This window comes from Roseateles sp. YR242 (assembly GCF_900109745.1).
Taxonomy (GTDB): Bacteria; Pseudomonadota; Gammaproteobacteria; order Burkholderiales; family Burkholderiaceae_C; genus Roseateles.
The window spans coordinates 230,265-344,430 of record NZ_FOAV01000002.1; the positions used below are offsets into that span (position 1 = coordinate 230,265).

The window sequence follows — 114,166 nt, forward strand, 5'->3', positions numbered from 1 at the left end:
AACGTGATTCCCAAAACCGACAGCAGCTAAGCAAAGGCCGCGAATGGCCGATAGCTGCTGCCCCGGGTTGGAAGCTCGACCGTCTGCAAACGCTGCAGAGCGGCCCCTTGATGGCGCAGGGCCGCTTTAGACGGGAGCGGAACTCAGTCCGAGAGAAGGAGGACCCGTGTTCCGGGAGGAACGTCGTCCTTCTTCAGGTCGTTCGGAAGGAGGATTGGCACCGTGAGGACTGCGGGCCGGGGACCCGAGCCATAGTTGAGCAGCTCAATGCCCTTGACACATGTGTCACGCACCGAGCCATCGCCTAGCTCAAGTCGAATTGCCGAGCCAACTTTCACCACTGGACCGCCAGTAGCTGCGGCCGGCCCGGGCGCGAGAACGCAGCCCCGTCCAGTGATTTGAAAGGCGTGCTCTACGACGAAGAGGAGCTTCATGGCCATAGATGGTACGAGGTCCGCTTCCGCTGCAGCGCTGCCGTCTGCTTCAGGCTGAGGCTGTAAGGGGTCTTGCCTCGACATCGGTCTCGGGGAGCAGGAATACATTCGTTCCAGGAAGAACGTCCTCCTTCCGGATGTCCGATGGGAGAGGGATCAGAACAGTGATGATGGCTGGGCGGGGACGTGCTCCGAAATTGAGCATCTCCAGCCCTGCGACGTGGGCCTCCCGTACAGTTCAGTTTGCAAGCACAAGGCGGAGAGGTGCCCCGAAAGCACCGCCTTCGCATCGGAGCGTCCATCTGGAAACTCCGAGTTCGGTCGCTCAAGGGGAAGAACGATCCATGGGAGGTGGGGCTACCCCATCAAACGTTTCAACTCGAGTGCAGTCATCAGCGTGAACCGGGAGGGCTTGAAATCAACAGAATTCACGACGAGTCGGCGAACACGGACGGAAGCGACCATTCCAAGAGGCTGCAAGACATGTTCAACGCCGCGCAGGATGCCCCGGCTAGCCTCTTCGACAAGCCCTGGTTGGGTATCTTCCGGCTCAACGGACTCCACATGGACTGACGTCTGACCATCCGATGTGAGGTGGACCTCCGCGTCGAAGATGACCACTGAACTGCCACCGCCTGCGTTCTGGCGAACCTCGTGGATGTTGAGTTGAATCATTCTCTGCAGTCGTTGCGATGGGTGGCGAATCGTACCTGCCGACGGCGATTCCGAAGTCCGCTTCCGCTGGAGGCTGTGTGAGAACGCTGCGGCGGCTTCATTGATCGTCAACTGGACTGTCCCTGGTCGGGCATAGATCCAGTTAGCCACACCAAGCTGTGTGTCTCCGTCGCGTCCCCCAGCGCAAGCAGCTTGCGCCGCGCATTGGGAATGCCTGGACGAGCGCGAAGCTGAAGACGACACCGCCGCGCCGGCTGTCCGCGAGAGCTGATGGCTTCGGATGGGATGATCCGCGTCAGGGCTGATCAACTCATCATCGTGCCCCCCGCCACCTGGATCACCGCGCTCCCGCATGTCCCTATGATGAGCCACTGACCGGGCGCCATCGCGCCCCTTTCAACTGGCGCCACATGATGACGACTGCCCCGCTGCATGACGCATGGACCCTGCGAATCGATGATGTCTGGCGCCGCGCGCCTGAACTTGCCGGTTCACAGCTCGTGGCCGAGATCGATGCACTGGCCACGGAGCGGCCCGCCACCGATGCCCGCGCCCTCTTCGAACGGGCCTGCGCCCGCGACTCGGCCGGCCAGGAAGCCGACGCGGAACCGCTCTACCGCGCAGCCCTGCAAACGGGGCAGCTCGACCCTTATCGCCAGACGCGTGCCGTCATCCAGCTTGCCAGTACCCTGCGCTGGCTGGATCGGCTGGACGACAGCGAAGCGCTGCTCATCGAAGAACTGGAGCGCCACCAGCGTCCGGGCCATGACGCCCCGCTGCATGACGAGGCACGCGCCCTGCTCGCCCTCACCTATGCCGCGCAGGGGCGTGGCCGTGAAGCCGCCGGCCTCGCCCTGGCCACACTCGCGCCGCACCTTTCACGCTACAACCGTTCGACGCTGACCGCTGCTCGGCAGCTCGTGGCGGAGGTCTGGGAGCGAGAACCCGTGATGGCGGGCCCGGCACCGGTGGAGCTCACCGAAGGCCGCTTCCTGCTGCGGCCCTACCGCCCCTCGGATCTGGCGGCGTTTGTCGCGGGGGTGCTGGAATCCCACCAGACCATCGGTCGGTGGATGAAGTGGGCCCATGCGGGGTTTTCCACCGCCGATGGTGCCGAATGGCTGGCCCATTGCGCGCGAGGCTGGCAGAGCGGGACCTGCTATGAATTCGGCATCTTTGATCGCGAGACGGGTGACTTCATCGGCGGCGCTGGCCTCAACAGCCTGCACCCCGTGCATCCGTTCTGCAATCTCGGCTACTGGGTTCGCGACAGCCGTCACCGGCAGGGTGCAGCCTCGGCAGCGGTTCGCGCCCTGAGCCGTCACGCGTTCGACGCGCTGAAACTCGCCCGCGTGGAGATCGTGGTGGCGCAGGGCAACGAAGCCAGCCTCGCCGTGGCCCGCAGGAGCGGCGCCCGCCACGAAGGCGTGCTGCGCAACCGCATACGCGGCGTGGAAGGCCGCGCGGAGGATGCGCACATGTTCTCGCTGGCGCCCGGTGCGACTTGAAGAACCGTTGATCTGGCTGGCCGAGCTGGCCGGGCTGACCAAGGTTAGCCCCGAGCGATCTCCAGCGTGCCCGGACTCAACCCGGGATGAACGCGCCAATCAGCGCCAGCGCGAGGAAACCACCGCCCAACACGATGCCGATCCAGTTCAGGATCCCGAAACCGTCATTGCGGGGATGGCCGGGCGTGGCGGCGTCATTCATCGCGTTCATCGCGCCCTGCACGGGCAACAGGAACAGTGGGCTGAAGAACGTGAGCCACCAGGCTGCGTCAACGCCCTTCCACAACAGTGAGGTCACCACCCAGCCCGCCGCCAAGGCCGTGGCATGGACCGTCACGCCGACGCCGCCCTGAGCGTCTCGCACGCGGGTGAACAAGGCCCAGATGAAGAGCACCGAGAACAGGGCGCGGAGCGCGGGAACGATGGATGACTTCTCACGTGTGCGCACCAGGCGCCACTGCTTGTAGAACCAGTACACGCTGTAGAACTGAAAGGTGACTGTGCACATCACCAGCAGCTTGAACGGCGACACGGAGAACCACATGGGGTCGCCCTGGGGCCGCTCGGGCGACACGGCCGCCACATGGGCCTCGGGCGGCGCGTAGCGCGCGGCGATGTCGAAGTCGGCGTGGCCGGGTTGGGCTGGTTCGCCCGGTTGAGCCGGGGCGAACGGTGGTTGCTGGGACATGAGGTTTCCTCCCTGGAGACAGTGACACAACGGCAGCCGGCGGCTTGGATGGAGTCTGGGCTCATTGGCCGACCGGTGCCTGGCCCGGGATGATGCCCGGGGCCGCAAACCCTGCAGCGCTGCTCCACGCGCCCAAGCCTCCATACCGTGAACCTTTGCATGAACAGCCAGGGAAAGCGCGGCCTGGGCCCGGCGCGCAGCCACGGGCACAATCGCTCGATTCGCGGGTTCCAAACCGGGAGAGCTCATGTTTGATCACGTCAAGTTCGGCGTCAGGGACTATGCGGCCAGCAAGGCGTTCTATCTGAAGGCGCTGGCTCCGCTGGGGATCACCCACTTCAACGAGGCGCCCAACGGGATCGAGATCTGCGGTGAAGGCGAACCTTCGTTGTGCTTCTACCAGACCGATGAGAAGCCCGCCCATCTGCACCTGGCGTTCATGGCCAAGAGCCGCGAACAGGTCGATGCCTTCTATCGGGCGGCGCTGGACGCCGGCGGCAAGGACAACGGCCCTCCCGGCGACCGCCCGCAATATCACGTGGGCTACTACGCCGCGTTCGTGATCGACCCGGACGGCCACAACATTGAAGCTGTCTTCCATCAGCGCTGACGGGCCGGTGGCCGGGTCATCCATCTGGCCATCCACCCGGCCATCCCCATGGCGATCAACACGGCCGAAGCGCGCAGCCAAGCGCGTGGAGAATAGGTGCTCATGGCACAAGGTAAACGGATATCGGTGGAGATCGACGCTGGCGCTTTGCAGTCGATCAAGGACCTCGGCGCGGCGGCCCGCGCCGCCCGCACGGCCGCAGGTGAAAGCCAGGGGGCCGCTGCCACACGGCTGGGCGTTCACGTCCAGACGATCGGCCGGATCGAATCCGGCGAGCCCGGCGTCGCCATCGGCCACGTCTTCGGCCTGCTGGCGCTTTATGGCATCACCCCTGCCGCGCTGAGCTGATCTCCCAGATGTAAACAGCTGCATCACCGCAGGCACGGCGAATGCCGCTCCTGTACGCTCGCGCTCGCAAGGGGATCCCCCGCTTCGAAGAGGTCCACGCATGGTCATCGAGAGAGTCTGGCTGCGGTGGCTGGTCGCCACATTGGCATTCGTGGGAGCCACCTGGCTCAACATGAAGCTGCAGCCGGTCCTGGACAGCCGCGCGCCGTTGATGCCTTATTTCCCGGCGCTGGTGATGGTGGGCCTGACCTGTGGCCTCACGCCGGCTCTGGTCCTGCTGCTGGCCGCCTGCATGGCCATGCTGTATTGGTGGATCCCGCCGGCAGGCCAGATCTGGCCCATTGAATCGGTGGCCGATGGCGTCCTGCTCATCCTGTTCTTCTGCGCCGGCCTGCTGGTGTCGGTGGTATCGGCCTGGGCGGGGCGCTTGATGCAGAAGGAGCGTTTGGGCCGGCGCCGGCTCAACCTGGCGCTGGCGGCAGGCCGCATGGTGACCTGGGATTGGGACGTGGCCACCGGCTTCGCCACCACGGCGGGGGGCGTGCGCGAGCTGTTCGGCACGCGCTGGAAGACCATGGACGACATGCTGGCCGGCCTGCCCGACGACGTGGCCAGGGACTTCCGGGAACGCTACCGCTATGCGGTCGAGTCCGGCGGCCGCTTCAGTTTGTCGGCCCCCATGACCCGCGGCGACAACGGCGAGGTGGTCTGGGTCCAGATCGATGGGTACGTCACCCTGGACACCAAGGGCCGCGCCGCGCATGCCTACGGCGTCGCCGTGGACGTGACCACCCAGCAGGAAGCCCTGCGCGCCAGCCAGGCCGCCGAAGAGCGCTTTCACCTGGCGCTGCAAAGTGGCAAGGTGATGGCGTGGGAGTGCGACACCCAGGGGCGCTACACCTGGGCCTACAACATCCCCATGGGCATCTCGCGCGAGGCCCTGATCGGCGCGGAGGTCGGCAGCCTGGTCGATCAGCCGCAGTACGCCGCCATCATCCGGGACGCGGTCGTGTCCGGCGATGCGGTGAACCTGGCTCAGCAGTCCACCCACAACGGCAACAGCTTCCACCTGCTCACCTCCCTGAAGCCGGTCCGGGACGCAGACGGTCAGGTGCGGCGCGTGCTGGGTGCCACGGTGGACGTCACCGAGCTCACCGCGGCCCAGGAACAGCTGCGCCGCGAAAGCCAGCGCAAGGACGCCTTCCTGGCCACGCTCGCCCACGAGCTGCGCAATCCGATGGCCCCCATCCGCTACGCCGTCACCATGCTGCGCCAGGCCCGCTCGGACGACATGCGCCATCGGGCCACGGACATCATTGCGCGCCAGTCCGCCCACATGGCGCGGCTGCTGGACGATCTGCTGGACATGAGCCGCATCACGCGCAACGTGATCGAGCTCAAGCGCCAGATCATCGACGTGCGCAGCGTGGTCCGGCAGGCGCTGGAAGCCGTGGAGCCGCTCTACAGCGAGATGCGGCACCGGGTGTCCCTCGCGCTGCCTGAAGAGCCGGTGATGGTGGACGGCGACCCGACGCGGCTGCAGCAGGTGCTGGCCAACCTGCTGGACAACGCGGCGAAATATTCACCGATCCCTGGCGAGGTTCGCGTCGATGTGGAGATCGATCACGGGCATGCCAAGGTCAAGGTGACGGACACCGGCATCGGCATCGCCATGGCGCAGCAGCCGCAGGTGTTCGAACTGTTCACCCGGCTGGATGCCAAGGGTGCGGGCCCGTCGGGCCTGGGGATCGGTCTGGCGGTGTCTCGGCAACTGGTGCTGCTGCATGGCGGCACCATCCACGTTGAAAGCGAAGGCGCGGGCCACGGGAGCCGCTTCATCGTGTGCCTGCCCCTGGTCAAGGACGTGCAGGCGCCTGCACACATCAGCGAAGCCGGCGCCCCAGGCGATGCGGCGGCTTCGTCCTGGTCCGTCCTGGTGGTGGACGACAACGCCGATGCGGCGGATACCCTTTCCGAGGTGCTGCAGGGCGCGCATTACCGGACGGCGGTGGCCTACAGCGGCGAAGAGGCTTTGGCCTGCTTCACCCGCGTCCGGCCGCGCGTCGTGCTTCTGGACATTGGCCTGCCCGGGCTCTCCGGCTTGGAAGTGGCGCGGCGGATGCGGGCCATGAGCGACGAGCCCGGTCTCATCCTCGTCGCCATCACGGGCTGGGGCCAGCATGCAGACCGCGAAGCCACTACCGACGCAGGTTTCGATGCCCACCTGGTCAAGCCGATCGAGTTCAATGAGCTGGAGCGGACGATGCAGAAGCTACTGCATGCTGGCGCGTCTTGACGGGCCTCTCTGGCCCTGGCCTCAGCGGGTCACGCAGAGCAAGTGCAAGGCTGACCAGGCCCTCGCCCATGAGCGGTGAAACAACGAATTCATGCGCGGATTGTGAGGCATGTCCCCTGGATCGGCGATGCAGGATCGGTGCCGGGATGCTCCCACCCATCAGTGGGGGTTGGCCCTGGCCACGCTTGCGCTAAGGTGCGCGTCGCGCCCGGCCTGATCGGGCGGCATCTGTTACCAAATGCATGGAGTTCGCATGAAGTCCCACCCGTTGTTCCGTCCTGTTTCCGTCGCGATTTTCTCGAGCCGCCCTGGGGTTCTGGCCATCGCCGTGGCGGGGGCCGCCTTGCTGGGCGCCTGCGGCAAGCAAGGCGCAACGCTGGGCGAAGGTGGCTCGGAGATCAGTGGATCGGCGGGCCCTGCGGGTGCCAGCAAGGCCAATCGCGAACTGCTCAAGTGCGAGGCGCCGGTGGCCACGCTGGCGCTGGTGGAGAACCCCAACGGCTACACCGTGGTCGGCGCCCACAACCTGCCCAACACCCCGTTGCCGCTGGTGCGGCTGCTGGCGCAGCAAAGCGGTTGTTTCCGTGTCGTCGACCGCAATGCAGGCCTGCGCGCCACCATCAAGGAGCAGGAGCTCAAGGAGGCCGGTGTGCTGCGCAAGGAAGGCAGCACGGTCGCCAAGGGCAAGGGTTATGAAGCGCAATACACACTCACGCCCAGCCTCACCTTCAGTGAGCAGGATGCTGGCCGTCAGGTAGGCGGCCTGCTGGCCATGATTCCCGTGCTCAACAAATTCGTGGGTGCCGCCGAGCAGGTCAAGCTCAAGGAGGCGCAGGTGGCGCTGCTGCTCACCGACAACGAAACCACCGAGCAGGTAGCCGCCGCCACGGGTTCCGTTCGCGTCACCGATCTGGGCATGGGTGGCCTGGTGCTGGGCAAGCTCGGCGGCGCTGCTGGCGCGGGCTGGGCCAATAGCAATGAAGGCAAGGTCATCGCCGCCGCCTTCCTTGATGCCCACAACCAGCTCGTCATCCAGGCCCGCGCGCTCGCCGCCAAGGACCTGCCGGAGCCAGTCCCCACCCGCAAGGCAAAGACCGCGCAGGCCGGCACCGCCTCCTGAGGCGGCGCGGGGGATCACAGGTTTTTACAGGGGTCCTCGCGATTGGGCGCCGGGGCGCGCTGAACCTGGTCATAGGTACCAGCGCCGGCGGCGCTGTCCGTTTCCAGATAGGCCACCGCCTCGATGTCACTGGCCGGCACCCCCGCCGCCTGCAGGTAGACCGGCACCGCCACATCACGGCGAACATGGCCATTGCCCGCGATCAGCACCACCCGGCGGGCGCCCTGGGCCCGGGCATTGAGCATGGCCTGCGCCATGGCCGCATCCCGCGCCCGCTGCGCATTCACCATGCCGGGCAACATGGCTTCCGGCATCGCACCGCAGTGACCGTCCTGGATTTCACGCGCCAGTGTCTGCTGCTGGGTGTCTGCCCAGGGCGTGTGGCCACGCAGGGCCAGCAGGTCCTGTGGCCAGGCCGCATCGCCCTCGCGCACGATGCGACGGACCTGATCCCGCTCCAGGTTGCCACCACGAAGAGGCGCCTCGCTGTGCACCACCACGTCAAACACCGGCTGGTGCAGCGGCCAACGCCATCCCTTGCGGTCGAACCGGCCGGCCTCCAGCACCTCGTCCACGGCGCCAGGATGCTGCTGGCGCGCTGCGGCTACCGCATCGTCCCGGTCCCGGGCCATCTGCTCCACCACCACCACCGTCTTCGGCTCCTGCGCCAGCAACTGGCGCAAGCGTTCGGCGCGGGCCTGGTGATGGGCCGGGTTGTCGTGAACCTCGCCGAGCAGGACAAACGGCGCATCCGGGCGGGATGCAACGGCTGCGCCGGCATTCAGGCTGGTGGCGGATGCGCGGGGCGCGTCAGCACTGCTGCAGCCCGCCAGTGTCAGGGACATCACCAGCGGCAGCGCAAAGGCTGGGGCCAGGCCGTGGGCGCTCAAGCGGTTCATCAAGCGCCGGGACTTCCGGGGCAGGACTGTGTTCATGGACGTCATTCCTCAAGGGGGACCAAACGGGAACAAGCCTGGCGAGAAGCGCAGGGGAACGTCGGCATGAGCCGGGTTCTCCACAGGACGCTCGTGAGCTGGGAACGGCCGCTATTGTCGCCCTGCCGGCACACCCTCAGTGCGATGACGGCCGCGGCCGCTCACGGCCCCCTCCCCATGAAACGCAACGAGGCCCCGCAGGGCCTCGTTGGAGAGTGGGCGAGTGGAGCGCTCGCAGCCGCTCAACGGATGCTGGACATCTCACGCATCGTCTTCACCGCGCCAGCCCCCATGGCGGCGCCAAACCGCTTGGCCAGGCGTTCCGCCACGTTGTCGCGGGGCGTGTAGTCGACCACGTCCTCGGCCTTCACCACTTCACGGGCCACATAGTCCAGATTGCCCGTGCCATCGGCCAGGCCCATCTGCACGGCCTGCTCACCATTCCAGAACAGGCCGGAGAAAGTCTCCGGTGTTTCCTTCAGGCGGGCACCACGGCCCTCGCGGACCACCTTGATGAACTGCTGGTGGATCTGGTCCAGCATGGCCTGCGCATAGGCCTGCTGCTTGGCGGACACTGGAGAGAACGGATCCAGCATCCCCTTGTTCTCACCCGCCGTCATGAGGCGGCGCTCGACGCCCAGCTTTTGCATCAGCCCGGTGAACCCGAAGCCATCCATCAGCACGCCGATGGAGCCCACCACGGAAGCCTTGTCCACATAGATCTCGTCGGCACCGGCCGCGATGTAGTAGGCGCCGGAGGCACACATTTCCTCCACCACCACGTAGACCTTCTTGTTGTGCAGCGCCTTCAGGCGGCGGATCTCGTCATTGACGATGCCCGCCTGCACCGGGCTGCCGCCCGGCGAGTTGATACGCAACACCACCGCGGCACTGTTGGGATCTTCAAAGGCGCTCTTCAACGCGGAGACGATCAGCTCCGCGCTGGCCTCCGTATCCGCCGCAATCTCGCCGCGCACTTCCACCAGCGCGGTGTGCGGGCCTGCGGCCGGTCCGCCGTGATGGCGTTGCGAGAACAGGCCCCAGGCCAGCAACAGGACCACGGAGGCCCAGATCAGGCGGAAGAAGATCTTCCAGCGGCGTTCGCTGCGGCGTTCACGCAGGTAGTCGTGGGCGAATTGCTCCAGCACCTGTTCATAGGGTCGCGGGGCCGCTGCGGCACCGGCCACGGCCGGCGGCGGCGGCGCGCGGAACATGTCTTCCGGGCGCGGCGTGGCGTCCGGAATGGGTGGCGGCAGATCGTTCGGGTTCTGATTCATTCAGTCCTCAAAGGCGGGACGTGTGTCCCGTGAAGGGTACCAATAGACCTGTCCGTCGCGCTCGCGGACGTCCAGGCGGGTCAGGCCGATGCGGCCACACATGCCGGTCACGCAGCGCCCATCCAGCGGGTGATATACGGCGCCGTGGATGGAGCAGATGATGTAGCGCTTGTCCCGGTCCAGGAACTCGCCTTCCTGCCAGTCCATCTCGGTAGGCACGTGGGCACAGCGGTTCAGGTAGGCCACCACCTGCCCCTCGAAGCGCAGTGCAAAAGCGGTGGCGGACTGACGGAAATGCAGCACATCGAAGGTGTGGGCCTTGCCCTTTTCCTCCAGCGCGTCGGAGGGGCAGAGCAGCACGGCGGCGCTGTCGTCCGACTTTTGGTCGGGCTTCGGGCCAGGCTTGGGGTCGGGCTTTGGCCCGGGCTGGTGGGTATCGGTCATGAGTGGTGGAAAACCGGCGCGCCGCTCAGGCGTTGGCCAGCAGCCAGGCCTGCAAGCTGGGTACATCGTGCGCCACCAGCAGCGGGTCATAGGCCCGCAGCGATTCGTGGGCATGGGCGCCATAGGTCACCGCCACTGCCGGGCAGCCCGCATTGCGGGCCAGTTCCAGGTCGTGGCTGGTGTCGCCGATCATCAGCGTGCGCTCCGGCTCAGTGCCGAACTCCCGCATCAGTTCCAGCAACATGCGGGGGTCAGGCTTGCTGGCGGTCTCGTCAGCGGTACGGGTGCCATCAAACAGGCGCTGCATGGACACGGCAGCCAGCGCCTCGTTCAGGCCCCGGCGGCTCTTGCCCGTGGCCACGGCCAGCCAGTGATGGCGGGCCTTCAGCGCCTGCAGCATCTCGGGCACGCCATCAAACAGGGTCACCTCATGGGCCGAGGCAAAGTAGTGCTGCCGGTAGCGCTCGCCCAGCGCCGGGTAGTGCGCGCGGTCCAGGCCCGGCAGCGCATAGGTCAGCGCCTCCACCAGGCCCATGCCGATCACATAGTTCGCGCGCTCCCGGCTGGGCGGCTCCAGCCCCAGGTCCGCGGCAGCCGACTGCATGCACTTCACGATCAGCGCGGTGGAGTCGAACAGGGTGCCGTCCCAGTCGAAGACGATCAAGTCAAAACGTTGTGGCATGGGCAATAACGGATGGGGCAACAGGCAATCAGCGGTGGGGGCGGGCGGGGCGACATCCTGGCAATGGCTTCAGGCGGTCTCAAGCGGTCTCAAGCGGTCTCAAGCGGCTTCAGACAAGCTTTAGACGGCTTGAAACGGCTTCAGCGACCGCCCTCGGCCTTGCGCAACGCCAGCAGCAGATTCTCACAGCTTGCCGGCAAGGGTGCCGTTAACGTGAGTTCGGCGCCACTGGCCGGATGGGTGAAGCGCAGCTCCTTCGCATGCAGGAACATGCGGTCAAAACGCATCGGCCCGCGCGCCAGCGCCCGGTTCGCCTCGAAATCCCCGTATTTCGGGTCTCCGACGATGCTATGGCCCTCGTGCGCCAGGTGCACACGAATCTGGTGGGTGCGCCCGGTCTTGATGGTCACCTCCAGCAGGCTGTGCTGCGGCAGCGCCTCGGTCACGCGGACCAGGCTGATGGAGCGCTTGGCCTGCTCGGCCGCTGGATCATGCGAATGGGGCACCGCACGCACCCAGCGTTCGCCGTCATGGCCCACGAACTTGAGCAGCGGTACGTCGATGACCTTCTTGGACGCCGCCCAGCGGCCCCAGACCAAGGCTGCATACCGCTTGCCCGTCTCCCGCTCCCGCAACTGGTCCTGCAGGTGGTTCAGCGCGCTGCGCTTCTTGGCAATCATCAGCAGCCCGGAGGTTTCCTTGTCCAGCCGGTGCACCAGTTCCAGAAACTTGGCCTGCGGGCGGGCGCGGCGCAGTTGCTCGATCACCCCGAAGCTCACCCCGGAACCGCCGTGCACGGCCACGCCAGCAGGTTTGTCCACCACGATCAGGTGCTCGTCCTCATAAACCACCGGGAATTCACGCCCTGGCACATCCGAGTCATCCGACTTCTCCGCCAACCGCAAGGGCGGTACACGAACAACATCCCCTGACGCCAGGCGGGAGTCCGCGCTGCAGCGCCCCTTGTTGATGCGCACTTCCCCCGAACGGATGATCCGGTAGACCAGGGTCTTGGGCGCGCCCTTGAGCTCGCGCATCAGGAAGTTGTCCAGGCGCTGGCCTTCGGAGCCCTCGTCCACGGTCAGCAGCCGCACCTGGGGGGACAACACCTCGGCCGGAGTGGGCGCGGCCGCTGCGATGCTGGTTTTGGCGCCGACGCTCTGGCTGGCATTGACGTTGGCGCTGGCGTTAGTGGCCTGGGCCTTCACTGGCACGCCCGCCTTTGCAGCGGCCGGCTTCCCGGCCTGCTGCCCGGGCGCCCGTGGCGGCTTCGCCGGGCCGCTTCCCGCGCGCCGCTCGGCCGGGGCCGCACGGCTGCCGGCGGCCTTGCCAGACTTGGCAACGCCCCCTTGGAAGGCCCGCTTCGGGGCGTCCCCTGACCGCGTGGCACCCCGGGCAGTCCCTGGGGCGGCCTTGCGGGCTTTAGCCCCTATAATGCTGCTTGCCACGTTCGCGTTGTAAGTGTTTGATTTTTCTCATTTTACCTGTGCGGGCACTTATGTAGAGGCCTGTTCAGACCCTGGGCAGACCCCGTGAGTGAAGCCGTTTGCGGCAACCCACACCTGCTAAAGGTGTTACAACACGGGCAACAACAGTGTGGCAATGGTTGTGCAACGTCCTGTCAGTCGTGTCGGGCCTTCTCCCCAAGTGAGCAGGCAGTCCAGACCTCAGGACGGAAGAGCAACGTCGTCAGAACCATGCCGTGTGGCCGCTTCAATATTTCAGGCGGTGCCGGTTAAACAACAAGGTTTCACGACGTCAGGATGAGGGCTTTCACTCACGTCCTGGCGTCAGCGCCCAGGCATTCAGTCCGGATGATTCCCCCAGTCCCCCTCACCCCCCGCCGCTTGCGTGCGCGTCCCGGTTCTGCCCGGACGCTGGTCACCGGCCGTGGGCGGGCCGTGCCCTCGATCCGATCGAGGACACGCTTGCGGGCCGGAACAGACGGATCGGGGCCCGACGCGCACGCGCCAACGCTGCATCACTAAACGGACGTCTTGTCCGTTGTCTGCAGTCCAGGGCGATTCCTTCCACGGTTCTCTCGCGTTTCTCGTGCATCGGTTGAGTCGCCCGCCGGTCAATGAAATGACGGCGGCGATTCTGATGTAGTTCGGCCGAGAACACATTCCGGCCGTGGAGGAGAACTGATGAAGCGCATGCTGATCAACGCGACGCAGCAGGAAGAGCGTCGCCTGGCCATCGTCGATGGACAAAAGCTGCTGGATTTCGAGACCGAAATCGAAGGGCGCGAACAGCGCAAGGGCAATATCTACAAGGCGGTTGTGACGCGCGTCGAGCCGTCGCTGGAAGCCTGCTTCGTGGATTACGGCGAGGACCGTCACGGCTTCCTGCCGTTCAAGGAAATCTCCCGCCAGTACTTCCGCGAAGGCGCGGACGTGCGTTCCGCCAAGATCCAGGACGTGATCAAGGAAGGCCAGGAACTGCTGGTCCAGGTGGAAAAGGAAGAACGCGGCAACAAGGGCGCAGCCCTGACCACCTTTGTCTCGCTGGCCGGCCGCTACCTGGTGCTGATGCCCAACAACCCCCGCGGTGGTGGCGTGTCCCGCCGCATCGAGGGTGAAGACCGCGAGGAGCTGAAAGAAGCCCTCGACCAGCTCGACTACCCCAAGGGCATGTCCCTGATCGCCCGCACCGCAGGCATCGGCCGCAATGCCGCCGAGCTGCAGTGGGACCTGAACTACATGCTCAAGCTGTGGACCGCCATCGACGAGGCGGCCCACGGTGGCAAGGGCGCCTTCCTGATCTATCAGGAATCGTCGCTGGTGATCCGCGCAATCCGCGACTACTTCACCGCCGACATCGGTGAAATCCTGATCGATACGGACGACATCTTCGAGCAGGCCCACCAATTCATGAGCCATGTGATGCCGGAGACGGCGCACAAGGTCAAGCGTTACCGCGATGACGCGCCGCTGTTCAGCCGTTTCCAGATCGAGCACCAGATCGAGACGGCCTTCAGCCGCACGGTGAACCTGCCCTCGGGCGGCGCCATCGTGATCGATCACACCGAAGCGCTGGTGTCGGTGGACGTGAACTCGGCCCGCGCCACCCGTGGCGGCGACATCGAGGAAACGGCCACCCGCACCAACCTCGAGGCGGCCGACGAAATCGCCCGCCAGATGCGCCTGCGCGATCTGGGCGGCCTGATCGTCGTGGACTTCATCGACATGGAGGAGTCCAAGAACCGCCGTGACGTCGAGCAGCGCCTGCGCGACGCCCTGCGCCAGGACCGCGCCCGTGTGCAGTTCAGCTCGATCAGCAAGTTCGGCCTGCTGGAACTGAGCCGCCAGCGTCTGCGCCCGGCCCTGTCCGAAGGCAGCCACATCACCTGCCCGCGTTGCAACGGCACCGGCCACATCCGCGACACCGAGTCCTCCGCGCTGCAGATCCTGCGCATGGTGCAGGAGGAGTCGATGAAGGACAACACCGCCGCCGTGCACGTGCAGGTGCCGGTGGAAGTGACCAGCTTCCTGCTCAACGAGAAGCGCACCGAGATCACCAAGATCGAACTCAAGCAGCGCGTCACCGTGCTGCTGGTGCCCAACAAGCATCTCGACACGCCCAACTACAAGCTGGAACGCCTGCGCCACGACGACCCGCGTCTGGAAAACCTGCAGGCCAGCTACACCATGATCGAGGAGCCGCAGGACGAGGTGGGCATCACCCGTCGTGGCGCCGAGAAGCAGAACAAGCAAGAGCCCGTGATCAAGGGCATCCTGCCGGAGCAACCCGCGCCGATGCCGGTGCCGGCCCCTGCCAAGGCAGCCGCCGAGCCCGTGGCCGCGCCGGCCCCTGTGGCCGCGCCTGCCGCACCGGTGGATGCGGGTGGTGGTTTCTTCGGCTGGATCAAGAGCCTGTTTGGCGCGACCCCGGCACCGGCCCCTGCGCCGGAACCGGCCGTCAAGGCCACCGAGCCGGGCCGCAAGGAACGCGGCGAACGCCAGGGTGAACGCGGCGGTCGTGGTGATCGTTCGCGTCGTGGCGAGCGCGGTGAGCGCGGTGAGCGTGGTGAGCGTGGTGAGCGCAGCGAACGGGGTGACCGTGGCGAGCGCGGCGAGCGCGGCGAAGCCAAGGCGCGCGACGGCAAGGGCCGTGGCGAAGGTCGTGGCGAAGGTCGTGGTGACGGTCGTGGTGAAGGCCGCGGTGAAGGCCGCCCGCAACAGGACGGCGCACCGCGTGGGGAACGTGGTGAGCGTACCGAGCGCGGTGATCGGGCCGAACGCGGCGAACGTGCAGAACGTGGTGACCGCAACGAACGCGGTGGCCGCCGCAATGAGCCGCGTGCCGACAAGCCGGAAGTGACCGCCACCGAAGGCGCCCCGCGTCAGGAACGTGCGGACCGTGGTGAGCGTACCGACCGTGGTGAACGCGCTGAGCGTGGTGAGCGCGGTGAAGGTGGTGGCCGTCGTCGCCGCGAAGAGCGTGGTGACCGCGCCCCTCGCAACGAAGGCGCTGTCGAGGCCGCACAGGAGCAGACGCTGGCCTTGTCCGGCACGGAAGCCGCCAATACCGAATCGCCGACCGCATTCGCCGACACACTGCCGGATGGCCTGGCGCTGAACACCGAAACCGGTGAAGAGCGTGGTAGTCGCCGTCGTCGTCGTCGTGGCAACCGCGGTGAACGGGGTGCCGAAGGCGCGGAAGGCGCAGAAGGCATCGACGCGTCCCTGGACGGCCAGACCGCGCAGGCTGACGTTGACGTCACCGAAGCTGCCGAGCCCGTGGGCAACGTCGCTGAAGGTGAAGCGCCTACTGGCGAAGAAGGCGAAGGCCAGGCGCGTGACGGCCGCCGCCGCGGCCGTGGGCGTGACCGCTATCGCCGCGATCGCCGTGAGGGCGAGGCGGGTGGCTCCGAAGCCGGTAGCGCTGAAGGTAGCGCCGAAGGTGTCGCCCAGGGTGAGCACGCTGAAGCACCGCAACAGGTGGCATCGGTGGGTGAATCTGTGGAGCAGGCTCCTGCCCCTGTGGCCGCGCCCGCTCCGGTGGTAGCAGCCCCCGCACCAGCACCCGTGGCCGCTGCCCCGGTGCCTGTGGCCGCACCGGCCCCGGCCCCGGCCCCTGTGGCTCCGGTCGTGCCCCGCTTCGAACTGCCGATCGCCGATCTGAGCGCTGTCGCCGAAGGCGCCGGCCTGGTCTGGGTGAACAGCGATGCGGACAAGATCGCCTCCGTGCAGGCGGCCATTGCAGCGGAACCAAAGGCCGCCAAGCTGGGCCGTGAACCGGCCCCGGTGACGGTGGTGGACGAAGGTCCGCTGGTGCTTGTGGAAACTCGCAAGGATCTCAGCCAGTTCAAGCTGCCCTTCGAGGCCTGAAACGACTGAAGGCGCCCCGGCGCTTTCAGTCCGCGCAGCCGCCGCGGCCTCTCGCCCGGCGGCTTTTTCTTTGTTGGCACGACCCGTGCCTTGTCTGAACGCCACTCATCGTGGCAGCGATCCCGCCGGGAGATCCCCTTGAGCTCATCCTCCGTCTCCACCCCGCCGCTGGGCGCCGGTCAGGCTGCCGCCGCCGCGCCGAAGATGCCCTCGCAAATCCCCTTCATCATCGCGAATGAAGGCTGCGAACGCTTCAGCTTCTATGGGATGCGCAACATCCTGACGGTGTTCCTGATGACCAGCCTGCTGCTGGCCATTCCGGAACCGCTGCGCAAGGGCGAAGCCAAGGAGGTGTTCCACACCTTCGTGATCGGGGTCTATTTCTTCCCGCTGCTGGGCGGCTGGCTGGCCGACCGCTTCTTTGGCAAATACAACACCATCTTCTGGCTCAGCCTGGTGTACTGCGCGGGCCATGCCTGCCTGGCCATCTTCGAGAACAACCTGCACGGCTTCTACACCGGCCTGTTTCTCATTGCGCTGGGCTCAGGCGGCATCAAGCCGCTGGTGAGCTCCTTCATCGGCGACCAGTTCGACAAGACCAACCGATCGCTGGCCCAGAAGGTGTTTGATGCCTTCTACTGGATCATCAACTTCGGGTCCTTCTTCGCCTCGCTGCTGATGCCCATCTTCCTGGACCGTTTCGGCGCCAGCGTGGCGTTCGGCATCCCGGGCGTGCTGATGTTCATCGCCACCGCCATCTTCTGGAGCGGCCGCCGCCGCTACGTGCATGTGGCGCCAACCGCGGCCCAGGACCCGCACGGGTTTCTGAAGGTGGTGCGCACCGCCTTGCTGGCACGGCGCGACGGTGAAGGCCGTCCCGGCCTGACCGTCGCCGCCATTGGCGGCCTGCTGGCCATTGCCGCCCTGGCGATGTCGCCGCAATGGGGCTTTGTCATCGCCTTCTGCTGCGCGCTGGTGCTGGTGCTCGGATTTGGCGGCGTGGGCGCCTGGATGCAGCTGCCGCGAGCTCGTGGCCCCCATCCGGCTGAAGCCGTGGAAGGCGTTCGCACCGTGCTGCGCCTGCTGGTGCTGTTTGCGCTGGTCACGCCATTCTGGTCCCTGTTCGACCAAAAGGCCTCCACCTGGATCCTGCAGGCCGACCAGATGGCCAAGCCGGAATGGTTCAAGTCGTCCATGATGCAGGCGCTGAATCCGGCGCTGGTGATGATCCTGATCCCGTTCAACAACCTGGTGCTCTACCCGCTGCTGGAACGTGCCGGCGTGAAGCTCAATGCGCTGCGCCGCATGGGCGCGGGCATCGCGCTCTCGGGCCTGGCCTGGATCGTGGTGGGGGGCCTGCAACTGTGGATCGATGGCGGACAGAACGTGTCCATCGTCTGGCAGGTGCTGCCTTATGCGCTGCTGACCCTGGGTGAGGTGCTGGTCTCGGCCACCGGCCTGGAGTTTGCCTACAGCCAGGCACCGCTGGCCATGAAGGGCGTGATCACCAGCTTCTGGAACCTCTCGGTGACCATCGGCAACCTGTGGGTGCTGGTGGCCAACGCCAGCGTCAAGGGCGAGGCCGTGACCGGCTACATCAAGAGCACGGGCACCAGCGTGACCGCGTTCCAGATGTTCTTCTTCGCCGGCTTTGCGCTGGCCGCAGCACTGCTGTTTGCCTGGTATGCGCGGGGCTACAAGCTGCAGAACCACTATCGGGACTGATAGCGGACTGATAGCGGACAGATACCGAGACCTTCACGAACCCAGGGGCGAGGCGAGTCCTTCCAGCGTCGCCGCCATCACCTCGCGCCCCTGCTGCAGCACCTGCTGCTTCCACTCATCGGTCTCGACATAGAAGGCCGCACGGATGTTGCGCTTGATCGCCAGGCGCTGCTCGTGTGGCGCCTCGGGATGGCAGGCCAGCCACTGGTCCGCGCGCAGCGCGTCCAGCACCACCCGGCCCGGCAAGGTGCCGTACTCGAGCGTCAAGCCGTTGTATTCAGCCTGGGGGCAGGCGGGCATCACGCCCTGGTCCAGCGTGCCGCCCAGCACGGCGGAGGAGGAGTTGCCCTCCTCGGCGCTGGTGACCTGCGCCCCCCACCAGCGGCGCGCCCGCGCCAGCGAGGCGGCATCCTGCGGGCCCTTGTAGATGCGCTCGCCCACCCCCATCGGGCCCAACCCGGTATGGATGTCGACCCAGCCGATGCGTTTGCAACGCTGGCCATGCTCCTGCATCACGGCCTTGACCGCCAGATGGCTCCAGGTCGGCCCGCGCCCGGCGAAGAACAAACCGTTCGGATCCACCTGCTGCCCTCGGGAGATGGTGGCCTGGATGGCCTTGCGGCCGTGGCGCAATGCGTGCCACAGCAAGCCGGCATGGCTGGCCAGCGTGGGTGGGCAACGCTCCGGCACCAGCAGCCGCGCAATGGCCTGGTAGTCCTCATTGGTTTCCAGCGGCCCGTCGAAATCGCGGAAGTTGCGGTTCAGGTCCACGTTCTCGTGCGTGACGCGGCGCTCCCACGAGAAGCCGTGCGGGTTCAGCGCGTGCAGGTAGAGCACGGCCAGGCCATCGCGTTCGCATCGGTCATGCCAGTCGTCATCCCGCAGCAGGTCCACCTGGACGGCAGAGCCACAGAAGCCCTCGATGCCATGGCAGCCGCTGCTGATCACCAGCAGGTTGGCGGCCTCCGGCGCCCCCATGCGCACGACGTCCAGCGCCAGCCGCTCGCCGTCCCGCCCGGGCAGCGGATGCAGGTGGGAGCGCACCTGCAGGCCACGTCGCGCGGCAGCACCCAGAAACTTGTCGCGGGCCTCAGCGTAGCTGGCCGAAAAACATTGCAGGTCCATTTCGACACTCATGCTGCCGCTCCTTGCACGGCCAGCGCTTCGCGCCGGCTGCGTTCCGGGTCGATCAGCCATCCGCCCAACAGCCCGGCGATCACCAGCGCCACACCAAACACACCGACGGAGAGCTCGAAGCCCCGCGCGATGTCACCACCCATGGCTGTCACGGCATGGCCCACCACATGCGGCGCCAGCATGCCGGCACTGGTCATCAGGCCGATGTGGATGGCCAGCATGCTGCCGCGCTGACGCGTGGGCGCCAGGGTCGCGACGATGCTGTTGGCGAAGGCCGGCAGCAGGTTCACCAGCACGCTGCCGGTCAGGAACAGCGTGAGCGTGACGGCGGGCACGGCATGGCTGAAGCCCATCAGCGCCAGGGCCACGCCAGCAGCCCCACAGGCCAGCATCGGGGGGGCCACCATGGCGGCACGCACACTTGCGCCGCGCCGCAGGGCCCGCTGGGACAGGCCGGAGACCACCAGATTGCCCACGATCACCCCTACCGTGGCCACCATCACCAGCAGGCCGGACTGCACCGGCGTCATGCCTAGCCCGCGTTGCAGATACATGGGCACCCAGCTGTAGAGCAGCGCCGTGGGGAGATAGGCGCAAAAGCCCGCCACCGTGATCAGGACAAAGCTGCGGTTGAGCAACAACGCACCGTAGCGCCCCCGCACCGGTGCGCCGTCGCTGTCCTCCGGGTCACCATGCCGGCCCTCACGTCCGAAGCATTGCCACAGCACCAGCCAGACCAGGCCGACACCTGCCAGCATCAGGTAGGCCTGCCGCCAACCCAGCCGCTGGATGACCATCGGCAGGGCCAGTGCACCGGCCACCGCGCCCAGCATGATGGCCACCTGGATCAAGGCGGCCGGCAGCACCCGCTCGCGTGGCGAGTACCACTTGAAGCAGGCGTGCTGCGTCACGGCCGTGCCCGGGCCGCAACCGGCGCCCAGCAGCATGCGGCTGCCCACCAGCGCGGCGAAACCACCGCTGACGGACGTCAGGACCTGCGCCAGCATCCAGACCAGGGACATGCCCGCCAGGATCCAGCGCGTGGGCCAGCGATTGGCCAGGAAGCCCACCACCAGCCCGGAGACGGAATACAGGAAGTAGAAGGCGCTGCCGACAAAACCGAACTGCTCCGGCGTCAGCCGCAGCTCATCAATGATCTGCGGGCCGGCGAAGGCGAAGATGGTCTTGTCGAGCACGCTGATGACCATCACGGCCATCAGCAGCGCGACCATCCAGGGACGGCGGCGGTCAGCCGGCGGGGGGGAAGTGGGGAGGTCGGCCATCGCCTGCGTCCTGCTGGATCAGAAGTGGTAGTACATGCCCACCGCCGCGGTCTCGGCCGTGATGCCGAGCTGTGCGTTGGTGGTGCCGGCCTGCAGCGGCAGCGTCACGTTGTTGAACATGATGGTGGAGGCGCCGTAGTTGCGCAGCCAGCCGGCACGGGCATACAGCCCCACGCTCTTGGACAGCTCATAGTCATAACCCGCCATGATGCCCAGCGCGGAGCTGCTCACTTCCTTGCCGGTGGCCTGCTCGCGCACGCCCGAGGTGTCCCGGTAGACCATCGACACACGCGCCACATGGCGGCCTGCCGGCAGGATGAAGCCCAGCGAATAGACCGTGGCCTTGCCACCGTCCTGGATCTTCACCTCGTTCTGGTTCACGGCGGCGGACAGCACCAGGGACCCGGTGTCGTAGATGCCCGCCACGCCGGTCACGTCGGTGCGCACGGCCGCGCCGGTGATGGAGTTATTACCAAAGACCTGGTTGTAGCTCGCCGAGCCGAACCACGGACCATTGAGGTAGGTCACCACGCCGGCCCGGTTGTAGACCTTGTTCTGCGAGGTGGTGTTGGCGCCCGGCGCATACATCAGCTTGGCGTCGAAACCATTGATGCGCGGGGTCTGGTAGCTGATGGCGCGCGGCACCCGGGTGGTCACCTGCGTGGCACCGTTGCCCAGGTCACTGTTGAGCCCGTAGCTGCTAATGCCAGCGGTGTACGCGCTCTTTTGCGTGATGGCGCTGGCGAGCCAGTAGCTCATCGAATTGGTGGTCACCACACCAAACACGTCCACGAACAGCGGCAGCGTGGCGCCGAGCTGGTTGCCCAGACGCAGCGTGCCCCACTCGCGGGACTTCAGCCCCACCCATGCCGCGCGGTCCCAGAACTGGGTGGTGGTGGCCGTCCCGGTGTCGGCCTTGATGCTGGATTCCAGGTTGAATTCGGCCTTGAGGCCGCCACCCAGATCCTCGCGACCGTAGATGCCCAGCTTGGAGGTGTAGTCCCCGCCGCTCTGCATGGTCTTGGAGGCTGTGGCGTTTTCGGCCTTGGCGTAGTTCAGGCCCAGGTCGACGGTGCCATACATGGTCACCTTGTTGTCGTTGCCCGGATTGAATTCGGGCCATCGGGCCAGGTGGCTGTACAGGTAGGGCTGGACGGGATCGGCGGCCAGGGCCGACAGCGACGCACAGGCGAGGACACAACTCAGAGCGGCTTGGGAAGCTTTCATGGGGGTCTTGGCGGTCGTTGGAGAGGTCGGGGAAACCAGCTGGGTCGGCCTCTGCGCAGAGGCTCCCGGCGACCGGACTCTGATGAAGGGAGTAAGAAACAGCAATTCACGGATAGTTATAGTGATAACTGCCGCTTATTGATCGCTTTCCCGGCTTGCCGGGGTGGCGCGACTGTCCCAAAGCTCGCAACCACGGGGGCTGGCAGGCCCCCGCCGCTCCCTTTTCCAGCCCCCTCTGACGTGAAGCAACATCAACTCCTGGCCCTGGTTGCCGTGGCCGACCATGGTGGTATCAACGCCGCCGCACGGGCGCTGCACCTCACCCAGCCCGCCATCACCAAGGCCATCAAGGACCTGGAGACCGGCCTCGGCATCCGGCTGCTCTCTCGCCATACCCGTGGCGTCAACCTGACACCGGAGGGCGAGACCCTGCTGAAGCGCGCACGCCTGATCGTCAGGGAAATGCAACGGGCGCAGGAAGACGTGGGCGCGATGAAGGGCGAGCGCGGCGGGCGGCTGAGCATCGGGGTCACGCCGTTGGCCGGCCTGACCATCCTGCCGCGCGCCTTCAGTCTGTTCCGGGCGGCCTGGCCCGAGGTGGAACTCAACTTCATCGAATACACCAGCGACCAGCTCTACGACAAGCTGCAGCAGGGTGCGCTGGACTTCGCCGTGGCGGCCACCACCGGGCAGGAGCCTGCCGGCTCACTGGCCAGCGAACCCCTGTGCTCACTGCGGACCTCGCTGGCCGTGCACCGGGACAGCCCGCTGGCGCGATGCACCCAGTTGCGGGAGCTGCACGACGCCGAGTGGATCCATACCGACATCACCGACCGCTTCCCCGCCTTCCTGGCGGCGCTGTTTGGCCAGCACGGCCTGAAGCCGCCGCGCCGGGTCACCCGCTGCACGTCGCAGGCCCTGTTTCACAGCCTGGCCATGCAAAACGACGTGGTGTTCTTCTGGTCGCTCTTTGCCATTGGCATGCCGCTGCTGCGGGAGCGCTTCACACCGCTGCCGGTGGCGCAGGACCTGCCGCGGCTGAACATGAGCCTGCTGGTGCGCGAAGACGGCCTGCTGACCCGGGCGGCCGAAGACTTCGTGCGCTGCATCCGGGACGTGGCGCAGGAGGAATGGGCGGCGGTGGACTGAGCGTGGGCGCAGCGTGGACTGAGCGTGGCCGGAGAAACGTGGCTGATCGGGCGTCGTCGTCGGACCAAACCCCGGGCGCTCGCCGCGTCAGGTCTGCGGGCGCTCGCCGCCCACGCCCAAGCCCACGCCGCCACCCACCGCCCGCATGCCCCGGATGCCGGGGACCACTTCCCGCATCAGGGCCGCAAAGGCGCGCAGCCGTGCCGGTTGATGTTGTCGGGACGGGAAGACCAGCGAGAACGGCAACGGCATGGCGCACCACTGTGGCAGCAAGCGCACCAGTCGCCCTGATGCCAGGTCGTCCATCACCGCCCAGTGAGACACCGCCGCCAGGCCCAGGCCCTGCCGGGTGGCCTCGATCAGCGCAAACAGGCTGTCCGTCCCGAAACGAAAGTTCAGCGGCACCGACAACACCTCACCGCCGCCCTGCGGCCGCAGGCGGATCTCTTCGCGATAGAACGTGGTGAGTGCCAGCCACGACTGGGTCTGGAGACTGTCGGCAATCTCCGCGGGCGACCGTTGGTCCAGATCGGCCGGCAGGCGACCCGCCAGCTCGGGCGCCGCCACCAGCACCCGTGGCACCTCCGCCAGCGGCACCATGATCAGCTCCGGCCGTTCCACGTGCCCCACGACCACCGCGCAGTCCACCGCCTCGCGGCTGAAGTCCGGCAACTCGTCCTGCAGCATCCATTCCACCGTCAGCCCCGGATGCTGTTTCATGAAACCCGCCAGGACCTCCATCAGCTGATGCTGGCCAAAGGCATGCGGCACGCGCACCCGCAGCCGGCCGCTGAGCGGCTGGTTGTCCTCGCCCAGATCCTCGCTGAGCGTGTTCCAGCCGTCGATCAGCGAACGCGCCTGCGCCAGGCAGCGCCGCCCCTCCTCGGTCAGCCTGAGGCCGCGCGTGGAGCGCTCCACCAGGCGGGCGCCCAGCAGCGACTCCAGCATCTGCAGCCGACGGCTCACCGTGGGCTGGGTGGTGCCGAGTTGCTGCGCGGCGGCGGAGAAGCTGCCGGCCTCCACCACCTGCAGGAAGGTCTGTAGCAACGAGAGGCGGTCCAGGCCGCCGAGGTCTCGGGTCGCGTCATTCATACGCCAAGGGTATAGCGCTTGTGCATGCGGGCCGGCTTCCGGAGCGGCCGTGCAGCCTCAACAATTCATCCCAAGTCGTTTCGGCGACACACCCGGTGAGGCCAACCCTAGGGGCCCTCGCCGCTCCAGAAAGGTTTTCCATGTCCGCTCTTCCACTGACCGCAGCACCTGGTGCTGCTCCTGGTGCTGCTCCTAGTGCTGCACCAGGTGTGGCTCCTGGTGCTGTCTCCGGTACTGTCTCCGGTGCTGCCCCAGGGCCTGTGCCCATGGCCGCGCCAACGGTCTCGCCGCCGGGGCCGCTGATTGTCCTGATGGCCGCGTCCGCCGGGCTGGGCGCCGCCTCCCTCTATTACAGCCAGCCCATTCTGGCCGCGCTGGCCGATGACCTGCATGCCAGCCCGGCCCAGATCGGCGCCGTGCCCATGCTCACCCAACTGGGATACGCGGCCGGTATCTTGTTGCTGACCCCGCTGGGCGACCGCTTCGATCGCCGCAAGGTCATCCTCACCAAGTTCGTGCTGCTGGTGCTGACCTTGCTGCTGTGCGGGCTGGTGCCCGCCTACACCCCGTTCCTGCTGGCCAGCGCCCTGCTCGGCCTGACCGCCACGCTGGCGCAGGACGTTGTGCCCATGGCCGCCGCGCTCAGCCCGATGGAACATCGGGGCCGCATCGTCGGCCAGGTGATGACCGGGCTGCTGCTGGGTATCCTGCTGTCGCGGGTGATGAGCGGCATCGTTGCCGAGGTGCTGGGCTGGCGCTGGGTCTTCGGCCTGGCCGCCCTGGCGCTGTCCATCACCGGCCTGGTGAGCTGGCGCTGGCTCCCCTCGCTCAAGCCGGCCGCGCCCACCACGTATCCGGCCCTGATGCGCTCACTGGGCAAGCTGTGGCGTGAGCTGCCCGCGCTGCGCCGTGCGACCTTGGCCCAAGGCATGCTGTCGCTCGCCTTCAGTGCCTTCTGGTCCACGCTGGCGGTGATGCTGCATCAGCGCTTCGGCCTGGGCAGTGCGGTGTCCGGCGCCTTCGGCCTGGCGGGTGCAGCGGGCGCGCTGGCGGCACCGCTGGCCGGCCGTATCGCCGACAAGCGCGGGCCGGGGGTGGTGACGCAGGTGGGCGCGCTGATCACGGCGGTGTCCTTTGCGGTCATGTCCGTCACGCCGCTGCTGGACCGTTCCGCTGCGCTGGTGCTGCTGGTCGTCCTGGCCATCGCCTTCGACTTCGGGGTGCAAGCCGTGCTGGTTTCCCACCAGACCATCGTCTTCGGACTGGACCCGGCCGCCCGCAGCCGCCTGAACGCCATCCTGTTCACCGGCATGTTCATCGGCATGGCCACCGGTGCCGCGCTGGGCAGCGTGCTGCTCAACCATGTGGGCTGGGTAGGGGTGACCGGGCTGGCCACCTTCACCAGCCTGATCACCCTGGTGCTGCGCCTGAAGGCGGAGAAGGCGTGAGCGATCAGGGCAGGCGGGCCAGCGCCTCCAGATAACGCGGCGCCAGCATCAGCTCATCCCAGGTCAGCGGCGCGGACTGCGGCAGCAGCGCGGCGCGGCGGGCCTCGCTGTCGATGGCCGGTGCCCAGTGGCCGGCGTCCTGCGCCTGCTGCAGGCCCTCCAGCAGTTCATCGATGGCGCGGCCCTGGTCTTGCAGGCTCTGGTTGCACAGCAGCACCAGGTCACAGCCGGCGTCCAGCGCGGCCAGCGCCGCTTCAGTGAAGCCGACCGGCTGCCCTTCAATGACCCGCGCGCCCGCCATGCCGAGGTCGTCACTGAAGACGGCGCCGGCAAAACCCAGCCGTTCACGCAGGATCTCCTGCAGCCAACGCGGGCTGAAGCCGGCGGGGCGGCTGTCCACCTTGCGGTAGATGACATGCGCGGGCATCACGGCCGACAGGCTCAGGCTCAGCCATTCGAAGGGCCGAGCATCCTCGGCCAGGATGGCCTTGAGGCTGCGATTGTCCACCGGCACGTCCACATGGGAATCCGCCGTCACGAAGCCGTGACCGGGGAAGTGCTTGCCGCAGCTGCCCATGCCGGCCAGCGCCAGGCCCTGCATCAGGCTTTGCGCCAGCAGGCTCACGACACGCGGGTCCTGGTGAAAACTGCGCGAGCCGATGACACCGCTGCGCGACTGGCGGGCGTCGTCCTGATGGTCCAGGTCCAGCACCGGGGCGAAGCTCAGGTCCACACCGCAGGCGCGCAGTTCCAGCGCCAGCACCAGGCCGGTGGCCGTGGCGGCCTGCACGGCGCGCATGGCGTCTTCCATCCACAGTTCCCCCAGCGTGCGCATGGCTGGCAAGGCGGTGAAACCATCGGTGCGGAAGCGCTGCACACGGCCGCCTTCCTGATCCACGGCGATCAGAAGATCCGGCCGGATGGATTTGGCTTCGGCGCACAGCGCGGTCAACTGTGCGCGGCTCTCGAAATGGCGGGCAAACAGGATCAGCCCGCCGGTGAGCGGGTGCGCCAGGCGGCGGCGGTCGTCGGCGTTCAGCGCGGGGCCGGCGATATCGAGGATGACGGGGGCGTGCAGGGAGTCGGTCATTGGGGGGATCCAGAAAGCGCATGCCGGAGGTGTTCCTGCGGCAGCGGGGTGATCAGTCGCGCGATTCCACGACCACAAAGGCGGCGGCGTATTCGGTCTCGTCGGTGACGGTGACGTGGGCCGTGAGGCCCTTGGCCTCGAACCAGGTGGCCAGTGCGTTGTGCAGGCGGATGCCGGGCTTGCCGCTGGGGGCCTTCACCACCTCGCAGTCCCGCCAAGTCATGGGCATGCGCATGCCCATGCCGATGGCCTTGGAGAAGGCCTCCTTGGCGGAGAAGCGGGTGGCGAGGTAGGCCATGCCACGTGCCGGTACACGGGCGTAACGCTCGTGGAACACGGCCAGCTCGTGCGGACCCAGCACCTTCTCGGCAAAGCGCACGCCACGCCGTTCGAAGGTCTCGCGGATGCGGCGGATATCGCAGATGTCGGTGCCGATGCCGTAGATCATGGCGAGCTCAGGCGTAGGCGCGCTGGATGCAGCGCTGATAGTCCCGCACGGTTTCCGTGTAGCCCAGCTCCAGGGCGTCGGCGATCAGTGCGTGGCCGATGGAGACCTCAGCCACGCCCGGCACCTCGCGCAGGAAGCGGGTCAGGTTGTCTCGGTTCAGGTCGTGGCCGGCATTGACGGCCAGGCCTTGTGCCAGCGCGGCCTGGGCGGCGGCGGTGAAGCCCGCCAGCACGGTGGCCTCGCGGTCGGTGCCGAAGGCGCTGGCCCAGGTCTCGGTGTAGAGCTCGATGCGCTCCGCGCCCAGCGCGGCCACATGCGCCATGGCCTCGGGTAGCGGGTCCATGAACAGGCTCACCCGCACGCCCAGGGACTTGCACTCGGCGATCATGGGGCGCAGCCGTTCGGCATCGGCGGGCAGGTTCCAGCCGTGGTCGGAGGTGAACTGGTCTTCGCTGTCCGGCACGAAGGTCGCCTGATGCGGCCGTGTGGCGCGGATGAACTCCATCAGGTTCTGGGTCGGGTTGCCTTCGATGTTGTATTCGGCGTTTGGCCAGGCCTTGAGCAACTGGGCGAGTTCGTGGACGTCATCGGGACGGATGTGGCGGGCGTCCGGGCGCGGATGGACGGTGATGCCCTGCGCGCCGGCTTCCAGGCACAGCTGGGCGGCCCGGGTGACGCTGGGGATGCCCAGATGCCGCGTATTGCGCAGCAGCGCCACCTTGTTGACGTTGACCGAGAGCGCGCAACGCGCATCGGGGCGGGAGCCTTCGGGGGCGATCAGGGGATTCATGCGGTGGGGAACTCCGGTCAGGTCAGGAGCTTCTGGACTTCCAGCAGCACCTGTCGCGTTCTCAGCGGTCGATGGCCCAGATGATAGTGAAGCAGGCCTCGCAGCAAGGGCTTCAGCGATGAACCTGCGTCCTCGCAGGCGGCACGCAACGCCTCCATGCTGCCATGCATCAGTGCTGCCTGCAGGCGCACCAGCGCCTGGCCGGTCAGTTGGGGGGCGTCATGGGTGGGCACGACCACGCCGGCTTCCGCCGAGAGCATATACAGGCGTTCCAGGTCCACCGGAGCCTGGGTGGTGGCCAGCACGCTGAGGTCGGGCAGGAGGCCGCAATCGGCCAGCAGCCGCAGCTCGAAGGCGCGCAGCGCGGTCTGGGCGGTTTCGCCGGACTGCAGCTGAGGCAGCAAGTCGGCGTAGGCGTCGAACAGGGCGGGATGGGGGTCCTGGCGGGGCAGGAATTTCAGCAGCAGTTCATTGACGTAATAGCCGCTGAACAGTGCGGCGCCGCTGGGCAGCGTCTGGCCGCCCACCCATTCTGCGCCGCGCAGTGACTGCACCTCGGCCACGCCTTCCTCGTTCATCTTGGACGGCTTGCTCAGCGTCACCTGCAGCTTCAGAAACGGCAGCAGCACCCCGCGCAACTGGGAATACGGGCGCTTGGCCCCTTTGGCTACCACGGCCAGCCGCCCCTGCTCACGGGTGAAGAGATCCAGCACGAGGCTGGTTTCGCTCCAGTCGTAGTGATGCAGCACAAACCCTGCCTGGACGGCGGGCGGCCGTGAAGCACGAACCATCAACGTATTTCCATCACCACAACAACGCCATCTCGGCAGCCCTTATAGCCCCCGCATAGCCCCAACCACCCAGCACCCAGCACCCAGAACGCGCACCCCAGAGGGTCCGGCCCCGCCGGGCCCGACCCCTCCAGCCACATCCTTGGTCAGGGTCCCCCTGACCAACGGATGGCGCCCCTCGGGGGCAGGAGCGAAGCGACTGGGGGGCTCAATCACTCATAGCCGTAGCTGCGAAGGTGCTCCTCGGAGTCGGCCCAGCCGGAGCGCACCTTCACCCACAGTTCCAGGAACACGCGGGCCTCCATCAGCCGCTCGAGTTCCTGACGTGCCTCGGACCCGATGCGCTTGAGGCGTTCCCCGCCCGAGCCGATGATCATGCCCTTCTGCGCATCCCGCTCCACCACGATGGTGGCGGCGATGCGGCGCAGGTTGCCCTCCTCCTGCCAGCGGTCGATGATGACCGTGGCGCTGTACGGCAGTTCATCACCGGTCAGCCGGAAGAGCTTCTCGCGGATCATCTCGCTGGCGAGGAACTTCTCGCTGCGGTCGGTCAGCGCATCCTCGTCATAGAACCACTCCTGGTTGGGCAGGTAGGGTTTGAGGATCTGGAACAGGCGCAGCACGTCCGAATCCTTCTGGGCGGACAAGGGCACGAATTCGCTGAAGTTGCGGCGCTCCTGCATGCTCTTGAGCCAGGGCATCATGTCCGCGCGGCGGGTGACGGCGTCCAGCTTGTTGGCAATCAGCACCACCGGCTTGTCCTGCGGCAACAGCGACAACACCTTGGCATCGTCCTGGGTGAACCGGCCAGCCTCGACCACGAACAGCACCAGGTCCACGTCCGCCAGCACGCCTTGCACCGTGCGGTTCAGGTTGCGGTTGAGTGCGGAGCTGTGGCGGGTCTGGAAGCCGGGGGTGTCCACAAAAACGAACTGGGCTTCATCCACCGTGCGCACGCCGGTGATCCGGTGCCGGGTGGTCTGGGCCTTCTTCGAGGTGATGGACACCTTCTGCCCCACCAGCGCATTCAGCAGCGTGGACTTGCCGACGTTGGGCCGGCCGACGATGGCGATCAGCCCGCAGCGGGCATCACCTTCATAGGGCGCCGCGCCGATGCCCCCGCGCACACCGAGGGCGGCGCTGTCGTCAGCGTCATCCTCTTCGTCGCCGTCGTCTGCTTCAGCGTCGGTGACGTCATCCACGTCGTCGGCGTCGTCCCGCTCATGGCCGTGCACGACCACATGGTCGTCGTCATAGCTGCCCGGCGCTGCGTCGGGGCTGTCCGCGTCGGCGGCGTCCGGATGGTTCATGGCGTCGTCGGACTGGCCGTCAAGCGCCGTCGGTGAAGTAGCAGCCGGTCCGGAAACCAGACCGCTGCGAGCGTATTTTTTCATGGGATGCCTTTTGCTTAGTCGCGCAAGCCGGTGCCGGGCTTGTCGCCAGCCAGTAGCTCGTCCAGGAGCTCACGGGCTGCTTCCTGCTCCGCCATGCGGCGGGAGCGGCCATCGCCAGTCCGCGCCAGGCTGAGCGCGGGCACCTGGCATTCAACGGTGAACGTCTGGGCGTGCGCCTGGCCGCGTGTCTCGACGATGCGGTAGGTGGGCACCGGCAGCCGGCGCGCCTGCAGCCATTCCTGCAGTGCCGTCTTGGCGTCCTTGGCCCATTGGTCGATACCACTGCCGGTGACCACGTCGCCCAGGAGCCGGCGAACGATGTCGTTGGCGGCAGCGTAGCCACCGTCCAGATAGGAGGCGCCGATCACGGCTTCCAGGGCATCTGCCAGGATGGAGGGGCGCTGCGCACCACCCCCACGGGCTTCACCCTCGCTCATCCGCAGCGATTCCGGCATTTGCAGTTGCAGCGCCAGCTTGTGAAGGCTGTCCTCGCGCACCAGATGGGCGCGGATGCGGGTGAGGTCGCCCTCGTCCGAGCCGGCGAAACGCTCGAACAGCAAGGCCGACACCGCCATGTTCAGCACCGCGTCACCCAGGAATTCCAGGCGCTCGTTGTGCTGCTGCCCGAAGCTTCGATGCGTCAGCGCGCGCTGGAGCAGATCCGCCTGCGAAAAGCGGTAGCCCAGTCGTTGCTGGAGGGCATCAAGTGCTTGCGGGGTCATGGGCATCCTTGGCGGTCCTCAGCGAGTTTCGCCCTTGTACTTGATCAGCAGAAAGACCGGACCGAACAGGGAGACTTCCTTGTCGTAGGCGAAGCTGATCTTCACCTTGTCGTCCTTCTTGGTGACCACCAGGTCGTTGGGCTCGATGCTGACGATCGAATATTCGATTTCCTTGGTCCGGGAGAACGCAGAACGCACCTCGCCCACGGAGGACGGGCCGCTGCTGGCAATCTTCTCCACTGCCTTCTGGATGGTGAAGTACTCCATCACCGTCGGGGTGACGCGCATGCCCACGATAGCCAGGAATGCAATGATGACGCCCCAGAACAGCAGGCCGAACAGGCTCAGACCGCGCTGGCGATGTCCGGCGGGCTGGCCGCTGGTGGATGGACGACGTTTGATGCAAGCCCCGATCATGGTGCGTTCTCCCAATCCTCGTTGTTTAGTATCCAGCATAGTCATTTGTGCCAGCATCACTGGATGCTGCCAATGCGCTTCAGATTCCCGAAATTCATCCACACCACAAAGGCCTTGCCGACGATGTTCTCATCGGGCACAAAGCCCCAGTAGCGGGAATCCTGCGAGTTGTCGCGGTTGTCGCCCATCATGAAGTAATGGTTGGCCGGCACCTTGCAGGTCACACCTTCCAGCGTGTAGGTGCAGTTCTCTGAATACGGGAACGGAGCGATGGGGCGGACGACGCTCTCGCGCGGCTGCGGATCGACCAGGATCTTGTGCTCCACCACACCGAGCTTCTCGGTGAACAGGGGGCGGATCCGCATGGCGCCAGGGTCGTCGTCGAAGAAGTCGCCCTGGGACTGGGTGTCCACCTGCTTGCCGTTCACATACAGCTTCTGGTTCAGGTAGCGGATTTCGTCGCCGGGCAGGCCCACGGCACGCTTGATGTAGTCCACGCTGGGGTTGAGCGGGTAGCGGAACACCACCACGTCGCCACGCTCCACGTCATGGTTGCTGATGATCTTCTTGTTGATCACCGGCAGCCGAACGCCGTAGTGGAACTTGTTGACCAGGATCAGGTCCCCGATCAGGAGCGTCGGCACCATGGAGCCGGACGGAATCTTGAATGGCTCGAACAGGAAGGAGCGCAGCAGGAAGACGATCAAGATGACCGGGAACAAGCCGGCGGTCCAGTCCAGCCACCAGGGCTGGCGCAGGTGCGGCTCGGCAATCAGCTCCCGTGCGGCGGGGTTCAGATCGGCACCGCGCCAGCGTTGTTCCTTCTCCCAGGCGTCGGCGGCCACCTGAGCCTCGCGTCGGCGTGCCGGCTGGAAATAGAAACGCTCGGCGGTCCAGTAACCCAGCGTCACCATGGTCAGCACAAACAGCAACAGCGAAAAATTGCCGTTCCAGTAGCCCGAGAACCAGCCGCCCAGGTAGGCGATCAGGGCGGCGTACAGCAGCCCGGTCAGTGCACTCATCGCGTTCATTCTTCGACTTGGAGGATGGCCAGGAAGGCTTCTTGCGGCACCTCCACCGAACCGATTTGTTTCATGCGCTTCTTGCCGGCCTTCTGCTTTTCAAGCAGCTTGCGCTTACGGGAAATATCCCCGCCATAGCATTTTGCCAGCACGTTCTTGCGCAATGCCTTGATGTTCTCGCGCGAGATGATATTGGCGCCGATGGCCGCCTGGATCGCCACGTCGTACATCTGACGCGGGATGATCTCGCGCATCTTTGCGGCCACCTGGCGGCCGCGGTACTGGGACTGGCTGCGGTGGACGATCAGCGAGAGCGCATCGATGCGGTCGCCATTGATCAGCATGTCCACCTTCACCACGTCCGAGGCGCGATATTCCTTGAACTCGTAGTCCATCGAGGCGTAACCCCGCGAGACCGACTTCAGCTTGTCGAAGAAGTCCAGCACGATCTCGGCCAGGGGCATTTCGTAGGTGAGCATCACCTGGCGGCCGTGGTAGGCCATGTTGAGCTGCACACCGCGCTTCTGGTTGGCCAGCGTCATCACCGCCCCCACATATTCCTGCGGCATGTAGAGGTGGACGGTGACGATGGGCTCGCGGATCTCGCCAATCTTGCTCTGCTCCGGCATCTTGGAGGGGTTCTCCACCTCGATGACTTCGCCGTCGCCCAGCTGCACTTCGTACACCACGCTCGGGGCGGTGGTGATCAGGTCCTGGTCGAATTCACGTTCCAGGCGTTCCTGGACGATCTCCATGTGCAGCAGGCCCAGGAAGCCGCAGCGGAAGCCGAAGCCCAGCGCCTGGGAGACTTCCGGCTCGAAGCGCAGTGAGGCGTCATTGAGCTTGAGCTTTTCCAGCGCATCACGGAGCTGATCGTATTCACTGGCTTCGGTGGGATACAGGCCCGCGAACACCTGCGGCTGGATTTCCTTGAAGCCGGGCAGCGCCTCGGTTGCCGGGCCCAGGTTGTTGGGCTGCTTCTTTTCCACCGTGACGGTGTCGCCCACCTTCGCCGCCGCCAGTTCCTTGATGCCGGCGATGATGAAACCCACCTCGCCCGCGTTGAGCTGGTCCCGCGGCTCGGACTTGGGCGTGAACACCCCCAGGTGTTCAGCCGGGTAGATGGCATTGGTGGCCATCATGCGGATGCGTTCGTTCTTGCGCAGCGTGCCGTCCACCACACGGACCAACATCACCACGCCCACGTAGTTGTCGAACCAGGAGTCGATGATCATGGCCCGCAACGGGGCTTCCACCTGGCCCTTGGGGGGCGGCATGCGGGCGATGATGGCTTCAATGATGTCATCCACACCCATGCCGGTCTTGGCCGAGCACGGGATGGCGTCCGTGGCATCGATGCCGATGACTTCCTCGATCTCGGCCTTGGCCCCTTCGGGGTTGGACTGCGGCAGGTCCATCTTGTTGAGCACCGGCACCACTTCCACCCCCAGCTCTAGGGCGGTGTAGCAGTTGGCCACGGTCTGGGCCTCGACGCCCTGGCTGGCGTCCACCACCAGCAGCGCCCCTTCGCAGGCGGACAGCGAGCGGCTGACTTCATAGGAGAAGTCCACGTGCCCGGGGGTGTCGATCAGGTTCAGGTTGTAGACCTGGCCATCGCGCGCCTTGTATTGAAGTGCAGCGGTCTGGGCCTTGATGGTGATGCCGCGCTCGCGCTCGATGTCCATCGAGTCCAGCACCTGCGCTTCCATTTCCCGGTCCGACAGCCCTCCACAACGCTGGATGATGCGATCGGCCAGCGTGCTCTTGCCGTGGTCGATGTGAGCAATGATGGAGAAATTGCGGATGTGGTTCATGGACTCAGTCGGAGGCCGCGGACAGTAAGGCGCCAACGATGGGACCGTGAGATGAACGGTCCGACGAGGCCACGTGTGTGCGGCAGGTCGAGGGCCCTTTCAGGGGGCCCACGGAACATACGGGGACATAAAAAAAAGGCACGTCTAAACGGTGACGCGCCTTCCAACAAAACTTATGGCAACTGCTTGTTGGGCTTTCATTGTAGCCAAAAGGGCCGCCCTGGAAACCGCATGGATGCGAGCTTTGCGGGCGTTGCCCTCCTCCAACAGGAATTCTTTCAACAGGTTATCCACAAAAGCTTGAGGACATCCTGTGGATCATTCCGGCCACTTCACCCGGAAGCAGATGGCCGACTGGATTCACTGCAGAGATGGCTACAAAGGGAGCCAGACGCGGTGCGATTGTAGCGGAGGGATGCATCAATCCCTGGGGTTGGTCACATCCGCTAGCGAGCACCAACCGACGCAACTTTCTGCGCCGCTGGTCGCTAAACGGCTGTGGATTCCGCATCACGGAAAGCCCCAGATGACTGGTGGGGTGAAGCGGGGAACCGAGGGTTTACCCTGCGTGACACCCACCACCGGCATGTTTAACCCTTGCCCGGCTTCAGGACCACAAAGGTCACCGCATCGCCACGACGCACCAGCATCTGCAGCGGCTTGCCCTTCTCGACCTTGGCCAGCACCGCCTGGAACTGCTTGAGCGTCTTGATCTCGGTGTTGCTGACCGACAGGATGAGATCGCCAGGACGCAGGCCGGCACGTGCAGCAGCGCCGTCCACCGCGTCGACCTTCAGGCCGGCGGTGAGCTTCAGTTCCTTGCGCTGCGCATCGGTCAGCTCGCTGACGGTGAGGCCCCAGGCCTGGGCGCCGGTTTGCGCAGGCGCTTCCGGTTCAGGCGTCGCTGCGGCGCGGTCGTCCGGCAATGCATCCAGCGTCGCGGTGAGCTCCTTGTAGGAACCACGGCGGAAGACCTGCATCGGCACCTTCGTGCCGGGCGGGCTGGAGGCGGCCAGGCGGCGCAGGTCCACGGCCTTCTCCACCGGCTTGCCGCCGAAGCGGGTAATGACGTCGCCCAGCTCCAGGCCCGCCTTCTCGCCAGGGCCACCGGCGGTGATGCGGGTAACCAGCGCGCCTTGCGGCTTGCCCAGGCCGATGGCCTCGGCCACTTCCTTGGTCAGGTCGTCCGGGTACACGCCCAGCATGCCGCGCGTGACACGGCCCTTGCTGCGGAGCTGGTCGGCCACACGCATCGCTTCATCGATGGGGATCGCGAACGAGATGCCCATGAAGCCGCCGGACTGGCTGTAGATCTGCGAGTTGATCCCCACCACTTCGCCGCGCAGGTTCAACAACGGGCCACCGGAGTTGCCGGGGTTGATGGCCACGTCGGTCTGGATCAGGGGCAGCAGGTCGCCGGTGTCGCGCGCCTTGGCGCTGACAATGCCGGCCGTCACCGTGTTGTCGAAGCCGAAGGGCGAGCCGATGGCCATCACCCACTCACCCACCTTCAGCTTGCCCACATCGCCCATGCGCAGCATGGGCAGGCCGGTGGCCTCGATCTTGAGCACGGCGACGTCGGTGCGGCGGTCCAGGCCCACCACCTTGGCCTTGAACTCGCGCTTGTCGGTCAAGGTGACCATGACCTCGTCGGCCTCGTCCACCACGTGGGCGTTGGTCATCACATAGCCGTCGGCGCCGATGACAAAACCGGAGCCCAGGCCACGACGCTGCGGCGAGGCATCGTCATCATCATCGTCATCGTCCGGTGCGGGATTGGGGGCTGGCGTGCCCTTGCGCTGCTGGGGCACCGGGATGCCGAAGCGGCGCAGGAACTCGCGCATCTGCTCGTCCAGCTGCGCATTCGGACCCGCCTTGATCTTTTCCGAGGTCCGGATGTTGACCACGGCCGGGCCGGCCTGTTCGACCAGCACGCTGAAGTCGGGCAGTGCCCGTGCAAGATCGGTGCTGGGCACGGCGGGAACCACCGGACCGGAAGCGGCCGGTTGGGGCGGCGTGGCCACCGGAGCCGCCGGCTGGGCGACAACGTGCAACGGCGCCTGCAGCGCGGCGGCGCCTGCGAGCGCCAGGGCAAGATGACGGAACGTGTTGGACATGAAGACTCGCGTCAGGAGCGAAGCTGAAAACAGATCTCACATCATGCACGGAATTGCTCACCCGCGTGCCATGAAGAGGTGAATGCGCAGTAACGACCAGTCGCCAGCGTGGTGCCGGCCGTTGAGCGCCACCAGACGGTGCTGCCAGAACCGCCAGCCAGCGCCGACAGGTGTCAAACGCAGCAGCATCCAGTGTTCAAGGTCCAGCAGCACCTGAGGCGTCACGGCAAGCGGCGCACCTGCGGTCGCCGCCGGGGTCGCATCGGTGGCTTCATCAAGCAGCCCGGGCTCGGAGGATTGCCACCACCATTGCTGGGTGTCCCAGCGCAGCAGACCCGATTCGGCACCGGCCCAGTTGTCACCGCGCACCGTTCGACCGCGCACCGTTCGACCGCGCACCGTTCGACCGCGCACCACTCGACCATGTAGGACTCGACCGCGCAGGGCGATGACGATGGTGAGCACCATCGCCACCAGCCCAGTCACGGTCCACGCCCAGTGGGGGGCAAGCATCTGCATCAGCAGCGCCTGCGAGGCCGCCAGTGCACCCACGGCGCAGGCCACGTCGTGAAAGCGCTGCCACACCGGTTCAGGCCTGCAAACAAAACGCCGGGCCATCGAGCGGCCAGTGGCGCGCTGATAGACCCGGCGTGGGTCCGCCCCCTGGAGGGCGGGTGTGTGGTGCGTGGTGTCGTGAGCAGGCACGGTCATGTCCAGACCGCCCCGCGTCCACTCAGATCCGCTTGAAGATCAGCGTACCGTTGGTGCCGCCGAAACCGAAGTTGTTCTTGGCGGCGTATTCGATCGGCATCTTCCGCGCCTCGTTGGCGCAGTAGTCCAGGTCGCACTGCGGGTCCTGGTTGAAGATGTTGATCGTGGGCGGCGCGACCTGGTCGTGCAGCGCCTTCACCGTGAACACCGATTCGATGCCACCAGCACCCCCCAGCAGGTGGCCGGTCATCGACTTGGTGGACGACACCACCAGGCCCTTCTTGGCGTAGTCGCCGAAGGCCTGCTTGATGGCGTTGGTCTCGTTGGCATCACCCAGCGGCGTGGAGGTGCCGTGGGCGTTCATGTACTGGATCTGGTCGGCATTCAGACCGGCATTGCGCAGGGCATTGCGCATCGAGCGGGTCGGGCCGTCCACATCCGGTGCGGTCATGTGATAAGCATCGGCACTCATGCCAAAGCCCACCAGTTCCGCATAAATCTTGGCGCCACGCTTCTTGGCGTGTTCGTACTCTTCCAGCACCAGCACGCCGGCACCCTCGCCCAGCACGAAGCCGTCGCGGTCCTTGTCCCAGGGGCGGGAGGCGGTCTTGGGGTCGTCGTTGCGGGTGGAGAGTGCGCGAGCCGCGGCAAAGCCACCCACGCCCAGCGGCGATACGGTGGATTCAGCACCGCCGGCCACCATGACGTCGGCGTCACCCGCCTCGATCATGCGGCCAGCCTGGCCGATGCTGTGCAGGCCGGTGGTGCACGCCGTCACGATGGCCAGGTTCGGGCCCTTGAAGCCGCACTGGATCGAGACGTGGCCGGAGATCATGTTGATGATCGAGGCCGGCACGAAGAACGGCGAGATGCGACGCGGGCCGCGCGAGGCCAGTTCCGCATGCGTCTCTTCAATCATGGGCAGGCCGCCGATGCCGGAGCCCACCAGCACGCCGATACGCTCGGCCAGCTCGGGGGTCAGGGCATCGCCGGTCGGCAGGCCGGCATCACGGACGGCTTGCAGGGACGCCGCCAATCCGTAATGGATGAAGGTGTCCATGTGCCGCGCTTCTTTCGCGGGGATGTACTCCTCCACGTTGAAGCCCTTGACCTCGCCCGCGAAATGACAGGCCAGGATGCTGGCATCAAAGCGGGTGATGTGATCAATACCGGATTGACCAGCCACGATGTTGGCCCAGCCCTGTTCGACCGTGTTACCCACGGGACTGATCAGGCCAAGACCGGTGACGACGACGCGACGACGGCTCATGCTCTATGACTGAATTGATACTGCGGGTACATCAGAGGCTGCGCTCAGGATGAGCGCCGATGAAGGGGGAAGGCGCGAAGGCCTTCCGGGCCCTTCATCAAGCCTTCTGGTGCTTGACGGCGTAGTCGATCGCCAGCTGGACGGTGGTGATCTTCTCGGCTTCCTCGTCCGGGATCTCGATGCCGAACTCGTCTTCCAGGGCCATCACCAGTTCCACGGTGTCCAGAGAATCAGCGCCCAGATCGGCGACGAAGGCCTTTTCATTGGTCACATCGGCTTCAGGCACGCCGAGTTGCTCGGCGATGATTTTCTTGACACGTGCTTCGATATCGCTCATGACTCCTCCAGGAGGGGTTTGCTAGGAACAACCCGGGATTCTAAGGCCTTAGAGTCGCGCCCCTAAGTCTGGACGCTCCCGAGGCGCTCAGCTCCGTTGGGAGCCTGAACGCGCTCGGACTCTATCAGCCCCACACCGGCCGGGTGAATCCGGTGGGCACCTACCCCTAAAGGACAGGTGCCACGATTCAGAAAGGGCGGCCATGCCGCATGAGAGAGGGCTCAGCCCTCAACTCATGTACATGCCGCCGTTGACATGCAGTTCGGAACCGGTGATGTAGCCGGCCTCGGGCGAGGCCAGGAACGCCACCGCACTCGCAATTTCAGCAGGGTCGCCCAGGCGGCCCAACGGGATCTGTGCCAGCAGCGCCGCCTTCTGCGCCTCGGGCAACACCTCGGTCATGTCGGTCGCAATGAAGCCGGGCGCCACGCAGTTCACGGTGATGTTGCGGCTGCCCAGCTCACGGGCCAGGGCACGTGTCATGCCCGCCACGCCGGCCTTGGCCGCCGCGTAGTTGGCCTGACCGGCGTTGCCGGAGGCACCCACCACCGAGGTGATGTTGATGATGCGGCCATAACGCTGCTTCATCATCGTGCGCATGACCGCGCGGCTGGCGCGGAAGACCGCCTTGAGGTTGGTGTCCAGGACAGCGTCCCAGTCTTCGTCCTTCAGCCGCATGGAGAGCATGTCGCGGGTGATGCCGGCGTTGTTGACCAGCACCTGCAGGCCGCCGTCCTGTTTGCTGATGCCATCCACCAGGGCTTCCACAGCGGCGCCATCATTCACGTTCAGCACCACGCCACGGCCGCCCAGGGGCTGCAGGGCTTCGGTGATGGCCTGCGCACCGGACTCGCTGGTGGCGGTGCCGATGACGGTGAACCCCTTCTGGGCCAGCGTCAAGGCGATTGAACGGCCGATACCGCGGCTGGCGCCGGTGACCAGCGCGACTTGCTTGCTCTCACTCATGGAAATCCTCAGCTCAACAGGGTCTTCGCTTCCGCCAGCGAGGCCGGATCCAGCACGGTGGTGCTGGCGATCTCGCCGTCGATGCGCTTGGCCATGCCCGCCAGCACCTTGCCGGGGCCACATTCGATGATGGTGGTCAGACCCCGGCTCTTCAAGGCCTGCACCACTTCCACCCAGCGAACCGGCCCAAAGGCCTGACGGTAGAGGGCGTCACGCAGCGCATCGGCGCTGTCGGTCACGGCCACGTCGATGTTGTTGATCACCGGGAAGGCGGCCGGCTTGAATTCCACGGCGGCCAGCTTCTCGCGCAGGCGCTCGGCAGCCGGCTTCATCAGGCTGGAATGGAAAGGGGCCGAGACCGGCAGCGGCAGTGCACGCTTGGCACCAGCAGCCTTCAGGGCCTCCATCGCCTTCTCCACGCCGGCCTTGCTGCCGGCGATCACCGTCTGCTTGGGATCGTTGAAATTCACAGCCTCGACCACCTCACCCGTGTCGCTGGCGATCTGGGCGCAGACCTCGCGCACTGCGGCAGCGTCCAGGCCCAGGATGGCGGACATGGCGCCAGTGCCCACAGGCACGGCTTCCTGCATGGCCTGGGCACGGAAACGCACCAGCGGCAACGCGTCCGCCAGGCTCAAGGCACCGGAGGCCACCAGGGCGGTGTACTCGCCCAACGAATGGCCGGCGGCGGCGGCGGGCACCAGGCCGGTGTCGGCGATCCAGGCACGGTAGCAAGCCACACCCGCCGTGAGCATCACCGGCTGGGTGTTGGTGGTCAGGTCCAACTGGTCCTTGGGGCCCTGCTTGATCAGGGTGCCGATGTCCTCGCCCAGGGCGGCGGATGCCTCGGCCAGGGTGCGCACCACTTCAGGGTGATCGCCCCAGGCGTCCAGCATGCCGACGGATTGCGATCCTTGGCCGGGGAAGACGAATGCGAAGCTCTTGCTCATGGCTGTCGGATCTGTCGGTAGTAAAGGATGGGAGGGGGAAAAGCGAATGCGCCGGATCAGAAGTCCAGCAGCACCGCGCCCCAGGTGAAGCCACCGCCCACGCCTTCCAGCATGACGGTGTCACCGCGTTTGATCTTGCCCGAACGCACAGCCGCGTCCAGCGCCAGCGGGATCGAGGCGGCGGAGGTATTGCCGTGCTCGTCCACCGTCACGATCAGCTTGTCCAGGGACATCTTCAGCTTCTTGGCTGTGCCCTGCATGATGCGGATGTTCGCTTGGTGGGGGATCAGCCAGTCGATGTCTTCATCGGTCAGACCGGCCTTGTCCAGCACCGCGCGCGCCACCTTGTCCAGCACGCCCACGGCGAGCTTGAACACGGCCTGGCCGTCCATCTTGAGCAGCGGATGGCCCAGCACCTCGCCACCGGACACGGTGCCGGGGGTGCAGAGAATGTCCACGTGGCGGCCGTCGGCGTGCAATTCGCTGGCCAGGATGCCGGGGGTGTCGCTGGCACCCAGCACCACGGCACCGGCGCCGTCGCCGAACAGCACACAGGTGGTGCGGTCCTTGAAATCCAGAATGCGGGAGAACACTTCAGCGCCCACCACCAGCGCCTTGCTGGCAGCACCGCTCTTGATCATCGAATCCGCCACGGTCAGCGCGTAGACAAAGCCGGAGCAGACCGCCTGCACGTCGAACGCCGGGCAGCCATGGATGCCGAGTTTTTGCTGCAGCAGGCAGGCCGTGGACGGGAAGACCATGTCCGGCGTGGACGTGGCCACGATGATCAGGTCGATCTCTTCGGCCGCCACACCGGCGGACGCCAGCGCCGCACGGGCGGCCGGCAGGGCCAGGTCGCTGGACGTGGTGTCCTTCTCGGCGAAGTGACGGGCATGAATGCCGGTACGTTCGACGATCCACTCATGGGAGGTCTCGACACCCTCCTGCGCCAGCCGGTCCGCCAGGGCCTGGTTGGTGATCCGGGGGCCGGGAAGAAAACTACCCGTTCCGAGGATGCGTGAGAAGCGTGAGGGGTTGGGGGAAGAATGGGGGGCAGTGGTCATGCAGCATGGGCAGCGGTAGCCGCCGTGTCTCCAGCATCGTCGCCCTCCTCACCGGCAGGCACTGGCAATGCCTGCATCGTTGCGACGATTCGATCATGAACCCGGTCTAGAAGCCGGTTGCGGGCCGCATCATACGCCCTGTTCAAAGCCTGCTCGAAGGCAAACGCATCGGCCGAACCATGGCTCTTGAACACCAGACCACGCAGCCCCAACAGGGCCGCGCCGTTGAATCGACGATGATCGACGCGGTTCTTGAAACGTTGCAGGATCGGCATGGCAAGAAGAGCGACGATCTTGGTCCAGCCATTGCGGGTGAACTCCGCACGGATGAAGCTGGAGATCATGCTGGCCAGCCCTTCGGCCGTCTTCAACGCCACATTGCCGACGAAACCATCACACACGACGATGTCGGTCGTGCCCTTGAAGATGTCGTTGCCCTCCACGTTGCCGTGAAACTTGAGGGTGCGGTGGGCATGGGCCTCGCGCAGCAGTTCGCCAGCGCGTTTGATGGTCTCGTTGCCCTTGATCATTTCTTCGCCGATGTTCAGCAGGCCCACGCTGGGCTCTTCCTTGCCGTCCACGGCGGAGACCAGGGCACTGCCCATCACGGCGAACTGCAGCAGGTGTTCGGGGCCGCAATCCACATTGGCACCCAGATCCAGCACAGTGGTGAAGCCGCCTGTCTGGTTGGGCATCACCGTGGCAATAGCCGGCCGGTCGATGCCCTCCATGGTCTTGAGCAGGTACTTCGCCACCGCCATCAGCGCGCCGGTGTTGCCCGCAGAGACACAGGCCTGTGCCTGGGCGAGTTCGCCGCCCTTGCCCGCTTTCAACTGCTGGATGGCCACCCGCATGGACGAATCCTTCTTGCGGCGCAGCGCCACCTCCAGCGCATCGTCCATGGTCACCACCTCGCTGGCCGGCACGATGCGGCAACGTGGCCAGGCAGCCGCTTCAGCCAGCGCCGCCGGCTGGCCAACAAGCAGTAGTTCGGCCTGCGGATGATTGGCCAGAAAGGCCTTGCAGGCTGGCAAGGTGATGGAGGGACCGTGGTCGCCACCCATGCAATCCACCGCAAGCCGTAAGGGCGTCAGGGGCGACGTGGAGGACGAAGACTGCTGGGCGTGGGTGTCAGACATCGAAACCAATGAGGGACAGGAAAAAGGGCCAGCCGCTCTGGTGCAGCCGGCGGTTCACGTTACGCGAGACCGCCGCAGCCGGCAAGGATGGCGGTGAGATGCGGCAAAGCGCCTGCCTGCCGCCGTGACCCGATCGGACCATGGCAGCCCCACCATGCCAGACATGTGCACCAGCAATGCAAAAGCCCGGCAACGCCATGCGCTGAACCGGGCTTTGGAAGCAAGAGGTCTGCAAGGACCAGATCATGGCGCTGGGCGCCATGAGAGTGCTAGCGTCTACTGAACGTGACCGACCAATGTCGGAACGATCAGGAGGCGTCAGCCTTGGTCTTCAGGACCTTGCGGCCACGATAGAAGCCGTTGGGGCTGATGTGGTGACGCAGATGCACTTCACCAGTGGTGGGCTCGATAGCAGTGCCCGGGGTGCCCAGGGCATTGTGCGAGCGGTGCATGCCACGCTTGGAAGGCGACTTCTTGTTTTGCTGAACGGCCATGAAAATTCTCCTAAAGGCTTCGGCGCGGTGATCAACGACTGATCAAGCTTCGTAAAAATTCGAGGCCTGCGAAGGCTGGGAGACCTCTAAAACAGATAAGAGTTTGTCCACAACCGATGCCTCGCCCCGGATGAGCAACCAAGTGGATTCAGATGAATTCACCTGCTTGAACCGGGGAAGCCCGCGAGTGTAGCACAGCGTCTTCAGGCTTTACCAGCCGTTCCCTTCTTCAGGGCTGCCAGTGCAGCGAAGGGGTTCGGCCGCTCCTCGGCCTCCTCTTCTTCCAGCTCATCTGGCTCTGCCAGGGGCAGCGGCTCCGGGCAGACATCGTGACGCGGCACCAGCGGCAAGGCCAGCAGCAATTCGTCTTCAGCCAGGTCTTGCAGGTTCAGGTGGCGGGGCAGCGCGAGGACGTCGTCGTCGCCGTCCATGTCCAGCTCGGCCGCCTGCTCTTCGTCCCGGACAAAACGGAACCAGCGAGACACAGCCACCTCTTCCTGGACGGGTTTGAGGCAGCGCTGGCAGGTCTGCGCCACCTGGGCTTGCGCATCCAGGCGCAGCCAGATCTGGGCCTCGCTGCCCCGCGGGGTGCGGATCTCGCCGATGGTGGACCAGCGCACCGCCGGCCAGCCGACTGCGGGCGCCTCGGCCGCTGCCGTGTCCGCCAGGCGGGTCAAGGCGGCGGCAGGCCACTCGCCTTCCAGCAACTCACCCTCGCGGGCAAAGACTTGGACATCCAATTTGAGGGGGTTCGGGGCACGCGACTTCATAGCCCGCAAGTGTACGAGGCTGGCCCGCCTCAGCAGCCAGCACCCCGTGCCGCCGATGGGAGAATCCGGGTCATGAGTGTTGTCGCCCCTGAATTCCCCATGAACACACCGCGCCGCCTGGTGCTGGGCTCCACCTCCCGCTATCGGCGCGAGTTGCTGGCGCGGCTTCAATGGCCGTTCGACGTCGCTTCCCCCGACGTCGACGAAACCCCACGCCCCGACGAAGCCCCGCAGGCGCTGGCTCGCCGGCTGGCACTCGCCAAGGCGCAGGCCGTTGCCAGCCGCTGGCCGGAGGCGATCGTGATCGGGTCGGACCAGGTGGCCGACCTGGACGGGCAGCCCCTGGGCAAGCCCGGCAACCATGAACGGGCCGTGGCGCAGTTGCGCGCCATGCGGGGAAAGACCGTGATCTTTCACACGGCACTGGCGGTCGTCTGCCAGTCCAGTGGCTTCACCGCCACGGACCTGGCGCCGGTGGAAGTGCGTTTCCGCGATCTCAGCGATGCAGAAATCGAAGCCTACCTCCGGGCCGAGCAGCCCTACGACTGTGCGGGCAGCGCCAAGGCAGAAGGCCTGGGCATTTCGCTGCTCGACGCCATCCAGTCCGATGACCCAACAGCCCTGATCGGTCTGCCGCTCATTCGCACCTGCACCCTGTTGCGGCAGGCGGGGCTCAGCCTGCCGGCGACGACGTCCAGCGCCAGCAACGCCAGCGGCAACAACGCCACCCACCTTCCCTCCCCAGCATCCGTTTCCGGAGACCATTCGTGACCCAGGGCCGCCTTTATCTTGTTCCCAACACACTGGACTTCGGCATTGACGGCCAGGAAGTGGATCTGCGGGAAGTGCTGCCGGATGCCGTCATCGCCAAGGCCGCGAGCATCACGCACTGGGCCGCCGAGAACGCCAAGACCACCCGCGCCTTCCTCAAGCGCGTGGACACCGTCCACCCATTGGCCCAGCCGTTGCAGCAACAGCAGATCCTTGAGCTGCCCCGCCCGCCCAAAGGCCGCCCACCCACTGCCGCGGACGACGGCGCCTGGCAAGCCCTGCTGGCACCGGCTTTGAACGGGGTTGACGTGGGTTTGATTTCGGAAGCCGGCATGCCGGCAGTGGCCGACCCTGGGGCGAAGCTGGTGGCGGCTGCACATGCTGCGGGTGTCCGCGTGGTGCCGCTGGTTGGCCCCAGTTCACTGCTGCTGGCCGTGGCGGCCAGCGGACTGAACGGACAGAGCTTCGCCTTTGTGGGCTACCTGCCGGTAGACACGGGCGCACGGCAGGCACGGCTGAAGGAGTTGGAAGCCTGGTCCGCGCGCGAGCAGCAGACCCAGCTGATGATCGAGACGCCCTACCGCAACAGCGCCCTGCTTCAGGCCTTGGTGACCCAGCTCAAGCCGGGCACCCTGTTGTCGGTGAGCTGCGGGCTGAGCCTTGCGGACGCCTGGACCCATAGCGCCACCGTGGCGCAATGGCGCAAGGCACCTCGTGCGGTGCCGGACAAGGTGCCGGCAGTATTTGCTTTCCTGGGCGCGCGCTGAGAACCGGGGCCGAAGGGACATCGGCCTCCCGGCCGACCTCCCTGACTCTGATCAGGACTCGGCGGTCTCCGCCGGTCGCTTGGCGCCGAACAGTGCGGCGACCTTGCGCTTGGGCTTGACGCTGCTGGCAGAAGAAGCGCCGCCGCGCGCTGCCTGCACGGCACTGGCAGAAGCACTGTCCCAGCTCGGCGGCTCGACGCGGTCCGAGGCCTCATAGGGCTTGTCGAACAACGGATCGTAGGGCGCGCGCTGCTGGGGCCGGGGCGCGTGGGACGAACCATAGGCCTCATCACGCCGGTCTTCCCGTTCGCGACGGGGGCGATCCTCACGACCGCCTTCGGAGCGGCTTTCAGTGCGACCGCCTTCGGAGCGGTCATCCCGGTCGCGGCGTTCGGCGCGGCGCGGACGCTCGTCCTCCAGTTGCACCGGCTCCAGTTCCAGCTTGCGCTTGATCAGTTTCTCGATCTCGGCCACCAGGCGGGCGTCCGAACGGGACACCAGGGTGAAGGCCAGGCCCGAGGCGCCGGCACGGCCGGTGCGGCCGATGCGGTGCACATAGTCTTCGGCATTGAACGGCACGTCGAAGTTGAACACCGCTGGCAGATCGGCGATGTCCAGGCCACGGGCCGCCACGTCGGTGGCCACCAGCAGCTCGACTTCACCGCGCTTGAAGGCTTCCAGCGACTTCAGGCGCTCGTCTTGCGACTTGTCGCCGTGCAGGGCCGCCGTCTTCAGGCCATCACGCTCGAACGAGCGCGCCAGCCGCGCGGCGCCCAACTTGGAGTTCACAAAAACGATGGACTGCGTGATCTGGCGCTGGCGCAGCAGGTGCAGCACGGCAGCACGCTTGTCGTCATCTTCCACACTGAAGAAGCGCTGCTCCACGGTCGAGGCCGTGGCATTGGGCCGGGCCACTTCCACCAGCTCGGGCTCCTGCAGGTAGCTCTGCGCCAGCCGCTTGATCTCGGGCGAGAACGTGGCCGAGAACAGCAGGGTCTGGCGGGTCTTGGGCAGGAAGCTGAGGATGCGCTGCAGGTCCGGCAGGAAGCCGATGTCCAGCATCCGGTCGGCCTCGTCCAGCACCACGTACTCCACCTGGTTGAGCACGCAGTTCTTGGCTTCGATGTGGTCCAGCAGACGGCCCGGGGTGGCGATCAGCACTTCCACGCCGCCCTTGAGCTGCAGCGTCTGGGGTTTCATGTCCACACCGCCGAAGACGCAGGCCACACGCAGCTGCGTGTGCTTGGCATAGGACTTGACGTTGTTGGCCACCTGGTCGGCCAGTTCCCGGGTGGGTGCCAGCACCAGGGCACGCACGGGATGGCGGGCGGGGGAGGCGCTGGCATTCTCATGCTTGAGCATGCGCTGCAGCAGCGGGATGGAGAAGGCGGCGGTCTTGCCGGTGCCCGTCTGGGCGGCGCCCATGACATCGCGGCCGGAGAGAACAACGGGAATCGCTTTGGCCTGGATGGGCGTCATCGTCGCGTAGCCCTGGTCATCCACGGCGCGGAGCAGCTTGGCATCCAGCGGCAGCGTGTCAAAACGCGGACTTGGCGTCGGAGTGGTTTCTGTCATGGGGCCGGATTATCCCTTATGCCCCGGATCCGGCCCAAATCGGGCTGAAATCCTTGAAACGCAGCGTGTTCAGGGCCGGTGGGGAGGCGCCTTGCGGGGATCCCCCCGGAACACCATCCACTTGGGCGTACGGAACCGGACGATGCGCCAATAGAGCGCCACATAGGCCACCCCGAACAACACCATGCAGGCCAGGATCATGGGGGTGGAGTTCCAGAACAGCAGCGCCGGCGCCAGGGAGGAGATGCACAGCGTCCACAGATAGGGGGCCGTCATCGAGTTCCGGCGTGTCATGACACGAGCATCCCGTGCGCCTACCGCCCAGCGCATCAGGCGGCGATAGATCAGCGAGTGCAGGTGAATGCCATCAGGCGCACCGGGAGAAACGTCCCGCAGCACGCGACGGCGGTAGATGGAGAACAGGGTCTCGAACACCGGGTAGATGCAGACCATCAGCGCGAACAAGGGGGAGACCTGGGGATGACGGGAGATCAGCAGGATGCCCATCTCTGCCAGGTAGAACCCCATGAAATAAGCACCGCCATCCCCCAGGAAGATCATGCCCGCCGGGTAGTTCCACACAAAGAAGCCCAGGATGGCGCCCACGCCGGCCAACGCCCAGAGCGCCAGGCCGGTGTCGCCCACCTGATAGGCCACATAGGCGAAGGTCAGCAGCATCAGGCTGACACACATGGAGGACAGGCCATTGAAGCCGTCGATGATGTTCACCGAATTGGCCACACCGGCCACGGTGAACACGGTGGCGAGGAAGGCGCCCACGGAGGTGCCGACGATCAGATCCAGGCCGGGGATGTCGGTGCGGGTGATGGCAGCACCCAGCACGAAGACGCCCAGGGCCGCTGACACCGCAGTGGCCAGCAGCCGCTTGGCCGGGGAGACACGCTTGGTGAAATCTTCGATGAGACCGGCGCCGAAGGCGGGCAGCCCACACAGCAGCAGCAAGGCGCCCAGGCGCGCATTGGGATCGCCCTGCAGGTAGCCGACGGCCACCATGCCCACCAGGCCGATGAAGATGCCCACACCGCCAATGCGCGGAACCGGTCGCGCATGGAACTTCTGGGGTCCGGACAGGTCATGGTCCGCCGACAGGTGACCGTGCCGGGTCGATGAATGCACCACATAAAGGGTGACCACCGCCGCCAGGGCAAAGGGGATCAACAGAAACAGCATGCGCGGCAGTGTAGCGATGCTGTTTACGTGCTTAGCGGTTTTGGCGCCACAACGTGCTCTTAGAATGCGGCGGCTTGCTGTCGGGGCGCTCTGCCCTCACGGCGGTCCCACTGCAGCCTTGGATGAGATCACGCATGGATATCAGCGCCGCTTGCGCCCCTGTTCCGGCGACCCGCCTGAACCGTTTGAACCGCCTGGCGCGTCATGCCCGTTTGGCCGCTCTCGCCTGTGTCTTCGGGCTGGGCGCCATGGGCGCCCTGAATGCGTATGCCGCTGACAACGAAAACTACGGCACCATGGGCAGCGCCAGCAGCGGTTCGGACATATCCGGCCCGGTGCGCCTGAATTCCAGCCGGCAGGCTGGAAGCGAAGGCAACAACACCCAATCGGCCAACAACAACCAGCAGTACGACAGCCGCAGCAAGACACGTTATGTGCCCGGCGAGTTCGAAATCTACGTGAACAAGCTGCTGGGCATCGACCTTCAATTGCTGGAAGAACAGCAGAAGAAGGAGCGACTGAGCGAGCGCACCGCCGTGCAGTCGACCAGCGCCAACAACACCAACGCGGCCAACGACGGCAACCCATCCCCCACCAAGCGCATCAACCCTGATGAGGTGATCCGCCGATTGGGATCGGACCTGATGCTCGACGACAGTCCGGGCAGCAATTCCGGTGCCGACGGGCCCCGGGAGGCGCCGCCGGACTACCTGATTGGCATCGGCGACGAAGTGCAGGTGACCATGTGGGGGTCGGTGGACGCAGACCTGCGACTGACCGTGGACCGCAGCGGCCGCATCACCATCCCCCGCGTAGGCCCGGTGATGGTGGCAGGCGTTCGCTATGGTGACCTGAACGATGTGGTTCGAGGCCGCGCGGGGCAGGTCTTCAGGAATTTCCAGGTCAGCACCTCACTGGGCAAGCTGCGCACCATCCGCATCTATGTCACCGGCTTCACCGCCAAGCCAGGCGCCTACACCGTCAGCAGCCTGGCCACCGTGGTCACTGGCCTGATCCGTGCCGGGGGCCCTTCGGCGGCCGGCAGCTTCCGCCAGATCGAGCTGCGCCGCAACGGCGAGGTGGTCGCCAAGTTCGACGCCTACGACCTGCTGCTCAAGGGCGACAAGACCACCGACCGGGCCTTGCAGGCCGAAGACGTGATCCATATCGGCCCCATTGGCGCCCAGGTGGCCATCCTGGGCAGTGTGAACAAGCCCAGTATTGCCGAGCTCAAGCCCAATGAAACCGTTGAAGACGTGCTGGCCATGGCTGGTGGCTTCAGTGCTGTGGCGGACCGCTCGCGCGTCTCCGTCGAGCGCCTGAGCGAACGGACGGACAGGCGCGTTGTCGAACTTCAACTGCCCCAGCAACTGCAGGCCGGCATCAGCAATGGTGATGTGATGCGCGTCTTCAGCAGCGTCAACACCCAACTGCCGCAATACAAGCAATACAAGCGGGTGCAGGTTGAAGGCGAAGTGGCCCGGCCAGGGGAATACGTGCTTCCGCCGGCCGCCACGCTGAGCGACGCCATCCAGGCCGCCGGCGGCCTCACGCCGCAGGCTTTTGTCTTCGGCACCGATTTCTCCCGCGAGAGTGTTCGCCTGTCCCAGCAGGAGAATTACGACCGGGCCCTGCGTGACCTGGAAACCGAGTTCACCCGCAACACGGCGACCCAGCGCGCCATCAACGCGGACGATGCTGCCGCACAGGCGCAGCGCGCGGCGGGCTCGGCCCGCCTGATCGAACGTCTGCGCGCCGTGCGCCCGACGGGTCGCATCGTGCTGCAACTCGAACCTGAAGCACAAGTCCTGCCATCCCTGACCGTCGAGGACGGCGACAAGCTACGCATCCCGCCTCGCCCCACCACCGTGGGCGTGTTTGGTAGCGTCTTCAATGCCGGCAGCTATTTGCTGAACAGCGGCGCATCGGTGGATGACACCTTACGCCTGGCGGGCGGGCCCACCCGCGGGGCCGACCCCAGCAGCATTTTCGTGCTCCGCGCCAATGGCGGCGTGGTAAGCGCCCGCCAGTCCAGCAGTGGCTGGCTGGGCTTCGGCTCCAACCTCTCCAGCCTGCCAGCCCTGCCCGGTGACACGGTGTTCGTGCCGGAAGAAATGAACAAGACAACGTTCATCCAGGAAGCCAAGGAGTGGACCACCATCCTTTACCAGTTCGGCCTGGGCGCAGCAGCACTGAAGACGATTCGCGAATGATGGACATGCAAGCCACCGGAACGCCCCCGACCGAGGGCTCGAACGGCGCCACAGCCGCCCCCCAGACCGTCACCCTGCGCGACGTCTACACGGCCGTCCGTCCGCGTTGGAAAACGCTGCTGCTGGCGTCCGTGGCTGCGGGCGCCTTCGCCTATGGCATCAGCCTCCTTATACCGCCCACGTTTACTGCCAAGACCTCGATCATCAGCCCTCAACAGCAGCAGAACTCTGCGGCGGCGGCACTGTCCTCGCTGGGTGCCTTGTCCGGCCTGGCAGGGGCTGCAGGCGTGATCAAAAGCCCGTCGGACCAATACATCGGCCTGATGCAAAGCGTCACCGTGAGTGACCGTCTGGTGGACGAATTCAAGCTGATGGACCTGTATGACGCCAAGTTCAAGGAAGATGCTCGCAAGACGCTGGAAAAGCGTGTGCGCATTAGCGCAGGCAAGAAGGACAACCTGATCTCCGTGGAAGTGGATGACCGGGACCCTGTGCGCGCCGCTGCAATGGCCAACGCTTACGTCCGGGAACTCAAACAGCTGACCAACGGCCTGGCTTTGACCGAGGCGCAGCAACGCCGCAACTTTTTCGAGCAGCAGCTGACCGAGACCAAGGAGGCCCTGAAGGTCGCCCAGCGCGCGCTCGAGAAGAGTGGCTTCAGCGCGGGCGCCCTCAAGAGCGAGCCCAAATCTGCCGCCGAGGCCTACGCCCGGGTCAAGGCGGAAATCGCCTCGACAGAGGTGCGCCTGGGCTCGCTGCGCAGGACGCTGACGGAAACCGCCCCGGAGATCCAGCAGCAGACGGCAGTGCTGTCGGGCCTGCGCAGCCAGCTCGCCGGCCTTGAGCAACCGCTCCAGGCGGGTGGCAACCAGGACTATGTGTCGGCCTACCGGGAATACAAATACCAGGAAACGTTGTTCGAGGTCTATGCCCGGCAGTTCGAACTGGCCAAGATGGATGAGGCCCGCGAAGGCACGCTGATCCAGGTATTGGACCCGGCCACGCCGCCGGAAAAGCGCAGCAAGCCGCGCCGAAGCACGATTGCAGCTGGCGCCGCTTTCGTGACTTTCCTGCTGCTTTGCCTGTTCTTCACTCGCCGTCATTTCCGGACAACGACGGCCTGAACCCCTCGAAGCGGCTTGCAGGTCGCGTGTGGCAGATGTCGCCGCGCCTGCCGCCGCCGCCCCGGCGAGCGACAGCTCTCATCGGTGCTTGATGGCAACAAACAGCGATTAACCGCAATGGACAGCGGCGGAGCCGCAGCCGCCCATGCTAGAGTGCCACCCGTTCAACGCATGAACGGACCATGTTGATGGATCAGACACCGCCCGACGACCCCCTGGACTACGAGCTACTGCGCCATTTGGAGCAAAAGACCGACAGCAACCAGCGAGATCTGGCCAAGCGCTTGGGCGTCAGCGTGGGCAAGATCAATTACTGCATGCGTGCGGTGGTGGATCGTGGCTGGGTAAAGGTCAACAACTTCCGGCGGGCGGATAACAAGCTGGCCTATGCCTACCTGCTCACGCCCAGCGGTGTTCACGCCAAGATGCGGTTGGCACGGGCATTCCTGGCCCAGAAGGAGCAGGAATTCGAAGCTCTGCAACGTGAGATTGATGTGCTGCGTCATGAGGTCGACAACAACATGAATGACCAGCGCGGATAACAGGATTCGGAAGAAGAGGCATGCACTCAGTCACCATCAGCAGCGGAAAGACTTTCGTCACCAATGATGGCGAAACGATGCTTGATGCTGCCTTGCGCCAAGGCGTGGTGCTGGACTACAGCTGCCGTACCGGCCGCTGCAGTTCCTGCAAGGGTCGTGTGCGCGCGGGCGAGACGGTGGCCAAGCAAGACGAAATCGGGCTGAGCGCCGAACAGCGGGCCGAGGGCTACATCCTCACCTGTGTGCGCGGCGCCGTCGGCGCCGTGACGCTGGAGATCGACGATCTTGGCGACATCGAACTGCCCGAGGCCAAGACCGTGCCATGCCGCATCCAGACGGTCGAGCGCATTTCCCATGATGTCGTGCGCGTCATGCTGCGCTTGCCACCGACCAGCCGGCTGCCGTTCCTGTCGGGCCAGTACATTGATGTGATTGGCCCCGACAGCATTCGGCGCAGCTACTCGCTGGCCAACGCACCGCGCGAGGATCAGCAACTGGAGCTGCATATCCGCGAGGTGCCCGGCGGCGCCATGAGCCAATACTGGTTCCATCAAGCCAGGGCCAACGATCTGCTGCGCCTGCGTGGCCCCATTGGCACCTTCTTCTTGCGCGGGCAGGCCGGCAAGGATCTGGTGCTGCTGGCCACCGGCACCGGCATCGCCCCGGTCAAGGCCATCCTCGAAGACGTGGTGCGCCGCGAGCCGGCTGCTCAGCCGCGCAGTGTCACGGTCTACTGGGGCGGACGGCACCGGGATGACCTCTACTGGCATGCACCGGACCAGCCGGGGCTCCGGTTTGTCCCCGTGCTCTCCCGTGCGGATGACAGCTGGACGGGCGCACGCGGCTACGTCCAGGACATTTTCCTTGGCGAGGTCAGAGACCTCCCAAACACCCTCGTCTACGCCTGTGGCTCGGACGCCATGATCCACAGCGCCCAGGCCCGCCTGCAAGCGGCTGGACTACCTGACAGGCAATTCCACTCCGACGCCTTCGTGTGCTCGGCTGCCACCTGAACCAATAGGGACAACCATGAAAGCAGTGATCCTGGCCGGCGGCCTGGGAACCCGACTGAGCGAAGAGACCAGCACCCGGCCGAAACCCATGGTGGAAATTGGGGGCAAGCCCATTCTCTGGCACATCCTGAAGATGTACTCGCATCATGGCGTCAACGACTTCGTGATCTGCTGCGGCTACAAGGGCTATGTGATCAAGGAGTACTTCGCCAACTACTTCCTGCACATGTCCGATGTCACCTTCGACATGCGCAGCAATCGCATGGAAGTGCATCACAAGCGCGCCGAGCCCTGGAATGTCACGCTGGTGGATACCGGTGACGATTCCATGACCGGTGGTCGCCTGCACCGGGTGGCCGACTATGTGCGCAACGAGGATGCCTTCTGCTTCACCTACGGTGACGGTGTCAGCGACCTGAACATCGGCGCCGCGATCGAATTCCACCGTCAGCACGGCAAGGCCGCCACGCTCACGGCCACCTTCCCGCCGGGCCGCTTCGGCGCGCTGGACATCGAAAACAACCAGATCAAGCGCTTCATGGAGAAGCCCAAGGGCGATGGCGCCATGATCAATGGTGGCTTCTTTGTCCTCTCCCCGCGCGTGCTGGACTATCTCGAGGACGACAACACCGTGTGGGAGCAGCAGCCCCTGCAGCGCCTGGCGGCCGATGGCGAGCTGATGGCCTACGAACATCACGGGTTCTGGCAGCCGATGGACACCCTGCGCGACAAGACCCACCTGGAAGAACTTTGGGCTTCCGGCCGGGCCCCCTGGAAAACCTGGAAGTGAGCCTGGACATGAGCCACGCCCGCTTCCCCGCACAGACCGACCCGGCCTTCTGGTCTGGCAAACGTGTCCTGCTGACCGGCCACACCGGCTTCAAGGGCAGTTGGCTGAGCCTGTGGCTGCAATCCATGGGCGCACAGGTGCGCGGTGTCGCCCTGGCGCCCCCCACACAACCCTCGCTGTTCGAGGTTGCAGGTGTCGCCCAGGGCATGGAGCACCACGTCGTGGACATCCGCGACTTTGCAGCCGTGCAGGCCCAGATGACCGACTTCCGACCGGAGATCGTCATCCACATGGCCGCACAGCCGCTGGTGCGGCTCTCCTACCAGCAGCCGATACAGACCTATGCCACCAACGTGATGGGCACGGTGCATGTGCTGGAGGCCGCGCGCCATGTGGGCACGGTCAAGGCCATCGTCAACATCACCACCGACAAGTGCTACGAGAACCGCGAATGGGTTTGGGGCTACCGTGAAGACGAGCCCATGGGCGGTCATGACCCCTACTCCAACAGCAAGGGCTGTGCGGAACTGGTCAGCAGCGCCTACCGCAAGTCCTTTCTGACGGATGCCGGCATCGCCATGGCCACCGCACGTGCGGGCAACGTCATCGGCGGCGGCGACTGGGCGGCCGATCGTCTGCTGCCCGACATCTTGCGCGCACTGGAAAAGCGCGACCCCGTCCTCATCCGCAACCCCCATGCCATCCGCCCCTGGCAGCATGTGCTGGAGCCCCTTTCCGGTTATCTCCTGCTGGCCGAGCGCCTCTACACCCAGGGCCAGGCCGATGCCGAAGGTTGGAACTTCGGTCCCCGCGACGAAGACGCACGGCCCGTGCAATGGATCGTGGAACACCTGTGCGAGCGCTGGGGCGACGGCGCCCGCTGGACACTGCAGCCTGGCAACCACCCGCACGAGGCCCACTTTCTCAAGCTGGACATCTCCAAGGCCCGTCAACGCCTGAACTGGGCGCCGCGCTGGTCTCTGGAGACCGCCCTGTCCCGCATCACCGACTGGCATCAGTCCTGGCTGGATGGCCAAGACATGCGCGCCTTCTGCCTGAATCAGATTTCCCTGTATTGCGACCACCGAGCCGACGCATGAGCACTACCCCTGTCAACTTCCAACCGCAGCTGGACAAGCTGCGCAGCCAGATCAGCGACCTGGTCCAGCAATATGCCGACATCGCCTATGCCCCCAAACCCTTCATCGCCGGCCAGACCGCGGTGCCGGTGTCGGGCAAAGTGATCGGAGCCAAGGAGCTCCAGCTGATGGTCGAGGCCTCGCTGGACGGCTGGCTGACCACCGGCCGCTTCAACGCGCAGTTCGAACAGCGCCTGGCGCAATTCCTGGGCGTGAAGTACCTGATCACCGTGAACTCGGGCTCGTCCGCCAACCTGGTGGCCTTCTCCGCGCTGACCAGCCCCAAGCTGGGCGACCGCGCCATCAAGCAGGGCGACGAAGTGATCGGCGTGGCCGCCGGCTTCCCCACCACCGTCAACCCCATCCTGCAGTTCGGTGCCGTGCCGGTGTTCGTGGATGTAGACCTGGCCACGCACAACATCGATGCGAGCAAGATCGAAGCGGCCATCACGCCCAAGACCAAGGCCATCATGCTGGCCCACAGCCTGGGCAACCCGTTCAACCTGGACGTGGTGACCGCCCTGTGCAAGAAGCACAACCTGTGGCTGGTGGAAGACTGCTGCGACGCGCTGGGCGCCACCTACGACGGCAAGCTGGTCGGCACCTTCGGTGACATCGGCACGCTGAGCTTCTACCCGGCCCACCACATCACCATGGGCGAAGGCGGTGCGGTGTTCACCAACAACGCCGAGCTGAAGCTGATCGCCGAATCCTTCCGCGACTGGGGCCGTGACTGCTACTGCCCGCCCGGCAAGGACAACACCTGCGACAAGCGCTTCTGCTGGACCAAGAAGGACCTCGGCGGCGACCTGCCGGACGGTTACGACCACAAGTACACCTACAGCCACCTGGGCTACAACCTCAAGATCTCGGACATGCAAGCCGCCTGCGCCCTGGCGCAGATGGACCGCGTGGACGAGTTCATCGCCAAGCGCCGAGCCAACTTCACCTACCTGAAAGACCGCCTGCAGAGTTGCGCCGAATTCCTGCACCTGCCGGAAGCTACGCCGAAGTCCGAACCCTCGTGGTTCGGCTTCCCACTCGTGGTCAAGGAGGCCAGTGGCATCAAGCGTACCGACCTGATCAACTTCCTGGAAGAAAACAAGATCGGTACCCGCCTGCTGTTTGCCGGCAACCTGACCAAGCAGCCCTACATGGCCGGTCGAAACTTCCGCGTCAGCGGCGAGTTGACCAACACCGATGTCGTGATGAACCAGACCTTCTGGCTGGGCACCTTCCCGGCGCTGGGGCCCGAGCAGCTGGACTACATCGCCGACAAGCTCGAAGAGTTCTTCGGCCTTAACTTCTGATCGGACGACAAGATGAGCAACCAGGCCAAGGTCAGCGACGAAGTTGCGATCCTTCTTGAGCAGATGGGCATCCGCCACGCCTTCGGCATCATCGGTGCGGGCAACGTTCATTTGTTCGAATCCATCACCAGGCATGGCTACACCGAGATCGTCTGCGTGCACCATGAACAGGCCGCCACCATGGCCATGCAGACCTACTACCGGACCCACGGCAAGCTCGCGGCAGCGTTGCTCACCACCGGTGGTGGCGCCACCAATGGCGTGACCGGCGTGGTATCCGCCTGGGCCGATTCGGTGCCCGGCCTGGTGATTGCCGGCAATGAGAATGGCAAGTTTTGCGACCCTGCCAACCCGCTGCGCATGTGGGGCGTGCAGGGCTACGACTCGGTGCAGATGGTTGAGAAGGTCACCAAGTACGCAGCCCGCGTGACGGACCCGACACAGACCCTGTTCGAACTGGAGAAGGCCGCCCATATCGCACTGGACCGCCGCCCCGGCCCGGTCTGGATCGAGATCCCGATGAGCGTGCAGTCCACTCGCCTCGACCCGCTCACGCTGGCACATTTCACACCGCAGGAAGTGCCTCGGCTGGCGCCAGCCGACGCGTCGGTCCAACGCGTCGTCCAAGCCCTGCGCGAAGCGCGCCGCCCGGTGCTGTGGCTGGGCCATGGCATCCGCCTGGCCGGTGCCGCCGATCGGCTGCTGCCCTTCCTGGAGACCCTGGACATTCCGGCCCTGGTCAGTTGGGCCGGCATTGACATGCTGGACTCCAGCCACCCACGTGTGGTGGGCCGCGCAGGCGTCTACGGCCAGCGCAACGCCAACTTTGTGCTGCAGAACAGCGACTACATCCTGTCCATCGGCAACCGCATGGCCATTCCGCAGGTCGGCTACGACCTCACCGAACTGGCGCGCGGTGCGCAAATCGATGTCGTGGACATCGACGAGACCGAAGGCCGCAAACTGGGCGACCGGGTGCGCGAATTCATCCATGCCGATGCGGGCGCCTTCATTGATGCGCTGCAGCAGGCAGCCACAGGTGGCATCGGTGCCAAGACCGAGTGGCTCGCCCAGGTCCAGACCTACCGTGAGACCTTCCCCTGGATCGGTACGGAACACGACGATTCGGACGGCTTCATCAACTCCTACCGCTTCATGGAGCGCCTGAACAGGGTCTTCAAGCCCGACCAGAAGGTCGTCACCGACATGGGCACGGCCCTGCTCTGCGGCCACCAGGTTCTGAAGTTCGAACCCGGTCAGCGCCTTCTGACCTCCACGGGCCTGGGGGAAATGGGCTACGGTCTGCCAGCGGCAATCGGTGTGTCCTTTGCCACCGACCGTGGCGAAGTGATGTGTCTGAACTGCGACGGCGGCATGATGATGAACCTGCAGGAACTGCAGACCATCGCCCACCACCGCCTGCCCATCAAGCTGTTCATCTTCAACAATGACGGCTACCTGATGATCAAGCACACCCAGAACGCCCTGTTCAACAAGGCGGGCTATGTGGGCACCAACAAGACATCGGGGCTGTCCTGCCCGGACTTCAGCAAGGTGGCGGCCGCCTTTGACATGCCGGCCTTCCAGATCCGTGGCTGGGACGAGTGCGACAGTGTGCTGGCACAGGTCCAGGCCCATGACGGCCCGGTCATCTGCGAGGTGTTCATGCACCCCGAGCAGTTGTTCGTGCCCAAGTTGTCGGTGGCGCAAACGCCGCAGGGCACGCTGGTGTCACCGCCGCTGGAAGATCTGTCGCCGCTGGTCCCGCTGGAGATGCTGGAGACGGCCATGCTCGTGGGTGTGCATGACAAGTCCCGTTCGCTGCGCTGAACGGCCCCAACGCGGATGCCCCAGGTGTAACCATGGCCCAGACCCTCGCCTTCCTCGGTGCCAACAGCCAGATCGCGCGCGACCTGATCCTGTCGATGGCTGCGTCTGGCCGCGACGATCTGCTGCTCTTCGGGCGGGACGTTGCGGCCCTGCAGCATTGGATCGAGGTCAACGGTCTGGGTCGCCAGTGCCACGCGGCGGGCTATGACGCCTATGGCCATACGCCCCATGACGCCGTGCTGAACTTCGTCGGCGTCGGCGACCCACGCAAGGCGGTCGAGATGGGAGCCTCCATCTTCGAGATCACGCAGCATTTCGACGATCTGGTGCTGCGCGGCCTGGCCGATCATCCGGATCGCCGCTACATCTTCCTGTCCAGCGGCGCCGTTTACGGCGACGCGTTCCAGCAGCCGGTCGGTGCGCAGACGCAGGCCCGTGTGGCCATCAACCAACTGGGCCCGCAGGACTGGTATGCCGTGGCCAAGCTGCATGCGGAGGCGCGCCACCGTTCGCGGGCGCAAACCGCCATCGTCGACCTTCGGGTCTTCAACTACTTCAGCCGCACCCAGAGCCTGGCCTCTCGCTTCTTCATTACGGACCTGCTGCGTGCTGTCCGCGACCGCGAGACCGTTACGGTGTCGCCGGACTATATGGTTCGGGACTTTCTCCACCCCAGCGATTTCCATCGCCTAGTGGACGCCGTGCTCGCGGCACCGCCAGCCAATGCTGCATTGGACTGCTACACCACGGCCCCGGTAGACAAACCCACGTTGCTGCAGTCTTTGCATGAGCGTTTCGGCCTGGCCTACCAATTCTCGGCACCGGCCGCAAACGTGGCGGTCAATGCCACCGGCGCCAAGCCGCATTACTACTCCCTGAACCGCAAGGCCGAAGCCTTCGGCTATACCCCCGCGCATTCGTCGATCAGTGGCGTGCTGGAAGAAGCAGCCGCGCTGCTCGCCTGATCAAAGCGCCCCTACCGCTACGGAAACATTCGATGGCACAGCAAAAAACCCGGGTCGCTATCCTCGGCACCGGCAACATCGGCACCGACCTTCTGATCAAGGCGATGCGCTCAGACCTGCTCGAATGCACTCTCTTCGTGGGCCGCAACCTGCGCTCCGACGGGATGCAGAAGGCCAGTGAACTGGGCGCGCCGATCTCCGATCGAGGCATAGACGGTATCGTCCAGCACGCCGACAACATCGACATCGTCTTCGATGCAACCTCCGCCGCCGCGCATATGGTGCATTGGCCGGTGCTGCAGAAACTGGGCAAGACGGTGATCGACATGACGCCTGCCAAGATTGGCGACCTGTGCGTGCCGGCGATCAACACTGACCAGATCATCGCCAGCCGCGCCCAGAACATCAACATGATCACGTGTGGCGGCCAGGCCTCCGTGCCCATCGCCAATGCCATCGCCGCCGTGCAGGATGACATCGAGTACATCGAAGTGGCCTCCAGCATCGCCTCGCGCAGCGCTGGTCCGGCCACGCGTGCCAATCTCGATGAATACATCGAAACCACCGAGCAGGCCCTGATCAAGTTTGGCCGTACCCGACTCGCCAAGGCCATCCTGATCCTCAATCCCGCAAGGCCGCCAATCGACATGCAGACCACTATTTATGCCAAGGTCGGCAATCCGAACCTGGCTGCAATCCGGGCCTCGGTGGCTGAGATGATCACCCGCATCAAGCAATACGTCCCCGGTTACCAATTGATCGTGCCGCCTACCATCGAAGGTGGCAAGGTCATGACCACCGTCAAGGTGCTGGGCAACGGCGACTACCTGCCCCGCTACGCCGGCAATCTGGACATCATCAACTGTGCAGCCATCGGCATCGCCGAGCGCATCGCACGCCAACGCACGGAGTGAACGTCATGAGCAAGAAGATCCTGATCAGCGACCCGACGCTGCGCGATGGCAACCATGCCGTGCGCCACCAGATTTCCCAGGAACACTTTGCCGCCTACTGCAAGGCTGCGGACGCGGCTGGCGTGCCGATCGTCGAGGTCGGCCACGGCAACGGGCTCGGGGCCTCCTCGCTGCTGGTGGGCGAATGCGCACTGACGGACGAGACCATTCTGAAGACCGCGCGAGAGCACCTCACGCGTTCCAAGATGGCCATCCACGCCATTCCCGGCTTCTGCACCATCCACCGTCACCTCTCGATGGCGATGGACTTGGGTGTGGACGTGTTTCGCATCGCCTCCCACTGCACTGAGGCCGACATCACGCAACGCCACATTGAATTTGCCCGCAAACACGGCAAGGAGGTGTATGGCGTGCTGATGATGAGCCACATGGCCACGCCTGAGACGCTGGCAGACGAAGCCCGCAAGATGGAAGCCTATGGTGCTGAGGGCCTCGTGATCATGGACTCGGCTGGCGCCTATCTGCCAGCCGACGTCAGCCGTCGCATCGGCACGCTCGTGGATGCCCTGAGCATTCCGGTCGGTTTCCACGCCCACAACAACCTGGGCATGGGCGTCGCAAACTCGGTGGCCGCCGTGGAGGCGGGTGCCACCATCATCGACGGCAGCGCACGCGGCTTTGGCGCGGGCGCCGGCAATGCGCAGTTGGAGGTACTGGTCGCCGTCTTCCAGCAGATGGGTTTCGACACCGGCATCGACCTCTACAAGATGCTGGACGCCGCAGACCTCGCCGAGAAGACCATGGTCAAGTCCATGCCATACATCTCGTCCACCAGCATCGTGAGCGGCATGTCGGGTGTGTTCTCAGGCTTCATCAAGCAGGTCAACAGCATCGGCGCCGAACATGGCGTGGACCCGCGCGACATTTTCTTCGAGCTCGGGCGCCGCAACGCGGTCGCCGGTCAGGAGAGCCTGATTCTGGAAGTCGCACTGGCGCTCAAGGCCAGTCAATCGCAAGCGGAGGTAACGCATGCCTGAAAGCCTCACGTCCGCCCTTCGAAGTGACTGCCTCGCCTCGCTGGCGCTACAGCCGGCGCTCGCGCAGCGCGCTGCCGGACATCGGATCGCCATCATTGGCGGCACCGGCTTTGTCGGCACATGGATCGCGGAGATCGTGGCGGCACTCAATGACGAATTCCGTTGCGGCGTTCGCGTTGATCTGCTGGGACGCTCGGCACCGGCTTGGCGGGCGGCTCATCCACACCTGGCAGGGCGCGACGACATTCAGCTCAAGACCATTGATGTGCGCTCCTCCTTCGAGCTCGCACGCGACGCGACGTTGGTCCTTTACGCGGCGGGCGTCGCTGATCCTCGGGTGCATGCGTCAGATCCGTTTCGGGTCCAGGAAACCGCGCTGCAAGGCCTCACCCATGCGCTGGCCGCTTCGACTCGCCTCGAGCTGCTGCAGCGCTTCGTCAATGTCAGCTCTGGCTTGGTGGCGGGTACATTGCCGCAGCAAATGCAGGTGCAGGCCCGGGGACTGAAGGAGTCCGACCTCGGCCTGCTGGACTTCACCCGTGTGCACAACGTGTATGCCGAGTCCCGTCGTGCAGCCGAGAGTCTGACCAGCCTTTACGCGAGCCAATACCGCATCCCGGTCAGCACCGCGCGGGCCTTCACCTTTATCGGACCGTACCAGCCGCTGGACGCCCCTTGGGCTCTCAACAACTTCATCCGCGACGCGCTATCCGGCAACGACATCCGCCTGCATGGGGATGGCAATACCCGCCGCAGCTATCTGTACGGCAGTGATGCGGCCGCATGGCTGCTGAAGATCCTCACCGAGGGCCGTGATGGGGAGGTCTACAACGTCGGTGGCAATGAGCCGGTCAGCCATTCGCAGGTCGCCGATCTGGTCGCCGGGCTCACCGTGCCCACGCCCCAGTTGGTTTACAAGAGCCAGCCCGCAGCGGGGGGCCGCCAGCACGACTTCTTCCCGGACCTCCAGCATGTGGAGGCGACACTGGGCCTGCGCCAGGCCGTCCAGACCGAAGCGGCCATCGAGCGCGCCATGCACTGGCATGCACATCGCGTAGGCGTGGGCCGGCGTCTGCGCCCAACCATTGACGCGTCGTGACCGGCTGCTTCCCGGCCGCGCCCCGCGCCCGCACCGGGCTCAATGCCCGCGTGCGCCGCTGACCATGACGGCTGTGCCCCAAGAGCGCCTCCTGACGCGGCTTTCCCGCCTTGGCGGGCTGGACGCTCACGTCCTGAGCACGCTGCTGTTCCGCGGCTGGGCTCTGCTGGCCGGCGTCCTCACCATGCTGCTGGTGCCGCTGTGCCTGCCCAAGGAACATCAGGGCTTCTACTTCACGTTCTCCAGCCTGATTTCCATCCAGATCTTCTTCGAGCTGGGGTTCAACCATGTGATCTCTCAACTGGTGAGCCACGAGGCTGCGCTGATGCACGCCTCGACCGACCCGGCGCAGCGCCAATGGCATGCCAGTCGGCTGGCGTCAGTGCGCCACCTGGGCCATCGCTGGTACCAGGTCATGGCCATACTGTTTGCGCTGGTCGTGTTCGTGGCGGGCCTGGTGTTCTTCGAAGCGCAGAAGGCCCTGCCCGCGGGCGAGTGGTGGATGCCCTGGGCATTGATCTGCGGGGCCAGCGCGCTGAACCTCTATGCCAGCCCTCAACTGGCCATCAGCGAAGGTCTGGGCCGGGTGGACCGAGTGGCGCGCCTGCGACTCGTGCAGTCGATGGTCGGCTACGGCGCCATGTGGGTGCTACTGCTGTTGCATGCCCGGCTGTGGTCTGCCGTGCTGGTGCCGGCCGCCGGCGCGGCCCTGAGCCTTTGGTGGATCCGTCATCGTGCACACCTGCATCATCCGCGGGGGCCGACAGCGGACCTGCCGTCAGACCCGTCGGCAACCATCAGCTGGCGGCGCGACGTCTTTCCCCTGCAATGGCGCATCGCCCTGAGCTGGATCAGCGGCTATTTCATCTTCCAGATCTTCAACCCGTTCGTCTTCGCCTTCCACGGTGCGGCCGAAGCCGGGCGGACAGGGCTGGCGCTGGCGGCATATACCGCCATTCTCGGCTTGGGCATGAGCTGGGTGAATGCCTCCACGCCGATGATGTCGGCCGCCATCGCCTGCGGCGACCGAGATAAACTCCGCAGCATCTTTCGCCGCGTCGCCGTTCGGTCCATGGCCTTCACCGTGATGGCCACTCTCATCCTGGTGAGTGGGCGTGCGGCGGCCGCGTATGCCGGCCTGCCGCTGGCCGAGCGCATTGCTGACGTGCCCATTCTGCTGCTTATGGGTGGGGCCACCGTGGGAAATTGCCTAATTGGTGCAATGGCCATCTTCATGCGCTGCCACAAGGAAGAGCCGATGCTGCAGAGCGCCGTGGTCGTGGCCGTACTGACCCTGGCCGGGGTCGCCTCCACCAGCCGCTACGACGTGCACTGGCCGTTTGCCATGTATGCGGGCATCACGGTGCTTGTGGGTCTGCCGTGGACCGTCCTCATCTTCCGCCGTTACTGGCGGCGCTAAACCCGGCGGCACCTCGGCCCCCAGACCTCACCGCCCCTTCCGATTCCAAGCCTCGACATGAAGCCCTACTCCGAAGCCGAATACGCCGCGCAGGCATCACTGGTTCCCGTCACGATCTGCGTGCCGGTGTACAACGGCGAGCCCTACCTGCGCGAGTGCCTGGACTCCATCGCTGCACAGACTTTCCGCGACTTCATCGTGCTGGTCATCGACAACGCCTCCACCGACGGCACCGCTGCGCTGTGCGCCAGCTATGACGACGCGCGCTTCTTCTACCTGCGCAACGAGATCAACATCGGCTCCGGCCCCAACCACAACCGGGCGCTGGATCTGGCACGGTCGGAGTTCGTCAAACTGTTCTCGGCCGATGACGTCCTATTCCCCGACACGCTGGCTCTGCAGGTGTCCGCGCTGCAGAGACACCCCAACGCCTCGCTGGTGACGTCCGACTGCATCGTCACCGGACCGAAGCTCGAGCCGTTGAAGGAGGCTCGCTACCTCGCCGGCCCCTTGACCGGGGACGAAGCGGTCCAGTCCTGCGTACGCCTCATCGACAACAAGATCGGCGGCCCATCCAATACCTTGCTGCGGCGCAGCGCCGTGGGTGCCCAGCGCATCGACACCAGCTACAAATGGCTGGCGGACCTGGAGTTTCACTGCCGCGTGCTCACGCACGGCGACTACCTCAATACCGGCAAGCCTGGCTTCTACTACCGTCGGCATTCCGCCACCGATTCCGAAGTGGGCTGCCCGCCCGACATCCGGGAGCGAGACGAGCTGGCCTTTATCCAGCAGTACGCCCGCTCGCCGATGCCCCGCTTGCGGTTCGAGGCCCGCCGCCTGAAGCGCCGCTTCGCCTGAATCGCATGAAGTTCCTTTTTTATGCCTTGGCACTGATGGGCCACGATGCCCTGAAGTATCTGGCGCATATCCGCCAACGTGCCCGTTGGCGCCTGCGGGGCACCCGTATCGCTGCGAAGGCAGTCATCACGACCGCCCCAGGCACACGGCTGGCGCTTGGCGCCGGCGTCTCGATCGGACACGGCACGATCCTGGTGGTGGCCATGGACCCGAACGCCCCCTCGCCGCGCTCTTCGTCACTGGAGATCGGTGAGGGGACGGCGGTCAATGAATACTGCAATCTGCGCGCGGCCGGCGGCAACATCCGCATTGGACGGCAATGCCTGTTCGGCCAGTTCGTCACCCTGGTGTCGAGCAACCATGGCCTGGCCCCGGGCGTCCCGATGGCTGAACAGCCGTGGGCGTTGGACAAAACAGACATCGAGATCGGCGACGACGTCTGGCTGGGTGCCAACAGCATCGTGCTGCCAGGCGTTCGCATCGGTGCAGGTGCCGTGGTGGCCGGCGGTGCAGTGGTCTCCAAAGACATTCCGGCCGGCGAAATTTGGGGCGGTGTCCCGGCACGACGCCTGAGCAGCCGTGACAGCCGCGAGGGCGGCCACCCCTGTGCCGGAGACATCGTCTGATGATTGCCAACCTGTGGATGCTGAAGGCGCCCAACGGCATGTTCTGGTATGCGCTGGACTACATACGGGCGCTTGACCGTCCCATGCTGGTCCTGGTTCGGCCCAGCCTGATGGAGATGGCATCCCTTCAGCTCGCAGGCACACAGATGCAGGTGAAGGCCGTGGGCCTCGTTGGGCTTCTGCGGTACGCGGCCCTCGCGGCAGCGCGGGGCGAGCTGGTCTACTGTCCCACCCCCCATCCCTTGCCCTACATCAAGCGTCAGGTCGTGACCTTTCACGATGCATACCCTTTTGAAGGCCGCAACGGAGCGCGCAAACTGCAATTGCTGCTGTGGGGCCTCCGGACCTCCGGCTGCCAGGTCGCGTACATCAACCAATCGATGGCCAAGCCCTATCTGTCGGCTCAGGGCATCCCCGCGGATCGACTGATCTACGCGCCCAACATGCCCCCCCCTGCCTACACCGGCGCATCCCGCAGCGACACGAGAGGCAACGCCGTCGGCCAAAAGCCTGGCGCCGCCATTCGGCTGGCCGCCTTTGGCACGGACTCGGAAAAGAAACGCTATCCAGAGCTGCTGCACGCCCTACAACAGCCAGCCTTGCGCGATGCCATCGAACTCTGCCTGTACGGCGAGGAGAACGCCTACGTCGGCCGCCTGCGATCAGCCTACCCGCAGGCTCGCCTCTCGGTCTGTTCCCCCACGCAGCATTCTCTGCAGGACTTCCTGGCGCGGAGCGATGCCGTCATAGGCATTGCAACCAATGAAGGTTTCGGGCGGCCAGTGGCAACGGCGATCATGCAGGGCATCCCCTGCTACCTTTCGGCCTCGCCCACGTTCCGCGAGTTCTTCGACGGGCTGGCCATCCTGTCCGATGACGTCAACCACCTGCTGGCAGCCGTGCAGCGGCGAGAACGGCCAACCGCTCTCGTGCAGGTCTCGACACCCGGCTTCCTGGCAGACGCCTACAGTGCCGCCATCAACACAGCCGTTGCCCGCATCCAAGCCCTCGACGCCGGCGGCGCTGCCCGCCAGGCACCGACCTCTGCATCCTGATCATGACTATCTCGCCTTCCGCGCAGCCCAAGGTGGCCGTGCTGCTGGCCACCCACAACGGTGGCCGCTATCTGTCCGAACAGCTGGATTCCATCCTCGGTCAGAATGGTGTCCAGCCGTTGGTGGTGGCGAGCGACGATCGCTCTCGTGACGACACCGTCGCGCAGCTGGAGGCACGGGCATTCACCGGCCGTGTTGTAGTACTACCCCCTTCTGAGCTGCCGCTGGGCAATGCCAACCGCAACTTCATGCGGCTCATCCACGACGCTCCCCTGGAGGATGCGGACTTCGTCGCCTTTTCCGACCAGGACGACATCTGGCTGAAGGACAAGCTCCTGGTGGCCACTCAGCGCCTCGCGGCGGACGGCGCGGATGGCTACTCCAGCAACATCACGGCCTTCTGGCCGGATGGCCGTCGCAAGCTGCTGATGAAGTCTCAGCCCCAGCGCCGAAACGACCACTTCTTCGAATCCGCCGGGGCCGGCTGCACCTTCGTCCTGACACGCCGGGCATTCGACCAACTGAGGGCATTGGTACGGGCTGACTATGAGAGGGCGCGGCGCCTGCGGATTCATGACTGGACGATCTATGCCTTCGTGCGATCACATGGCATGCGCTGGATCATTGATCCAAGGTCAGCCATAGAATACCGTCAGCACGGTCTCAACGAACTGGGCGCCAACGTCGGGTTGCGGGCTGCGCGCAGCCGCTTCCGCCAACTGCATGATGGCAGCTTCCGCATGGAGACGCTGCGCATGGCGGATGCATTGCAGATCAAGGACGACATCATGCAACGGCTGGAGCGGCTGACGCCCTGGGACCGACTTGTGTTGGCGACCCGCTCGCGTGAATGTCGCCGCCGTGGGCTGGATGCGTTCATGCTGGCAATCTTCTTCCTCATCACCCGCAGGTCGGCATGAGCAAACCGACCGCTGCAGTGCAGAAGAGCCTGACCGTCGGTTCAGACGGGGCCGACTGGTCGGAACGGCCCGTGCTGTTCATCAGCGAGGCCACCGCCTTCGGTGGTCACGAGTCCATGGCGCTGCGTGCCGCGGCCGGTCTCTCGCGCTCAGGCGTGCCGGTGGGTTTCCGCTTCTGGGTCGGCAATGAACGGCTGCGCCGCGCCATTGCCGCCGAGAACGCCCAAGGTGCCTCGATCACGCTGGACGACTCGGCTGCCGCCGACATCCGCCTGGGTTCATGGCGGACCTGGCAGCGCGGCGTGGAGATAGCCGAGGCTCGACGATTCCTCGCCAAAGACTCGTCCTTTGCGCGAGTCCTGGTCCAGGGCCGTATCGACTCCGGTCTGGTCACCCTCAACGCCGCCGCCGAGCTCGGCCTTCCCCTCATCTCCTACCTGCCCATGGCCCACACACTGTCGCAGATGGGTGTGGGCACACTGCCCGGCCTGCGCGAGCGGGTGCTACGCGGCCTGTACAAGAAGGTGCCGGCCTACATCACCATCGATCCGGCGGTCGAGCGTGATCTTCGTGCGCGCCACGCGCGCGCTCCGATCGAAGTCGCCGAGAACTGGGTGCCGGCGCCTCCCACCCGTCGGCCCCTGCGGGCATCGGCCCGGGCGCGACTCCACCTGCCCGAAGCAGGGCCGACTGTCGGCACCATCGGCCGCATCGATTTCCGGCAGAAAGGCCATGACCACTTCCTGAGGGCCATGGCGTCGCCACCGGGGCGCGAGCGCCCCCTGAACTGGTTGATCGTCGGTGATGGACCGGACGCAGCCCAGCTTCGCGACATGATCAGTGCGCTGGGTCTGTCCAACCGCTGCCATCTGCTGCCGTGGGTTGAGGGTGGCATGGACGAGGTCTATGCCGCAGTGGATGCCGTGGTGCTGCCCTCCAACTTCGAAGGCGTGCCTCTGGTCATGATGGAAGCGCTAGCTCGCCAGGTGCCCGTGGCCGGTTCCGACATTGACGGCATGGCTGCCTGGCTGCCTGCCTTTGCCCAATTTGACCGCCACCAGCCGCTTCAGGTGCTGGAGGCCGTCAGCCAAGCCCTGGATCCTGCCCACCGACCGGCTTTCGAACCAGCGTTCGCCCGGGCGACGGCTGCCACCGACGTGCGGACTTTTGTGGCTCGCTGGGCACTGGCGCTACAGTCGCTTGCTTCCGCGATGAGCCGCTGACATGTCGTTGTTCTTCATCATCAGTGCCGTGTTCTTCACCTTCCCCTTGCTGTCGCCAGCAGTCGGGATGGTGCTCTATCCGTTCCTGCTGCTGGGTGTGCGGGACGCCATCGACTGGCGAATCCCGACCTCGCGACTGCTGCCGCTGATGGTCTGCGGCGCTGCTGGCATGGCGGTGCTTGGGCTCGTGGATCCCGTCTCTGCCGCTCGAACCACGGCGTTCTTCTGCGGCCTTTGTTTTCTGCATGTGGCCATGCAGCATCCCGCCAAGCGGGAATTCATGCTGAGCCTGATGAAACTGCACGCCTGGGTGGTGATCGCCCAGTTGCTGCTGGTGCTCATCGGCGTGGAAATCGACTTTTCCCAGGTACTCCGCGCCATTTACGGGCCACTGCTGCCGCCGACGGGCATCCACATTGACTACAACGCATTCTCCCAGTTCGACCTGTTCCTTCCGCGGGTGGCAGGTCTGAGCCGGGAACCGGCCTTCGCGTCGGTGCTGTTCGTTGGCATGACTTTCATCGCCCTGCGCATGCGCCGGCGCCTCCTGGCAGGGCTGTTCACCGTCGCTACGCTATGCACTCTGTCCAAGATCGTCTTCCCGTTGATCCTGGCGCTGCTATTCGTTTGGCGCACGCCGGCAGAACAAACGCGTACCTGGCGCAGCATGACGCTGAACTTCCTGTTCTTCGTCGCCATTCATTTGGTCGTGATTGCCGGAGTGGCGTTCTTCATCGAAGAGACCGAGCTGGCCATGCAACTCGATGCATCGTTCTATCACCGCATCATCGGCCTGCACACCTTCGCCACGCAATGGGACGTGATCCACTGGTTCGGCAACGGTATTGACGATCTGTCCCGAGCGGACATCTTCCAGAACTACGAGTTCCTCGATGACCGGCGCGCCTTCCTGGATGGCAGCGTGACCTCAAAGCTGGCCGCTGACTTCGGTTATGCCGCCCTGTTCCTCTACGCGCTGCTGGTGTCCTTTCTGTGTACGCGCTGGACAGCAGTGCTGGCGGTGGCCATCGGCGGCATCTTCATCAACCTGATCAGTGTCTCGCCGGCCACCATCATGTTCTTCTGGGTGGCGACCGGGCTGTTCGCCCAGGCGCTGGGCGAGGCCCATGACGTGCAGCCCGGTCCATCCCTGCTACGCCGGATCGCCTTCCAGCTTCATCCGGGCCGGCTAGCGGCCTACGTGCTCAGGCCACGTTGAGACAGGTGCGGAACCGGCACTGCGGCGCCCGCCCTACCTTCACAGGCGTCCGGCACTCGACGACACACGCTGCGGTGCCGACACGGCGGGGACGAATTGGGTATCCATCCAGGCCGTGCGCAGCTTTAACCAAGTGCTCAGGTAGTTGATCTCACCGCTGTAGCTGCCCGTCACAACCGCATTGGGCCAGACATAGGTATTGAGGATGTCCCAGGTCTGGAAGTTTCGCGCCTGGGCGCCATCCAAGGTCACGGCGCTCGAGGCGATGAAGCGCTGCAGATCCGGCATGCGGCTGCTCAGGTAGGCCCAACGTGCGGTGACATGCTTGGCAAACACCGGGTCCTGAAGCAGACGCGTGACATAGGCACTGGCGCCGCGCACCCACCAACCCTCGACTGAATCATTGCCGTTATAGTTGATGTTGCCGGCCGTCAAATCGAAGTCCCACAGCGGCCCGAACACCAGAGGACCATTGTTCTTGCGAGTGACAAAGGTGCTGCTAAAGAAGGCGTCATTGTTCTTGAGCAGCTCGTTGATCAGGTAGAAATCGACCAGAGCCTCCGTATCCAATTGGCTGGTGTATCCACCGGCCTTGTGGGCGGCGAAGTCGTCGGCGAACAGCGTCTGCTCGAAGCGCGCGATCACCTGCTGGATCAACGGAATCTGGCTCTCGGTCACATCGGACTGGATGGTGTAAGGCACGTTGGCGGTAGCCGAATAGAACCAGTCATCCGCATCCAACCGCGAATCGATCTCGAGCAGGAATCCCGCCGGGTCCGTGTCCGTCGGGGCGTCACTGCCAATTTCCACGCGGGCACCGGCCGTCTTGATGGTTTCTACCAGCTGATAGACGCCGGCGTACTGGCCATTCAGTGTCAGTTCGACGAAACGGGAGTTCGGTGTGTAGGCCAAACCTGTTGTCGTCCCCAAGCAAAAGGCCACGGCATTACGCAGCAGCGTCTTGTCCGCGTAGTTGGCCAGCAACGCCCATTCCTTGTCCGCCGCCATGCCCAGCAGCGAAGCTGCCTTGCCCAGTTTCAGTTTGTAGGGCTTCTTTGGCATCTCCCAGGTCGTGTTGCCCCGACCCCGGATGGAAGTGTCTACGTCGATGGCATCGCCATACGCGGCACTGGTGGCGGTTCTCAGGCGCGCGGAGACATAGGTCTCCTTGGAATCAATGGGTGCATTGTTGACCGTATCGATGTAAATAGGCAGCGGCGTATTGACGTTGCATTGAGACGGATTGATGGCCTGGTTGACCTCTTCATTGATCGTGCGCGATGTGACGGTCGGCAGCATGCGGCCATTGTCAGCATCCACATAACGGCCAATGATGGCCAGGACCTTGCGGCCCAACTGATCGGTGAGAGCAGCAATCCCGGTAGAGACATCATCGGCAGCCTGGGCAGAGGCCCGGCCTGCGTTACCTGCGGGCGCCTCCTGGGCAAGCTGGATATAGGCCTGCGTCCCGGTCTGAAGCGCCGTCTGCGAAGAAGTGACGATGCTGTCCACGCCGGTGTAAACGCTACTGTCATAGCCTTTGAGCAGGTCTGCACTGCTTGTGAGGCCGAACAGGGTGCTGATTTTCTCCACTGCCGCTGTCAATCCTGCAGAGGGCTCCAGACGCCATTGCGTCACCACCAGTGAAGTCAGCCCGTTGATCGCGGTGGCCGTGGCAGGAGCCGAGAGGCGGAAGGTCCCCGCGGTTGCCAGCGTAGTCACGGCGGTCACCTGTTCGGCCACCAAATACTTATTTTCCAATGTAGTGCCGTGGGGCAGGGTGATGCGGAACGACCCCGTGGTATCCGCCATGACACTGGTTTCAGAGGCCTCGCAGCTTAGATTGGCATTGCTGTCCAGGCAGACCTTCCAGCTAAGCCCTTCCGGGTGGGACAGTTGCCCCGACAGGATCCGATCCGGCTCCCCACCACCACAGGCACTTAAACCACACACGGCCAATGCAATAGCCAAGCCGACCTTGTGGCCTCCCTCTCGCGTCATCTTCTCCACTCCCGAAAGTCTATTTATGGCGGACGGGCACTCGCATCACGCGTTGCCGTCACTGACGGGGGTGAGTCTAAAAGCCGAAGATGCACCAAGTTACCAATTAATGACTTTTATAGGCAAAGCTGTCGCAACCGTGCGGCGCACGTAATTGGCACTGCAAACATCGCCCATCCGGGCGCCTAACGCGCCGAATGAAAGGTTTTCGCACACTTTCTGAACCATACCAATTGCGCTGAAACCTCACGTATTTCCGGCGCACATCAAGATAGTTGCCGCCTCGGTCCCGACCCAGTCGAATTCGCTCAACACAACATTCACTCGTTCAATCGCTATGCCTACGGCTACAACAACCCACTGAAGTATGTGACCCCCGACGGCGGCAGATGAAGGCAGACACCTGATGGGCGCCAAGGACAAATACATGGAGTCCAAGGATGCCAACGGCAATCGCCAGGCACCACCGAAGCGCGGCTATGAAGGCAATGTGATGGCCGATTCGACCGGCAGGGCAAGTGGCGAGAACATCTTGGACATCATCGAGAATGCCACCGCCAGCTTCCTCCAATGGCTGGGCTGACTTCTGGGGAGTTTCTGATGTCACCGAGGGAGCTCTTTGTCGCCTATCGCGCCCCGCCCCCCGGACGCACATACTCCGGCACGAACCTCCTCAACCCCGCCACCACCGTCTCTCTCGACCACTCCTCACTCCCCCCCGCCTGGCACACCCACTCCACCACTGCTCCATCCCCCGCCAAGTCCCCCAACCTCGCAATCCTCACCCGCGAGACCTTGGTCGGCAACGTCGTATCCGCATCCGCGATCAGCTCCTCATAGAGCTTCTCCCCCGGACGCAACCCGGTGAACTGAATCCCGATCTCCTGTTCACTCCGCCCCGCCAGCCGAATCATGTCCCGCGCCAGATCCACGATCTTCACCGGGTCGCCCATATCCAGCACCATCACCTGGCCGGAATCCCCAATGGCCGCCGCTTGCAACACCAGCCGCGCCGCCTCCGGGATCGTCATGAAGTAGCGAATGATGTCCGGGTGCGTCACCGTCACCGGCCCACCCTTGGCGATCTGCTCCTTGAACTTCGGAATCACGCTGCCACTGGAGCCCAGCACATTGCCGAAGCGCACCGCCATGAACTTGGTCGAATGACCCTGCGCCGCCATGTGGCTGATCACCTGCTCCGCTGCCCGCTTGGTCGCACCCATCACGTTTGTCGGGTTCACCGCCTTGTCGGTGCTGATCAGCACAAACCGCTCAGCCCCCGCAGCCGCCGCCGCCACACACGCGTGGTATGTCCCCAGTGTGTTGTTGCGCAGTGCCGCCCAGGCGTTCTCCTCTTCCATCAGCGGCACATGCTTGTAGGCCGCTGCATGGAACACCACCTGCGGCCGGTGCTTCAGGAACACATGCCGCAGATGCGCGAGATCCTTGACATCACCAATCAACCGCACCAGCGGCAGATGCGGGAACTTCTCGCTCAGTTCCTGCTCGATCGAATACAGCGCGAATTCACTCAGCTCGAACAGCACCAGCCGCGACGGACCGTAGCGCGCCACCTGTCGGCATAGCTCCGATCCGATCGATCCGCCCGCGCCCGTGATCAACACCGTCTTGCTGCTCACGCACTCGCTGATACCACTCTCATCCAGCTGCACCGGCTCACGCCCCAGCAGATCTTCCGGCTCGATGTCGCGCACCTGGTTGACCGATCGGCCCGCCAACAGCTCCTCACTGCTGGGCACGGTCAGCACAGGCAGCGAGGCCCGGCCCGCCAGCGCCAACGCACGGCGTCGCTGCACGGACGTGGCTGCTGGCATCGCCACGATCACATGCGTGATGCCGTGCAGCTCCGCAAACCGCGGCAACTCTTCCAGCGTGCCCAGTACAGGCACACCACCCACACGGGCGCCGCGTTTCTCCGGCGCATCGTCCAGATAACCCACCACCACCCAGCCCTGCTGGTGCTGAATGCCCGCTACCAGCAGACGCCCGGCATCACCCGCGCCCATCACCAGCGCACGTCGCTGTTCCAGCGCACTGCCGCTGATGCGGCTGCGCATGTGCTCATACAACATGCGATAGCCCATGCGCATCATGGCCAGTGCCATCAGCGTGAAGACCGGGTGCAAGGCCAGCACAGCACGCGGCACAGCGGCCAGTTGCGCCATCAGCACCGCCACGGCCCCGATCAGGCCAGCCGCCACGCACACTGCCGCCAGGCGCTTGACCTCGCCAAAGCCCGAGAACCGCCACATGCCCTTGGGCACCTGGAACAGCCACAGCAGCCCACCGTAAACCACCACCACGCCCAGCATCACCCAGCCGTCGTAACCCGGCCGCGCGCTGAACCAGCGCTCGAAGCCCAGGCGGAACAGATAGGTGGCCTGCCACGCCAGCGCCACCGCCACCATGTCCAGGCCCAAGGCCAGCGTCTCGCGATAAGGACGGATACGTGTCAGGAACGCATCCAGGGACAACCAGTTCATCGTCAAGGATCTCGGTTCAAGGGCAGTGACCCGCGGGCCTGCCACATGCGATTCGGAACGTTGGTGCGATCAGCCATGGGATATCAGCCGGCTGCTCTTCAGTTCAGCCCGCCATTCAACACCTCAGCGGCGCAGCACCCCTAGCGTCGCAAAGATCAACCGCACATCTCCCAGCAGGCTGGCACTGCGCACATAGTCGGCCGCCATGCGCAGCTTGGCCGGCATCACCACCTCCACATACTCCCGTTCCGGGTCAGCCGCCTTCGCCAGCACATCGCTCTCATGCCGAAAGCTCAGTGACGCCGGATCAGTGATGCCGGGCCGCACAGAGAGCACGATCTCCCGCAGCTCCGCCGGATACATCGCCACATAGCGCGGCACTTCAGGCCGTGGGCCCACCAGGCTCATCGCGCCTCGGAACACATCCCACAGCTGCGGCAATTCATCGAGCTTGCTGGCCCGCAGAAAATGCCCGCTGCGGGTGATGCGCGGGTCCGCGCCGATGGTGATCTGCGGCCCGAGCGTAGGCGCGTCCACCCGCATCGTGCGGAACTTGTGAATGCGAAACGGATGCCCGTACCGCCCCACACGCTCCTGGCGGAACATCACCGGTCCCGCTGAATCCAGCTTGATCCACGCCGCCACCAGCAGCAGCACCGGGCTCAGCAGCAGCAGGCCGATACCCGCGCAGATCAGGTCGAACAGACGTTTGGCCATGGCCCGTGGAATCCTTCGTCAGCAGGCTGGTTCATTGTTCAGATAAACGCTTCAGGCAAAACCCAGGCTCTGGCGCACGGCGTGGATGACACGCTCCACGTCGGCATCCGTCATGGCCGTGTAGAGCGGAATGGTCACCGTCCGCTCATAGGCCTTTTGCGAATGCGGGAAGCGTTCGGCCGTCAGGCCGTAACGCTCACGCCAGTACGGATGCTGGTGCAAGGGCACGTAGTGCACGCTGCAGCCGATGCCCAGCGCAAACATGCGCTCGATGAATTCATCGCGGCTGAGCTCCGCCTCGTCGGAGAGGCGCAGCACGTAGAGGTGCCAGCTGTGCGTGTCCCCTTCGATAGGCTGCGGCGGCAGGATCAGTGGGAGATCCGCCAGCGCCTCGAAATAACGCTGCGCGATCTGCTCACGCCGCTTCTGGAAGGCCGGCAGCCGCTTGAGCTGATGCAGGCCCAGGGCAGCCGCAATGTCGGTCAGGTTGTACTTGAAGCCGGGCGCCACGATCTCGTAATACCAGCTCGGCACCTTGGCGGTGAAGCGGTCGAAGGCATCCCGGTTGATGCCGTGCAGCCGCATCACACGGGCGCGCTTGGCCAGCTCGGCATCACGCGTCACCAGCATGCCGCCCTCACCCGTGGTCATGGTCTTGTTCGCATAGAAACTGAACACCGTGGCATTGCTGCCCATGGTGCCGATCAGTTCCTTCTCCAGCGTGGTGGGCAGCGCGTGCGCCGCGTCCTCCACCACCTTCAGACCATGCTTGCGGGCAATGTCCAGCAGCGTGAGCATGTCCACGGCCAGGCCGCCGTAGTGCACCGGGATGATGGCCTTGGTGCGCGGCGTGATGGCGGCCTCGATCTGGTCGATGGCGATGTTCAAGGTCTTGGGGTCGATATCCACCAGCACCACGTCCGCGCCCATGTAGCGCACCACCTCGGCCGTAGCCGTGAAGGTATGGGTGGTGGTGATGACTTCGTCACCGGGGCCGATGCCCAGCGCTTCCAAGGCCAGATGCAAGCCGGCCGTGGCGGAGTTGACGGCCACGCATTCGATCTGCGGCTCGCCGAGGAATTCGGCAAAGGCCTGTTCAAAACGCTTGGCCTTGGGGCCAGTGGTCACCCAGCCGCTGCGCAGCGTGTCCACCACCTCGGCGATTTCCTCCTCGCCGATCTCGGGCAGCGCAAAGGGCAGGAAGGGCAACTTGTCGGTCATGGTCGGAAAGGTCCGTGGAATCTTGGTTGGACAGAATATTTTTCGCGGGGCGCTGACGCCACGCAGGCCATGGGTCGGAGGCAGATCAGCAATGGTCGCCATTCGGCTGCAACTCAAACGGCAATCTTGCGCCGATCCGATGGTTGGCCCGCGGTGACAACCGCCGTCACCCAGGCGCTTCCGCCGGCTTCTCTATCAGCGCCAGCACATGCGTCCGCAACAGCGGCAATGCATTGAACACACCATAAGCACCCGGATGCAGCCGGCACACGACCCGCGCCAGCGGCGGCGCCAGTGTGACCCGTCGCACCACCGGCCGGCCCTCCGGGAACAATGCCCGCATACGCTTCACAGGCACACCGCGTACGTCGGGGTTGCGTGGATTGTCGACGATGAAGTCATACCAGAGCACCGCGCCGCCCGGCTTCACCCAGCGCCACATGGCCTGGGCCAGGCGCTGTTGGAGACCATCGTCCAGGATGGAAGAGAACACGGTGGATTGCAGCACCAGATGCTGGCTGGCCGGCGCCACCTCCGCCTGGGAAGCATCCCCCGCCAGCAGACGCACCTGTGCCGGCAACGTAGCCCTGGCCGCCTCGAAGCGCTCCGGCAGCAGCTCGATGCCGGTGAGGTGCTCCGGCCGCAGACCGATGCGCAGCATGTCCATCAGGTTGCCGCCCGCGCCGCAGCCCACCTCGGCCAGCCGCCATTCCGCCACAGGCCCCAGCCCATGCGCCCGGGCCGCCAACAACCGCAGCATCATCGCCTGGCGCTCGTGCAGCATCTGCCAGACCTCGGGCCGCAGCAGGCTGTAGCGCTCCAGCCCGCCCAGCCGTTCCTCGCGCCGGGCGTAACGCTGGGCGATGGCCTGGAGTTCGTGGTCCTGAGGCATGGTGGTGGGTGGGTTGATACGAAGCTTGGGGTCGGGGTCGGCGGGAGCGAACGTGTGGGACGCTTATCTGGTGCGCTTATCTGGTGTGGTGATCCGGTGCGGTGATTTGCGGCTGGTGTCCGGTCACGAGTGTCCGCTCAGCCCGTCACCGCGTCGATGAATCGTTGGGCCAGCACCGGATAGGTGTGGTGCTTCAGCACAAACTCGCGCCCGTTGCGGCCCATGGTCTCGCGCTGGCCTGGGGTCATGGCCGCGAGCTGGCGCAGGCCGTCGGCCACGGCCTTGGCGTCCTGCGGCGGCACGGTCAGGCCCGCGCCGGCCTCGGCCACCGGGTCATTGCCCGCCTCTACCGAATGCAGCACCGGCCGCTGGGCCATCATGTAGTCCATCAGCTTGTTGGGCGCAATGCCAAACCGGTAGATGGGCGTGCGCTGCCAGCCGATGTAGGCGATGTCGAAGCCCTTCAGCAGCGTCGGGATCTGGGCCTTGGGAATGGCCGGGAACATGGCAACGTTGCTCAGCCCCTCGTCCCGCACCCGCGCCTCCAGCCGCTCCCGCTCGTGCCCGCCCCCCACCAGCACAAAAGCCAGGGGCGCCTCCTTCAGCAGCTTCGCCGCATCCAGCAGCACATCCAGTGCATTGGGCTGCCCCATGGAACCGGCATAACCCACCACGGTCCGACCAGCGGCGCGTTGCGTGGCCAGGTGCGCCTGCACGGCAGCGTCCAGCGGCTCGCCATCGCCCTGCCACTCGTCCAGCGTGATCCCGTTGGGGACGATGTGCAGCTTCTTCAGGTCGAGCCCATGCGAAGCCATGTGCTGGTGCACCTTGGGCAGCATGGAGACCACCACATCGGCATCCCGGTAGGCGTCGTTCTCCGCCTTCTGGCACAGCATCGCAAAGGGGTGGCGCGGGGACATGCCCGAGAGCTCGATGGGCGAAAGCGGCCACAGGTCATGCACCTCATAGACCAGCTTGGCCTTGGCCATGCGCGCCACACGGCGCGCCACCCACACATCCATCGGGTAGGTGCTGGAGGCGATCACCACATCCGGTGCAAACTCGCGCGCCAGGATGTCCGCGTCCTTCCACACCTGCCGGCAGAAGGACCAGATGTTCTTGACTCGGCCCACACCATTGCCCTGGTATTCGGGCGTGTCGTAGAAGTGATAGGACACGCCACTGAGTTGCGCGCTGCCAGGCCCTGGCTGGGTGGTGCGCACATGGGAGTAGGAAGCGCCCAGGATGAGCACCTGATGCCCCGCCCTCACCCATTCACGGGCCAGGTAGAAGGGGCGAAATTCCATGCCATGCTTGGGCGAGCCGGCGTAATGATTGATGAGCAGGAGCTTCATAGGGAGTTCAGTCGTGCCACGAAGCGCTTCACCGCCGGGCTGAAAAGGGCGTTCTGTGCCACCCACGCCCGGTTGGCCGCGCCCATCTGGTCGATGTGGGCATCGTCCGCCAGCGCAGCCAGCCGCGTCGGCAGGCGCGACAGGTCTTCCTGGTCGGACAGGATCAAACCGTGCCGCCCCGGCGCCAGCAACTCATGGTTGGCCGGCAGGTCGGACAGCACGGGCAGGCATTCATGGGCCATGGCCTCGATGACGGAGACAGAGACAGAGTCACTCTCCGGCAGGCTCAGGAACCAGCGGGCATGGGCATAGTGCCGGCCCTGGGAGGTGGCGTCGAGCCGGCCGAGGAAGTCGATGCGGTCGGCCAGGCCCAGCGCGCGGGCCTGGTCCTGCAGCGCCTCGCGCAGCGAGCCATCATTGGCCACCAGCAGCCGGGCCTCCGGCCGCTGGGCGGCGATGGCCGCAAATGCCTCGATCACGCGGTGCGGCCGATAGATCGGCTCCAGCCCACGGTTGGCATAGAACAGCCAGGGCTGCTTGCGCACGTTCTGCTTGGGCAACGCCTCCAGGCCAAACGGGAAGGTCATCACCTCGCCCGCACCCAGCTCACGCATGCGGCCGGCCATGTGTTCGGAGTCGGAGGTGGTGAGCGCGCAAGCCTGCAGCACCTGGCGCGTGAGCCAGCGGTAACCCCAGCCCTGGTTCGGTGTAACGAGGATGTCGCTGCCCCAGGCCGACCCGACGATGCGGGCCTTCAATCGCCAACCCTTGCGCGCCGCCCAGGCGAGGGTGCCGTGGGAGGTGAGGTAATGCGCATGCAACCAGTCGGCGTCCACCCTGGCCAGCCATTGGCCCAGCCGGGGCAACTGCCTGATGACCGCCAGGTTCCCGCCACCGTGGGCCGGATGGGTGTCCAGTGCGAGCCGGCGGTCCTCCGGAATCAGGAAGCTGAACTCGGGTGCAAAACCACGGGTGGAGGCGGCCCAAAGCTCCACCTCATCCACCAGGGCACGGGCCCATTTGAGGAGATGGGGGCTTTCGCCGTCACCGATCAGGACGAGTCTCATGGGGACTCCGGGTGTGGCGATGCGGGCGCGGGTGCCTCCACCGGCACGGGCTCGCTCACAGGGGGTGCATCCCCCGGCAGCGCCCCGGCATGGGTGCCAGCGGGCACCGTCGGCGGGCCCCCGGCCCAGTCCTCATAGAACGGGGCCAGCTCGGGGTGCTCGCGCAGCAGGCGCTCATCCATGCGGCGGGTGTCTCCCACCACCTTGGCCGGCTGGCCGGCCAGGATGGCGAAGTCCGGGAACGCACCATTGACCATGCTGTAGGCGGAGACGATGCAGCCACGGCCCAGCGTGGTGCCCGGCAGCAGCGTGGCATGCGCGCCGATGAAGCAGAAATCGCCGATCTCCACCGGGGCGGTGTAGTAGGCCTTCTTCACTGGCGTGTGCACATACTCACGGCCATACAGCCGGATGGCCGCGTGGCTGGAGTGGGTGAAGATGCCGGTGAAGAAACCGATCTGGCAGCCCTCGCCGATGCGCAGGCCGTAGGTGGCGTCCAGCACACTGAAGTGGCCGATGAAGACATGGTCTTCCACCGCCAGCAATTCACGGGCGAAGACGACGCTGGTGTTGCTGATCCGGGTGTGCGGCAGGAACTCGCCGTCCCCACGCACAAAACCACCCACCATGCGGGTACCCCACAGGCGAGAGATCAGCATCTTGACCGGCTGCCAGAGCCGTCGGCGCAGGCTTGCTTTCATGTGGCGAACAGTCCGTCCTTGTGTTTCCAGTGCGCCAGGGCCCAGAAGTAATAAGCAAAATACAGCGCCATCGTCGCAGAGACGCCCCAGGCCGCGCCAATCAGGCCGCCACGCAGCAGGCCCAGGCCGATGCCCAGCACAAAGGCGGCCTGCCCCACCAGCGCCAGGCGCAACGCCCAGCCCTGCGCCTGCCAGGCCATGGTGGTCACCGACAGCGGCGAGGCAATGAAGTGCACCGCCACATAGGGCGCCAGTGCGCGCGCCAGTTCACCAGCATCCTGCCAGCGTTCCCCAAAGGCCCAGGCAAACAGCTTGGGCCCCCAGATGGTGAGCACGGCAGCCAGCGGCACCGCAAAGGCCGCCAACGCCGCCATGGCCTGCCGCACCAGCCGCACGGCTTCTGCCGGGGAGCGCGCCGCGACCAGGCGCGGATACAAGGTCTGGGACAACGCACCGCCCACCAGCCCGGCCGGCGCCTTCAGGTAGCGCATGGCCAGCGCCCAGTAGCCGGCGGCGGCGTCACCGGCCCAGTACGAGAGCAGCAGCAGGGCCAGGCTGTCCTGCAGTGCGCCAGCAAAGGCGTGTGGTGTGTTGAGCAGCGGGAAGTCCTTGTGGCGCAGTGCCATGGCGCGCAGGCCGGTACGGTCCTGTTGCCAGACCGCGCGCCAACCATCCACCGGCCGGGCCACCGTGGCCAGCCACAAGGCTGCGGCCAGGCTGGCGATGACCGGCCCCAGCAGCAGGCCCACCGCACCGAACGCAGCCAGGCCCATCAGCACCTGCAGGAGAGCGGCGCCGCCATACTGCAGCAAACGTGCAGCGGCCAGGGCCTTGAAGGCGCTGGCACGAGTAGCCCACAGCGTCATGGCCTGGGCCAGCGCGCCGGCCAGCACGGCCAGGCCCAGCCAGAGCGCCAGGTCCAGGTCCTGCCAGGTGGCCCAGGCCCAGCCGATGAGGGCGCTGGCCAGCGTCACCGCCACCAGCACCCGCAGGCACAGCGCCATCAGGCGCGAGGCCGCGTGGCTGTCCTTCTCCAGCGGCAGTGCGAATTCATAACGCGCGCAGCCCACCACCGCCACATTGGTGGCCACCGTCCAGACCAGGCTGAAATGGCCGAATTCGATCGGCGAGTAAAGGCGGGTGATCCACGGCCCCAGCAGCAGCGGCAACAGCTGCGCCAGGGCGCCGCCGGCCAGCAGGGTCAGCGTGGCTCGGAGCATGGAATCAGGCGGTCCGGGCAGGCGTCGCCAAGGCACCCGCGGCACCAGCAGCACCGGAAGCCACCGACGTGCTGGCCACCGAAGCCAGTGCCTGGCGCAAGGCCTCCACCACCTGGTCCTGCTGAGCCTCGGTCAGGTCGGGGCTCATGGGCAGGCTCAGCACACGGGCAGCGGCAGCTTCGGCATGCGGCAGCGGCGCCGGCACGCGGCAACGCTGCGCATAAGCGGGCTGGCGGTGCAGCGGCTTGGGGTAGTGGACAGCGGTCGGAATACCGGCGGCCTTCAAGGCCGCCACTACGGCATCCCGGTTTTCCACCTGCACGGTGAACTGGGCCCAGACGCTGTCCCGGTCTTCGCGCACGGCCAGACGTTGCAGCGGCAGGTCGGCCAGGCGCTGCTGATAACGCTCGCCCAGGGCCAGGCGCTGCTGCACTTCCCAGTCAAAACGCTCCAGCTTGCCCAGCACGACCGCGCATTGCAGCGTGTCCATGCGCCCCCCCACGCCCAGGCGGGTGTGGGTGTAGCGCTGGCTCTGGCCATGCACACGGATCTCGCGGGCCGCTTGCGCCAGCGCGTCATCATTCGTGAAGAGCGCACCGCCGTCGCCATAACAGCCCAGCGGCTTGCTGGGGAAGAAGCTGGTGGCGCCCCAAGTGGAGAGGCCGCAGGAGCGGCGCGCGCTGGCGCCCTTGCCGTAGCTGGCGCCAAAGCTCTGCGCCGCATCCTCGATCACCGGGATGTTGCCGTGGCGCGCCGCGAGGGCGTTGATCGCATCCATGTCCGCCACCTGCCCGTACAGGCTGACCGGCATGATGGCCCGGGTGCGCGGCGTGATGGCCGCCTCGATCAGGCGGGCGTCGATGTTGCAGCTGTCCGGCTCGATATCCACGAACACCGGCACGCCACCCAGCAGCACGATCATCTCCGCCGTGGCGGCAAAGGTGAACGGCGTGGTGATGACCTCGTCGCCGGGCTGCAGGTCCAGGGCCATCAGCGCGATCAGCAGCGCCTCGGTGCCGCTGGCCACGGTAATGCAGTGCTTCACGCCCACATAGGCGGCGAGCTTGTGTTCCAGCTCCTGCACTTCCGGGCCCATGATGTATTGGCCGTGGTCCAGCACCGCCTGGATACGGGCGTCGATGCTGGTCTTCAGCGCGGCGTACTGGGACTTGAGGTCGATGAAGGGAAGGCTCATGCCTGGGGCTCCGGGAGCGACACCAGGCGCAGTGCCTGGCCATTGAGTTCGTACACCTCGCCACTGCCGGGGCAGGTGGCGCGGCCCTGGCCGGAGACCGGCAGGTCCAGTTTCTCGCCGTGGCGGCTCATCCAGCCGATCTGGCGGGCCGGCACGCCCACCATCAAGGCGTGGGCCGGCACGTCGCCCTTCACGACCGCACCCGCACCGACAAAGGCGTATTCGCCCAACGTCGCGCCGCAGACGATGGTGCAGTTGGCGCCCAGCGTGGCGCCGCGTCGGACCAGCGTGTGCCGGTATTCGTTCTTGCGCGGCACGGCCGAGCGCGGGTTGTAGACGTTGGTGAAGACCATGGAGGGGCCGCAGAACACATCGTCCTCCAGCGTCACTGCGTCATAGACCGACACGTTGTTCTGGATCTTCACGTTGCGGCCGATGGACACATCGTTGCCCACAAACACCCCCTGCCCCAGCGAGCAGTCCGCCCCGATGCGCGCGCCCGGGCACACATGGCTGAAGTGCCAGACCTTGGTGTTCTCACCGATCTGTGCACCGTCATCCACCACGGCCGAGGCATGTTTCCAGTAGGTCATGGGGTCAGAACACCAGCGGCAGGCCGACGCGCTGGCCATCGCGGGCACTGCGGTAGGCCGCGATCAGCAGCTCCAGCGAGCGCAGGCCCTCGTAACCGTCCACCTGCGCATGGGCTTCGCCACGCAGGGTCTGTATCACGTTGTCGTAGTAGGCCGCGTGGCCAAAGCCGTAGACGCTGGTGGTTTCGTAGCTGGCGTTCTTGACCAGCTCATCGTCCGGGTGGGGCGTGTCGAAGGTCCAGTGCTCGATCTTGTTGACGGCCGTGCCGCCGATCTTCACGGTGCCCTTTTCGCCCAGGATGGTGATGGAGCCTTCCAGGTTCTGCGGATACGTCAGCATGGTGACGTTGATGCTGGCCAGGCCGCCATGGCGCAGGCGCAGGCTGAGCACGCCGGTGTCCTCGGCTTCGATGTCGCGGTCCAGCGTGGCGGTGTAGGCATGCACGTTGTCCACCGGGCCCACCAGCCAGTCCAGCAGGTCCACATAGTGGCTGGCCTGGTTCATGAAGGCGCCGCCGTCCATGTCCCAGCGGCCGCGCCAGCGGGCGGCGTCGTAATAACTTTGCGGGCGGGTCCAGAACACGTTGACCGTGCTCATGAAGATGCGGCCGAAGCGGCCTTCGTCCAGCGCCTTCTTCACCAGTTGCACGGTGGCATTGAGCCGGTTCTGCTTGACCACAAACAGCTTCACGTCCGCCTCGCGGCAGGCGCGCACCATGGCCTGGCCTTCCTCGAACTTGGTGGCCATGGGTTTTTCGCTCAGCACATGGCGGCCGGCACGGGCGGCCGTGATGGCTTGTTGCGCATGCAGGCCGCTGGGGGTGGCCAGCACGATCAGGTCGGCGTTGCTGCCGGCCAGCAGGGCGTCCAGCGACTCGAAACCGGGCACACCGGTCTGGGCGACAGCGGCCGCGAGGGCCTCGGGCCGGTTGTCGCACACGGCCACCAGTTCCGCGCGTTCCTGGTGGCGAGCCAGCGCCTCCACGTGGTTCTTGGAGATACGGCCACAGCCGACCAGGGCGACGCGAACCTTTCGGTCCAGGATGGGGAACTGAGGCATAGGGGATGATTCAGGCGAAAAACCGGGCGAAGCCGCCGATTTTACGGGTGCCAGAGGGGGCGGCGATGCGGCCGCCTGCGGCGGCGCCCAGTGTCGGTTGTGTGCTGAAACCGGACAGTGTTGGCCCCCAAATTCACCGCTTTGACGGCCCGCAAGGGGTCGGCCTCGCATCACCACTTAAAATCCCCGGAGATTCAACGAGTTCATGATGAGCCAGCCCCAAGACCCTTCCAAGGCCAATCCGCCTGCCGCTGCCACCGAAACCACTGCCGTGGTGCCGCCGGCAGCCCCCGCACAAGACGAAAACCAACTGATCGCGGAGCGCCGCGAGAAACTGGCCGTGATCCGTGCCAAGGCCAAGGCCGAGGGCAAAGCCGCCTTCCCGAACGACTTCAAGCCCCAGCACCGCGCCCTGGCGCTGCAGGCCGAGTTTGGCGAGGAAGCCAACGAGACGCTGGAGGCCAAGGTGGTCCAGGTGAGCGTGGCGGGCCGCATGATGCTCAAGCGCATCATGGGCAAGGCCAGCTTCGCCACCCTGCAGGACGCCACCGGCCGCATCCAGCTCTTCCTCTCCAAGGACGCGCTGGGCGAAGAGGCCTACACCGAATTCAAGCATCTGGACCTGGGCGACATCCTCGGTGCGGAAGGCACGCTGTTCCGCACCCGCACCGGCGAACTCTCGGTGAAGGTCACCACGCTGCGCCTGCTGACCAAGAGCCTGCGCCCGCTGCCGGACAAGTTCCACGGCATGCAGGACCAGGAGCAGAAGTACCGCCAGCGGTATGTCGACCTGATCACCGACGATACGGCCCGTGACCGTTTCGTGGCCCGCTCCAAGGCGGTGTCGTCCATCCGCAGCTTCATGGTGCAGAACGGCTTCCTGGAAGTCGAAACGCCCATGCTGCACCCGATCCCGGGTGGTGCCAACGCCAAGCCCTTCACCACGCACCACAACGCGCTGGACCAGGAAATGTTCCTGCGCATTGCCCCGGAGCTGTACCTGAAGCGGCTGGTGGTGGGTGGTTTCGAGCGCGTCTTCGAAATCAACCGCAACTTCCGCAACGAGGGGATCAGTGTCCGGCACAACCCCGAGTTCACGATGATGGAGTTCTATGCGGCCTTCTGGACGCATCATGAGCTCATGGACTTCACCGAGGAAGTGCTGCGCCACGCGGCGCGCGCCGCCACGGGCAGCGCCAACGTGACCTACGCAGGCAAGCCGGTCAATCTGGAGCAGCCCTTTGCCCGCCTTTCGGTGCGTGACTCGCTGATCGTCCACGGTGGCCTGACCGCCGCCGAGGCGGATGACGCCACCATCCTGCGCGACAAGCTCAAGCAACATGGTGAAGAAGCGCCCAAGCACTGGAGCCTGCCGGAGTTGCAGTTCGGCATGTTCGAGGCCGTGGTCGAAGAAAAGCTCTGGGAGCCCACCTTCATCATCGACTACCCGGTCGAGGTGTCGCCGCTGGCACGTGCTGCGGACAACAACCCCGCCATCACCGAGCGTTTCGAGCTCTTCATCACGGGCCGCGAATACGCCAACGGCTTCTCCGAGCTGAACGACGCCGAGGACCAGGCCGCACGTTTCCAGGCCCAGGTCGCCAACAAGGATGCGGGTGACGAAGAAGCCATGTTCTATGACGCGGACTTCATCCGCGCGCTCGAATACGGCATGCCCCCCACCGGTGGCTGCGGCATCGGCATTGACCGCCTGATGATGCTGATCACGGACAGCCCGTCCATCCGCGACATCATCCTGTTCCCGGCGCTCAAGCGGGTCTGAGCCGAAGCACCGAAACAAAAGCAAAAACAAAAGAGGCCCGCGGGCCTCTTTTTCGTTGGGGGCTTGGGCAGCCGATTACTTGCTCGACACGCCTTCCGACGCAGCGCCCTTCTTGGCCGCAGCAGCCTTCTCGGCGGCCTTTTTGGCAGCGATCTGGGTGGACGACATGCCGTTCACACCATTGCTCAGTGCGCCCACGCCGGCTTGCTCAGCACTCAGCGCGGCAACTTCGCCGGATTCACGGGCGGCTTGCAGCTCGGCCAGCACTTCCGCGCGGGTCTTCTGGACCGGCTCAGCGGCGAAAGCGGCACCGGCGCTCAGCAGGGCGGCGGCGATCAGGGCGGTCGTGGAAAACTTGGTCATGGCGGTTCCTCTCGGGTGTTGCAACCGGACTCCGCACTCCACGCGTTGTCCATGGAGCTGAACTGTAGGTGGCACCCCCTGGGGAAAACAGTAGCCAATCTGGATAGATCTGTTCATGGTTTGTCAACAATCGCCCGCCATGGCGATGGCCGCACAACCAGCCCCATCAACGATCCCGTCCGGTCAAGTTAATCCGCCAACCGCCCAATCACCCCGCCACCGATGATCAACGGTGCGTAAACACCGCCGCCCGCTTCGCCAGGAAGGCGTCCATCCCCTCCCGCTGATCGTCGCTTCCGAACACGGCATGGAAATACCGGCGCTCCACCGCCACCCCATCCGTCAGCGGCCCCTGATACGCCAGGTTCACCAGTTCCTTGATCAGCATCGTGGACGGCCCGCTGAAGCCGTTGATCGTCTCCGCCGCCGTCAGCGCCTCGCTCATCAACTGATCCGCCGGCACCACACGAGAGACCAGGCCCGCCCGCTCCGCCTCGGCGGCATCCATCATCCGGGCGGTCAACAGCATGTCCATCGCCTTGCTCTTGCTCACGGCGCGCGGCAGACGCTGTGTGCCGCCCGCCCCGGGGATGATGCCCAGCTTGATCTCCGGCTGGCCAAAGCGCGCCGTATCCGCCGCGATGATGAAATCACACATCATCGCCAGCTCACACCCGCCGCCCAGCGCAAAACCGGCCACCGCACCGATCACCGGCTTGCGGACCTGCAGGATGGTTTCCCAGTTCTTGGAGATCAGACCGCTCTTGAACGCGCTCATGAAGGTGTGCGGCGCCATGGTCGGAATGTCCGCGCCAGCGGCAAACGCCCGTTCGCTACCGGTCAGCACGATGCAGCCGATGCCATCGTCCGCATCAAAGGCCAGCAGGGCACGGCCCAGCTCATCCATCAGCGGATCGCTCAGGGCATTGAGCTGCTTGGGGCGGTTCAGCCGGATCAGGCCGGTCTTGCGGTCGCCGGTGCCGACGATCTCCACCAGAATGTTCTCGAACGCCACTTCGGTGATGGGCTGGGTCGTCATGGGTTTGTCTCCAGATGCGGCGGAATGACGCCGCCTTGTGATCAATGGCGGCAACTATAGGCCGTTGGACCGCGCCCACGGACAGGCTGAAACGAAGTCCTGCGTCAGTGTCAGATCCCCATTCACGGCGCCGATTCACTACACGGATTCACTGCACCCATTTACGGCTCCGAAGAGGCCGCCAGAGCCGGGGGCCTAGCCGCAGCGCTGGATGCCGCAGCGCTGGCGGCCGCGGGTGGCATCGCCTGCAAGGGCGCCTCACGCAGGGCCAGGTCGATATAGGTCTTGTCGTCCTTCGCCCGGTCCTGCCAGATGCGGATGCGCACCGGCAGGTATTGCAGCGACGGCGCCAGCCACATCTCCGTCTGCATGTCGCCCCAGGTGTCCTGCATGTCCGAATCCACATGCCAGGCCTCGATGGGGCCCATGGGCGTCTGCACCTGCTCCAGCTCACGAACCATGTAGCGCCACAGATGCACACGGCGAGGCAACACCAGCGGCAGCTGGACCAACCAGCCCTGCTGCGCGGTCTGGCGGCCCGTGAGGAACATCCACGTCAGTTGCACGAACTGGCTGGCCGCGTCCTGCGCGGTGTCCTCGCGGGGGGTGCGTTGGCCATTGGCCAGGATCACGCCGCCATCGTCAAAAAGCAGCGTGGTCTTGCGGTTGCCACCGGCCAGCCCCCCGGTAACCTCATCGAAGCGGCGGGGCATCAGGCCTTGTGGGCCGATCATCCCGTCGCTGCTGAGCCGGCGGGACATCAAGGGCGCGATGGCCGGGCCAATGTTGGCCTCCAGATGCACCTGGTAATGCGCGCCATCACGCAGCCACTGGACTTTCGCCTGGCCGTAGACCGGCCCGCGATAGTTCCCGGTGAGCTGGTAGCGCAACTCGGTGGAGAGTGGCCATTCGATACCCGGCGCGTAGGGGCCAGGGGTCTCGGGCAACTGCAGGTCGGCAGGCGCCTGGAGCGCCTCCACGGGCGGAATCGCCTCGGGCGTGACCGCTTCTGACGATGGCAACGGCTTCAGGCCCTGCCCCTGGGGGGCGGCCAGTTGCGGCAAGGGCTTGGCCTTGGCGACCGCAGCGCCTGGCGTGCCTTCGTTACCCCGGGGCGGTACCAGCGACGGCGGCGGCGGTACGGCGGGTTTGAGTTCCCGCACAAACATCGCCTTCATGCGCTCGGGCTCCGGGGTGTCCGGCGCCCAGCCCACCATGAGGCGGTGCGCGCCCCCCAGCAGCCCCAGGTGCAGCGCCAGCACCAGCAGGGTCAGCCCCGCCAGGACACCGGTTCCGCGATGGTTCAGCCGCCCAACCATGCACGCCGCAGGCTTTGCGCGCGGGCAGGCGCCTTGTCCAGGGGGCCAAGACAGACGGGCCGCGCCAGGGCGTCCTGCATCGGCAGCGCCAAGGTCAGCGTCAACATGCGCTGGTCACGAGACACCAGCAGCTGCAGGTGTTGCGGGTCTTGTTGGTCCAGGGTGAGCAGCAGGTCGTCCAGCTTGCGGATGCGCCAGCCATTGCAGGCCACGATCTCGTCGCCCGCACTCAGGCCGGCGGCCAGCGCGGCCCCCTCCAGGAGCACCTGCTTGACGCTCAGCGTGCCATCCGCCTCCTGCACCCGCACACCGAGGCGCTGGGCCAGCGTCGGTTTCTCCGAACTCCAGCGCACGCCCAGGCGCTCCAGCAACTGCGGCAGGGGGAGATCGTCGCAGCCATGCACCCAGTGATGCAACGCCTGCGCCACCGCTTCGCCACCCAGCTCGGCCACGCGGGTGAAGATGCGCTCTTCGCTGATGGGCCCGCCCAGGCTTTCTCGCCACAGGGCACGCATCAGGTCGTCCAGCGAGCTGGTCCGTTCCGCGCTGCGCAGCGTCAGGTCCAGGGCCAACGCCACCATCGAGCCCTTGGCGTAATAACTCACCAGGGCATTGGGTGCGTTTTCGTCCTGCCGGTAGTATTTGGTCCAGGCCTCGAAGCTGGACTGCGCCACGCTCTGGTGCTTGCGCCCGGGGGCGCCCAGCACCTGGGTGAAGGTCTGGCCGATCAGCTTGAGGTAGCGCGGCTCGTCAATGAGGCCGCTGCGCACCAGGAACAGGTCGTCGTAGTAGGAGGTGAAACCTTCGAAGAACCACAGCAGCTGCGTGTAGTTCTCCTGCTCGTAGTCGTAGTGCGCAAAGGCATCCGGGCGCAGGCGCTTGACGTTCCAGGTGTGGAAGTACTCGTGGCTGATCAGGCCCAGCAGCTTCACATAGCCGTCGCTCATCTCGGGCTGGCCCAGGCGCGGGAGGTCCCGACGCGCGGCAATCAGCGCCGTGCTGCCCCGGTGTTCAAGCCCCCCGTAACCGTCTTCCACACAGTTCAGCAGGAAGACATAGCGATCCATCGGTGGCTTGGTCTTGTGCCCATGCCAGAAGACCATCTGTGCCTCGCAGATGCGCTGGGCATCCCGCAGCAGGCGCTCGCTGTCAAACACCGGCAGGGCGCCGGCCACCACGAATTCATGCGGAACGCCCCCGGCGAGGAACTCCTCACGCCAGAAGGTGCCCAGTTCGAAGGGGTGGTCCACCAACTCGTCGTAATCAGCGGCCTGCCAGACACCGGGCTCATGCTGCGGCATGGCGGTCGCCACTTCCCAGCCTTCCGGCACGCCGGCCAACTCGATGCGATGGACCAGCGACTCCTTGCCATGCGCGCGCAGGCACAGGCTGGTCGGGTTGAAGAATCCCCGCAGCGCATCCAGGAAGGCGGCCCGCACCGAGGTGTCGAACGCATACACCGGATAGGTCACCACCAGCGCACCCCGGCCGCTGCAATCAAACTCCCAGCGGTTCTTGGCCGTCTGGTGCACGGCCACGTCCCGGCTCCCCTGCCGTGCGCTCACCTGCCCCAGATGGCGGGAGAACTCGCGCACCAGATAACTGCCCGGAATCCAGACCGGCAGGCTCAGCACCTGTCGCGCGGCAGGCGTCGGCACCGTCACGCTCACCTCAAAACGGTGGGCGTGCAGGTCGGCAATGGCAATGCGGTAGTGGATCATTAGGCAAGCCTACCAAGGCTTGGTGGGGTTCTACACGTGTTTGGGCGGTTCTCGCTCGAATCAAGGGGAACTTTGAGGGGGACTGACGCCAAGGTGACACAGCGGAGGTACAGATCAGCCGAAAACCACCCTTGAGTGGGCGTCGGCGAACGGTGGATCGCCCGAGGATCAGGCAAGGGGCTCAGTGGGGGGCCATGGCACACCAGCCACAGACGCAACCTTCAAGGCAACCTTCAAGGCAACCGTCAAAGCCACCTTCAAAGCGGCCATTGAAGCGGCCATGAACGCGGCCAAAGGCCTGGGTTTGCCTTCAAGTCGCCTGCGCCGCCAGGAAGCAGCACAGCGCCGCGACCGCGCTCAGGCGGAAGCGCAATGTCAGCCAGGCGCTGGCGCCCAGCGCCGGGTAGATGCGGCGGTCCACCACGTAGCAGATGATCAGCATCACGCCATGCACCACCAGGCCGGCGTTGGGCGGCATCATCGAACCGACCCACGCCACCGCCATGGGCACCACGCCCCAGACAAAGGGGCCTGGGGAGGGAATGGTCTGGCGAAAACCCAGGCCCCAGTGGATCGCTCCCAGGAACGCCACCACCACGGTGGCGTAGTTGGTCAGCCCCATGAGGGTGTAGACGTGGGCATCCTCCCGCACCAGCCAGGCCAACGCCGCCCCAAGGATGAAGGGGAACAGCCCGGCATAGCCCAGTTTCAGGGCCACCGGGTTGGGCGGGACGACAGTGCGTTCGGTCATGACAGATGGCAATCAGGAAGAGCGATCGGGAAGCGCGATCAGGCGCGTTGATCAGGATTTGGCGCTGCCCTGCGCCTGCAGCCGCTGCTCCAGTTGCTCGGTGCTCAGGGCGCCGGGCGCGCGGGTGCCGTCCTCGAAGACGATGGCCGGCGTGCCGGTGACCTTCACCTTGCGGCTCAGCTCCAGGTTGCGGTCGATGGCGCTGGCGTCGCACTTGGCGTCCGGGCGGGGCAGCGGCGTGCCGGTGAGCATCCAGTCGCGCCAGGCGGCGGTGTTGTCCTTGGCGCACCAGGCGGCACGGGCCTTGTCCGGCGAATCCCCACCCAGGATGGGAATGACGAAGGTGTAGACCGTCACATTGCTCACGCCCTGCAGGGACTGCTCGAACCGCTTGCAGTAACCGCAGTTGGGGTCGGCAAACACGGCGATGCGGCGTTTGCCGTCGCCCTTCTTCCACACGATGGCGTCCTTCAGCGGCAGGCTGGAGAAGTCGACCATGGTGATCTTGGTGATCCGGTCCTGCGTCAGGTTGCGGCGGTTCTTGAGGTCGATCATCTCGCCCTCAATCAGGTACTGACCCATCGCATCCGTGTAGCGGATCTCCGAGCCAATGCGCACCTCGAACAGGCCCGGGATGGGTGTGGCGCGGACCTCATCCAGCTTGATCTCCTTGGGCAGCGCAGCCCCGAGGTTCTTGCGGATGACATCTTCATTGGCCTGCGCGGTGCAGCCGAACAGGGCCAGCATGCCGGCCAGCAGGGGAACGGACAACTTCATGGAACGGTTTCCTTCTTGCCCTCGGCGCAGGGCCGGAGGCGGGTCATACGGAATGAGGGTTACTGGCCGAGGGCGCGTGCTGTCAGCCACTTCTTGATGGGGCCTGCACGATCCACCAGCCGCAGGCCTTCGTTGCGCAAGCGGGAGATGACGGGGGCCTGGCTCGCAAAGCCGCGCAGCAGGCTGTCGGTCAGTTCACCCATGGCCCAGGTCGGGGCAATACGGGCGCGGGCATAACGACGCAGGAGCTTTTCATCGCCCAGGTCGCGCCAGGATTCTCGGGCGGTGATCACATCCACCAGGGTTTCCACATCCGCCAGGCCCAGGTTCAGACCATGGCCGGCCAGCGGGTGGACCAGGTGAGCTGCATCGCCCAGCAGCACCCAGCCGGGGCCGGAGAGCCGGTCGGCACGGGCCAGTTGCAAGGGCCAGGACTGGCGTTCGCCCGCCAGTTTCAGGGATCCCAGCACGCCGCCGGTGGCTTCCATCAGGGCCGATTCGAACTCGGCAGGGCCTGCCGCCAGCATGGCCTGGGCACGCTCACGGGGCAGCGACCAGACAAAACCGTAGCTGTGGCCGGGTTCCGGGCGGTCAAACGGCAGCATGCCGAGGATGTCTGGCGACCGGAACCACTGCAGCGCCTGGCCCTGGTGCGGCTGGCTGGCCACCAGGCGGCCGGCCACGCCGAGGTGCCCATAGTCATGGCGCTCGAACTGCACGCCGTGCACCGACTGGGCCGTGATGGATTCACGCCCCTCGCACAAGGCCTCCAGGGCCGCCGGGACCGGCGCGCTGACGCGTTGCACATGGGGCGCGAAGCGCAGCGCCGCGTCCAGTTGTTCTTCCAGCGCGGCGGCATCCACGATGTGGGCCAACTCGCCGACGCCCTGCTCCCAGGCGCTGAATTGCAGGGAGGCGCCTGCGCGATCGCCCATCACGCGCATGTCGTGCACGGGGGTGCGGGCATCTTCCGGCAGGGTGTCCCAGACGCGCAGGCGGTTGAGCAGCCGCACCGCCTGGGCGTTCAGCGCATAGGCGCGCACGTCCGCTCCCGGGGTGGCCGAGCGGCCGGCCGCCAGGCCGGCCTCGGTGATGGCCGCCGGCGCACGGCCCAGCAAGGCCACGCGATACCCTCTGGCACCCAGCGCCAGCGCGAGGCTGCGGCCGACGCAGCCACTGCCGCGCACCAGGACGTCGAACTTTTCCATGGCCGGGATTGTAGGCAGGGCTTGAAGGGTGCCGTCCGCAGCCGCTTAAAATGTTGGCTGAAGGGATCTCTGCCTAGGGGCATTGCGGGTCGCGCGCCATTGCGAGCCGCTAGGCAGAGATTCCTACTTGCCTGCTGCGCGTCGCTGCTGGCCTACAAGCAATCCGAAAGCCCCCCATGAGCCTCAAATGCGGCATCGTGGGCCTGCCCAACGTGGGCAAGTCCACCCTCTTCAACGCGCTGACCAAGGCCGGCATCGCCGCCGAGAACTATCCGTTCTGCACCATCGAGCCCAATGTGGGCGTTGTGGAGCTGCCCGACCCCCGTCTGCAGAAATTGTCAGAAATCGTGAAACCGGAGCGCATCGTTCCGGCCATCGTTGAATTTGTGGACATTGCCGGCCTGGTGGCGGGTGCCTCCAAGGGTGAAGGCCTGGGCAACCAGTTTCTGAGCCACATCCGCGAGACCGACGCCATCGTCAACGTGGTGCGCTGCTTTGAAGACCCGAACGTCATCCACGTGAACGGCCGTGTGGACCCGATCTCCGACATCGAGGTCATCCAGACCGAGCTGTGCCTGGCCGACCTGGGCACCGTGGAAAAGAGCCTGCACCGCTACAACAAGGCGGCGCGCTCCGGCAACGACAAGGAAGCGGCTGCCCTGGTGAAGGTGCTGGAGAAGTGCCAGGCCGCCCTGAACGAAGCCAAGCCGGTGCGCGGCATCGATTTCAGCAAGGAAGAACTGGTCATCCTGAAGCCGCTGTGCCTGATCACCGCCAAGCCGGCGATGTTCGTGGGCAACGTGGCCGAAGACGGTTTCTCCAACAACCCCTTCCTGGACCGCCTGCAGGAATACGCTGCCTCGCAGAACGCGCCGGTCGTGGCCATCTGTGCCAAGACCGAGGCGGAGCTGTCGGAAATGGAAGATGAAGACCGTGCCCTGTTCCTGGCCGAGATGGGCCAGGACGAGCCCGGCCTGAACCGCCTGATCCGCGCCGGCTTCAAGCTGCTGGGCCTGCAGACCTATTTCACCGCCGGTGTGAAGGAAGTGCGCGCCTGGACCATCCATATCGGCGACACCGCCCCGCAAGCGGCCGGTGTGATCCACACCGACTTCGAACGCGGCTTCATCCGCGCGCAGACCATCGCCTTTGACGACTTCATCCAGTTCAAGGGTGAACAAGGCGCGAAGGACGCCGGCAAGATGCGCGCGGAAGGCAAGGAATATGTGGTGAAGGATGGGGATGTGTTGAACTTCCTGTTCAACGTCTGATCCACTTTTGACGTCCCACCGACGGCACGAAGCGCGTGCCGTTTGCGTGCCGTTCAAAGCGCAGAGCCCGGCAAACGCCGGGCTTTTTTCGATCACCACAAGCGCTGCGGATCGAGCCTGTACAAGCCCACATCCACTCGCCCCGCGAGGAACCCCGCTTCGCAGTAGCACAGGTAATACGCCCACAGCCGCCGGAACCGCTGGTCGAAGCCCAGGGCCTCGATGGCGCCCCACTCGGCCTCGAAGCGGCGGCGCCACTCCGCAAGCGTGGCGGCGTAACTGCGGCCAAAGCGGTCCTGCGTCGACAAGCTCAGCCCGACCCGCTGCGCCTCCATCGCCATGCGTGCGGGCGTGGGCAGCATCCCGCCCGGGAAAATGCAGCGCTGGATGAAGTCCGGATTCGCGCGATAGCGCTCGAAATACGCCTCGCCAATCGTGATGGCCTGCAGGACGGCAACGCCGTCAGGCTTGAGCCGATCGCGAAGTGTGGCGAAGTAGGCCGGCCAGTACGCCTCCCCCACCGCTTCGATCATCTCGATGGAGACGATGCGGTCGAACTGCCCGTCAACGTCACGGTAATCCTGCAGGCGCAGATCCACACGGTCTTCGACGCCCCACGCCCGAGCCCGCGCCTGCGCAAAGGCCAGCTGTTCAGACGACAGGGTCACCCCCACCACCTCCGCACCGCAGCGCCGTGCCAGCGTGGCCGCCAAGGTGCCCCACCCACAGCCGATCTCCAGCACGCGTTGGCCCGGGCGCACATCCAGCAGCTCAATGATGCGATCCAGCCGCCGGGCCTGCGCGGCCTCCAGCGATTCGGTCGCGTTCCAGGCTTCCCAGGCCGGCGCGGCGGCCACCGGGGCTACGCCGCCGTCGTCCGCGTAAAGCGCGCTGGAGTACAGCATGGTGTCGTCCAGCCACCGTTGATAGAACCCGTTGCCCAGGTCGTAGTGCGCGGAGATGTTGTGCCGGCTGCCCCGGCGGGTGTTGGCATGGGCGCGATGAACCGCCTGGGCCAGCCAACGCGCGGGGCCGCGTGCCTCGGTGACACCGCCCAGCGCTGCCTCGTTGGCAACCCCGAATGACAGCAACGCGGTCAAGTCGGGGGTGGTCCAGTCACCGTCCCGATAGGAAAACGCCAGGCCCAGATCGCCCTGCAGCAGCAGGCGCCATAGCGGGCGCCAGCGGCGCAGATGGAGCGCGGCCTTGGGGCCGGACAGCGGCCCCACCACTTCAACGCAGCGGCCGTCCGGCAACGTCATCGCCAATTGGCCGTGCTGGACCCGTGACAGCAGGCGGCGCAGGGGCGCCTGCCAGGTCCGCAGCGGGTCACCATGAAGCGTGGCAGATTCAGACAAAGCCACTGGCGGGGCAGGCAAGGTCGTGCGCATGTTGTCGTACATGGAGGAGAGTCCTGGCGTTTTTTCTTGACGGTACGAGTCAGGTCGTATCGTTGTGGCGAATGACGGTGAGCGCGCGGTCAGGCGGCTCCGGCCGCTGGTGCAGGCGCGCGCCCTTGAGCCAGAGCCGAAGCGCCTCCCAGTGAATGCCCACCAGCACCTTGAGCGTCAACAGCGGGTGGGTGACCAGCAAGCGCAGCAGCGCCGCATCGGTCAGCGGTGCGCGCAAGGCATCCAGCCGGGCGTTGAGGACGCAGGCCCCAGGCGCTTGCTGGCTGCCCTCGTGCACGCTCACGCCGATCGACAGGTGTTCTCGCGGCGGTTCGATTCGGAAGCGGTAGTGCATGGCCATGCCCAGGAAGGGCGAGACGTACAGCTGCTTGTCGCTGCATTGCTCTACCACCGCCGCCTGGCGCTGCGCCGGGGCGACTTCGATCAAATAGCTGTGACGCTGGTCGAAGGTGTTGTTGACCTCGTAGACCATGGCCTGCAACTCGCCATCAGGTCCATCACAGAACCAGACGCTCAGCGGGTTGAAGGCATAGCCGAGCAGCCTGGGCATCGTCAGCAAGCGGATCCGGCCGCCGGTGGGGAGTCCCGCCTGTGCAAGACGTGCGTCGATCAGCGCACGCAGTGCCGAGGCATCCCGTGCGTTGCCATCGCCATGATCGGTGGGCCGAAAGCTGAAGAGGTTGAAGCGCCCCAGGGAGAACCAGCGCAAGCGGGCGTCCAACGCCGGCAGTTCATCGATGTCGAGCAACAGCGAGAACATGCGGTAGTCCAGACGATGTCGCAATGGCTGCAGGCGCTGATGCATCACCCGGCCACGATAGATGGCAGAGCCGGGCTCCACCGCCAGGCGCGTCTTTGCCCCGGGTAGCTCACGCCCGGTTGGCAACTGCCCGCCTGCGCCAAGGTCGGGTGCGCTCATGCGGACACCGCTCGCGGTAGATGGATTCGGGCGGACTCGCCTTCGACCGTCCAGGGGCGTCGCACCTGGCCCAGCGCCTCGGCCACCGCCAGGCCGGCTTGCAGGCCATCCTCATGAAACCCGGAACCGAAGTAGGCACCGCAGAACCAGGTGCGTTGGGTGCCCTGCAGCGACCACAACTCCCGTTGCGCCGCCATCGCTGCGCCGTCAAAGCGTGGGTGCTCATAGACGTCCGAATGCAGGAGGTGTTCGGGTTGCGGTGGCACGGGCGGGTTCAAGGTCACGAACAGGGGCACCGCGCTGCGCCCTTGAGGCAGGTGCGGCTGCAGACGATTCATCCAATAGGTCACACAGGGGGGCTGATCGGGGCCGCCGGATCCACCCTTGGCACTGCTCTGGCCCGCCGACAGGTAATTCCAGCTCGACCAGACCGCCCGGCGCCGGGGCATCAGCGCGGGGTCGTGGTGCAGCACGGCGAGGTTTCGGGTGTAGGAGAACGCACCCAGCACACGCTGCTCCGCTGCTGTCGGGTCCTGCAGCAGGCGAAGGGACTCATCGGCATGGGTGGCGAGCACAACGTGATCGAAGGTGGGGGTCCATGCGCCCCGGCGGGTCCGCAGCCGCACGCCGTCGGCAAGGCGGGCAATGGCATTCACGGGGTCATCGCGATGGATGTGCTCCTGGAAGCTGCGGGTCAGGCGCTGCACATATTCCCGGCTGCCGCCATCGACCGTGCGCCACACGGGACGACCCGAGACCTGGAGCAGGCCGTGGTTCTCGCAGAACCGCACAAAGGCAGCCATCGGATAGCGCCCGATCTCCGACGCCGTGGCCGACCAGATCGCCGCCCCCATCGGGTACAGGTGATCGTCACGAAAGGCTCGGCCGTAGCCGCGTGCGTCCAGATAGTCCTCCAACGCCATGTCGCCGAACGTGGCCGCGTGCCCGGGTGCTTCCCGATAAAAGCGCAGGAGTTCCCGAAGCATCTGCCAGAAGCGGGGTCGCAGCAAGTTGCCGCGCTGGGCAAACAGCCCGTTGAGATCGGTGCCGGCATATTCCAGCGCCCCGTCGTTCAAGCTCACCGCGAATGACATGTCCGACGCGCGGGTGGGTACGTCCAGATGCCGAAACAGGGCTGTCAAATTGGGATAAGCGGGCTCGTTGTAGACAATGAAACCGGTGTCGACGGCCACCTGCAAAAGGCCGGAGGTCACGTCCACGGTGTGGCTGTGCCCGCCGATGCGGCGGTCGGCCTCGAACAGTTCGACATGATGGCGCTGCGACAGCAACCAGGCGCACGACATGCCGGCGATACCGCCGCCAACTACGGCGATTCGCAACGGGCGGTCCGCCGAGCTGGACGGATGACGCGGTGCGTCGGTGGTTTCTGGGCGGTCCATGATGGCGTGAGGGCAGTTTTGTCCTTGTACGGCCGAATGGGCGATTTGGATCGGTCGCTCGCCTCAGGGTTTCATCGGAGTGCGTGCGAAAGTCGCCCACACAACGCGCTTCTAGTGTTGAGCGATGATCCGATCTGCCGTTTTCCGCGTATCACCCAGCATGGGCAGCCTGCGAAACGAGGAAACGGAACACGACCCGGCGGGAACGTCGGGCAACGCACCACGGCCTTTGTTCGTCCAGAAAGCGCCCCACTTGAAGATTGTTCCTCTGGATCCCGACGCCGCTGGCCGAGAGTCCCCGCCGCCAGCGCCGCAGAGCCATTGGCCGGCATTGATGCGCCGGGTGGCGCAATCGCGTGACCGTGAGGCCTTTGGCTTGCTGTTCTCGCATTTCGCGCCACGCGTGAAGAGTTATCTGATGCGCACCGGCAGCGCCGAGGGTGTCGCCGAGGACCTCGCCCAGGAGGCGCTGGTGACCGTCTGGCGCAAGGCGGCCTTGTTCGACCCGGCGCAGGCGGCCGTATCGACGTGGATCTTCACGATCGCACGTCGCCTCCGGATCGATGCCGCCCGGCGCCATCAACTTGACGGTGCCGGTGACGAATGTTTCGAGTTCGACCTGCTCCAGGCGGACCAGCCCGACCAGGCCGAACAGACCGACGCCGCCCGTTTGTCGCGTCGGGTTCGTGACGCGCTCGATCGGCTACCCGTCGAACAAGCGCAGGTGCTGCGGCTGTCCTTCTATGAGGATGAGCCACACGCCCGCATTGCCGAGGCGCTGGGCCTGCCGCTGGGCACGGTCAAGTCGCGTATCCGGCTGGCCGTTGCGCACCTGCGCAAGGCGCTTGAGCTGTGAAGTCCCCGCCATGTTGACCACTGTTCAGACCATGCTGCCCCCCGAGATTCGCCATCACCCCGCCGACGAACTGCTGCTGTCATTTGTGGCCAGCGCGTTGCCGGTGGGCATGCGCTTGGTGGTGGCAACCCATCTGGAACTCTGCCCCGCCTGCCGGGCGCGGGCGACGATGCTGCGCACGCTCGGCGGTGTGCTGCTGGAGGATCAGCCGGAAGCCCCGATGCACGAGGACGCCTTGGCGCGGGCCATGGCGCGTATCGATGTGCTTGATCACGCGCCGGCTGCCCTGGCGCCCATCGCACCTCGCAAGGTGACGGCCCCGCCCCCGCTGCCAGCAGGCGCCGTCTGGCCACGTGCCTTGGTCGGATGTACGGCCACACGCTGGCGCTGGATCGCCCCTGGCATGCGCTGGAGCAAGGTCACGGTGCCGGATGCGCCCGAGGCCAATGTCTTCCTGCTGCGCATTGGTGCCGGCAAATATTTGCCCCAACACACCCATCGCGGCACGGAGCTCACCCAGATTCTCTACGGACGGTTTCATGACGGGCGCGCCCTCTTCGGCCCCGGTGACTTCGACGCGGCGGATGAGGAGGTCCATCACCAGCCAGCAGTGCAGGACGGCAGTGAATGCATCTGCCTGGCCGCCGTTGACGGCCGGCTGCATTTCGATGGCTTCATGGCCCGTTGGCTGGGCGCACTCGTCGGCATGTAGCTGCCGTCAAGGCGGTGCCGATGCCGCAAGCCACGCCGCTGGCAATGGTGCCCCACGCAAGGTCCAGCAAGGTGACGTGCCAGGGCCAGTCGCGCAGCGTGGCCTGGTTGGTCAGGTCATAGGTCGCGTAGGCCAGAAGGCCGAAAACGGCACCCCGCCCCAAGGCGAAGGCCGCCTGCGCCTGAGGCCGTGACAGTGCCGGCGCCACCGCGAAGAAGAGCAGGCCGCCGACATACAGCAGGTAGAACGCCACAGCGGCCGCCCAGTCCACCGATGGCGCCATCAGATGGCCAATGGCGGGCTGGTAGAGCGAGGCCGACAGGCTACCCAACCACACGGCATCCATGGCCAGGAAGACAAGGGCAATGAGGACATAGGCCAGCGGCCAGCGCCACACAGGTGCGTGGTGCCAGGCATGGGGGTCGGGCCGCAAGGTCATGGGTTTCTCCACGGGGTTTCAATGGGGTCAGGGCAGGCGATGGGTCAGGGCAAGCGGTAGGTCAGGAGGCGGCCGCCCTTGACCAGGGCGTCCAGGCCGATCCAGCGTCCATCCGCCCGGTCGCGCCAGAGCGTGAGCACCTGCTGGGGTGGCGCATCCTGGCGTGACGATGGCGGTGGGATGGCCGTGATGCGCCAGCCGGAGGCCGCCACGTCTTTGCCACCCACAGGGAGGGCAGCGTCCGGCAGCCGGTCGAAGCGGACCGCATCGATCTCTCCGGTTTGGGGATTCAACAGGCGCTGCTGCTCCGCCAGTGCCGGGTTCCAATACGCGTAGCTCATCAGGCAGCCGGTGCCAGGCAGGTCGGGAACTGCCCAGCGGCGGTCGACCTCCAGCGGCTTACCATCATCATCAGTGATGCTTCGAATCTCCTGCAGGCAGTCACCACGCCATTGCTCCGTGGCGTCATGCCGGTAGCGAAAAACGGTCAGGCCGAGCAGCTTCACGTCCAGCCGGGCAGTGCTGTGGACTCGGCGTGTCGGGGCCTCGCCCTCCACCACGAAGCGATGGGTGCCAATCAGCTTGCCATCCAGCCGGACATCGAAGTTCCAGGTCTGAGCACCCAGCCTTGTCGAACACACGGCCAGCACCATCACCGCAGAGGCAGCGGCACAGCCATGCCGCTGCCGCGCCGACATCACGGCTGACCTCGGCCTGGGGAGGGCCCAATCGCCTTGGGCGGCCAGGGAATGAACACGCTCGTGCGCGCGATGTAGTCACGGTAGGCCGGATGCCGTTCCTCCATGTCCTTCTCCAGCAAGGTGACGCCCGAGACGCGCAGCAGCAAGAAGGTCATGAGCAGGGGCGAGGCGAGGCTCCAGGCCGCCCCCCACTCACCCGCAGACACCGCCATCATGCCCAGCCCCCACCACAGGCAGCACTCGCCGAAGTAGTTGGGATGCCGGGAGTAGCGCCACAGGCCTGTATCCATCACGCGGCCCTGGCGGGATGCTTGGCGCCGGAAGCGCGCCATCTGCGCGTCGGCAATGGCCTCGACCAGCAGCCCCGACGCCGCGACCACCGCGCCCAGGCTATCCAGGAGGCCCCAGGCCGACCGGTCTTCATGAGCAGCCGCCAGCAGGGGCGCACTCACGACCCAGCCCAGCACGGCTTGCAGCAGGAACACCAGCCACAGGCTCTTGAGCGCAAAGCCGGGCTGATTGCGCGCGCGCATGGCCTGGTAGCGTCGGTCTTCGCCATGCCCCCAGTTGCGGATCGTGATGTAGAGGCCCAGGCGCAGCGCCCACAGCACCGCAATGGCCAGCATCACCAACAGCCGCGCATCGGCGCCAGCGAGCGCGCCATACAGCAACGCGGGTGCCGCGATGAACACCGACCAGACCCGGTCGGCGAGGCTGGCATCTTTCATGCGCACGCTCACCGCCCAGGTGGGCAGCGCCACCAGGACGGCGAGCAGCAGCCCGGACAGGCCCAGCGTGAGCTGGGAGGGAAATTCGTGGACGTCCACCATCGCTTGTGCCTTAACGCCTGGGCGCAAAAAGGTAGTGGCTCACCCACCATTGCTGGCCTTGGTCGTAGGCGAACAGTTCCTCGACCGACAGCAGGAAGAGCCGCCAGCGTCGCCACCACGTGGGCGCGTCGGCAACCCCGTAGGTCGATTCGAACACCGGCCACAACGCCGTGCGGTTCCGGTCGAAATTCTCCAGCCATGCGGCGGCAGTGCGCGCGTAGTGGCGCCCATCCCATCGCCAGCGCTCCAGCACGGCCAGATCGTCCTGACACAGCAATGCCAGGTCGTCACTGGGCATCATGCCGCCGGAGAAGAAATAGCGGCTCATCCAGTCCGTCGCGTCACGAACCTCGAAGGCGTAAGGCGCCTCGCGGTGGGCGAATACATGCATGAAAAACCGGCCATCGTCACGCAGCCAACCCGCCACCTTCTGAAATGCCCGCGGCCAGTTGCGCAGGTGTTCAAACATCTCCACCGACACCACACGGTCGAATCGGCGGTCGAGTTGCCCATCGTCGCCCAGTTCGTTGAAGTCGCAGGTCAGCACCTGCAGGTTGTGCAGGCCACGTGCCGCCGCTTGTCCCTCGATGAAGCTTCGCTGCGACGCGGAATTGGACACGGCCAGGATGTCGGCATTCGGAAATGCCGATGCCATCCACAGGCTCAGAGATCCCCACCCACAACCGAGCTCCAGAATCTGCTGGCCGTCGGCCAGCCCGGCGCGCTGCGCTGTGGCCACGAGCGCCGACTCCTCGGCTTGCGCCAGCGTGTGGATGCCGTCGGGCCACCAGCAGCAGCTGTACTTGCGCTGCGGGCCCAGCATGGCCTCGAACAACTGGGGTGGCAGCTCGTAGTGCTGCGCATTGGCCTTCTCCGGTTGCACGGCCAGCGGCGACGTTCGCAGGGACGTCAGGAAGCGCTGCGTCAGCGCTGCGGCCGTCTCCTGGTCACGGTGATGCGACTCGTCCAGACGCTGCCGCAGAAGGCGACGGATGCCCATTCGCACCGCGGACGCGGGCAGCAGCCCGCGTTCGGCCAGATTCACAGCGAGAGCGGAGAGGGCGAGGTCCATGTGGCGGCCTTGTAAGGAGAACGCTCTTTCTACGCAGCCGGCGCCCTGTTGGATCTCCCTGCTGGTTGGCATGTCCCTGATGCAGTTCACCCCCATGATTTGAGCATTTCGCGTTATCAGATTCAGCGTTAGGCTGAACGCCATGCGCGATGCTTCCTCCCGAGCGGCTGCCATGTTCCCTGCTGCCGTGCCTTACCGGCGGTGGTTGAGCACGCTCGGGCTGAACATCCTCATTGGCGGCCTCTATGCAGCGCTGGGCGTGGCCTCGCTGCAACTGGTCCTGCCGCCGGATTACGCCGCGCCGGTCTACCCCGCTGCGGGCCTTGCCGTGGCGGCCGTCTTGCGCTGGGGCCCGCGGCTTCTGCCGAGCATCGCCATCGGGTGCGCGCTGGTCAGCCTGCTGCTGTCCGAAGCACGCGGTCAGGTCTGGCTGCTTGCCCACGTGCTGGTCGGCCTCGGGGCCGCCCTGCAGGCGTATGTGGGCGCCGCCCTGTCCAGGCGCTGGGTGGGCCCGGTCCCCCGCCTCACGGAGCCGCGAGAACTGCTGCGCTTTTACGCCGCCGTGGTCGGCATCGCCTGCCTGATCAGCCCCACCGTCGGTTCCCTCACGCTCGCGTGGTCGGGCGCCCTGCCCGCGGCCCGCTGGCCCTTGCAATGGTTTTCCTGGTGGGCCGGCGATGCCATTGGCGTGATGCTCGCCACCCCGGTGGCGCTGAGCATCTTCGGCCTGCCGCGGGCCCACTGGGCGCCGCGGCGGCTGGGGGTGGCCGTCCCCATGCTGCTGGCCTGCGTGCTGCTGAGTGCCGCCAGCTACTACATCTCGCTCAACGAGGAGAGCCGACGGCGCCATGCCTTCGAGCTGGAAGCAGAGGGCGCGCTCGATGTGTTGGGGGAAGCACTGCAGCGCCCGCTCACCGCGCTGGAGGCCAACCACAGCCTGCTGATGGTGGCGCCGCACATCAGCCGGGAGGACTTCGAGCGTGCCCATGCCGAGCGCACCCCCGGCAGTGAGGGCGTCTACGCCCTGGGCTGGTCCGTCAGGGTGGCGCCGTCGGAGCGCGCGGCCTTCGAACGCGCTGCGCAGGCCGATGGCTACCCGGACTACCACCTGCGCGAACGGCAACGCCCAGGCGATCTACCGCCCGACCCCACTGCCGACCTCATGGCCATCCGTCTGATCGTGCCGTTTTCGCGCAATCAGAATGCGCTGGGCATCAACACCCGCAGCATCCCGCAGGCCCGGGTGGCTCAGGATCTGACCATGGCCACCGGCCGGCCCTACGCCGCTGAAGGATTCCCCCTGTCCCAGGACGTGGGCACGCGGGCCATCGGCGTGGTGATATATCGTGCCGTTTATGCGGAGGGCGACCGAGGTGCGGAGCCCCAACCACGCGTGCGCGGCCTGGCCTTCGCCACGCTGCGCCCCGAAGGCCTGCTGCAGGAATCCATGCCGACCCAGTCGGCCGACCTGGACTTCTGCCTGCTGGACCGCACGCCGGGCACCCGCCACGTGCTGCTGGCCGGCGACGACCGCTGCGCGGCCCTCCCCGCCAGCATCCCCACCCGGCAGCGCGCCATCACCTTTGCCGGCCGCCAGTGGCTGGTGGTGGTCTACGCGCCGGCCGGCCTGCCGGCGCTGCCCGGTCATATCGGCCTGCCGTTTGCGGTGGCCGGGCTGGTGTGCACGGGCCTGCTGGGCCTGTTGCTGCTGTTGGTCACCGGCCGTGCCACGCGGGTGGCAGAACTGGTGGAAGAAGGCACCCAGCGGCTGCGCGAAAGCGAGGAGCGCTTTCGCAGCATCGTGGAGCATGCGCCGGTGGGCGTGGTGTTCACCGACCTCAGCGGCCGGCCGCAGACGCTCAACCCCTATTACGCGCAGTTGCTGGGCTATACCGAAGAAGAACTCAAGCAGCGCACCATCATGAAGATCACGCACCCGGAGGACCGGGCCGAGGACGGCCGGCTGGGCAATGCGCTGATTCGCGGCGACCTGGAGCGCTACAGCCGCATCAAGCGCTACATCAGTGCCGAAGGCCGGTTGATCACGGTTCGGGTCTGGGTCTCGCTGCTGCGGGACGCGCAGGGCGAGCCCTACCGGCTGGTGGGCGTGGTGGAGGACATCGGCGAACAACTGCGCCTGGAAGAACTGGAGCGGCTGCATGAATCCGCCCATGCGGCGCACCGTGCCAAGAACGAATTCCTCTCCCGCATGAGCCATGAACTGCGCACGCCGCTGAACGCCATGCTCGGCTTCTCGCAGCTGCTGGAGGCGGACAGGGATCCGCCCATCAGCGTGCGCCAGCGCAGTTGGGTGCAGCACGTCCAGCAATCCGGCTGGCACCTGCTGGAGATGATCAACGACGCGTTGGACATGTCCCGGCTGGAGGCGGACCAGATCCGGGTGGAACTCTCCCCCCAGGCCCTGGCGCCCATCCTGGCGGACAGCCTGGCCATGGTGGAGACACAGCGCCAGCGCCGCCAGGTGACCGTGCACCTGGAACTGGTCGAGCCCTTGCCAGCGGTCATGACGGACGCCACGCGGCTGAGGCAGATCCTGACCAATCTTCTGAGCAACGCCATCAAATACAACCGAGAAGATGGGGAAGTCTGGCTGCGCGCCCACCGCACGGCGGACGGCGCTGTTCAACTGAGCGTGACCGACACCGGCGCCGGGTTGTCTGAAGCCCAGCTCACCCAACTCTTCCAGCCCTTCAATCGGTTGGGACGCGAAGCCGGGAGCATCGAGGGCACCGGCCTCGGGCTGGTGATCACCAAGCGTCTGGTGGAACGGCTGGGCAGCGAACTGGCGGTGGCGAGCGCGCCCGGACGGGGATCGAGTTTCAGCTTCGAACTGCAGGCCGCCCCAGCGGCGGCCCTGCCTCCCGAATCGACCGGGCCGCACCCGCCTGAAGCGGCGCCGGCTGCAGTGACGGATCAGCAGGCGCAGGTTTTGCCGGAAGCGCCTGAAACCGACCTTCCATCGCCGGGCAGCCGTTCCCGTTGAACACAGTGTGCAAGCCAGCGCAACAATCGCGGCCTGAATCCGTATCAAGATAGCGATCAAGCAGAAGTAGCCTGCAGGCGGTTTTCAACTGATATTTCTCATAAATTTGATAGAAACATCAGTAATTGAGCCGGTTTTCCCTGTGGGGACCCGTCAAAGGGCCTTCTGTGGGGGGCTTAGCACTCGTTTCCCATGAGTGCTAATATCCATCGCAACACCAGTGAATGATCTGGTTCAGGAGATTCCAAGACATGTCCAACAGCCTTGCATTGAAGACCAACAACCCGTGGTCCCTGGTGCCGTCGCTGGGCAACCTGGATGCATACATCTCGGCCGTCAATCGTCTGCCGATGCTGACTGCCGAAGAAGAACAGGATTACGCCCACCGCCTGAAGTCTCAGGGCGATGTGGAAGCTGCGGGCCGCATGGTGCTTTCTCACCTGCGCCTGGTGGTGTCGATTTCGCGCCAATACCTGGGTTATGGCCTGCCACAGGGCGACCTGATCCAGGAAGGCAACGTCGGCCTGATGAAGGCGGTGAAGCGTTTCGACCCGGACCAGGGCGTCCGTCTGGTCAGCTACGCCATGCACTGGATCAAGGCCGAGATCCACGAGTACATCCTCAAGAACTGGCGTCTGGTGAAGGTGGCCACCACCAAGGCCCAGCGCAAGCTGTTCTTCAACCTGCGCTCCATGAAGCACAGCCTGAAGGAAGGCGCTGAGAACCAGCAGCGTTCGTCGCTCACCGAGCGTGAGATCGACCTGGTGGCGAAGGAGCTGAACGTCAAGCGCGAGGAAGTGCTGGAGATGGAAACCCGTCTCTCCGGCGGCGACATCGCGCTCGAACCTCAGGGTGACGATGATGGCGAGACTTTTGCGCCCATCGCCTACCTCGCCGACGATTCGCAGGAACCCACCCGCGTGCTGGAAGCCCGCTCACGCGACTCCCTGGCCAGCGATGGCCTGCAGAAGGCACTGGAAGTGCTGGATCCGCGCAGCCGCCGTATCGTGGAAGAGCGCTGGCTGAAGGTGAACGACGACAGCTCCGGCGGCATGACGCTGCATGAACTGGCGGCGGAGTACAACGTGTCGGCCGAACGCATTCGCCAGATCGAAGTGGCGGCGATGAAGAAGATGCGCAAGGCCATGGCCGGCGACGACGCCCCTGCTGCCAAGGCAGTGGCCAAGAAGCTGCCCAAGCTGGCGGAAAGCGTGGCAGTGGCCGCTTGATGCGCGCCCCTCCTGACACTCACCACGCCACCTGCGGCTGAGTCCGTGGGAGTCACTTCCAACAAAGGCCCTTCGGGGCCTTTGTGCTTTTTCGACCGGTGACCAGTGCCATCCCATCTTTCAGCAACTATTTACTTGCCAAAAGCAATCATCTTGGGGATGATGGCGCCATGGATCACGCAGACCGCATCGAAGCCGTTCGTCGCTTCAATCGCTTCTACACCCGCCGGGTAGGCGTTCTGAATGAAGGGCTGCTGGACTCGCCTTTCACCCTCACCGAGGCGCGTCTGCTCTGGGAGCTGGCGCACCTCGATGAAGGCGCTGACATCACGGCCACGGACCTGGGCCGTCTGCTGGATCTCGATGCCGGTTATCTCAGCCGCTTGTTGAAGGCGCTCAAGGAGCGGGACCTGGTGACCGCCACGCGCAGCGCCACGGACGCCCGCCAATCTCAACTTCAATTGAGCCCTGCGGGCCGAAGCGCCTTTGAACCGCTGGACCTTCGGTCCCAACAGCAGGTGGCGGCCTTGTTGAGCCGGCTGGGCGACGCTCAGCAGGTGGAATTGCTGCAAGCCTTCCAGCGTGTGCAAGCGCTGCTGGCCGACCCAGACGACAAGCCCGCCAGGCAAGGCTTCATCCTCCGGCCCCACCGGCCTGGCGACATGGGGTGGGTGGTGGCCAGGCACGGCGCGCTGTATGCGCGGGACTTCCAGTTCGACATGCGCTTTGAAGCCCTGGTGGCCCGCATCGCCGCCGATTTCATCGACCGCTTCGACGCCCGCCGCGAGGCCTGCTGGATCGCTGAACGAGACGGCATGAACATCGGATGTGTATGCCTGGTCCAGGCCCGGGACGACAGCACCCATCAACCCATCGAGGGCACTGCCCAGCTGCGGCTGCTGCTGGTGGAACCCTCTGCGCGCGGACTGGGGTTGGGGGAACGGCTGGTGGCTGAATGCCACCGCTTTGCCAGGGAGGCCGGTTATCAGCGTGTCCGCTTGTGGACCAACAGCCAATTGGCCGCCGCCAAGGGGATCTACCGCAAGGCCGGCTACCAGCTGACCGCGAGCGAGCCGTTTCACGATTTCGGACTGGATCTGGTGGGAGAGACCTGGGAGCTGGACCTCTTGAACCGCGTGGGCCTCCCGGCCTGATGGGAGAATCTCCACAGGTCAGGGGTCTGTTGGCAAGGCCCTGGCTTGGCCACCTCAGTTCGGAGCACCCATGACGACAGCACGCTTTTATCCCATCGGAACGCCTGGTGTGCCCTGGGGTGCGGAAGAGCGAGTCCTGTGGCGAGCGCGGCAGGTGCGCAGCCGAAGTTATCAGGACGATGTGGTGGCGCGGGTGCGGCGTCTGGCCGATCGCTCAGCGGTCGGCGCCAATGTCGCCTTCGAGATCGTTCAATACGGCCAACTGAACTACGGCGACGACAGCTATCCGCTTCTGGCACTGAAAAGCACGTCGTGGAAGGCGGGACGCCCGGTGGCGCTCGTCACCGGGGGCGTCCACGGCTATGAGACCAGTGGCGTGATGGGCGCCTTGCGTTTTGCCGAAGAACAGGCCGCCGCCTACACCGGGGAGGTCAATGTGCTGGTGGCACCCTGCGTCAGCCCCTGGGCCTATGAGCGGGTATGCCGTTGGAACTACAACGCCATCGATCCCAACCGGAACTTTGGCATGCGCCGGCATGCGGACGAATCGTCTGCGCTGATTGAGCTGCTGACCCCCTATCTCGGCCAATTCCTGCTGCACATCGACCTGCACGAGACCACGGACACCGACGCCAGCGAATACGACCCCGCACTGGCGGCCCGCGATGGCAAACCGCACGAACCTCAAGTGATCCCCGACGGCTTTTACCTGGTGGGCAACAGCGAGACCTCGCGTCTGGACTTCCAGCAGGCCATCGTGCAGGCCGTCCAGCAGGTGACGCACATTGCCCCGGCTGATGCGGCCGGGCAGATCATCGGCTCCCCCGTCATCGCCAACGGGGTGATCGAGTTTCCAATCCGACAGGTGGGGTTGTGCGCGGGCTTCACGGGTGCGAAGTTCTCCACCACCACCGAGGTCTATCCCGATAGCCCCCGCACGAATCCGAAGGAATGCGAGGAGGCTCAGTTGGCGGCTGTCCGCGCGGCATTCAGCTTTGCGTTGGCACACGCGACCCCGGGCTGAGGAGTTTGATGGGTGGGGCGCCGCCCCCTTGCATGGGCACACGGCGGATGCACTCATCGAGGCCCCGGCACCCGGTCTGCGGGTGCTACTGATCCCCAGCGGGACGGGGGCCAGCACGGCATTTGGCATTGCCGAGGAAGTCGTCGCGGGCTGGTGAGTGGCGCCCACGCCGTGGGTGGCCTGCAAGCCCCTACTGCGGACGGCCCGCCTCAATCCAGGCGGAGGCTTCCTCCATCGAAATACGCCGTCGCGCGCAGTTGTGGGCCCCAAGCCCTTCCAGTTCCCGCGCCAACATGGACTGGAAGGCCGCCTGGTCTTCAGGGGGCACACCGGCCAGTTGCACCGCCACCGCCTGCGACTCTCGTCGGCGCACGACATGCCCCATCGCCACGCTCAGGGGAAGCCGGTACTTCATCCGGAACGGGTCGGGCCTGCCCATGACTTCCATGGTCTGCCGGTACGTCGGCAATGACCGCCGATATGTCCAGTCGAACAGATCCACCGCCAGCGACACGTCATTGCACTCGTAGATGCCGATCATGGCCAGCGCGTAGTCCTCCCTCGTCACATCCAGGAAGGACAGCGGCGCCTGGTTGTAGAGCATGAGCGGCATGTTCGCTGCCAGCCGGCTCACCCGCTTGTTGCCGTCTTCGAAGCCTTGCAGGTAGGCCAGCTGAATCCAGAGGAAGAAGGCGGCCTCGATAGGGTTCTTGATGTAGCCCGCCTTCCTCACGATCTGCTCCAGCATCTCGTTCAGGACGGACGGGACCTGGCAGGGGAAGTAGGTGGTCCCGCTGATGTGAACCACCTTGTGGCGGACGGTGCCCAAGGAATGAGGGTCGGACAGCAGCTCGCTCATCAGCAAGGCATGGACGTTGCGGATCACGTTCGATGTCAAGCCTTGCCGCGGCACGGCGTCCACCATGAATTCGATCGCCTGCTTGTGGTTGAGCAGCATGAGGGCGTCCAGGTTCTGCGCCGGGTCAGCGCGCCGGAACAGCTCTTCTGTGGCCATTCGCGTGTAGGCGTTGCCCTCGAGGTAGGACGACGACCAGGACAGGTCAACCAGCAAGGGCTCCAGCACACGCCGCATGTAGGTGCCGGCGGGCTGCTGATCGTTCAGGCCACCCAATGCCGTCAACTCCTCGGCCAAGGCTGGAGGAAGGAGAAACGTCTCGTTGGGACAGTAGCGGTCCACAAACTCCCGCACATAGGTCACTGACCGGCGGGCCATTCGGGATGCCTCCAGGTAGCCGCGCAGTGCCACGCTGGCGGGGCGCCATACAGGCCCCTCGCCCTCATCGCTGGCCACGGGCTCCCGAACCCGGTGCTGGAGAGCGGAAGCGGCCTTGCCGGGGCGATACCGTGAGCCGCCCGGCGGAGGGCTGGCTCCCCTGGCCGGGAAGTCGGGGACCGATGAAAGAAGGGGTTCGGGTTGCATGACGAGTCGCTCCTGTGCGAGCAAATTCTCGTCCTGCATCCCCCTGCGGGGAAAGCGCTCAGCAGGTTGTCAAAGCGACCGCGGAACCGATTCCATCAAGGACGACGCGGATCTAGCAGCCATGGCAGTGGTCGGCTGCACATGCTCTGGTGGGGGCAGCGCGGCAGCGCTTACTGCCCCGCCAACAACAGCTTGATATCGCTCATCAACGGTTGAGCGCCCGCGCCATAACGTGCGTACACACGCACCCGGCCTTGCGGGTCGAACAGGAAACTCGCCGCAATGTGGTCCACGGTGTAGCTGTCCGGTGTCTTGCCCGGCACCTTGCCGTAATACACCCTGAACTCCTTGGCCGTCTCCTTGATCTGCTCCGGGCTACCGCGCAACGCCACGAAGCTGGGGTCAAAACTCTGGAGATAGACCTTGAGCAGTTCGGGCTTGTCGCGCTCCGGGTCCACCGTGATGAACACGCCCTGCACACGGTCACCGTCCGCGCCCAGCGCCTTCTTCACCTGCGCCAGCTCCGCCATGGTGGTGGGGCAGACATCCGGGCATTGGGTGTAGCCGAAGAACACCACCACCACCTTGCCCTTGAAGTCCTCCAGCGTGCGCGGCTTGCCGTCGATGTCCGGCAGGTTGATGGTGCGCGCGTAGTTGGCACCGGTCAGGTCCACGCCCTGGAAGCTGGCCTTGGGCGCCGAGGTGAAGCCCAGCTTGTCGCAGCCGGTCAGCAGCACGGCAGCACCCAGCGCGGCCAGGCAAAGGGAGCGTCGAACGATCATGTCAAAGACCTCAGCAACAGATTCGCAACGGAAGACGGGCCGCTCAGCCGATCCACGGGCTGAGATAGTGATCCAGCAGCAGCGCCCCGAACAGCAGGGAAAGATGGAACAGCGAGAAGAGGAAGGTACGCCGCGCCAGGGCCTCGGAATACTCCCGCCACAGCCGCCAGGCATAGTGGCAGAACATCAGCCCCAGGATGACGGCGCTGGCCAGGTAGAGCCAGCCACTCATGCCGGTGAGGAACGGCAGCAGCGTCGCGGCAAACAGCACCCAGGTGTAGAGCAGGATCTGCAGACGGGTGAACTCGTTGCCGTGCGTCACCGGCAGCATCGGCAGCCCCGCCTTGCGGTAGTCCTCGGCGCGATACAGCGCCAGCGCCCAGAAATGCGGCGGCGTCCACAGGAAGATGATCAGGCACATCAGCCAGGCTTCGGCGCCCAGGTCCCCGCGCATGGCCGCCCAGCCCAGCACCGGGGGCATGGCGCCGGAGGCGCCGCCAATCACGATGTTCTGCGGCGTGGTCGGTTTGAGCAGCACGGTGTAGATGACCGCATAACCGACGAAGGTGGCAAAGGTCAGCCACATCGTCAGCGGGTTCACCCAGAGGTAGAGGATGGCCGACCCCATGGCGCACAACACGCCCGAGAACAGCAGGGTCTGGCGGCGGCTGAGTTCTCCCCGCGCTGTCGGACGCCAGGCGGTGCGCTTCATCTTGGCGTCGATCTGCTGCTCGATCAGGCAGTTGAACGCAGCGGCGGCACCAGCCACCAGCCAGATGCCGGCGGTGGCCGCCACCAGGCGCACCCATTCCTCGCCATGCGGCAGCCCGGGAATGGCCAGCGCCATACCGATCACCGCGCAGAACACGATGAGCTGCACCACGCGCGGCTTGGTCAGTTGATAGAACTGCCACCAGCGCGAGGGCATGGCGGCCTGAGTCAGGGAAGTCATCTCACAGGATCCAGAAAGGCCTTGCGGCCGCCGGCATGCAAACGCGCCAGCACCAGGGAACAGATCAGCAGCAGCGCCGCGGCGCCACCGGTATGCGCCAGCGCGGCCACCAGTGGCCACCCCAGCACGACATTGGACAAACCCGAGGCCAGTTGCCACGCCCCGACGGCCAGCAAGCGGCCCGCCCAGCGGCGCCCCTCACCGCGCTGGCGCCACATCGCGGCAGCCAGTGCCAGCAGCGCCAGCACCACCACCAGCGCACCCATGCGGTGGGTGAGGTGGATGGCGGTCAGTGCCTCGAAGGGTAACCAGTCCCCATGCGCGCCACGGCCCAGCTCGCGCCAGATCGTGAAGCCATGCTCGAAATCCGTCGGCGGCCACCATTGTCCCTGGCAGGTGGGGAAATCCTGACAGGCGAGTACCGCATAGTTGGTACTGACCCAGCCACCGAGCGCCACCTGCACCAACACCAGCACCGTGAAGGCGAGCATCCCGCGGCGCAGCCCCCTGGGCCACTGCAGCGGCCGGGGCGCATAGGCTTCGGCCTGCCAGGCCAGCAGCATCAGCAGGCCCAGCGCCAGCAGCAGGTGGGTGGTGACGATGGCCGGGAAGAGCTTCATCGTGACCGTCCAGGCCCCGAACAGCCCCTGCACCAGCACCCAGATCAGCGACACCGTGCTCCACCACGGGGAGATCGCGCCCTGCCCGCCCGCCTCGCGGGAGGCCGCCCGGGCACCCCGATCCGCCCTCAGGTGCCGCCACCAGCTCTGCGCGGCCAGCACCAGGATCAGGAAACCGACGCCGCCCGCCAGGTAGCGATGCACCATCTCCACCCAGGCCTTGTGATGGGTCACCGGCCCGGTCGGCATCGCGGCCTGCGCCGCGTGGATCTCGGCGCTCGCGGCCATGGGCGACGAGGTGCCATAACAGCCAGGCCAGTCCGGGCAGCCCAGGCCGGAATCGGTGAGCCGGGTGAAGGCCCCGAACAGGATCAGATCGAAGGTGAGGAACACCGTCATCACCGTCAGCGCGCGCAGGCGCTGGCCGGGCGTGGCGCTGCGCTGGCGCAGGTACCACCACAGCAGCGGCCCACCGCCCAGCAGGGCCGCCATGAACAGCAGCTCCAGCAGCGGTGCGAAATCAAAACCGGTCATGCCCACACTCTCATCACCATGCTCAGCGTCCCGCCCGGTCCCAGCCGGCGTTGGCGCGCATCAAGCGCTCAAGGTCCTTCTTGAACTTGCCCGGGTCAGGCTGCGCCGGAGAACGCAGCATCCAGCGTCCCATCGGATCAACCAGGAACAGGTGCTCGCCCATGTGATGGCCAGGTGCGGCCATGAGCCAGGCCTGCAGGGCCGCGGTGGGCGCCCGCAGCACGGTCACCTTGGGCTCATGGCCCACCAGGGCGTCCAGTTGGGCCGGGGTCAGCGTGAGCTCGTCGGGCAGCAGCACCAGCTTGTCCAGCCGGTCGCGGTCCTTGCCCAACATCTCGCGCAGTTGGCGCTGCATGAAGAGCATGCGCTCACAGGCCTGGTTGCAGCTGGCCTTGGCGTCCGGCACGTAGGTCAGCAGCCACTGCCCTTGCAACGAGATCGGGTTGACCGGTTGGCCGTCCAGCGTGCGCAGCGGCAGGTCATGCGGCAGGTCACGCGTCGGATTGATCAGGTCGCTGTACGCCGAGCCGCGCAGGTCCAGCACATAGAAGCTGAAGTAAGAGGCGATCACCGGCGCCGCACACACCAGCAGCACCAGCCACATCTGCCAATGGCTGCGCCGCGGCACATCCGCCGGGGCCACCGGCAGGCTGTGCACCGCCATCGTCACCGGGCCGTCAGGCGGCATCGGCGTCTGGGGAATCGCGTCGACGGCGGTCTCTCCGGAGAGGGGCGAGAACTTGGAACCAGACATAAAGACCCAGAATGAGCGCGCCAAGCGCAAACCATTGAAAGGCGTAACCGTAATGCTTGTGGACGTCCACGGCAGGCGGCGGCCAGTGACGCAGCAGGCCGTCGGCGGATGGCGTGCCCGATGAAGGGCCGTCCGTCTCCAGCAGCACCAGCGGCAGCAGGCGCAGGCCGGTTTCGTCCTGGAAGGCGGACAGCTCGACATTCTGCCGGATCGGCCCGGCCTTCACCGGCGTGCCCAGTTCGAATGCACGTG

Annotated in this window: 103 protein-coding genes (1 of these 103 running past the window's edge); 39 read left to right on the plus strand and 64 right to left on the minus strand. The window is 65.6% G+C overall.

Going from position 1 to position 114,166, the window contains the following annotated elements:
• Positions 1-791: 791 nt before the first annotated feature.
• On the minus strand, positions 792-1,109 hold the full coding sequence (locus BMY53_RS04655; RefSeq protein WP_092944166.1) for a hypothetical protein: 318 nt from the start codon (positions 1,107-1,109) through the stop codon (positions 792-794).
• Between the two features lie 410 nt (positions 1,110-1,519).
• Here BMY53_RS04655 and BMY53_RS04660 point away from each other — a divergent pair, with 410 nt between their 5' ends.
• Positions 1,520-2,617, plus strand: a complete 1,098-nt coding sequence (locus BMY53_RS04660; RefSeq protein WP_092944168.1) for a tetratricopeptide repeat protein — start codon at positions 1,520-1,522, stop codon at positions 2,615-2,617.
• 76 nt (positions 2,618-2,693) lie between these two features.
• Here the strand turns inward: BMY53_RS04660 and BMY53_RS04665 are convergent, their stop codons facing one another.
• The gene (locus tag BMY53_RS04665; RefSeq protein ID WP_092944170.1) at positions 2,694-3,305 is read right to left on the minus strand and encodes a hypothetical protein; all 612 of its coding nucleotides are present in this window, start codon (positions 3,303-3,305) and stop codon (positions 2,694-2,696) included.
• A gap of 247 nt (positions 3,306-3,552) precedes the next feature.
• Here BMY53_RS04665 and BMY53_RS04670 point away from each other — a divergent pair, with 247 nt between their 5' ends.
• The 4 genes from BMY53_RS04670 (at position 3,553) to BMY53_RS04685 (ending at position 7,679) form a co-directional block, all read left to right on the plus strand.
• A complete protein-coding gene (locus BMY53_RS04670) occupies positions 3,553-3,915 on the plus strand; it encodes a VOC family protein (protein ID WP_092944172.1) in 363 nt (120 codons plus the stop codon).
• 102 nt (positions 3,916-4,017) lie between these two features.
• Entirely contained in the window at positions 4,018-4,263 is a 246-nt protein-coding gene (locus tag BMY53_RS04675; RefSeq protein WP_092944174.1) for a helix-turn-helix domain-containing protein, read from the plus strand.
• Between the two features lie 100 nt (positions 4,264-4,363).
• Complete coding sequence (locus BMY53_RS04680) at positions 4,364-6,559, plus strand: hybrid sensor histidine kinase/response regulator (RefSeq protein WP_092944176.1); 2,196 nt, start codon at positions 4,364-4,366, stop codon at positions 6,557-6,559.
• A 253-nt stretch (positions 6,560-6,812) separates the two neighbouring features.
• Entirely contained in the window at positions 6,813-7,679 is an 867-nt protein-coding gene (locus BMY53_RS04685) for a CsgG/HfaB family protein (protein ID WP_092944178.1), read from the plus strand.
• A gap of 14 nt (positions 7,680-7,693) precedes the next feature.
• Here BMY53_RS04685 and BMY53_RS04690 read toward each other — a convergent pair whose 3' ends face one another.
• The 5 genes from BMY53_RS04690 to BMY53_RS04710 form a co-directional block, all read right to left on the minus strand.
• The gene (locus BMY53_RS04690) at positions 7,694-8,614 is read right to left on the minus strand and encodes a ChaN family lipoprotein (RefSeq protein ID WP_177200718.1); all 921 of its coding nucleotides are present in this window, start codon (positions 8,612-8,614) and stop codon (positions 7,694-7,696) included.
• Between the two features lie 242 nt (positions 8,615-8,856).
• The gene (locus BMY53_RS04695) at positions 8,857-9,891 is read right to left on the minus strand and encodes a S49 family peptidase (protein WP_092944182.1); all 1,035 of its coding nucleotides are present in this window, start codon (positions 9,889-9,891) and stop codon (positions 8,857-8,859) included.
• A complete protein-coding gene (locus tag BMY53_RS04700) occupies positions 9,892-10,335 on the minus strand; it encodes a Rieske (2Fe-2S) protein (RefSeq protein ID WP_092944184.1) in 444 nt (147 codons plus the stop codon). It abuts the gene before it with no gap.
• A 25-nt stretch (positions 10,336-10,360) separates the two neighbouring features.
• Entirely contained in the window at positions 10,361-11,017 is a 657-nt protein-coding gene (locus BMY53_RS04705) for an HAD family hydrolase (RefSeq protein ID WP_092944186.1), read from the minus strand.
• Positions 11,018-11,157: 140 nt separating this feature from the next.
• Positions 11,158-12,111: an RluA family pseudouridine synthase gene (locus BMY53_RS04710; protein WP_092945100.1), complete on the minus strand. Its 954-nt coding sequence runs from the start codon at positions 12,109-12,111 to the stop codon at positions 11,158-11,160.
• Between the two features lie 1,053 nt (positions 12,112-13,164).
• Between BMY53_RS04710 and BMY53_RS04715 the strand changes: the two genes are divergently transcribed.
• Complete coding sequence (locus BMY53_RS04715) at positions 13,165-16,350, plus strand: Rne/Rng family ribonuclease (protein ID WP_092944188.1); 3,186 nt, start codon at positions 13,165-13,167, stop codon at positions 16,348-16,350.
• 204 nt (positions 16,351-16,554) lie between these two features.
• Complete coding sequence (locus BMY53_RS04720; RefSeq protein ID WP_092945101.1) at positions 16,555-18,075, plus strand: POT-type proton-dependent oligopeptide transporter; 1,521 nt, start codon at positions 16,555-16,557, stop codon at positions 18,073-18,075.
• 33 nt (positions 18,076-18,108) lie between these two features.
• On the opposite strand, the gene BMY53_RS04725 is transcribed toward BMY53_RS04720, so the two are convergent.
• The 3 genes from BMY53_RS04725 to BMY53_RS04735 are packed head-to-tail and all read right to left on the minus strand — an operon-like array spanning position 18,109 to position 21,722.
• A complete protein-coding gene (locus tag BMY53_RS04725) occupies positions 18,109-19,212 on the minus strand; it encodes a M14 family metallopeptidase (protein WP_255370033.1) in 1,104 nt (367 codons plus the stop codon).
• Complete coding sequence (locus BMY53_RS04730; RefSeq protein WP_092944192.1) at positions 19,209-20,495, minus strand: MFS transporter; 1,287 nt, start codon at positions 20,493-20,495, stop codon at positions 19,209-19,211. Before BMY53_RS04730 ends, BMY53_RS04725 begins: the two co-directional genes overlap by 4 nt.
• 18 nt (positions 20,496-20,513) lie before the next feature.
• A complete protein-coding gene (locus BMY53_RS04735; RefSeq protein WP_092944194.1) occupies positions 20,514-21,722 on the minus strand; it encodes a porin in 1,209 nt (402 codons plus the stop codon).
• Between the two features lie 240 nt (positions 21,723-21,962).
• On the opposite strand from BMY53_RS04735, the gene BMY53_RS04745 reads away from it, so the two are divergent.
• Entirely contained in the window at positions 21,963-22,871 is a 909-nt protein-coding gene (locus tag BMY53_RS04745; RefSeq protein WP_177200719.1) for a LysR family transcriptional regulator, read from the plus strand.
• Positions 22,872-22,958: 87 nt separating this feature from the next.
• Here BMY53_RS04745 and BMY53_RS04750 read toward each other — a convergent pair whose 3' ends face one another.
• Complete coding sequence (locus BMY53_RS04750) at positions 22,959-23,963, minus strand: LysR family transcriptional regulator (protein ID WP_092944196.1); 1,005 nt, start codon at positions 23,961-23,963, stop codon at positions 22,959-22,961.
• Between the two features lie 266 nt (positions 23,964-24,229).
• On the opposite strand from BMY53_RS04750, the gene BMY53_RS04755 reads away from it, so the two are divergent.
• Positions 24,230-25,411 (plus strand): MFS transporter, encoded by a 1,182-nt coding sequence (locus BMY53_RS04755; protein ID WP_092944198.1) that lies wholly within the window; start codon positions 24,230-24,232, stop codon positions 25,409-25,411.
• Positions 25,412-25,415: 4 nt separating this feature from the next.
• Here BMY53_RS04755 and nagZ read toward each other — a convergent pair whose 3' ends face one another.
• The 19 genes from nagZ to BMY53_RS04855 form a co-directional block, all read right to left on the minus strand.
• Entirely contained in the window at positions 25,416-26,501 is a 1,086-nt protein-coding gene (nagZ, locus tag BMY53_RS04760) for a beta-N-acetylhexosaminidase (protein ID WP_092944200.1), read from the minus strand.
• Between the two features lie 52 nt (positions 26,502-26,553).
• Positions 26,554-26,949 (minus strand): holo-ACP synthase, encoded by a 396-nt coding sequence (gene acpS / locus BMY53_RS04765; protein ID WP_092944202.1) that lies wholly within the window; start codon positions 26,947-26,949, stop codon positions 26,554-26,556.
• Positions 26,950-26,956: 7 nt separating this feature from the next.
• Positions 26,957-27,739, minus strand: coding sequence for a pyridoxine 5'-phosphate synthase (locus BMY53_RS04770; RefSeq protein ID WP_092944204.1), 783 nt, complete (start codon positions 27,737-27,739; stop codon positions 26,957-26,959).
• 17 nt (positions 27,740-27,756) lie between these two features.
• Complete coding sequence (recO, locus tag BMY53_RS04775; protein ID WP_092944206.1) at positions 27,757-28,530, minus strand: DNA repair protein RecO; 774 nt, start codon at positions 28,528-28,530, stop codon at positions 27,757-27,759.
• 212 nt (positions 28,531-28,742) lie between these two features.
• Positions 28,743-29,732, minus strand: coding sequence for a GTPase Era (gene era / locus BMY53_RS04780; protein ID WP_404947859.1), 990 nt, complete (start codon positions 29,730-29,732; stop codon positions 28,743-28,745).
• 206 nt (positions 29,733-29,938) lie between these two features.
• Positions 29,939-30,646 carry a ribonuclease III gene (gene rnc, locus BMY53_RS04785; protein WP_092945103.1) on the minus strand — a complete coding sequence of 236 codons (708 nt, stop codon included), beginning with the start codon at positions 30,644-30,646 and terminating at the stop codon, positions 29,939-29,941.
• A gap of 18 nt (positions 30,647-30,664) precedes the next feature.
• The gene (locus BMY53_RS04790; protein ID WP_092944210.1) at positions 30,665-31,063 is read right to left on the minus strand and encodes a DUF4845 domain-containing protein; all 399 of its coding nucleotides are present in this window, start codon (positions 31,061-31,063) and stop codon (positions 30,665-30,667) included.
• A gap of 56 nt (positions 31,064-31,119) precedes the next feature.
• Entirely contained in the window at positions 31,120-32,085 is a 966-nt protein-coding gene (lepB, locus tag BMY53_RS04795; RefSeq protein ID WP_177200720.1) for a signal peptidase I, read from the minus strand.
• A gap of 5 nt (positions 32,086-32,090) precedes the next feature.
• Positions 32,091-33,899 (minus strand): translation elongation factor 4, encoded by a 1,809-nt coding sequence (lepA, locus tag BMY53_RS04800; RefSeq protein ID WP_092944214.1) that lies wholly within the window; start codon positions 33,897-33,899, stop codon positions 32,091-32,093.
• A gap of 590 nt (positions 33,900-34,489) precedes the next feature.
• Positions 34,490-36,016 carry a DegQ family serine endoprotease gene (locus BMY53_RS04805; protein ID WP_092944216.1) on the minus strand — a complete coding sequence of 509 codons (1,527 nt, stop codon included), beginning with the start codon at positions 36,014-36,016 and terminating at the stop codon, positions 34,490-34,492.
• Between the two features lie 57 nt (positions 36,017-36,073).
• Complete coding sequence (locus BMY53_RS04810; protein WP_143073925.1) at positions 36,074-36,727, minus strand: hypothetical protein; 654 nt, start codon at positions 36,725-36,727, stop codon at positions 36,074-36,076.
• A 22-nt stretch (positions 36,728-36,749) separates the two neighbouring features.
• Positions 36,750-37,997, minus strand: coding sequence for a beta-ketoacyl-ACP synthase II (fabF, locus tag BMY53_RS04815; RefSeq protein WP_092944220.1), 1,248 nt, complete (start codon positions 37,995-37,997; stop codon positions 36,750-36,752).
• 97 nt (positions 37,998-38,094) lie between these two features.
• Positions 38,095-38,334, minus strand: coding sequence for an acyl carrier protein (acpP, locus tag BMY53_RS04820; RefSeq protein ID WP_058936430.1), 240 nt, complete (start codon positions 38,332-38,334; stop codon positions 38,095-38,097).
• A gap of 228 nt (positions 38,335-38,562) precedes the next feature.
• Positions 38,563-39,300, minus strand: a complete 738-nt coding sequence (gene fabG / locus BMY53_RS04825; protein WP_092944222.1) for a 3-oxoacyl-ACP reductase FabG — start codon at positions 39,298-39,300, stop codon at positions 38,563-38,565.
• 8 nt (positions 39,301-39,308) lie between these two features.
• On the minus strand, positions 39,309-40,250 hold the full coding sequence (gene fabD / locus BMY53_RS04830; RefSeq protein ID WP_092944224.1) for an ACP S-malonyltransferase: 942 nt from the start codon (positions 40,248-40,250) through the stop codon (positions 39,309-39,311).
• A gap of 56 nt (positions 40,251-40,306) precedes the next feature.
• Positions 40,307-41,314 carry a beta-ketoacyl-ACP synthase III gene (locus tag BMY53_RS04835; RefSeq protein ID WP_092944226.1) on the minus strand — a complete coding sequence of 336 codons (1,008 nt, stop codon included), beginning with the start codon at positions 41,312-41,314 and terminating at the stop codon, positions 40,307-40,309.
• On the minus strand, positions 41,311-42,453 hold the full coding sequence (gene plsX, locus BMY53_RS04840; RefSeq protein ID WP_092944228.1) for a phosphate acyltransferase PlsX: 1,143 nt from the start codon (positions 42,451-42,453) through the stop codon (positions 41,311-41,313). The genes BMY53_RS04835 and plsX overlap by 4 nt, the downstream gene beginning before the upstream one ends.
• 308 nt (positions 42,454-42,761) lie before the next feature.
• The gene (gene rpmF / locus BMY53_RS04850) at positions 42,762-42,947 is read right to left on the minus strand and encodes a 50S ribosomal protein L32 (RefSeq protein ID WP_092944232.1); all 186 of its coding nucleotides are present in this window, start codon (positions 42,945-42,947) and stop codon (positions 42,762-42,764) included.
• A 203-nt stretch (positions 42,948-43,150) separates the two neighbouring features.
• Positions 43,151-43,687 (minus strand): YceD family protein, encoded by a 537-nt coding sequence (locus BMY53_RS04855; protein WP_255370034.1) that lies wholly within the window; start codon positions 43,685-43,687, stop codon positions 43,151-43,153.
• Positions 43,688-43,789: 102 nt separating this feature from the next.
• On the opposite strand from BMY53_RS04855, the gene BMY53_RS04860 reads away from it, so the two are divergent.
• Both BMY53_RS04860 and BMY53_RS04865 read left to right on the plus strand, forming a co-directional pair.
• On the plus strand, positions 43,790-44,488 hold the full coding sequence (locus tag BMY53_RS04860; RefSeq protein ID WP_092944236.1) for a Maf family protein: 699 nt from the start codon (positions 43,790-43,792) through the stop codon (positions 44,486-44,488).
• Entirely contained in the window at positions 44,485-45,255 is a 771-nt protein-coding gene (locus BMY53_RS04865; protein WP_092944238.1) for an SAM-dependent methyltransferase, read from the plus strand. Before BMY53_RS04860 ends, BMY53_RS04865 begins: the two co-directional genes overlap by 4 nt.
• 51 nt (positions 45,256-45,306) lie before the next feature.
• Here the strand turns inward: BMY53_RS04865 and BMY53_RS04870 are convergent, their stop codons facing one another.
• Positions 45,307-46,830, minus strand: coding sequence for a DEAD/DEAH box helicase (locus tag BMY53_RS04870; protein ID WP_092944240.1), 1,524 nt, complete (start codon positions 46,828-46,830; stop codon positions 45,307-45,309).
• 69 nt (positions 46,831-46,899) lie between these two features.
• Positions 46,900-48,021 carry an MraY family glycosyltransferase gene (locus BMY53_RS04875; RefSeq protein ID WP_092944242.1) on the minus strand — a complete coding sequence of 374 codons (1,122 nt, stop codon included), beginning with the start codon at positions 48,019-48,021 and terminating at the stop codon, positions 46,900-46,902.
• Between the two features lie 134 nt (positions 48,022-48,155).
• Here BMY53_RS04875 and BMY53_RS04880 point away from each other — a divergent pair, with 134 nt between their 5' ends.
• The 19 genes from BMY53_RS04880 to BMY53_RS04970 all read left to right on the plus strand — a co-directional run bounded on the left by BMY53_RS04880 (position 48,156) and on the right by BMY53_RS04970 (position 69,321).
• Positions 48,156-50,234 carry an SLBB domain-containing protein gene (locus tag BMY53_RS04880; protein WP_255370035.1) on the plus strand — a complete coding sequence of 693 codons (2,079 nt, stop codon included), beginning with the start codon at positions 48,156-48,158 and terminating at the stop codon, positions 50,232-50,234.
• Positions 50,235-50,239: 5 nt separating this feature from the next.
• Positions 50,240-51,358, plus strand: coding sequence for a GumC family protein (locus tag BMY53_RS04885; RefSeq protein ID WP_218151177.1), 1,119 nt, complete (start codon positions 50,240-50,242; stop codon positions 51,356-51,358).
• Positions 51,359-51,540: 182 nt separating this feature from the next.
• Positions 51,541-51,900: a MarR family EPS-associated transcriptional regulator gene (locus BMY53_RS04890; RefSeq protein WP_218151178.1), complete on the plus strand. Its 360-nt coding sequence runs from the start codon at positions 51,541-51,543 to the stop codon at positions 51,898-51,900.
• Between the two features lie 20 nt (positions 51,901-51,920).
• Positions 51,921-52,913 (plus strand): FAD-binding oxidoreductase, encoded by a 993-nt coding sequence (locus BMY53_RS04895; RefSeq protein WP_092944246.1) that lies wholly within the window; start codon positions 51,921-51,923, stop codon positions 52,911-52,913.
• 16 nt (positions 52,914-52,929) lie between these two features.
• A complete protein-coding gene (rfbF, locus tag BMY53_RS04900; protein ID WP_092944248.1) occupies positions 52,930-53,703 on the plus strand; it encodes a glucose-1-phosphate cytidylyltransferase in 774 nt (257 codons plus the stop codon).
• An 8-nt stretch (positions 53,704-53,711) separates the two neighbouring features.
• On the plus strand, positions 53,712-54,803 hold the full coding sequence (rfbG, locus tag BMY53_RS04905) for a CDP-glucose 4,6-dehydratase (RefSeq protein ID WP_092945107.1): 1,092 nt from the start codon (positions 53,712-53,714) through the stop codon (positions 54,801-54,803).
• Positions 54,800-56,152: a lipopolysaccharide biosynthesis protein RfbH gene (gene rfbH / locus BMY53_RS04910; RefSeq protein ID WP_092944250.1), complete on the plus strand. Its 1,353-nt coding sequence runs from the start codon at positions 54,800-54,802 to the stop codon at positions 56,150-56,152. The genes rfbG and rfbH overlap by 4 nt, the downstream gene beginning before the upstream one ends.
• 12 nt (positions 56,153-56,164) lie before the next feature.
• Positions 56,165-57,982: a thiamine pyrophosphate-binding protein gene (locus tag BMY53_RS04915; RefSeq protein WP_092944252.1), complete on the plus strand. Its 1,818-nt coding sequence runs from the start codon at positions 56,165-56,167 to the stop codon at positions 57,980-57,982.
• A gap of 32 nt (positions 57,983-58,014) precedes the next feature.
• Positions 58,015-58,947, plus strand: a complete 933-nt coding sequence (locus BMY53_RS04920) for an NAD-dependent epimerase/dehydratase family protein (protein WP_092944254.1) — start codon at positions 58,015-58,017, stop codon at positions 58,945-58,947.
• Between the two features lie 32 nt (positions 58,948-58,979).
• Positions 58,980-59,861 carry an acetaldehyde dehydrogenase (acetylating) gene (locus BMY53_RS04925; RefSeq protein ID WP_092944256.1) on the plus strand — a complete coding sequence of 294 codons (882 nt, stop codon included), beginning with the start codon at positions 58,980-58,982 and terminating at the stop codon, positions 59,859-59,861.
• Between the two features lie 5 nt (positions 59,862-59,866).
• The gene (gene dmpG, locus BMY53_RS04930; RefSeq protein ID WP_092944258.1) at positions 59,867-60,898 is read left to right on the plus strand and encodes a 4-hydroxy-2-oxovalerate aldolase; all 1,032 of its coding nucleotides are present in this window, start codon (positions 59,867-59,869) and stop codon (positions 60,896-60,898) included.
• Complete coding sequence (locus tag BMY53_RS04935; protein WP_092944260.1) at positions 60,891-61,997, plus strand: NAD-dependent epimerase/dehydratase family protein; 1,107 nt, start codon at positions 60,891-60,893, stop codon at positions 61,995-61,997. The genes dmpG and BMY53_RS04935 overlap by 8 nt, the downstream gene beginning before the upstream one ends.
• Positions 61,998-62,061: 64 nt before the next feature.
• Positions 62,062-63,417, plus strand: coding sequence for a lipopolysaccharide biosynthesis protein (locus BMY53_RS04940; protein ID WP_092944262.1), 1,356 nt, complete (start codon positions 62,062-62,064; stop codon positions 63,415-63,417).
• Positions 63,418-63,474: 57 nt separating this feature from the next.
• Entirely contained in the window at positions 63,475-64,278 is an 804-nt protein-coding gene (locus BMY53_RS04945) for a glycosyltransferase family A protein (protein ID WP_092944264.1), read from the plus strand.
• A gap of 5 nt (positions 64,279-64,283) precedes the next feature.
• Positions 64,284-64,904: an acyltransferase gene (locus BMY53_RS04950; RefSeq protein WP_255370036.1), complete on the plus strand. Its 621-nt coding sequence runs from the start codon at positions 64,284-64,286 to the stop codon at positions 64,902-64,904.
• Complete coding sequence (locus tag BMY53_RS04955; RefSeq protein ID WP_092944266.1) at positions 64,904-65,959, plus strand: glycosyltransferase family protein; 1,056 nt, start codon at positions 64,904-64,906, stop codon at positions 65,957-65,959. The genes BMY53_RS04950 and BMY53_RS04955 overlap by 1 nt, the downstream gene beginning before the upstream one ends.
• A gap of 2 nt (positions 65,960-65,961) precedes the next feature.
• Positions 65,962-66,879, plus strand: coding sequence for a glycosyltransferase (locus BMY53_RS04960; RefSeq protein WP_092944268.1), 918 nt, complete (start codon positions 65,962-65,964; stop codon positions 66,877-66,879).
• On the plus strand, positions 66,876-68,102 hold the full coding sequence (locus tag BMY53_RS04965; protein WP_177200721.1) for a glycosyltransferase: 1,227 nt from the start codon (positions 66,876-66,878) through the stop codon (positions 68,100-68,102). The genes BMY53_RS04960 and BMY53_RS04965 overlap by 4 nt, the downstream gene beginning before the upstream one ends.
• Position 68,103: 1 nt before the next feature.
• On the plus strand, positions 68,104-69,321 hold the full coding sequence (locus tag BMY53_RS04970; protein WP_092944272.1) for a hypothetical protein: 1,218 nt from the start codon (positions 68,104-68,106) through the stop codon (positions 69,319-69,321).
• A 39-nt stretch (positions 69,322-69,360) separates the two neighbouring features.
• On the opposite strand, the gene BMY53_RS04975 is transcribed toward BMY53_RS04970, so the two are convergent.
• Positions 69,361-71,322 carry a CotH kinase family protein gene (locus BMY53_RS04975; protein ID WP_092944274.1) on the minus strand — a complete coding sequence of 654 codons (1,962 nt, stop codon included), beginning with the start codon at positions 71,320-71,322 and terminating at the stop codon, positions 69,361-69,363.
• 406 nt (positions 71,323-71,728) lie between these two features.
• On the opposite strand from BMY53_RS04975, the gene BMY53_RS25855 reads away from it, so the two are divergent.
• Entirely contained in the window at positions 71,729-71,905 is a 177-nt protein-coding gene (locus tag BMY53_RS25855) for a hypothetical protein (RefSeq protein ID WP_218151179.1), read from the plus strand.
• A gap of 43 nt (positions 71,906-71,948) precedes the next feature.
• On the opposite strand, the gene BMY53_RS04980 is transcribed toward BMY53_RS25855, so the two are convergent.
• From BMY53_RS04980 to BMY53_RS05030, 11 genes are all read right to left on the minus strand, one after another.
• A complete protein-coding gene (locus tag BMY53_RS04980; RefSeq protein ID WP_092944276.1) occupies positions 71,949-73,826 on the minus strand; it encodes a polysaccharide biosynthesis protein in 1,878 nt (625 codons plus the stop codon).
• Between the two features lie 123 nt (positions 73,827-73,949).
• Positions 73,950-74,543, minus strand: coding sequence for a sugar transferase (locus BMY53_RS04985; protein WP_092944278.1), 594 nt, complete (start codon positions 74,541-74,543; stop codon positions 73,950-73,952).
• Between the two features lie 51 nt (positions 74,544-74,594).
• Positions 74,595-75,764 carry a DegT/DnrJ/EryC1/StrS family aminotransferase gene (locus tag BMY53_RS04990; protein ID WP_092944279.1) on the minus strand — a complete coding sequence of 390 codons (1,170 nt, stop codon included), beginning with the start codon at positions 75,762-75,764 and terminating at the stop codon, positions 74,595-74,597.
• 166 nt (positions 75,765-75,930) lie between these two features.
• Complete coding sequence (locus BMY53_RS04995; RefSeq protein ID WP_092944280.1) at positions 75,931-76,656, minus strand: class I SAM-dependent methyltransferase; 726 nt, start codon at positions 76,654-76,656, stop codon at positions 75,931-75,933.
• Between the two features lie 137 nt (positions 76,657-76,793).
• Positions 76,794-78,011 carry a glycosyltransferase family 4 protein gene (locus tag BMY53_RS05000; RefSeq protein ID WP_092944282.1) on the minus strand — a complete coding sequence of 406 codons (1,218 nt, stop codon included), beginning with the start codon at positions 78,009-78,011 and terminating at the stop codon, positions 76,794-76,796.
• Positions 78,008-79,078 carry a glycosyltransferase gene (locus BMY53_RS05005; protein ID WP_092944284.1) on the minus strand — a complete coding sequence of 357 codons (1,071 nt, stop codon included), beginning with the start codon at positions 79,076-79,078 and terminating at the stop codon, positions 78,008-78,010. Before BMY53_RS05005 ends, BMY53_RS05000 begins: the two co-directional genes overlap by 4 nt.
• Positions 79,075-79,779 carry an acyltransferase gene (locus BMY53_RS05010; RefSeq protein WP_092944286.1) on the minus strand — a complete coding sequence of 235 codons (705 nt, stop codon included), beginning with the start codon at positions 79,777-79,779 and terminating at the stop codon, positions 79,075-79,077. The genes BMY53_RS05005 and BMY53_RS05010 overlap by 4 nt, the downstream gene beginning before the upstream one ends.
• Complete coding sequence (locus tag BMY53_RS05015) at positions 79,776-80,999, minus strand: lipopolysaccharide biosynthesis protein (RefSeq protein ID WP_092945113.1); 1,224 nt, start codon at positions 80,997-80,999, stop codon at positions 79,776-79,778. Before BMY53_RS05015 ends, BMY53_RS05010 begins: the two co-directional genes overlap by 4 nt.
• 4 nt (positions 81,000-81,003) lie before the next feature.
• Complete coding sequence (locus BMY53_RS05020) at positions 81,004-82,194, minus strand: DegT/DnrJ/EryC1/StrS family aminotransferase (protein ID WP_092944288.1); 1,191 nt, start codon at positions 82,192-82,194, stop codon at positions 81,004-81,006.
• Positions 82,191-82,787, minus strand: a complete 597-nt coding sequence (locus tag BMY53_RS05025) for an acyltransferase (protein ID WP_092945115.1) — start codon at positions 82,785-82,787, stop codon at positions 82,191-82,193. Before BMY53_RS05025 ends, BMY53_RS05020 begins: the two co-directional genes overlap by 4 nt.
• Positions 82,788-82,791: 4 nt before the next feature.
• Positions 82,792-83,847: a Gfo/Idh/MocA family protein gene (locus BMY53_RS05030; protein WP_092944290.1), complete on the minus strand. Its 1,056-nt coding sequence runs from the start codon at positions 83,845-83,847 to the stop codon at positions 82,792-82,794.
• Positions 83,848-84,055: 208 nt separating this feature from the next.
• Here BMY53_RS05030 and lysS point away from each other — a divergent pair, with 208 nt between their 5' ends.
• Positions 84,056-85,630 carry a lysine--tRNA ligase gene (gene lysS / locus BMY53_RS05035; RefSeq protein ID WP_092945116.1) on the plus strand — a complete coding sequence of 525 codons (1,575 nt, stop codon included), beginning with the start codon at positions 84,056-84,058 and terminating at the stop codon, positions 85,628-85,630.
• Between the two features lie 75 nt (positions 85,631-85,705).
• Here lysS and BMY53_RS05040 read toward each other — a convergent pair whose 3' ends face one another.
• From BMY53_RS05040 to BMY53_RS05070, 7 genes are all read right to left on the minus strand, one after another.
• On the minus strand, positions 85,706-85,993 hold the full coding sequence (locus tag BMY53_RS05040; protein WP_177200723.1) for a DUF4148 domain-containing protein: 288 nt from the start codon (positions 85,991-85,993) through the stop codon (positions 85,706-85,708).
• A gap of 226 nt (positions 85,994-86,219) precedes the next feature.
• Positions 86,220-87,032, minus strand: a complete 813-nt coding sequence (locus BMY53_RS05045; protein ID WP_092944294.1) for an enoyl-CoA hydratase — start codon at positions 87,030-87,032, stop codon at positions 86,220-86,222.
• A 161-nt stretch (positions 87,033-87,193) separates the two neighbouring features.
• Entirely contained in the window at positions 87,194-88,351 is a 1,158-nt protein-coding gene (locus BMY53_RS05050) for a DUF3108 domain-containing protein (protein WP_092944295.1), read from the minus strand.
• Positions 88,336-90,072: a M61 family metallopeptidase gene (locus tag BMY53_RS05055; RefSeq protein ID WP_092944297.1), complete on the minus strand. Its 1,737-nt coding sequence runs from the start codon at positions 90,070-90,072 to the stop codon at positions 88,336-88,338. Before BMY53_RS05055 ends, BMY53_RS05050 begins: the two co-directional genes overlap by 16 nt.
• Positions 90,073-90,382: 310 nt before the next feature.
• Entirely contained in the window at positions 90,383-90,823 is a 441-nt protein-coding gene (locus tag BMY53_RS05060; RefSeq protein WP_092944299.1) for a DUF3429 domain-containing protein, read from the minus strand.
• A gap of 51 nt (positions 90,824-90,874) precedes the next feature.
• Complete coding sequence (locus tag BMY53_RS05065; RefSeq protein WP_092944301.1) at positions 90,875-91,600, minus strand: DsbC family protein; 726 nt, start codon at positions 91,598-91,600, stop codon at positions 90,875-90,877.
• Positions 91,601-91,659: 59 nt separating this feature from the next.
• On the minus strand, positions 91,660-92,808 hold the full coding sequence (locus BMY53_RS05070; RefSeq protein ID WP_092944303.1) for an FAD-dependent monooxygenase: 1,149 nt from the start codon (positions 92,806-92,808) through the stop codon (positions 91,660-91,662).
• 176 nt (positions 92,809-92,984) lie between these two features.
• Here BMY53_RS05070 and ychF point away from each other — a divergent pair, with 176 nt between their 5' ends.
• Positions 92,985-94,079, plus strand: a complete 1,095-nt coding sequence (gene ychF / locus BMY53_RS05075; protein WP_092944305.1) for a redox-regulated ATPase YchF — start codon at positions 92,985-92,987, stop codon at positions 94,077-94,079.
• A gap of 92 nt (positions 94,080-94,171) precedes the next feature.
• On the opposite strand, the gene BMY53_RS05080 is transcribed toward ychF, so the two are convergent.
• Genes BMY53_RS05080 through BMY53_RS05090 form a run of 3 tightly spaced genes read right to left on the minus strand, consistent with a single transcriptional unit; the run spans position 94,172 to position 97,810 of the window.
• A complete protein-coding gene (locus tag BMY53_RS05080; protein ID WP_092944307.1) occupies positions 94,172-95,482 on the minus strand; it encodes an SAM-dependent methyltransferase in 1,311 nt (436 codons plus the stop codon).
• A gap of 37 nt (positions 95,483-95,519) precedes the next feature.
• Positions 95,520-96,410 carry a DUF1365 domain-containing protein gene (locus BMY53_RS05085; RefSeq protein WP_177200724.1) on the minus strand — a complete coding sequence of 297 codons (891 nt, stop codon included), beginning with the start codon at positions 96,408-96,410 and terminating at the stop codon, positions 95,520-95,522.
• On the minus strand, positions 96,407-97,810 hold the full coding sequence (locus tag BMY53_RS05090) for an NAD(P)/FAD-dependent oxidoreductase (RefSeq protein WP_092944309.1): 1,404 nt from the start codon (positions 97,808-97,810) through the stop codon (positions 96,407-96,409). Before BMY53_RS05090 ends, BMY53_RS05085 begins: the two co-directional genes overlap by 4 nt.
• Positions 97,811-98,063: 253 nt before the next feature.
• Between BMY53_RS05090 and BMY53_RS05095 the strand changes: the two genes are divergently transcribed.
• On the plus strand, positions 98,064-98,666 hold the full coding sequence (locus BMY53_RS05095; RefSeq protein WP_255370037.1) for a sigma-70 family RNA polymerase sigma factor: 603 nt from the start codon (positions 98,064-98,066) through the stop codon (positions 98,664-98,666).
• Positions 98,667-98,676: 10 nt separating this feature from the next.
• A complete protein-coding gene (locus BMY53_RS05100) occupies positions 98,677-99,378 on the plus strand; it encodes a ChrR family anti-sigma-E factor (RefSeq protein WP_255370038.1) in 702 nt (233 codons plus the stop codon).
• Here the strand turns inward: BMY53_RS05100 and BMY53_RS05105 are convergent.
• From BMY53_RS05105 to BMY53_RS05120, 4 genes are read right to left on the minus strand one after another with little or no spacing between them, the layout of a single operon-like run.
• Positions 99,341-99,817, minus strand: coding sequence for a DUF2177 family protein (locus BMY53_RS05105; RefSeq protein ID WP_092944313.1), 477 nt, complete (start codon positions 99,815-99,817; stop codon positions 99,341-99,343). The two genes, BMY53_RS05100 and BMY53_RS05105, sit on opposite strands and share 38 nt — an antisense overlap.
• A gap of 44 nt (positions 99,818-99,861) precedes the next feature.
• Complete coding sequence (locus BMY53_RS05110; RefSeq protein WP_092944315.1) at positions 99,862-100,515, minus strand: DUF6134 family protein; 654 nt, start codon at positions 100,513-100,515, stop codon at positions 99,862-99,864.
• Positions 100,515-101,348, minus strand: a complete 834-nt coding sequence (locus tag BMY53_RS05115) for a DUF1295 domain-containing protein (protein WP_092944317.1) — start codon at positions 101,346-101,348, stop codon at positions 100,515-100,517. The genes BMY53_RS05110 and BMY53_RS05115 overlap by 1 nt, the downstream gene beginning before the upstream one ends.
• A gap of 10 nt (positions 101,349-101,358) precedes the next feature.
• Entirely contained in the window at positions 101,359-102,420 is a 1,062-nt protein-coding gene (locus BMY53_RS05120) for a cyclopropane-fatty-acyl-phospholipid synthase family protein (protein WP_092944319.1), read from the minus strand.
• Between the two features lie 172 nt (positions 102,421-102,592).
• On the opposite strand from BMY53_RS05120, the gene BMY53_RS05125 reads away from it, so the two are divergent.
• The 4 genes from BMY53_RS05125 to BMY53_RS05140 all read left to right on the plus strand — a co-directional run bounded on the left by BMY53_RS05125 (position 102,593) and on the right by BMY53_RS05140 (position 108,831).
• Positions 102,593-105,424 (plus strand): CHASE domain-containing protein, encoded by a 2,832-nt coding sequence (locus BMY53_RS05125; protein ID WP_177200725.1) that lies wholly within the window; start codon positions 102,593-102,595, stop codon positions 105,422-105,424.
• A 251-nt stretch (positions 105,425-105,675) separates the two neighbouring features.
• The gene (gene rpoH, locus BMY53_RS05130; RefSeq protein ID WP_092944323.1) at positions 105,676-106,653 is read left to right on the plus strand and encodes an RNA polymerase sigma factor RpoH; all 978 of its coding nucleotides are present in this window, start codon (positions 105,676-105,678) and stop codon (positions 106,651-106,653) included.
• Positions 106,654-106,823: 170 nt separating this feature from the next.
• Positions 106,824-107,807 (plus strand): bifunctional helix-turn-helix transcriptional regulator/GNAT family N-acetyltransferase, encoded by a 984-nt coding sequence (locus tag BMY53_RS05135; protein ID WP_092944325.1) that lies wholly within the window; start codon positions 106,824-106,826, stop codon positions 107,805-107,807.
• Positions 107,808-107,877: 70 nt separating this feature from the next.
• Positions 107,878-108,831 carry a M14 family metallopeptidase gene (locus BMY53_RS05140; protein WP_092944327.1) on the plus strand — a complete coding sequence of 318 codons (954 nt, stop codon included), beginning with the start codon at positions 107,878-107,880 and terminating at the stop codon, positions 108,829-108,831.
• Positions 108,832-109,021: 190 nt separating this feature from the next.
• Here the strand turns inward: BMY53_RS05140 and BMY53_RS05145 are convergent, their stop codons facing one another.
• The 6 genes from BMY53_RS05145 to BMY53_RS05170 form a co-directional block, all read right to left on the minus strand.
• Positions 109,022-110,272, minus strand: coding sequence for a Fic family protein (locus BMY53_RS05145; protein WP_255370039.1), 1,251 nt, complete (start codon positions 110,270-110,272; stop codon positions 109,022-109,024).
• Positions 110,273-110,442: 170 nt separating this feature from the next.
• Positions 110,443-111,054, minus strand: a complete 612-nt coding sequence (locus BMY53_RS05150; protein ID WP_092944331.1) for an SCO family protein — start codon at positions 111,052-111,054, stop codon at positions 110,443-110,445.
• 43 nt (positions 111,055-111,097) lie between these two features.
• Positions 111,098-112,006: a heme o synthase gene (gene cyoE / locus BMY53_RS05155; RefSeq protein WP_092944333.1), complete on the minus strand. Its 909-nt coding sequence runs from the start codon at positions 112,004-112,006 to the stop codon at positions 111,098-111,100.
• Positions 112,003-113,160 carry a COX15/CtaA family protein gene (locus BMY53_RS05160; RefSeq protein ID WP_092944335.1) on the minus strand — a complete coding sequence of 386 codons (1,158 nt, stop codon included), beginning with the start codon at positions 113,158-113,160 and terminating at the stop codon, positions 112,003-112,005. Before BMY53_RS05160 ends, cyoE begins: the two co-directional genes overlap by 4 nt.
• A gap of 22 nt (positions 113,161-113,182) precedes the next feature.
• Positions 113,183-113,848: an SCO family protein gene (locus tag BMY53_RS05165; RefSeq protein WP_218151180.1), complete on the minus strand. Its 666-nt coding sequence runs from the start codon at positions 113,846-113,848 to the stop codon at positions 113,183-113,185.
• On the minus strand, positions 113,838-114,166 hold the final stretch of the coding sequence (locus BMY53_RS05170; protein WP_255370040.1) for an SURF1 family protein. 427 nt of this gene lie beyond the right edge of the window; the window shows 329 of its 756 coding nt (coding positions 428-756); its start codon lies off the right edge, out of view; it ends in the stop codon at positions 113,838-113,840. Before BMY53_RS05170 ends, BMY53_RS05165 begins: the two co-directional genes overlap by 11 nt.

Excerpts from the sequence above, each read along its gene's own strand:
- BMY53_RS04655 (WP_092944166.1), bottom strand. The coding sequence starts at position 1,109 with ATGATTCAACTCAACATCCACGAGGTTCGCCAGAACGCAGGCGGTGGC.
- BMY53_RS04660 (WP_092944168.1), top strand. The coding sequence starts at position 1,520 with ATGATGACGACTGCCCCGCTGCATGACGCATGGACCCTGCGAATCGAT.
- BMY53_RS04665 (WP_092944170.1), bottom strand. The coding sequence starts at position 3,305 with ATGTCCCAGCAACCACCGTTCGCCCCGGCTCAACCGGGCGAACCAGCC.
- BMY53_RS04670 (WP_092944172.1), top strand. The coding sequence starts at position 3,553 with ATGTTTGATCACGTCAAGTTCGGCGTCAGGGACTATGCGGCCAGCAAG.
- BMY53_RS04675 (WP_092944174.1), top strand. The coding sequence starts at position 4,018 with ATGGCACAAGGTAAACGGATATCGGTGGAGATCGACGCTGGCGCTTTG.
- BMY53_RS04680 (WP_092944176.1), top strand. The coding sequence starts at position 4,364 with ATGGTCATCGAGAGAGTCTGGCTGCGGTGGCTGGTCGCCACATTGGCA.
- BMY53_RS04685 (WP_092944178.1), top strand. The coding sequence starts at position 6,813 with ATGAAGTCCCACCCGTTGTTCCGTCCTGTTTCCGTCGCGATTTTCTCG.
- BMY53_RS04690 (WP_177200718.1), bottom strand. The coding sequence starts at position 8,614 with ATGAACACAGTCCTGCCCCGGAAGTCCCGGCGCTTGATGAACCGCTTG.
- BMY53_RS04695 (WP_092944182.1), bottom strand. The coding sequence starts at position 9,891 with ATGAATCAGAACCCGAACGATCTGCCGCCACCCATTCCGGACGCCACG.
- BMY53_RS04700 (WP_092944184.1), bottom strand. The coding sequence starts at position 10,335 with ATGACCGATACCCACCAGCCCGGGCCAAAGCCCGACCCCAAGCCTGGC.
- BMY53_RS04705 (WP_092944186.1), bottom strand. The coding sequence starts at position 11,017 with ATGCCACAACGTTTTGACTTGATCGTCTTCGACTGGGACGGCACCCTG.
- BMY53_RS04715 (WP_092944188.1), top strand. The coding sequence starts at position 13,165 with ATGAAGCGCATGCTGATCAACGCGACGCAGCAGGAAGAGCGTCGCCTG.
- BMY53_RS04720 (WP_092945101.1), top strand. The coding sequence starts at position 16,555 with ATGCCCTCGCAAATCCCCTTCATCATCGCGAATGAAGGCTGCGAACGC.
- BMY53_RS04725 (WP_255370033.1), bottom strand. The coding sequence starts at position 19,212 with ATGAGTGTCGAAATGGACCTGCAATGTTTTTCGGCCAGCTACGCTGAG.
- BMY53_RS04730 (WP_092944192.1), bottom strand. The coding sequence starts at position 20,495 with ATGGCCGACCTCCCCACTTCCCCCCCGCCGGCTGACCGCCGCCGTCCC.
- BMY53_RS04735 (WP_092944194.1), bottom strand. The coding sequence starts at position 21,722 with ATGAAAGCTTCCCAAGCCGCTCTGAGTTGTGTCCTCGCCTGTGCGTCG.
- BMY53_RS04750 (WP_092944196.1), bottom strand. The coding sequence starts at position 23,963 with ATGAATGACGCGACCCGAGACCTCGGCGGCCTGGACCGCCTCTCGTTG.
- BMY53_RS04755 (WP_092944198.1), top strand. The coding sequence starts at position 24,230 with ATGGCCGCGCCAACGGTCTCGCCGCCGGGGCCGCTGATTGTCCTGATG.
- nagZ (WP_092944200.1), bottom strand. The coding sequence starts at position 26,501 with ATGACCGACTCCCTGCACGCCCCCGTCATCCTCGATATCGCCGGCCCC.
- acpS (WP_092944202.1), bottom strand. The coding sequence starts at position 26,949 with ATGATCTACGGCATCGGCACCGACATCTGCGATATCCGCCGCATCCGC.
- BMY53_RS04770 (WP_092944204.1), bottom strand. The coding sequence starts at position 27,739 with ATGAATCCCCTGATCGCCCCCGAAGGCTCCCGCCCCGATGCGCGTTGC.
- recO (WP_092944206.1), bottom strand. The coding sequence starts at position 28,530 with ATGGTTCGTGCTTCACGGCCGCCCGCCGTCCAGGCAGGGTTTGTGCTG.
- rnc (WP_092945103.1), bottom strand. The coding sequence starts at position 30,646 with ATGACCCCGCAAGCACTTGATGCCCTCCAGCAACGACTGGGCTACCGC.
- BMY53_RS04790 (WP_092944210.1), bottom strand. The coding sequence starts at position 31,063 with ATGATCGGGGCTTGCATCAAACGTCGTCCATCCACCAGCGGCCAGCCC.
- lepB (WP_177200720.1), bottom strand. The coding sequence starts at position 32,085 with ATGAGTGCACTGACCGGGCTGCTGTACGCCGCCCTGATCGCCTACCTG.
- lepA (WP_092944214.1), bottom strand. The coding sequence starts at position 33,899 with ATGAACCACATCCGCAATTTCTCCATCATTGCTCACATCGACCACGGC.
- BMY53_RS04805 (WP_092944216.1), bottom strand. The coding sequence starts at position 36,016 with ATGTCCAACACGTTCCGTCATCTTGCCCTGGCGCTCGCAGGCGCCGCC.
- BMY53_RS04810 (WP_143073925.1), bottom strand. The coding sequence starts at position 36,727 with ATGACCGTGCCTGCTCACGACACCACGCACCACACACCCGCCCTCCAG.
- fabF (WP_092944220.1), bottom strand. The coding sequence starts at position 37,997 with ATGAGCCGTCGTCGCGTCGTCGTCACCGGTCTTGGCCTGATCAGTCCC.
- acpP (WP_058936430.1), bottom strand. The coding sequence starts at position 38,334 with ATGAGCGATATCGAAGCACGTGTCAAGAAAATCATCGCCGAGCAACTC.
- fabG (WP_092944222.1), bottom strand. The coding sequence starts at position 39,300 with ATGAGTGAGAGCAAGCAAGTCGCGCTGGTCACCGGCGCCAGCCGCGGT.
- fabD (WP_092944224.1), bottom strand. The coding sequence starts at position 40,250 with ATGAGCAAGAGCTTCGCATTCGTCTTCCCCGGCCAAGGATCGCAATCC.
- BMY53_RS04835 (WP_092944226.1), bottom strand. The coding sequence starts at position 41,314 with ATGACCACTGCCCCCCATTCTTCCCCCAACCCCTCACGCTTCTCACGC.
- plsX (WP_092944228.1), bottom strand. The coding sequence starts at position 42,453 with ATGTCTGACACCCACGCCCAGCAGTCTTCGTCCTCCACGTCGCCCCTG.
- rpmF (WP_092944232.1), bottom strand. The coding sequence starts at position 42,947 with ATGGCCGTTCAGCAAAACAAGAAGTCGCCTTCCAAGCGTGGCATGCAC.
- BMY53_RS04860 (WP_092944236.1), top strand. The coding sequence starts at position 43,790 with ATGAGTGTTGTCGCCCCTGAATTCCCCATGAACACACCGCGCCGCCTG.
- BMY53_RS04870 (WP_092944240.1), bottom strand. The coding sequence starts at position 46,830 with ATGACAGAAACCACTCCGACGCCAAGTCCGCGTTTTGACACGCTGCCG.
- BMY53_RS04875 (WP_092944242.1), bottom strand. The coding sequence starts at position 48,021 with ATGCTGTTTCTGTTGATCCCCTTTGCCCTGGCGGCGGTGGTCACCCTT.
- BMY53_RS04880 (WP_255370035.1), top strand. The coding sequence starts at position 48,156 with ATGGATATCAGCGCCGCTTGCGCCCCTGTTCCGGCGACCCGCCTGAAC.
- BMY53_RS04885 (WP_218151177.1), top strand. The coding sequence starts at position 50,240 with ATGCAAGCCACCGGAACGCCCCCGACCGAGGGCTCGAACGGCGCCACA.
- BMY53_RS04890 (WP_218151178.1), top strand. The coding sequence starts at position 51,541 with ATGTTGATGGATCAGACACCGCCCGACGACCCCCTGGACTACGAGCTA.
- BMY53_RS04895 (WP_092944246.1), top strand. The coding sequence starts at position 51,921 with ATGCACTCAGTCACCATCAGCAGCGGAAAGACTTTCGTCACCAATGAT.
- rfbF (WP_092944248.1), top strand. The coding sequence starts at position 52,930 with ATGAAAGCAGTGATCCTGGCCGGCGGCCTGGGAACCCGACTGAGCGAA.
- rfbG (WP_092945107.1), top strand. The coding sequence starts at position 53,712 with ATGAGCCACGCCCGCTTCCCCGCACAGACCGACCCGGCCTTCTGGTCT.
- rfbH (WP_092944250.1), top strand. The coding sequence starts at position 54,800 with ATGAGCACTACCCCTGTCAACTTCCAACCGCAGCTGGACAAGCTGCGC.
- BMY53_RS04915 (WP_092944252.1), top strand. The coding sequence starts at position 56,165 with ATGAGCAACCAGGCCAAGGTCAGCGACGAAGTTGCGATCCTTCTTGAG.
- BMY53_RS04920 (WP_092944254.1), top strand. The coding sequence starts at position 58,015 with ATGGCCCAGACCCTCGCCTTCCTCGGTGCCAACAGCCAGATCGCGCGC.
- BMY53_RS04925 (WP_092944256.1), top strand. The coding sequence starts at position 58,980 with ATGGCACAGCAAAAAACCCGGGTCGCTATCCTCGGCACCGGCAACATC.
- dmpG (WP_092944258.1), top strand. The coding sequence starts at position 59,867 with ATGAGCAAGAAGATCCTGATCAGCGACCCGACGCTGCGCGATGGCAAC.
- BMY53_RS04935 (WP_092944260.1), top strand. The coding sequence starts at position 60,891 with ATGCCTGAAAGCCTCACGTCCGCCCTTCGAAGTGACTGCCTCGCCTCG.
- BMY53_RS04940 (WP_092944262.1), top strand. The coding sequence starts at position 62,062 with ATGACGGCTGTGCCCCAAGAGCGCCTCCTGACGCGGCTTTCCCGCCTT.
- BMY53_RS04945 (WP_092944264.1), top strand. The coding sequence starts at position 63,475 with ATGAAGCCCTACTCCGAAGCCGAATACGCCGCGCAGGCATCACTGGTT.
- BMY53_RS04950 (WP_255370036.1), top strand. The coding sequence starts at position 64,284 with ATGAAGTTCCTTTTTTATGCCTTGGCACTGATGGGCCACGATGCCCTG.
- BMY53_RS04955 (WP_092944266.1), top strand. The coding sequence starts at position 64,904 with ATGATTGCCAACCTGTGGATGCTGAAGGCGCCCAACGGCATGTTCTGG.
- BMY53_RS04960 (WP_092944268.1), top strand. The coding sequence starts at position 65,962 with ATGACTATCTCGCCTTCCGCGCAGCCCAAGGTGGCCGTGCTGCTGGCC.
- BMY53_RS04965 (WP_177200721.1), top strand. The coding sequence starts at position 66,876 with ATGAGCAAACCGACCGCTGCAGTGCAGAAGAGCCTGACCGTCGGTTCA.
- BMY53_RS04970 (WP_092944272.1), top strand. The coding sequence starts at position 68,104 with ATGTCGTTGTTCTTCATCATCAGTGCCGTGTTCTTCACCTTCCCCTTG.
- BMY53_RS04975 (WP_092944274.1), bottom strand. The coding sequence starts at position 71,322 with ATGACGCGAGAGGGAGGCCACAAGGTCGGCTTGGCTATTGCATTGGCC.
- BMY53_RS25855 (WP_218151179.1), top strand. The coding sequence starts at position 71,729 with ATGGGCGCCAAGGACAAATACATGGAGTCCAAGGATGCCAACGGCAAT.
- BMY53_RS04980 (WP_092944276.1), bottom strand. The coding sequence starts at position 73,826 with ATGAACTGGTTGTCCCTGGATGCGTTCCTGACACGTATCCGTCCTTAT.
- BMY53_RS04985 (WP_092944278.1), bottom strand. The coding sequence starts at position 74,543 with ATGGCCAAACGTCTGTTCGACCTGATCTGCGCGGGTATCGGCCTGCTG.
- BMY53_RS04990 (WP_092944279.1), bottom strand. The coding sequence starts at position 75,764 with ATGACCGACAAGTTGCCCTTCCTGCCCTTTGCGCTGCCCGAGATCGGC.
- BMY53_RS04995 (WP_092944280.1), bottom strand. The coding sequence starts at position 76,656 with ATGCCTCAGGACCACGAACTCCAGGCCATCGCCCAGCGTTACGCCCGG.
- BMY53_RS05000 (WP_092944282.1), bottom strand. The coding sequence starts at position 78,011 with ATGAAGCTCCTGCTCATCAATCATTACGCCGGCTCGCCCAAGCATGGC.
- BMY53_RS05005 (WP_092944284.1), bottom strand. The coding sequence starts at position 79,078 with ATGAGACTCGTCCTGATCGGTGACGGCGAAAGCCCCCATCTCCTCAAA.
- BMY53_RS05010 (WP_092944286.1), bottom strand. The coding sequence starts at position 79,779 with ATGAAAGCAAGCCTGCGCCGACGGCTCTGGCAGCCGGTCAAGATGCTG.
- BMY53_RS05015 (WP_092945113.1), bottom strand. The coding sequence starts at position 80,999 with ATGCTCCGAGCCACGCTGACCCTGCTGGCCGGCGGCGCCCTGGCGCAG.
- BMY53_RS05020 (WP_092944288.1), bottom strand. The coding sequence starts at position 82,194 with ATGAGCCTTCCCTTCATCGACCTCAAGTCCCAGTACGCCGCGCTGAAG.
- BMY53_RS05025 (WP_092945115.1), bottom strand. The coding sequence starts at position 82,787 with ATGACCTACTGGAAACATGCCTCGGCCGTGGTGGATGACGGTGCACAG.
- BMY53_RS05030 (WP_092944290.1), bottom strand. The coding sequence starts at position 83,847 with ATGCCTCAGTTCCCCATCCTGGACCGAAAGGTTCGCGTCGCCCTGGTC.
- lysS (WP_092945116.1), top strand. The coding sequence starts at position 84,056 with ATGAGCCAGCCCCAAGACCCTTCCAAGGCCAATCCGCCTGCCGCTGCC.
- BMY53_RS05040 (WP_177200723.1), bottom strand. The coding sequence starts at position 85,993 with ATGACCAAGTTTTCCACGACCGCCCTGATCGCCGCCGCCCTGCTGAGC.
- BMY53_RS05045 (WP_092944294.1), bottom strand. The coding sequence starts at position 87,032 with ATGACGACCCAGCCCATCACCGAAGTGGCGTTCGAGAACATTCTGGTG.
- BMY53_RS05050 (WP_092944295.1), bottom strand. The coding sequence starts at position 88,351 with ATGGTTGGGCGGCTGAACCATCGCGGAACCGGTGTCCTGGCGGGGCTG.
- BMY53_RS05055 (WP_092944297.1), bottom strand. The coding sequence starts at position 90,072 with ATGATCCACTACCGCATTGCCATTGCCGACCTGCACGCCCACCGTTTT.
- BMY53_RS05060 (WP_092944299.1), bottom strand. The coding sequence starts at position 90,823 with ATGACCGAACGCACTGTCGTCCCGCCCAACCCGGTGGCCCTGAAACTG.
- BMY53_RS05065 (WP_092944301.1), bottom strand. The coding sequence starts at position 91,600 with ATGAAGTTGTCCGTTCCCCTGCTGGCCGGCATGCTGGCCCTGTTCGGC.
- BMY53_RS05070 (WP_092944303.1), bottom strand. The coding sequence starts at position 92,808 with ATGGAAAAGTTCGACGTCCTGGTGCGCGGCAGTGGCTGCGTCGGCCGC.
- ychF (WP_092944305.1), top strand. The coding sequence starts at position 92,985 with ATGAGCCTCAAATGCGGCATCGTGGGCCTGCCCAACGTGGGCAAGTCC.
- BMY53_RS05080 (WP_092944307.1), bottom strand. The coding sequence starts at position 95,482 with ATGTACGACAACATGCGCACGACCTTGCCTGCCCCGCCAGTGGCTTTG.
- BMY53_RS05085 (WP_177200724.1), bottom strand. The coding sequence starts at position 96,410 with ATGAGCGCACCCGACCTTGGCGCAGGCGGGCAGTTGCCAACCGGGCGT.
- BMY53_RS05090 (WP_092944309.1), bottom strand. The coding sequence starts at position 97,810 with ATGGACCGCCCAGAAACCACCGACGCACCGCGTCATCCGTCCAGCTCG.
- BMY53_RS05100 (WP_255370038.1), top strand. The coding sequence starts at position 98,677 with ATGTTGACCACTGTTCAGACCATGCTGCCCCCCGAGATTCGCCATCAC.
- BMY53_RS05105 (WP_092944313.1), bottom strand. The coding sequence starts at position 99,817 with ATGACCTTGCGGCCCGACCCCCATGCCTGGCACCACGCACCTGTGTGG.
- BMY53_RS05110 (WP_092944315.1), bottom strand. The coding sequence starts at position 100,515 with ATGTCGGCGCGGCAGCGGCATGGCTGTGCCGCTGCCTCTGCGGTGATG.
- BMY53_RS05115 (WP_092944317.1), bottom strand. The coding sequence starts at position 101,348 with ATGGTGGACGTCCACGAATTTCCCTCCCAGCTCACGCTGGGCCTGTCC.
- BMY53_RS05120 (WP_092944319.1), bottom strand. The coding sequence starts at position 102,420 with ATGGACCTCGCCCTCTCCGCTCTCGCTGTGAATCTGGCCGAACGCGGG.
- BMY53_RS05125 (WP_177200725.1), top strand. The coding sequence starts at position 102,593 with ATGTTCCCTGCTGCCGTGCCTTACCGGCGGTGGTTGAGCACGCTCGGG.
- rpoH (WP_092944323.1), top strand. The coding sequence starts at position 105,676 with ATGTCCAACAGCCTTGCATTGAAGACCAACAACCCGTGGTCCCTGGTG.
- BMY53_RS05135 (WP_092944325.1), top strand. The coding sequence starts at position 106,824 with ATGGATCACGCAGACCGCATCGAAGCCGTTCGTCGCTTCAATCGCTTC.
- BMY53_RS05140 (WP_092944327.1), top strand. The coding sequence starts at position 107,878 with ATGACGACAGCACGCTTTTATCCCATCGGAACGCCTGGTGTGCCCTGG.
- BMY53_RS05145 (WP_255370039.1), bottom strand. The coding sequence starts at position 110,272 with ATGCAACCCGAACCCCTTCTTTCATCGGTCCCCGACTTCCCGGCCAGG.
- BMY53_RS05150 (WP_092944331.1), bottom strand. The coding sequence starts at position 111,054 with ATGATCGTTCGACGCTCCCTTTGCCTGGCCGCGCTGGGTGCTGCCGTG.
- cyoE (WP_092944333.1), bottom strand. The coding sequence starts at position 112,006 with ATGACTTCCCTGACTCAGGCCGCCATGCCCTCGCGCTGGTGGCAGTTC.
- BMY53_RS05160 (WP_092944335.1), bottom strand. The coding sequence starts at position 113,160 with ATGACCGGTTTTGATTTCGCACCGCTGCTGGAGCTGCTGTTCATGGCG.
- BMY53_RS05165 (WP_218151180.1), bottom strand. The coding sequence starts at position 113,848 with ATGCCGCCTGACGGCCCGGTGACGATGGCGGTGCACAGCCTGCCGGTG.